Here is a 110,568-nt window from a genome sequence, read left to right as displayed (position 1 = left end):
TTGTCGGCGTTGGCGATGATCGATTCCCGCCTTTTCTCCTGCTTGATCTCGCCGGCGCGGGCGAGCAATCCGTCGAGATCGCCGAACTGCTCGAGCAGTTGCGCCGCGGTCTTTGGCCCGATGCCGGGCACTCCAGGCACATTGTCGACGGAGTCGCCGGTCAGCGCCTGCAAGTCGATCATCTTTTCCGGCGGCACGCCCCATTTCTCGACGACTTCGGGGATGCCGATCTGGCGATCCTTCATCGGGTCGTACATGCCGACCGTGTCGCCTACCAGCTGCATCAGATCCTTGTCGGAGGAGATGATGGTGGTGTCGCCACCGGCCTCGCAGGCCAGCCGGCAGTAAGTGGCGATGAGATCGTCGGCCTCGAAGCCTTCCATCTCGACGCAAGGCAGGTTGAACGCCCTGGTTGCCTGGCGGATCAGGCCGAATTGCGGGATCAGATCCTCGGGCGGCGCCGAACGGTTCGCCTTGTATTCGGGATAGAGGTCGTTGCGGAAGGTTTTCGAGGAATAGTCGAAAATGACGGCAAAATGCGTCGGCACAATGCCCACATCGGTGTTGCGGGCATCCTGCATCAGCTTCCAAAGCATGTTGCAGAAGCCGGAAACGGCACCGACCGGCAGGCCGTCGGACTTGCGGGTCAGCGGCGGCAGTGCGTGATAGGCCCGGAAGATGTAGCCAGAGCCGTCAATGAGGAAGAGATGATCGCCTTTTTTCATGCCGGCAGGGATAGCGCGGCGCAATGCCTTGGTCCATGCCAAAGACATCGCCAGAGATAGGTTCCGTCAACACCCTGACAGATCGGGATCCTGACGGATCGGGGTTATACAAGCCCGCTCACGGGCACGTTACAAAAGTGTAACGTTGGTGCCCTTGAATCGCCACGTTCAGGGACCCAAATACAGTTCATCGGCAGTTTTCGCCGAAGTCCGGAGCAAGGCCCGTCCCCCGCCTATACCGGACAATTGCGGCAGCCTATCCCCCCTCTCCGGGCTGCCGCATCGTTTCGAGTAAAAGGCCGCCGTGGTTCCCCCTCCACCACGGCGGCATTTTTTTGCCCGCGGCGACCGTCCCGGGCCGTGGTCCAATCGTCCCGGGCTTTTCGTTTCGCCGCTCTGCCTTTACGGTTCCGGCACTGAATCGAAAGGCTATGCAAATGTCCGCAGTTTCCCCTGTCCTCGACCGTCTCGATCAGAACCTCGACCAGAGCCTAGAACGGCTCTTCGGCCTGCTCGGGATCAAGTCGATCTCCACTGATCCAGCCTATGCCACCGACTGCCGCAAGGCGGCGGAATGGCTGGTGGCGGAACTCAAGCTGATCGGCTTCGACGCCAGCGTGCGCGACACGCCCGGGCACCCAATGGTGGTTGCGCATCACGACGGGCCGGCGGGCGCGCCGCATGTGCTGTTCTACGGCCATTATGACGTGCAGCCGGTCGACCCGATCGAGCTGTGGGAAAACGATCCCTTCGCCCCGGCGATCAAGGAGATTGCACCTGGTCACAAAATCATCACCGGGCGCGGCTCGGCCGACGACAAAGGTCAGCTGATGACTTTCGTCGAGGCATGCCGTGCCTGGAAACAGGTGTATGGTGGTCTGCCGTGCCGCGTCACCATCCTGTTCGAAGGCGAGGAGGAATCGGGGTCGCCCTCGCTGAAGCCGTTCCTCGAGGCCAATGCCGAGGAGCTCAAGGCCGACTTCGCGCTGGTCTGCGATACCAGCATGTGGGACCGCGACACGCCGTCGATCTGCGTCGGGCTGCGCGGTCTGGTCGGCGAGGAGATCACGGTTAAGGCCGCCGACCGGGACCTGCATTCGGGCCTCTATGGCGGCGCTGCCGCGAACCCGATCCGCATCCTGGCCAAGGTGCTGGCCGACATCCACGACAAGGACGGCCTTATCACCATTCCGGGCTTCTATGACGGCGTCGAGGAAACGCCTTCGCAGGTGCTGAAATCATGGGAAACGCTGGGCGAGACGGCCGAGACCTTCCTCGGACCTGTCGGCCTGTCGATCCCGTCGGGCGAAAAAGGCCGCTCGGTACTGGAACTGACCTGGGCGCGGCCCACCGCCGAGTTCAACGGCATCATCGGCGGCTATACCGGCAAGGGTTTCAAGACGGTGATCGCCGCGGAAGCCTCGGCAAAGGTGTCTTTCCGCCTCGTCCACAAGCAGGATCCGAAGAAAATCCGCGCGGCTTTCCAGAAATTCGTCAAGGAGCGCATCCCAGCCGATTGCTCGGTCGAATTCCACGCTCATGGCGGTTCTCCGGCAATCCAGCTCTCCTACGACTCGCCGTTCCTGGCCAAGGCCAAGACCGCGCTTTCCGACGAATGGCCAAAGCCCGCGGTGACGACCGGCAGCGGCGGCTCCATTCCGGTGGTGGGCGACTTCCAGACCTATCTCGGCATGGAATCGCTGCTGGTCGGCTTCGGCCTCGACGACGACCGCATCCACTCGCCCAACGAGAAATACGAGCTCAGCTCCTTCCACAAGGGCCAGCGCTCCTGGGCGCGCATTCTGGACGCGCTGACACGGTAAGGCGGACAACCTGGACGGCGGAAAATCAACTTTCTGTTGATTTTTCCGCCGATCACGGCGAGGACGGGTCGACAGCGCAATTTGTTGGAGCGCGTGTGCGCTTCTTCGATGGATGCGCGACGCCGAAGGCCGCGACCCGGAGAAGACGATGAGCGATATCCGCTTCCATAAAAACGATCTGCCTGACCTCTCCCGCTACGATGTCGCTGCGGTGGCCATCGATACGGAAACGCTCGGCCTCAATCCCAACCGTGACCGGCTCTGCGTGGTGCAGATTTCGCCTGGCGACGGCAGTGCCGATGTCATCCAGATCGCGCCGGGGCAGAAGGAAGCACCGAACCTCGTCAAGCTGCTGGGAAACGACAGCGTGACCAAGCTGTTCCACTACGGTCGCTTCGACCTCGCTGTGCTCTACCATGCTTTTGGCGTGATGGCCGAGCCGGTGTTCTGCACCAAGATCGCGTCGCGGCTGACGCGCACCTACACCGACCGGCACGGGCTGAAGGACATCTGTTTCGAGCTTCTCGGCGTCGGCCTGTCCAAGGCGCAGCAATCGTCGGATTGGGCGGCCGAAACGTTGTCGCCCGAGCAGCTCGAATACGCGGCCTCGGACGTGCTCTATCTGCATCGGTTGCGCGATGTGCTGGCCGGGCGGCTGGCGCGCGAGGGGCGCACGAAGGAGGCGGACGCCTGTTTCCGCTTTCTGCCGACGCGGGCCAAGCTTGACCTGATGGGCTGGGACGAAGAGGATATCTTCGCTCACAGCTGATGGCCCTCGTGGCGATCAACCGTCTGGAAGAAGGGGATGAGATGGCGGACAGAAAGCCGATATCGACCGCGCCGACCGACGGCTCCAAGGTCACCGTCACCTGGAAGGACAGCGATGGCATCCTCAATGAATCCATCGCTCAATACCGCGACGACGGCTGGTGGGTCTACATCGACAGCCACACGCAAAAGAAGGTCGAGCCAACCAGCTGGCGGCCCGCCGCCGGCGACGACGACGACCAATGAGCGCGCCGCTGGCCGGGCGCTTTCGCATAGCCTGACGCTATCGAAATCGGGGCCAATTCGGAGCCTTCCGCTCCGCAACCGTGCGCCTGCTCGAAGAATCAAGTGCGAGTGTCTCGTCGCCTTGCTACGGCAGGCTGGTGATCCCGACTAACCGGATGTGAAATTTGAGCGGATTATGAAGAGACCCGGGTTGGGGCGCCAGCCTGCATCCGCATTCTGGCGGCAAAGGCCTTAATACCCCTCCTGATCACCCTGCGCGCTTCATCGGCGTCGTGGGTCCGGGTCTGCTCTGAATGGAACTCCAAGGCGAAATGAATGTTCCATAAGACAGGCGGAGGATGTTTCAGGCATGACAACGGCTTCTCTGCACTTGCTCAAGGGGGTGGGTTATCTGATTTCCACCGCCAGTGTCGTCCTGCTGGCCATAGTCAGTTGGTCGAGCGCTTCAAAGAGCCCGCTGCTGGTCGTCTGCCTGCTTGTCGGCGCCGCCGCGTCGGTCATGGGTATGTTCTGCCGGTGGCTGAGCTACGAGATAGAAAAACGCCAAGGCCACAAATGAGGGCTGGCCACGAGCGTTCGGACGCCGACGGTGCTTCGGGTGCGCGGAGCCTGTCACATCCGTCGCGCTGCGACGCTGGCAATGGACAACAGATTAACAGATTCCTAACGGAATTCAGACGCTTGCGCGAACCTCTGCTTAACCCGCCCTTAAATCGCCGCATCTACTCTTCAACCCGAGCGCCATTGGCACCGGGGACATCAAGCGCAGCGCATGGCGAACCGCAGAGACAGTCGCATCGAGCCCAGCTTCGAGGGACCGCCACGGGCGAAATCCCAGACGGGTCTTTCGGTGAGCGAGGAGGACCGCGTCGTGCCGAGCAATCGCAAAGCCTCCGCCAAACGCAAATCATCGAAGGGGAAATCGTCGCGGGGGAGGGGCGGAGGGAGTGGACGCGGCCTGTTCGGCGTGCTCGGCCGGCTGGTTTACTGGTGTTTCGTGCTCGCCATATGGGGCGGCATCGCGGTGGCGGGCGTCGTTATCTACTACGGCGCCAAGATGCCCGCGGCCACGACCTGGTCGATCCCCGACCGTGCGCCCAACATCAAGATCGTCTCGGCCGACGGGCAGCTGCTGGCCAATCGCGGCATGAGCGGCGGCGAAGCGGTCGGCCTGCACGAAATGTCGCCTTATATTCCCGAGGCGGTGATCGCCATCGAGGACCGCCGCTTCTATTCGCATTTCGGTGTCGATCCGATCGGCCTGTCTCGCGCCATGGTGACCAACCTCATCGGCGGGCACTTCTCGCAAGGTGGTTCGACGCTGACGCAGCAATTGGCCAAGAACCTTTTCCTGAAGCCCGACCGCACGCTGGAACGCAAGGTGCAGGAGGTGCTGCTGGCGCTGTGGCTGGAGCACAAGCACACCAAGGACCAGATCCTCGAAATGTACCTTAACCGGGTCTATTTCGGCTCCGGTGCCTATGGTGTCGAGGCGGCCTCGCGCCGCTATTTCGGCAAGAGCGCGCGCGACGTCACCTTGTCGGAAGCCGCACTCCTGGCTGGCCTGCTGAAGGCGCCGTCGCGGCTGTCGCCGGCGCGCGATCCCAAGGCCGCCGAGGAGCGCTCGCAGCTGGTGCTCGCCGCCATGCGCGAGGAGGGCAAGATCAGCGAGAAAGAGCTGAAGACGGCGCTGAGCGCACCGGCGACGCGCTCGCCATCCTACTGGACCGGCTCGGAAAATTACGTCGCCGACACAATCATGGAAGAGTTGCCCGACCTGATCGGCGATGTGCGCGGCGATATCGTCATCGATTCTACCGTAGACCTGAACCTGCAGAAACTCGCCGAACAGTCGATCCGCCGGCTGATCGACGACAGCGGCAAGAAGCTCAATGTCACCCAGGGCGCGCTGGTGTCGATCGACGATTCCGGCGCGGTGCGCGCCATGGTCGGCGGCTATGACTATTCGACCAGCCAGTTCGATCGCGCCTCCGAGGCGCGCCGGCAGCCGGGCTCGGCGTTCAAGCCGTTCGTCTACATGGCTGCGCTCGAGGCCGGCCGCACGCCCGACAGCATCCGCAACGACGCACCGATCAAGATCGGCAACTGGACACCCGACAATTACGGCGGCAAGTACTTTGGCAAGGTCACCTTGGCGACGGCGCTGGCCAAGTCGCTCAACTCGGTTGCCGCGCAGTTGACCATGGAAGTCGGGCCGAACGCGGTGGTGGAAGCCGCGCACCGCATGGGCATCCAGTCCGACCTGCTGGCCAACACCTCGATCGCGCTCGGCACCTCGGAAGTGACGCCGCTGGAACTGACCTCGGCCTATGTGCCCTTCGCCAATGGCGGCTACAAGCCCGACATTCATTTCATCCGCCGCGTCACGACATCCGACGGCAAGGTGCTCTATGACAGCGCTGGCGGCAGCGCACCGCGCGTGATCAAGCCCGAGATCGTCGGCATGATGAATTCGATGATGACCGGAACGGTCGAGGTCGGCACCGCCAAGAAGGCGGCCTTCGCCTGGCCGTCGGCCGGCAAGACCGGCACCAGCCAAAATTCGCGCGACGCCTGGTTCGTCGGCTACACCGCCAATCTGACCACCGGCGTGTGGTTCGGCAATGATGACGGCACGGCGATGAAGAAGGTTACCGGCGGCGCGCTGCCCGCGCAGGCCTGGCACGAATTCATGGTCGCCGCGCATGAGGGCGTGCCGGTGCGGCCGCTGCCCGGCACCTGGAAGTCGACGCCGGCGGACACCATCGTGCCCGACGACATTCCCTCGGCCGACAACAACCAACCGGCACCGGTTCCCTCGGCTTCGGTTGGACAGCAGGCGCCGGCCGCGCAGGCGGCGGCACCGCCGGCGCCGGTCCGTGCGGCGCGGCCTGCCCAGACCGTCGATGCCGATGGCTTCAACATGCCAGCGGATGGCGGCACCACGGCTTCGGTCGGGCACCCGGTGCCGCCAGGCAGCGTCGGCGGTCGGCTCAAGAAGCGGCAGACCTCGATCCTGGATATTCTTGGCGGCGGCTGAGCAGCCGGCTAGGGGCGTCAACCGCCTCTCGCCACCCCGGCGGCATTCGGCTACATGTCCTGCCTGGAGACCGCGACATGACCGAGACAGACACCAGAAAAACCATCGTGCTGACCGGCGCCAGCCGCGGTATCGGCCATGCCACGGTGAAACGCTTTTCGCGCGAAGGGTGGCGCGTCATCACCTGCTCGCGCCAGGCCTTTGCCGAGGACTGCCCGTGGCCGGCCGGTCCGGAGGACCACATCAAGGTCGATCTCGCCGATCAGGAAGATGTCGGTATTGCGGTGTCGGAAATCCGTCATCGGCTCGAAGCGCATGGCGGGCAGTTGCACGCGCTGGTCAACAATGCCGGCATTTCGCCCAAGCTCAAGGATGGCAACAGCCGGATGGACTCGATCGACACGCCGATGCATGTCTGGCGCGACGTGTTCCAGGTCAATTTCTTCGCGCCGATCATGCTGGCGCGCGGCCTGTTCAAGGAATTGGCGGCTGCCAGAGGCTCGATCGTCAATGTGACGTCGATCGCCGGCACCCGCGTGCATCCCTTCGCCGGCACCGCCTATGCGACGTCGAAGGCCGCTCTCGGCTCGCTGACGCGCGAGATGGCGCATGATTTCGGCCCGCACGGCATCCGTGTCAACGCCATCGCGCCGGGCGAGATCGACACCGCGATCCTGTCGCCGGGCACGGAAAAGATCGTCGAGACCATTCCGCTGCGGCGCCTGGGCACCACGGCGGAGGTCGCCGACATCATTTTTTTCCTGTGCTCCGGGCAGGCGTCCTATGTGACCGGCTCGGAAATCCACATCAATGGCGGCCAGCACGTATGAACTGGTCGACTTCAGGCTAGGGCCGGCTCACCCGTCTATGGTGACGACAGCCTTGCCGCTGAAGCTGCGCTGTCGCAGTGCGTCCAGGGCTTGGCCGATGTTCGTCCATGGCACGGTCAAGGCAATGCGGGTGTCCAGCCGACCAGCGGCGACCAGGGCGAGCAGCGCGGCGATGTCGGCGCCGATGGCTGAACCGGACGTGTAGTAGGCGAACGTCTGAAGCCTCGCGCCTTCGTGACCCGGAACGAACTGACGGAACCCAACCGGCGTGAGTTCACCGCTGCTCGAGCCGAACATGACAATTGTGCCGGCAGGGGCGACGCGTTCGATCGCGTGTGCGAGGCTTTCGCCGCCGACCGACTCGGTGATCAGCGAAAACGGCCCCTCGGCCTGCTCGATCGACTCCACGATCTGCTCGGCTCCGAGTTCGCGTAAATCCTCGTGGTGCCTGGCGGCGGCGATGGCGGTCACCGACGCACCCCGCTCGCGGGCGATCTGGATCTGGAAGCGACCGACGGCACCGCTTGCACCGGTGATCAGGACCTTTAGGCCGGCCAGGTCACCGCCGTGGCGCAAAGTCCTGAGCGCGGTCGTGCCGGCGACCGGAAGCGTGGCTGCCGAGGCGAAGCTGACCTCATCCGGCAGGACGGCGAGACGGTCTGTTGAAACGGCGACCCGTTCAGCCCATCCGGCCTGGTCGACCAAAGCCGCGACCCTGGTGCCCGTGATCGGCCCGGAGCCATCGGCGGCTGCGCGTTCGACAATTCCGACGATGTCCTGGCCGAGTGTCCAGCCGTTCGGACGGATGGTGAGCAAGCGCAGTTCACCCCGGTTCAACGAAGTTGCGTGGACCGAGACGAGCGCCTCGTTCGCGAGGGGCCGAGGTTCTTCGACCCGGGCTAACCTCAATCCCGTGGCGCTGTCGGAAGATATGACTAAGGCGAGCATGGGAGCGTACCTTCTTGCTGGAGGCCGGAACTTATCGGCTTCCCTGCTCGAAGGATTTAGCTATTATGGCATTTAATCGCTAAATCAGTCAATCATGAGACAGCCGCTTCGCTACCCATGGGTCAATTTCGATGTCGATGACGTGCTGGCGCCAGCCATCGCCGTGCGTGTCGACGTCACCGAGACCAGAGCGGAAGTGCCGGCCCATTGGCACCGCAAAGGCCAGCTCGTCTTTGCGCTCGGAGGCGGCGTCACATGCCGCGTTCCGAGCGGCCTTTGGATGGTGCCGCCGCATTGCGGCGTATGGATTCCCGGCGGCATGGAGCACAGCAACATCGCGACGGCCAACGCGCGGATCTTCTTCGTCTATATCGAGCCGGGAGCCGCCGAATTGCCGGACCGGTGCTGCACGCTTTCGATCTCGCCGCTGCTGCGCGAACTGATCGTCGAGCTGTCCGACAGCGTGCAGGACGACCAGGCAAGGGATGAGCTCCTGACCAGGACCCTGCTTGCAGAACTGCCGCGCATGCCTGTCCAGCAGCTGCATCTGCCGATTTCATCCGAGCCGCGCTTGAGGCGGATCGCCGAGGCGCTGGCGCAAGACCCTGCCGATCGCAGTACGTTGGCACAATGGGCCAACCGCGTCGCGCTCAGCGAAAGCAGTCTGGCGCGTCTCGTCGTCAAGGAGACTGGCTTGAGCTTCAGGCGCTGGCGCCAGCAATTGCACCTGATCGTCGCCATTCGGGAGCTGGCGTCCGGTGCCAGCGTGCAGCAAGTCTCGGGCGACCTCGGCTATGGCTCGGTTACCGCCTTCATCACCATGTTCAAGAAGGCGCTTGGCAAGCCCCCGGCAAAATATCTCGGCGGTGTCGCGCAAAATGGCGGCTCGGCATTCGTGGCATGATTGAACGCGCTTGTGGGTTGCGTCGACTCAGGCAGCGGACGGTTCAGAAACCCGCGGCTCGTGGCCAAGCACCTCTTCGACAATGCCGCGCGCGATCTCGCGTTCGCCCATGATCACGGTATCGGCGCCGAGTCCCTTCAGATGCTCGACCTCGGCGTCGGAATGGGCGCGGGCGATGACATTGATGTTGGGATTGGCGGCGCGTGCCCGCAGCACGATCTGGCCGGCCTCGAAGGCGTTGGGGATGGCAAGGATCAGCCGCTTTGCGCCTTCAGGATTGGCCGCGGCGAACACTTCGGCATTGGCGGCATTACCGGCGATGGTTTCGATGCCGTCTGCTTTCAGCCTCGTCAGCGTCTTATCGGCATCCTCGATGACGAGGAAAGGCTGTGCCGCTTCCTTCAGCGCGGCACCGACGAGGCCACCGACCCGGCCATAGCCGATCAGGATGGCATGACCGGCAAGCGTCGTAGTCGGCGGCGGGCCGTCTTCCTTGCTCAACGTTGCGGCGACCGAGGCTACCTGGCCCGGTTCCGTCGCCGGGCCGACCGGCTTGGTATCCGCTGGTTGCGCCGTCCTGATGGCGCGGGCCTCCAGCCACGGCTTCATCCAGTCGATAACCAGAAACATCAACGGGTTGAGCACGATCGACAGGATGGCGCCGGCCAGGATCAGATCGCGGCCTTGCTCGGGCAGAAGTTTCAGCCCGACGCCGAGTTCGGCCAGGATGAAGGAGAACTCGCCGATCTGGGCAAGGCTGGCCGAAATCATCAAGGCCGTGGCCAGGGGATAGCCGAAGGCTACGACGATCACGAACGCCGCCAGCGACTTGCCGATGACAATGATGGCCAGCGTCGCCAGGATCGGCAGGCCGTTGCTGATCAGGCTGAACGGATCGAACAGCATGCCGACGGAGACGAAGAACAGCACCGAGAAGGCATCGCGCAGCGGCAGCGATTCTTCGGCCGCGCGGTGGCTGAGCTCGGATTCGCTCATGATCATGCCGGCGAAGAACGCGCCCAGCGCCAGCGAGACGCCGAACAGTTTTGCCGCGCCGAAGGCGACGCCGAGCGCAATGGCGAGCACGGAGAGACGGAACAGTTCGCGCGACCCGGTATGGGCAACGTAGTGCAGGATCCAGGGAATGACCCGGCGGCCGACCACCAGCATGACCACCACGAAGGCGGCGACCTTGGCCAGCGTGATGCCGACGACACCCCATATGCCGTAGCTGGCCGGCAGCGACAGCAGGTCGCCCGAATGGGCATTGGCGTGTTCCTGGCCGCCGAGTACACCGGCAAGCGCCGGCAGCAACACCAGCGCCAGCACCATGGTCAAGTCCTCGACGATCAGCCAGCCGACGGCGATGCGGCCGCGCTCGGTCTCGATCAGGCGGCGTTCCTGAAGCGCGCGCAGCAGCACAACGGTCGACGCGACCGACAGCGCCAGTCCGAACACCACGCCCGCGCCCATCGACCAGCCGAGCATCCAGGACAGCCCGACGCCGAGCGCGGTGGCAAAGCCGATCTGAACGATGGCGCCAGGCACGGCGATAGCGCGGACCGACAGAAGGTCCTTGAGCGAGAAATGCAGGCCGACACCGAACATCAGGAGAATGACGCCGATTTCAGCCAATTCGTTGGCAAGCCCTGCATCGGCGACGAAACCGGGCGTGTTCGGGCCGACCAGAACGCCGGCTACGAGATAGCCGACCAATGGGGGAATACGGAAGCGATTGGCGAGAGCGCCGAAGACAAAAGCGAGCCCCAGACCGGCGACGATGGTGGCGATAAGGGGCGTGTCATGCGGCATTGTCTATGGAGCGCCTTTCAAGCTAGCGATGTCGGATATGCGGCGCCCGAAAGCCGTCGCCTGTTTCGCAATATGGTGGAAGGGGCAACGGTGATGCAACCCGCAAGGTGCGAAAAGCGACGGCGCGGCGACAAAATGCCGGACCGGCGACCGGGGTGCCGCCGTTCTGTTTGAGCTCGCTATGGCATTCGCCTTGTTGCCAGCGATCAGGCTGCCTGCAACAGGGCCTCGATCTCGGGGATGCCGTGGTTGGTCATGGTTTTCGGGATTTCGGCCGTCACCTTGTCACCAACCTCCTTGTGCAGCTTCTTGCGCATGGCGCCGAGCACCACTGGTGGGGCGACAAGCACGATGCTATCGAACTCGCCGTCATGGGCAAGCTTGTAGAGCCGGGCGGCAATTTCCTCGGCGAAGCGTTCCTTGCCGATACGGTGCCAGTCGGTCTCCTCGACTGCGCTGCGGTGCACGGATGGGCCGTCATTGTACCGGCCGGGACTGTCGCTTCCCTGTTCGCGTGTGGGCGGGTTTTCCTGTTCCATCAGATGCACGACTTCAAGGTTAGGAAACTTGGTGTCGCCGACGTTCTTGAGCAGGAGCGCCTTTTCACCGTCTGCCACCAGAACCCAAATGCCATGCTTCAGTTTGATCGTGTTCATGAGGGACGCTCCTTGTTGAGTGGTGGTTATACCGGGAACGCGTTTCAGCCCGTCAACGTTCCAACTCACGCGGCGCACCGAACAGCCGTGCAGGCCGGGCGCTGAACATGAAATCGCCACCGGACGGCTTTAATCTACTAAATTAATAGAAATTAGAAAAAACTGTTTTGCGGGACAGGTCGCCGGCAGCTAAAAGCGCCTGAAATCAGGGCCGATTTCGGCGACCCGGCGTGCCCATGGGCATGGGCGTGGAATATTTTTCTCCTGCCCTTCGCGGTTGCGAAAAAGCGATTGCCTGCCATCACCGGATGCGCGAGTGCTTTGCTTCTGCTTTTTTACGCCTCGGCGTAAAACTGCGAAACTGTCCCGGATCGCTATTATCATGCCGCAAGCCACCACCAAGCTCAACGCCTTTCCCGTCTTCCTGCGGGTCGAGGGCGAAGCCGTGGCCATTGTCGGCGGCGGCGAGGAGGCTCTGGCCAAGGCGCGGCTGATTGCCCAGTCGAGTGCCGTTCTGCACATCATCGCCAGAAATGCCGAACCGGAGTTGTTGACCTTCATCGCCGAAGCCGGCGCGAAGCATGTGGCCGCCGCGTATGATGCCTCGCAGCTCGAAGGCGCCGTGATGGTATTTGCCGCCAGCGGCGACGAAGCGCTCGATCGTCGCGTGGCCGCCGACGCGCGCCGGCTGGGCATTCCCGTCAACGCCGTCGACCGGCCGGATCTCTGCGATTTCTTCACTCCGGCGCTGGTCAACCGCGCACCGGTCGCCATTGCCATCGGCACCGAAGGTGCAGGTCCGGTGCTGGCGCAGATGCTGCGTGGCCGCATCGACCGCATGCTGTCGCCGTCGCTTGGCGCGCTGGCGGCGCTTGCAATGTCGTTCCGCAATGCCGCCGAGAGATTACCCCGGGGCAATGTGCGCCGGCGTTTCTGGAGTGACTTCTTCGGCGGAGCGCCGGCGCGCGCCGTCGAGGCCGGCGATTTTTCGCAGGCGCACGAAGCCGCCACCGATCTGCTGTTGTCCGACGCGCCCGTTCACGGCCGCATCGCCCTGGTGGGCGCCGGCCCCGGCGCCGAGGACCTCCTCACCCTGCGGGCGCATCGCCTGCTGATGGAGGCCGACGTCATCGTCCATGACGCGCTGGTGCCGGAGGCGGTCGTCGCCATGGGCCGCCGCGATGCCGAGCGCCTGCCGGTGGGAAAGCGCAAGGGCTGCCATACAAAGAGCCAGGCCGAAATCAATGCGCTGCTGGTGGAGCTTGGCCGTGAGGGCAAGCGCGTCGTGCGGCTGAAATCGGGCGATCCGCTGGTGTTCGGCCGCGCCGGCGAGGAGATGGCAGCACTTCGCGATGCCGGCATCGCCTATGAGGTGGTTCCGGGCGTCACCGCGGCCTTCGCCGCTGCCGCCGATTTCGAACTGCCGCTGACGCTGCGCGGTGTGTCGTCGTCGATGGTGTTCACCACCGGCCACGACCTCAAGGGCAATTCGTTGCCGGATTGGGCCAAGCTCGCCATTTCCGGCGCTACCGTCGCCGTCTACATGGGCCGCTCGGTCGCCGCCGAAGTTGCCGGCCGGCTGATCGAGGCCGGCCTGTCGCCGGACACGGCGGTCGCGGTGGTCGAGAATGCCAGCCTGACCAATCGCCGACGCTTCCACGGCACGCTTGCCGACCTGCCGTCGCTGGAGGCGCGCGCCGATCTGTCGGGCCCGGTCATGACCATCATCGGCGACGCTGTCGCCGGCGCCAATTTCGAGCGGTCCGAGGCGCTCGCGGCACACAGGCATGAGAGTGCGCCCTTAGCGGCCGCCGAGGGAGTTCAGCCATGAAGATACTGACCGCCAATCGCCTCGGCGACGGCATTGCCGTCTGGTACGCCGATGGCGGCTGGGCCGAGACGGTGGACCATGCAGACCTTGCCCATGACAAAGCGGCCGAGGATCGGCTGGAGGCGATCGGCGCCAAGGCCCACGCCGACAATGAAGTGGTCGACGTCAATCTGATCGACGCGGAAGTCGTCGACGGCGTTGTCGAGCCGGTGCGGCTGCGCGAGAAGATCCGCGCCGCCGGTCCCACCATCCGCAACGATCTCGGCAAGCAGGCTGCGCGGGCAATCTAACCAGCCACGGGCGGACGCGCCCTGAAAGACGAAATATGTACCGTTACGATGAGTTCGACCACGATTTTGTCCAGGCCCGCGTCGCCGAGTTCAGCGACCAGGTTGAGCGCCGGCTGTCCGGCGAGATCACCGAGGACCAGTTCCGGCCACTCCGGCTGATGAACGGCGTCTATCTGCAACTGCACGCCTATATGCTGCGCATCGCTGTGCCTTACGGCACACTGAACGGCAAGCAGCTGCGCATGCTGGGCCACATCGCCCGCAAATACGACAAGGGCTACGGCCACTTCACCACGCGCCAGAATATCCAGTTCAACTGGCCGGCGTTGTCGGACATTCCGGCGATCCTGGCGGACCTGGCCAGCGTGGAGATGCACGCCATCCAGACCAGCGGCAATTGCATCCGCAATGTGACCGCCGACCATTTTGCCGGGGCGGCCGCCGACGAGGTCGCCGATCCGCGTCCCTATGCGGAAATCCTGCGGCAATGGTCGTCGGTGCATCCGGAATTCTCGTTCCTGCCGCGCAAGTTCAAGATCGCGGTGACGGGAGCCGAGCGCGACCGAGCCGCCATCCAGACGCATGACATCGGCCTGCATCTGAAGAAGAACGCCGCCGGCGAGCTCGGCTTCGCCGTCTATGTCGGTGGCGGCCAGGGTCGCACGCCGATGGTGGCGAGGAAGATCCGCGACTTCCTGCCGGAAGCCGACCTTCTGTCCTACTGCACGGCGATCCTGCGCGTTTACAATCTCTATGGCCGCCGCGACAACAAATACAAGGCGCGCATCAAGATCCTGGTCCACGAGACCGGCGCCGAGGAAATCACCCGCCAGGTCGAGGCCGAGTGGCAGGAGTTGAAGGACGCGGAGCTGAAGCTGCCGGAGGCCGACATTCGCGCCATCGAGGCCTATTTCGCCCCGCCGGCGCTGACCGGGCGGCCGGACGGCGACGCGGCGGTCAAGGTGGCGCGGCTGGATTCCAAGGGCTTCTCTGACTGGCTCGACCAGAACGTGGTGACGCACCGCCACCCCGACTACGCGGCGGTGACGATCTCACTCAAGGGTATCGGCGAGGTGCCGGGCGATGCGACCGACAGCCAGATGGAAGCGGTCGCCGACATCGCCGAAAAATACGCTTTCGACGAGCTTCGCGTCAGCCACGAGCAGAACCTGATCCTGCCGCATGTGGCGCGCGCCGACCTCAAGACAGTCTATGACGCGCTGGTCGACATCGGGCTGGCGACGGCCAATTCCAACCTGATCTCGGACATCATCTCGTGCCCGGGTCTTGACTATTGCGCGCTGGCGACCGCGCGCTCGATCCCGATCGCACAGGAAATCTCGCAACGCTTCGCTTCGCTGGAGCGGCAGCGCGAGATCGGCGAGCTGAAGCTGAAGATCTCCGGCTGCATCAATGCCTGTGGCCACCACCATGTCGGTCATATCGGCATCCTGGGTGTCGAGAAGAAGGGCTCCGAACTTTACCAGGTGACGCTCGGCGGTTCCGCCGACGAAAACACCTCCGTCGGTGAGATCATCGGCCGCGGCTTCTCTTCGGAAGAAATCACCGACGCCATCGAGACGATCGTCGATACCTATCTCGGCCTTCGGCTCAACCCACACGAAATATTCATCGACGCCTACCGCCGTGTCGGTCCCGCGCCGTTCAAGGAGGCGCTCTATGCTGGCGAAGCCAAGGCCGCTTGACCATATTGTCGACGTCGAGGACGGCGCCGCCGCCAAGGCGGCGGGGTTTGACGCGCTCTACGGTCATCTCAGCCCGATCGAGATCATCGAACGATCGGCCAATGAGCTGTTTCACGACGAGATCGCCGCCGTGTCTTCGTTCGGCGCAGATTCGGCGGTGCTGCTGCACATGATCGCCAAGATCGACCGCACGCTGCCGGTCGTCTTCCTCGATACCGGCAAGCATTTCGAGGAGACGCTCGGCTATCGCGACGCGCTGGTCGCCGATTTCGGGCTGACTAACATCCGGGTGATCAAGCCCGACGAAGCGGCGCTCGAACGGATCGATCCGACCGGCAATCTGCACCAGAACAACACCGATGCCTGCTGCGACGTGCGCAAGGTCGAGCCGCTGGCACGTGGCATCGCACCCTTCCGCGCCTGGTTCACAGGCCGCAAGCGCTTCCAGGCCTCGACGCGGGCCGCACTTCCAGTGTTCGAGGCGGTCGGCCCGCGCATCCGCATCAATCCGCTGGCGCGCTGGACGACGTCGGATCAGGCCGGCTACATGCGCGCGCATGCGCTGCGCGAAAATCCACTGGTCGCCTATGGCTATCTGTCGATCGGCTGCTTTCCCTGCACGCAGCCGGTGCAGCCGGGCGAGGACGCGCGCAGCGGCCGCTGGGCCGGTCACGCCAAGACCGAGTGCGGCATTCACCTGTCGGGACTGGAAGTGTCGCTGACCGACGCATCGCTATAGGGTATGTTGAAATTCAGGTGAGGCCGGCCTGCAAACGGCAGCTTCCTGAGCTTCCGGTGCTCATGTACTTCAAGTACGCTCCGCTCCGGTTCTCGGAAACAACCGTTTTCGACGCGGCCTGACCTGAATTTCAACACACCCTTGAGCGCTTCGAATTTTTGGGAATTTTGATGACTGAACCGACGACACCGGAGACCCGGCTCTGGACCCCGGAGGGTTTTCGCGAGGACGAGTGGATCCATGCCGAAAGCGCCGATGCGCTTTCCGGCAATGGCCGCTTCATCCTGCCGCTGCAGGCGTTCCTCGACCTCGACCCGGAGGTGCGCCGCTCGGCGAAGGAGCGGCTCGGCGCCCTGCTGCAGCCCGGCGATCAGCTCGAGAAGATCGCCGATCTGCTCGACCAACTGTCGCTGGTGGCGCTGGCCTTCCCGGCCTTCGGTGACGGCCGCTCCTTCTCCAAGGGCGAACTGCTACGCAGCCGCTATCATTTCACGGGCGCGCTGCGTGCCACCGGGCAAGTCCTGGTCGACCCGTTGCCGCACATGCTGCGGCTTGGCTTCGACGAGTTCGAGGTCTCGAATCCAGTGCTCTTGAAGCGCCTGGAAGAGGGCCGCACCGGCGGGTTGGGACTTTACTACCAGCCTGCGGCCATAGCGGAGCCCAAGGGTCCGAAATATTCCTGGCGGCGCCTTCGCAGCAGCTGACGCGTTTTCTAGGAAGGCCCAAAGCTCTCTCTCAATCGAGGAAGACGCAAACTGGTCGTACCAATTGTGCGATTTGCGCTTTTCCTTGCATCATCTTGCCCTTAGGATAATGCCATTATTTCGGGTTCCGAAATAATGGCCCCAAGGGAGGAACCGGGAATGGCTGGCAAGAAGATATTGATGCTCGTTGGCGAGTTCAGCGAGGAATATGAAATTTTCGTCTTTGAACAGGCCATGCATGCCGTCGGCCACACCGTGCATGTCGTCTGCCCGGACAAGAAGGCCGGCGACGTGCTGAAGACATCGCTGCACGATTTCGAAGGCCACCAGACCTACACCGAAAAGCCCGGCCACGATTATATCCTCAACAAGACGTTTTCCGACGTGGATCCGGCCCAGTGCGATGCCGTTTACGCGGCGGGCGGCCGCGGTCCCGAATACATCCGCATCGACAAGCGCGTGCAGGCGCTGGTGCGGCACTTCCATGAGACAGGCAAGCCGATCTTCACCATCTGCCATGGCGTGCAGATCCTGATCGCGGTCGACGGCGTGGTGCGGGGCAGGGAAGTGGCGGCGCTTCACTATTGCGAGCCGGAGGTGACGCTGGCGGGCGGCATCTATATCGACGTCGCGCCGAACGGAGCCCATGTCGACGGCAATCTCGTTTCGGCAAAGGGCTGGCCGGGCTTGTCCAATTTCATCCGCGAATGCCTGAAGGTGCTGGGCACTGAGATCCGCCATGGCGAGATCCTGATGCGCGACGAGCGGCAGGCGGCCTGAGGCTTTGAGGACTGGCCGGACGGTTGAGAAGCTTTGCGCTGCTTCTCATCCGGCCCCTTGTCCGCTGCGTGGACCGCGCCTATAGCGCCGCGTGTGCCTCGCGGAACGATATCAGCTTGCTGCGGCTTTCGTCCCACAAGGCCAGTTTGACGCAGCGCAGGCTCTCGAGCAGCGTGACGCGGCCGATACCGCGCAACTCGGGATAGTCCCGCAGCACTTCCTGCAGCCGGTAGCCGGGCACCCTGGCGGAGAGGTGGTGGACGTGGTGAACGCCGATATTGCCGGTGAGCCAGTTCAGCACCGGCGGCAGGTCGTAATAGGACGAGCCGTGCAGGGCGGCGTGCTGGAACTCCCATTCCCCATCCTTCGCCCACGCGGTCTCCTCGAACTGGTGCTGGACATAGAACAGCCAGATGCCGGCCGAACCGGCGAGAATGACGATCGGCAGATGGACAATCAGGAACGCGCCGGGACCAATGACCCAGATGAGGATGGCCGCGGCAAGCGCGATGCCAAGATTGGTGGTCATTGACGAAACCCAGGGCGTCAGGCCGCCGCGCATCATGCCGACGGGCAGCCTTTGCGAGAAGATGAACAGCCAGACCGGCCCCAGGCCGAACATCACCAGGGGATGGCGGTAGAGACGGTAGACCAGACGGCCCCGCCAGGACATCCGCCGGTATTCGGCGACGGTCAACGTCCTGATGTCTCCCATGCCGCGCTCGTCGAGATTGCCGGCGCTGGCATGATGCGTGGCATGGGCGCGCCGCCAGCAGTCGTAAGGCGTCAGCGTCAAGATGCCCAGCGCACGACCGATCCAGTCATCGGCATGGCGATTGGCAAAGAAGGAGCCATGGCCGCAATCGTGCTGGATCATGAAAATCCGCACCAGGAATCCGGCCGCGGGCAAGATGAGGATCAGTCCCCACCAATGACCATAGGCATAGGCCGCGGACGACAGAGCCCACAGAGTGGCGAAGGGAATGAGGGTGATGGCAAGTTCGAGTGCGCTGCGCCGCCTGTCAGGCTTCTTGTAGCGCGCCAGAATCTTGAGCCAGGCGCGCTTGCTATTGGCCGCCGCTTCGGGGGAAATCATGTTCATCAGGAAGCATAGGCGGGGTGCGCCGCCACCGCAAGCCGATGATCACGTAAAGTTACTGTGCGTAATTGTCGCGTAAGGCCTAGTCGATCCTCACTGCCCGTCGCCAGCCGACGTCGTCATCCTCGACCCTGTCGAGGTGGTCGAGCAATTGCCCGAAGCGGTCCGGGATGTCGGTTTCGGTGCGGAAGGCTGGCAAGGTGCGCAGAAAGCGCTTCATCGCCTCGGCGCCGATCTGGCGCCGAACCTCCGCAGCGAGCCTTTCTGTTTTTTCGAGCTTGTTGCGGGTCATCGGTTCAAATCCTGCGTCGGGTCCCAAACTCCTCCAGCGACGGAATGGTTCCCGCATCACGGCCTTGTGGCAAGCAAAGCCGGCAAGCACGGTAAAATTTGAATTAAAATCGGACTACCGCCTTGGTGCCTTCCAGTCCGGTGAAAGGTCCTCACGGTCGCTTTCCCCTTGATTTTTGGCCTGCGAACCTCGATATCGGGCACAAATCCATACCATTCGAGATGACGGGAAACGGCGATGAGCGACCAGGCAAAAGACGAACGCGCGCCCAGTGAAGCCGAGGCGACCGAGGCCAATGTCGAGCGTACGGAAGGCAGCATCGATGGCGATTATGAAGCGCTTGTGCGCCTGCTGAAGGAAAACGAAGAGCTGAAGGACCGCGCACTACGCGTCGCGGCCGAGATGGAGAACCTGCGCCGCCGCACCGCGCGCGACGTGCACGACGCGCGCACCTACGCGGTGGCGAATTTTGCCCGTGACATGCTGTCGGTGTCAGACAATCTGCGCCGCGCGCTGGATGCCATTCCCGCCGAGGCCAAGGCGTCGGGGGATGCCGGCTTCAAGGCACTGATCGAAGGCGTCGATCTGACCGAGCGCGCCATGCTGTCGGCGCTGGAACGGCATGGAGTCAAGAAACTCGCTCCGGAAGGCGAGAAGTTCGATCCCAATTTCCACCAGGCGATGTTCGAAGTTCCCAATCCCGATGTCCCTGCCAACACCGTGGTCCAGGTCGTGCAGCCGGGCTATTCGATCGGCGAGCGAGTGCTGCGCCCAGCCATGGTCGGCGTCGCCAAGGGCGGCCCGAAAATCGCGGCCGACGCGCCGGTCGAGCCAGGGCCGGTCAATGAGCAGGCCGAGAAGGATGCGTGAGTAGGGGAATAGGGAGTAGGGAAAAGAAACAGGAAGCCGTATGAATCAAGCGGCTTCGTGCTAAACATATTCCCCTATTCCCTATTCCCCTGCTCCCCTAACCCATGAACCCCATCGCCCTTCTCGACTATGCCGGCGTTGCCGTCTTCGCGGCGACAGGGGCGTTGGCGGCGTCGCGCAAACAGGTCGACATTATCGGTTTCCTGTTCCTGGCCAGCGTCACCGGTATCGGCGGCGGCACGCTTCGCGACGTCATCCTCAATCTGCCGGTTTTCTGGGTCGCCAACTCCAGCTACGTGCTGATCTGCGCGGCGGTCGCGGTGCTGGTGTTCTTTGGTGCGCACCGTGTCGAATCCCGCTGGAAGTGGCTGCTCTGGCTCGACGCCATCGGGTTGGCCGCTTTTTCGGTGATGGGTGCGGCCAAGGGTCTGGCCATTACCAGTTCGCCGGTCGTTTCCGTCGTCACCGGCGTGCTCACCGCCACGTCGGGCGGCATCCTGCGTGATCTGTTGGCCGGTGAACCCTCGGTGCTGCTGAGGCCGGAGATCTATGTTACGGCCGCTCTCGCGGGCGCTGCAATCTTCACGGCTGGCGACGTCACAGGATTGCCGCCGATCGTTTCAGAGCTGGCCGGCTTCGCCGCCGCGTTCGCGGTGCGCGGCGGTGCGCTCCGTTTCGGCTGGACCTTTCCATCCTACAAGAGCCGGCCCGGCCGGCGGCCGGAAGACATTCCGTGAAAAGAAGGGAATAGTGAGTAGTGAGTAGCGAATAGGGTTGGCAGAACGCATGGTTGCGGCGCAGCTCTCGCTATTCGCTATTCGCTATTCGCTATTCGCTAGCGTCACGCGGCGAAGCGCTGCGCTTCCCCGCCATAATAATTGACGTAGCGTGCGCCGATCTCCTTGACCGGCATCACGACGAAAATGTCGACCGTGGAGAATTCGCGGTCGATGACGCAACCATCGCCGATGCGAGCGCCTACCCGCAGATAGCCCTTGACCAGAGGCGGCATCGCCGCGATCGCCGCCTTGGTGTTGACCGCCTCGATCGGCATCAGGTCCATGGAGCAATAACGTTCGGACACAGCCCGCACGTCCCAGGCCGAGTTTGTGCGGCAATGATGGGCGAGATAGGTGAGCGCCTCGGCATGCGCCGCAGGCACGGTGCCGTGGAATGAGGCACAACCGGTCATCACGCCGATTTCGTAATGATTGATATAGGCCCAGATGCCTTGCCACAGCGCCTCGATGGTGCGCTTCGAACGGTATTCGGGTAAAACACAGGAGCGGCCGAGTTCGAGGAAACGCTGGCCGGGATGACGGGCGATGAGCTTGGTCAGCTCGAATTCGCCTTCGGAATAGAAGCCGCCGGCGGTTGCTGCGATTTCTTGCCGCAGCAAGCGATAGGTGCCGACGATGCGGCGGTGCTCAGGGCCGGAAAGCGTGGTATCAAGGACGAGCAGATGGTCGCAGAGCGGGTCGAAACGGTCGGCGTCGCGGCGGTCCTGCGCCTGGAACAGATCCTTCCTGGCGCCAAGCTCATCATAAAATACACGGTAACGCACTTCCTGCGCGGCCGCGATCTCGGCCTCGTTGCGGGCAAGCCGCACTTCGAGGTTGCCGATACGGCCGAGCGCTGCGCCTTTTATGACGGAATCGACATTACGTCCGGCGAGCAAGGCGCTGCTGGCGTTCGGCCGAGTGTCACATTCCGGCATAACTGTATGCACGAGTGATTCTCCTTCGAGCCATCCCTCTTGGCACGGGGATACGGTGTAGGTGCAACAGGATTGTGACAGTACCGTGATACGGCGTCGCGGGCAATACTTCGTCGGCTGGCGAAAGCGGTCAACCGGCTATGTTGCGTCACAAGGCCCCAGGTGCGTCGTGTTCGCGGGTGCCGAAACCGTGCTGCTTTTTTTGGTGGTCTTCGTCAGCCACGCACCGGGAAAAGGCGGCTCAAGCGGCGACCTGGCCTTCGACGGCGCTGACCAGCGCCTCAGGGTCAAGCGGCTTGGTGACGAAGCCGCTGGCGCCGTGGGCAAGCACCGCATGGCGGGTCTTTTCCTGGCTATCGGCTGACAGCACCATGATCGGCACGGGCGGCACGGATGTCTCCTCCTCATGGCGACGAATCGCGGCAATGGCGTCCAGCCCGTCCATGACCGGCATATGCAGATCCATCAGCACCACGTCGAAACGGCGGTTGTGGCCGGCGCCCGTGACCGCCTCGACGGCGGCCTTGCCATTGCCGACCACCTTGACGCGATGTCCGGCTTTCAGCAACGTTGCACGGGCCAGCATGGCATTGATGTCGTTGTCCTCTGCGATCAGCACGGACAGGCCCTGCTGGCGTTCGCCTGACGCACGAAGCGCCGGTGCGCGGCGTTTTTCCGGCTGCGGCGTGGCAAGGACCGGTGCGTGGCTGCTCAAAAGGACACGCAAGAGTGTTCCTCCGCGCACTGGCCGGGCAAGGAATGTCGCGTAGCCGCTGCCGCGAAACTCGCCAAGCATGCCGCGGTCGGTGGGGGCAATCAGCGTGATGGCTTCGCAATTGGCGAACCCATGTTGACGAAGCCGCTTGAGCAGCCTTCCGTCACTCTCTTCCAGGGCCGCGTCGACCAGAAGCACGTCGCAGCCGTCGGCAAAGGAAGCGGCCTGAGCCACGGTGGTGGCCATGCCGGCCGCGCCGCCATTGGCGCGGATGGTGCGGGCGATGGCGTCGGCCTCGACGGTGTTCTTGGACAGGATCACGGCGCGTCGCCCGGCAAGCGCGTTCATCCGGCCCTGCGGCGGCTCGGTGGCTGATATAGCGGGAATTTCGAAGACGAATTCCGATCCCTGGCCAAGCCGGCTGGAAACCGAAATCGCGCCGCCCATGGCGGCCACCAGGCGCTTGGAGATGGCAAGTCCCAGTCCGGCACCGCCATGCGGGCGCGTCGAGGTGCCGTCGGCCTGCTCGAATTCCTCGAAGATGCGCTCCATGTCCTTGTCGCGCAGGCCCGGACCGGTATCGGCGATGGTGAAGCAGATGCGGTCGGTGGTCTCGGTGCGGGCGCGCGCGACGATGACCAGAACGCCGCCGCTGTCGGTGAACTTGATGGCGTTGCCGATGAGGTTGAGCAGCACCTGCCTGACCCGGCCCGGATCGGCTGTGATCAATTGCGGCACATCCGGTTCGACATGGCAGCCGAGGCCAATATTCTTGGCGAAGGCGCGTGCGGCCATCAATTCGATGATGTTGTCGGCGATCTCACGCACGGACATCGGCTGCGGTTCGGGATCGAAGCGTCCGGCCTCGATCTTGGAATAGTCGAGCAGGTCCTCGATCAGGGCAAGCAAGGCGCTGGCCGAAGTCGAGATGGCGCCGACATAGGTCTGCTGCTCCGGCGACAGCCTGGTGTCGGCGAGCAGTCTGGCCATGCCCATGATGCCGTTCATCGGCGTGCGGATCTCATGGCTGACCGTGGCGAGGAAGCGCGACTTGGCCTGGCTTGCGAACTCAGCGCGCTCGCGCGCGGTGATCATGGATGATTCGGCGCGCTTGCGTGCGGTGATGTCGCGGGCGATGGCGCGATGCGAGACGGCATTGCTGTCCTTGTCGCGCACCGACAGCTCGATCCACGAGAACCAGCGCGGGCCGGTCGGCGTGCGGATTTCAACGTCGGTGGAACTCAGGCATTCATGGTCGGAGAAAGCGGCATCGGGAACGATACCGACCTCGATGCCGAGCTCGGCCAGCGTCTTGCCGGCAAGGTCGCGCTGATCGGTTTCGACAAGGTCGGCGAACACCTTGTTGGCATAGACGATGTAACCGTCGCGGTCGCGATGGATGACGAGGTCGCCGAGCGCATCGATGAGACCGCGAAAGCGCTCCTCGCTTTCCTGCATCTCCCACATGCGATCGGCCAGCGTCTCGATCTCGGCGCGGTTGCGGGCGGTGGTTTCGTCAAGCATGACCGTATTGCGGCGCACGCTGCGTCTGGCGTGCAGATGCATGGCCAGGCCGGCAAGGCCGGTTACCAGCAACGCCACGCTGATGAAGGCCGGGCCCCCGGTCAGGTAGGAGAGGCCTGCCAGCGCCATGACAACGAAGGTCAGGATCGGCAGGCCTTCCCGCTTGGCCGGTTGTTGATCGGGCACCAGCGGCGGCGCGGCGATAAACCGCCGCGCAGACGCCGGGGCTTGCGCCGGTGCCGCATCGATGTCGTCACCTGCATCGATACCGTCGCCTGCGTCGACCGGTTGGCTGTCGGATTCCGCGATCATGCGAAATCCTTTGCCAGACAGAGATTATGGAAAATTGCGGGGGATCGTTCGAATTTTAGCGGATTGGGCGTTTTTGCCTGGGCGGCGACGGATTTACCAGCTGATGTGGCAATTCCGTCCGGCGCCCGCGACCCCTTAGACGGGTCACATGTCGACGACGACGCGGCCGCGGATCCTGCCATCGACGATGTCGTGTGCCGCACCGATGATGCCGTCGAAGCCGATGGTCGTGGACAGACTGGCGAGCTTGTCGACATCGAGATCGGCACCGATGCGCCGCCACGCCTCGAGGCGTACTGCCTTCGGCGCCGCCACCGAATCGATGCCGAGCAGGGAGACGCCACGCAGGATGAAGGGCGCCACGCTCGACGGCAGATCCATGCCGCCGGCCAGGCCGCAAGCGGCGACCGCACCGCCATAGGAGGTCATCGACAGGACGTTGGCCAGCGTGTGGTTGCCGACCGAATCGATGCCGCCGGCCCAACGCTCCTTGGCCAGCGGCTTGGCGGGCTGGTTGAGCTCGTCGCGCGATATCACTTCGGCGGCGCCGAGGTTGATCAGATAAGGGCTTTCGGCATTGCGGCCGGTCGAGGCAATGACATGGTAGCCGAGGCTGGACAGGATCGAGACCGCGACCGAACCGACGCCGCCGGCAGCGCCCGTAACCACTACAGGGCCGCGATCGGGCAGGATGCCGTGCCGCTCCAGGGCCATGAGGCAGAGCATGGCCGTGTAGCCGGCGGTGCCGACCGCCATGGCATCATGCGCGCTCATGCCTTCCGGCAGAGGCACCAGCCAGTCGCCCTTCACGCGGGCGCGCCCGGCATAGGCGCCGAAATGGGTCTCGCCAACGCCCCAGCCATTCAGGATGACCTTGTCGCCCTTGCGCCAGTCGGGATTGGAAGAGGAGATGACGGTGCCGGCAAGGTCGATGCCCGGCACCAGCGGCCATCGGCGGATCACCGGCGCCTTGCCCGAGATGGCCAGTCCATCCTTGTAGTTCACCGTCGTCGCCTCGACCGCGATGGTAACGTCGCCCTCCATCAGATCGGCGTCGGTAAGATCAGTCACGGCGACCGACTGTTTTTTCTCGGCATCGCGCGAAACAAGGATGGCTTTGAAGGTTTCGGTCATCTTTTTCTCCGCGAACTTGCTTGGCGTGTGACTGTGCGGCGATGGCAGCGTGGGGTCAATCGTTCGAAGGCGTGGGTTCACGCCGCCAGCCGATGAGTTCGTCGAAGACGACCAGCGCCGCGCCCACGGAAATGAAGGCGTCCGCAAGGTTGAAGACGGCGAAGGACCAGACCGGCGTGTGGAACAGGATGTAATCGATGACATGGCCGTAGACGGCACGGTCGATCAGATTGCCCAGCGCGCCGCCGATGATCAGGGCAAAGCCGATGCGGGCGATGACATGGCCCGATGGCGTGCGCGTGGCGAGGTAAAGCACGAAGGCGACGACCAGCACGGCGATGACCACGAGACCGGTATCGCCGAAGGAGGAGAACATCGAGAAGGCGATGCCCGTATTATAGGTGCGAAACAGCGCCAGGAAGGGCAGGAGGTCAAGCTTTTCCTGGAAGGGCAGGCCGGCCTCGACCAGTGCCTTTATCCATTGGTCGAGCGCGATGGCCACGATGACGAGCAGCGCGTAGGGAGACCATGATTTCACGATTGGGCAACCCTCATTGCTGGTCCGGGATTGGTTCGAGTTTCAACGCACCGCGCCTGATCTCGAACAGCATGATGCCGGTGGCGACCGCGAGATTGAGCGAATCGGCGCGGCCCGCCTGCGGAATCCTGAGCAGCCTGTCGCAGCTTGCCGCCAGGCTTTCGGGCAAGCCCTGCTGCTCGTTGCCCATCATCAGCAGCACCGGCCCGCGGGAGAAATCGACCGAGCGGTAGTCGACCGCGCCTTTCAGATGCGTGCCGGCAACGAGACCCGAAAAGCCGCCGCGCCAGGCCAGGAATGCCTCGGTCGTTGCCTTCGCCACAGGCACGGCGAAAATGGAACCCATGGTGGCGCGTACAGTTTCCACAGAAAACGGATCGGTGGTATCGCCGACCAGAATGATGCCCCTGGCGCCGACGGCATCGACGGTGCGGATGACGGTGCCGAGATTGCCTGGATCGCGCACCCGGTCGAGCGCCACCCAGACATCGCCATTGTCGGCACGGATGTCCTTCAGGGCCAGGAATTTTTGCGAGAAGACGCCGACCACCATTTGCGGATTGTCGCGGCGGGTGATGGCGACAAGCACCTTTTCCGATACTTCGAGCACGGTGCCGCCGGCGGCAACGGTGCGCGCCGCGACCTTTTCCACGGCCGCGTTACCGCGTCCGGCCTTGGCGAAAACAAGCGTCCTGATCTGCCAGCCCAAATCGAGCGCATCGATGACCAGCTTCAGCCCTTCGGCCATGAAGGCGTTCTGCTGGTCGCGAAATTTCTTCAAGGCAAGTGCCTTGATGTCCTTGACCAGCGGATTGGCAAGGCTGGTGACTTCCTTCACCTGGCCTGGTGCGCCGGCATGCCGTTCGTTCATGTCAGGCCACCCAGCGCGAAAACAGTGAAGTCGAAAGCGCCCGGCCGACGGACTTTTCACGGATGATCAGCTCGCCCGATTCAACCTTGCCGCCCATGCCGGCAAAGGTGTCGCGCATCAGAGCGTGGATGGCGAAGAAGGAGGCACGGATCGAATAGGCGGTCAGAACCACGGCAAGCGGTTTTGGGGTCAGGATCGAGCGACAGAGGTCCGTCAAATCAGGCAGGTCCTCGAACAACTGCCACACTTCGCCCTTGGGGCCGCGGCCATAGGCCGGCGGGTCGAAGAGGATGATGTCGTAGCGGCTGCCGCGACGCTCCTCGCGTTCGGCGAACTTCACCGCGTCGTCGACGATCCAGCGGATCGGCTTGGCCCCAAGACCGGCAATCTCCTGGTTTTCGCGCGCCCAGCCGATCGCCTTCTTCGAGGCGTCGACATGGGTGACCTCCGCACCCGCGCGCGCCGCCACCAGCGAGGCAAGGCCGGTATAGCCGAACAGGTTGAGCACCTTGACGGGGCGCCTGGCCGCCGCGATCAGGTCCGCCATATGGTCCCAGTGCGAGGCCTGCTCGGGAAAGACGCCGACATGGCGAAACGAGGTGAAACGGCCGAGATAATCGATGCCGTCATGCTTCATCGGCCAGGTTTCGCCGAGCGGTGTCTTGGGAAAACGCCAGCGGCCGATGCCCTCCTCGTCGGTGTCTCCGGTAAAGATCGCGTCGGCCCGCTCCCAGTCCCTTGCCGGCAGAGCCTTCTGCCAGATCGCCTGGCCTTCGGGCCGCACGATGCGGTAGGGACCGTATTGTTCAAGCTTTTGGCCGGCACCGCTGTCGAGCAGCGCGTAATCTGCGTTGGGAGCTACTTCGAGGATTACCGGAAGGTGCTCAGCGGGCAGGGCGCCTTCGCGGCGGGCGAGGATGCGCGGCGCGGATTTCGGCTCGAAGCGGTTTTCCGGTTTCACATTGTGTTGTTCGCGCGGCCTGGCATCTGGCTTGACCGCGGAACGATCCTCGGCCGGGCGCGGCTGTACGGTCCCGCTCTTCGCTGGGTGCGGTCGGCCGTCGCGGCGTTTGACGCGAAAAGACTTCAAGAGGCAGCTTCTCCGGCGGTTCGGCCCGCTTCTGCCACAGCTATGCCCATCGGCGCAACAAACCCGCGCGACATTGCGGTTGCGGAGGCTCAGCCACGCCCGATCGAAAGCAGGGCGACAACCAGCGAAACGAAGCCGACAGCCTTGGCCGCCGTGACGGCCATGTGGCCGGTCTCCCAGCGCAGCCGTATGGCTTCGAAATTGTCCGGAATCGGGCCCGGCACCCAGGTGGCGAGAACGTTATTGGCCGGTTTGACGAGAACGAACCAAAGCACCAAGGATAGCGCATAGAGCAAGGCGGCGCCTAGTGCGAACCAGAACGCCGGCCGATCCTCGCGCAGCAACCATGCGAGCAGTCCCGGGCAGGCGACCGCCGCGACATCCAGCGGCGCGCCGATGATAGCGAAGAGCAGGAACTGCCCGTTGAAAACGGTGGCCTCGCGCCAAAGCGCCGGGGACCACCGGGTGAGCCGGGGCGCCGATTCCAGGACATGGGCGAAGGACGGCCCGAGGCTGAGCGCAGCGATCGTGGCGGTCAAGACAGACCAGAAGAGCAGGAAGCCATATAGTCGCATGACGCGACAACGGTTCCGGGCCGAAGCCGTTCCGAACCGTCGCCACTTGCCGTTGCCTCAGCGCTGGCCCTATCGTTTACCACCCCCGGATAGCGTCCATGTCCCGTTCCGAACGCCTGCTTGACCTAATCCAGTCGCTGCGCCGGCACCGCCGGCCGGTGGGCGGGCAAGCATTGGCCGACGGAGAACAGGCCAATGGGGAACAGAAATGAGCGCGTGTTGGATCGCGGTAACGTCGGCCGACCATGTCCAGCGCGGCCGGCAAGGCGGCTTCATGCAGGTCAACCACGGCAAGGCGGCACCGCTGCACCGCATCAGGTCTGGCGACGGCATCGTCTATTACTCGCCGACCACCGTTTTGGGGGAGAAAGACGGTCTGCAGGCGTTCACGGCCATCGGCACGGTACGGGAAGGACACCCCTACCAAGGCGACATGGGCGGCGGCTTCACGCCATTGCGCCGCGATGTCGACTGGGCGCAGGCCGAGGAAGCGCCGATCAAGCCATTGCTTGCGAGGCTGGAATTCACCAACGGCAAATCGAACTGGGGTTACCAGTTGCGCTTTGGTCTGTTTCCGATCAGCGCGGCCGATTTCGGCCTGATCGCAAAGGCGATGAGCGCCAAACTCGCTTCGACTACAGCATGTCGCGGCGAATAGGATTCGCCCGACCTGCTGCAAGCTTCTGATTTTATGCATGTCGTTATCCCGGAACCGAGGACAGTTCCGGGCGACATGCATTAGCCCCTGAGCGCCTTGTAGACGGCAATGCCGGCGGCCAAGTCCTCGAGTGCCGCGCCAACCGACTTGAACAGCGTGATCTCGTCAGGGCTGCCGCGGCCTTCCCTTTGGCCGCGCGCCAGTTCGTGCAGGTCGGCGACGATGGCTTCCGGCTTCAGCACGCCGGAGGCCAGTGGCTGGACGATGTCGCCGGCCTCCTTGGTGGCGCCGGCGCGTGTGTCGACATAGACGCGGGCGCGCATGATCGCGTCGTCATCGCTTTCGCGCATCGTCGGGGTGAAGCCGCCAACCAGATCGACATGGGTTCCCGGCCGCAGAAGCGTACCCTTGATCAGCGGCGTGGTGGTGATTGTCGCCGAGGAGACTATGTCGGCCTGGCCAAGCTCGGCATCGAGATCGGTCGCCGCGCTGGCCGCGAAGCCCTCGGCGCACAGATCGGCCGCGACTTTCTCGGCGTTGGCCGGGGTGCGGTTCCAGATGCGGATGGTCTTGATTGGTCGCACGGCGCTGTGCGCCTTGGCCAGGAAGGGTGACAGCGCGCCGGCGCCGACCACCAGCAGCCGCGAGGCATCGTCACGGGCGAGATAGCACGCCGCGAGCGCCGAGGCGCAGGCCGTGCGCCACTGCGTCAGCCGCTGGCCGTCGATCAGGGCTTCCGGTTCGCCGGTGCCGCCGTCGAGCAGGAGGTAGAGCCCCATCACGGCGGGCTTGCCGATGGTGTTGTTGTCGGGCGAGACGGTGACGATCTTGACTCCGATATGGCCGCCGGCGGAACCGCCCGCGGCTTGAAAGTCGGTCCAGGCCGGCATCAGCAGCAGGGTCGACGCCGCACCGTCAGGCCTTTCGACCGCGTGATGATGCCTGACCGGCTGCACCGCGCCCTCGCGAAATGCCGTGCGCAGCGTCTCGACCAGACCAGGAAAGGTCAGCGCACGATCGACCTCGGCGGCCGAAATGGTCAGCATGAAAGGCTCCATGAAAAGAAATGCGCCGGCCGACGCTTCAATTGGTGGGCTTCGGCAATGCCGACCCTGGGCCTGACTTTGGGGCCGACGCTTGGACCGGGGCTTGCGGCACTAAAGGCGCGCGGACCGCCTGGCGCAGGTTTTCCGCCTCGACGCCGCGCTGGCGCGCCAGTTTGCGGTAGCGGCCCTGCTTGACCCAGGTCGCCAGGCTGCCGACGACCATGCCGACGGCGAGCGCCAGGAACAGGAAAATAAACAGCGGCAAGGTCAGCGTCAGCTTCGGATTGCCGGGATTGAACGGGTCCAGCGTGAAGGCGACGAGTTCGCGGTTGGCGACGGCCAAAGCGATCAGGATGATCGCCAGGGGCACGAAGATCACGATAAGTATGAAGCGGTTGAGCATGATATTTTCCGTCGCAAGCGGGCCGGGACAAGCCGTCCGGCTACTTGCCGCCGTTCAGTCTTTCACGCAGTTCCTTGCCGGTCTTGAAGAACGGCACCCATTTCTCCTCGACCTCGACGGATTCGCCGGTGCGCGGGTTGCGGCCGGTGCGGGCAGGTCGGTTCTTCACCGAAAAAGCGCCGAAACCGCGCAATTCGACCCGGTTGCCCTCGGCAAGCGCGTCAGTGATTTCATCGAAGATCGCGCCGACGATGTTTTCGACGTCGCGCAGGAAAAGATGCGGATTGCGCGTGGCAATAATCTGCACAAGCTCGGACTTGATCATCAGACGGGTCCCCGTGAAAGCAGTTCGGCCAAAATTATCAGGATGATTTTATTTGCTTTTTCAGCTGTCCCAACGCGTCTCAAGGGTGCCAGACGGAAACGAGACCGTCAAGAAACAAGCGGTCGGCGCCAAGTTCATGGATGACGTCGCCGCCGGAGTCCGGCAGGCCGAGCGCGCCGGCGACCGTGCGTGCCATCGCCTTCGACCACAGGAAACCGCCGCGCCGTTCCGTGTCCTTCCACTCGACCACCTTGAGTTTGGCATCGACCCCCTTGGTCGCCAGCCAGTCGATCGCCACGGACTCGCCGCCGACGGCGTCGATCAGCCCGTTGGCAACACCCTGGCGGCCGGTGAAGATCGAACCGTCGGCGAGCGCCAGCGCCTGTTCGTGGGTCATCTTGCGGCGTTCCGCGACGATGCCGACGAACCAGTCGTAGCTGTCCAGGATGAGCTTGCGGACCATGGCGCGTTCGTCGTCATTGGTCGGCTTGAAGGGCGAGGGTGAGGCTTTCAGCGGCGAGGATTTCACCTCCTCCAGCTTGACGCCGAGCTTGTCCATCAGGCCGCTCACGTCGGGATACTGGATCAGCACGCCGATCGAGCCGACGATCGAGGTTTTGCGGGCGACGATATGGTCGGCGGCACTGGCGATCATGTAGCCCGCCGACGCGGCGAGCGTGCCGACCTCGGCCACGACAGGCTTGTCGGCGGCGAGCTTGCGCACCTCCTCGTAGATCGACTCCCCGCCGACGGTCGTGCCGCCAGGAGAATCGACCACCAGGATCACGCCTTTTACTTTCGGCGACTGGCGGATGGTCTCCAGCCGCTTGATCAGTTCGTCGTCCTCGGTGATGGTGCCTTCGATCCTGACCTTGGCGATGTGGTCGACGGCAAAGCCCCCGAAATCGTCGCCATAGAACCAGGTCGACAGCGCAATCACGCCGAGCGCCACGATACCAAAGGCCGCAACACGCCAGAAAGTCAGTTTGCGCCGCAAGCGGCGGCGGTCGATCAGGTCGTCGGCTCTCAATGCCATCGTCAGCCTCACAGTCAGCGGGAAGAGACGCTTTTAGACCATGATGTCTTCATCGGGAAGCAGTTCCGTCCCGCACATGGCGCGGCGATCCGCGCGCGACGGTCCATATGCTGTCTTTTTTGTGACTGGCCTATGCGAGCGACGCGAGGTAAGTGCGAAGAACTTCAGTAATGAAAAAAGACGCAAGGGCGTCTATTTCTGCTATGAAGCACTGGCTGTTGCGCTGACCCGGTTTTGTTTGTGCACGGCAGCTGTCACATTTTTGCGGTTTTCGTCGGCTTGTGCTTGCGTGAGGGCGCTGGCGTCCCACCTATAGGCGGGGCTCCTGGGCAGGGTTTTGGAAGAAAGCAGTCATGTTAGCGCGACCGAATGAACCGACCAGCCCGGAGACGGAGTTGGCTCCCCCGGCGGATGGCTGGACGCGGGGCGAAGCTTTCGACCGCGCCCAGCGTCATTCGCGCCGCGTGCGCGTGCTCAAATTCGCCGTGCCCTTGGCCGCGGCGTTGATCGCCGTGGCCTTCCCGGTCTATTCCTATTTCGCCGCGCCCATCTCCGTCGCGGTGCAGGCCGAAGGCACCGCCTTCTCCAACGGCAAGCTGGTAATGGCCAATCCCAAACTCAACGGTTTCACCAAGCAGAAGCAGCCTTATTCGATGACGGCGCTGCGGGCGATACAAGATGTGAGCACGCAAGGCATCATCGAACTCGAAGGCATCGACGCCAAGGTGCCGATCGCGCCCGATAATGTCGCGGCGGTAAAAGCCTCGCACGGTACCTACAATCGCGACGGCAACACGATGAACCTGACCAGCGACGTTGTCATCACCACGACCGACGGCATGCAAGCCAAGTTCAAATCGGTCTTCCTCGACATGGGCAAAGGCACTATGAAGACGGGCGATCCGGTCGACGTCAGCCATGACGGGTCGCGGATCACGGCGAATACGATGTCGGTCCAGGACAATGGCAAGGTTCTGGTTTTTGAGAATAAAGTGCGCGTCAACATCGATTCCGCCGCCATGAAGACGGCAGAGGGAAACAGCGGAGAAACCAATGCGGCTCAGTAGTTCGACGCGGCTCGCGGCTGCAACTTCGGCGTTGCTGCTGCTCGGACTGGTGCCGTCACTGGCGCAGTCCACCACCCAATCAGGTCTCAAACTGTCCGGCGACAAGCCGATCCAGATCGAAAGCGACAAGCTGGAGGTTCGTCAGGCCGAGAGTGTCGCCATCTTCACAGGCAATGTCAGCGTCGTCCAGGGGCCGACGTTGATGAAGGCCGGCAAGATGACGGTCTATTACGTCAAGGATCCCAATGCCGCTGCCAAGGGGTCGGAAGCGGCAGGTGCGGCGATGACCGGCTCCGCCAACATCGATCACCTGGAGATCTCCGACAAGGTCTACATCAAGTCGGATGCGCAGGTCGCCACCGCCGATCAAGGCAGCTTCGACATGAAGAGCCAGGTTCTGGTGCTTTCGGGTCAGAAGGTGGTGCTCTCGCAAAACGACAATGTCCTGGTCGGCTGCAAACTCGTCGTGCAGATGAAAACCGGGCTGGCCCAGGTTGATCCATGCGCTGGCAAACGCGTCGTGATGTCGATCACACCACCGCCGAAATCGGATGCGTCGAAATCGGGAGCGACGAACCCCTGATGGCCAGCCTGTCGTCGCTGACGGCGCGTCTTCCGGGACGGGCCGCAGGCAAGCTTTCGGCTCCGGCCGCGATCACCGTCGACAAGGCGAAGTTCAAGGGAACCTTGATCGCCAAGGGCCTGACCAAGAGCTACAAGGGCCGCAAGGTCGTTAGCGGCGTCACGCTGGGCGTGCGCGCTGGCGAAGCCGTCGGGCTGCTCGGCCCCAACGGCGCCGGCAAGACGACCTGTTTCTACATGGTCACCGGCCTGGTGCCGGTGGATGAAGGCACTATCGAGATCGACGGCTTCGACGTCACCTCGATGCCAATGTATCGCCGCGCGCGCCTCGGCATCGGCTATCTGCCACAGGAGGCCTCGATCTTCCGCGGCCTCAATGTCGAACAGAACATCCGCGCCGTGCTCGAAGTGGTCGAAAAGGACCGCAAGGTTCGCGAGCGCAGCCTCGACGAACTGCTCGAGGAATTTCACATCAGCCATCTGCGCAAGGCGCCGTCCATGTCGCTCTCGGGCGGCGAAAGGCGGCGCCTGGAAATCGCGCGTGCGCTGGCGACGCGCCCGGCCTATATGCTGCTCGACGAACCCTTCGCCGGCATCGATCCGATCGCCGTCGCCGACATCCAGCAACTGGTGCGTCACCTGACAGCGCGCGGCATCGGTGTCCTCATCACCGACCACAATGTGCGTGAGACGCTCGGCCTCATCGACCGTGCCTATATCATCCATGCCGGCCAGGTGCTGACCCATGGCCGCGCCGACGAAGTGGTGGCAAATCCCGACGTGCGGCGGCTTTATCTCGGCGAGGGTTTCACGCTCTGAGACGTTCGCTGTCTGAAACAGCGAACCGTCCCGTCTCGGTTTTCACGAATTCCGATCGGAAAGCCATTTTTTCCCGGCTCCTGGAAACGCTCTCAGCGTGAAATTTGTTTCCTGATACGATTTTTTGCGCGCCGACGACCAGTTTTCCGCGATTTTGATCCGCAATAACGCTCCGGTAAGCGAGTTTTGCTAGGCTTTGCCTTGACAAGCAAAAGCCGGGCCAGTTTCTATGGCCGGCCGAGAAATTCATTCCGGAAGTCCGGACGCGTAGAGGAGGCGTTTGAAACCGAACCATGGCATTGGCGGCGAAACTACAGCTCCGACAGTCGCAGTCGCTGGTGATGACGCCGCAGCTGATGCAGTCGATTCGGCTGCTGCAGTTTACCCATGCAGAGCTCGAGCATTTCATCGACGAGGAGATCGAGCGCAACCCGCTGCTCGAGCGCGCCGAGCCGCAGGACGATGCCGCGAGCGATCAGGCGCAGAAGCTCGAGGCTGAGCCGCAAGCGGCGCCCGATGGCGACTGGTTCGAGAGCGAGACGGCATGGAGCGCCGAGGCGATCTCGGAAAAGCTTGATACGTCCCTGGAAAACCTGTTTCCCGATGATCCCGGCACCAGCGAACGGCTCGGGCCCGACCTGACGGCGCAATGGAAATCGGCTTCGGGCAGTGGCGGCGGCTCCTCTTCCGAGGGGCTCGATGCCGGCGACATGGCGGCGAGCGCGATCACGCTGCGCGACCATGTCGGCGAGCAGATCGCGCTCGCCTTCACCGATCCCGTACCGCGGCTGATCGCCGGAGAACTTGCCGATGGGCTCGACGAGACCGGCTATGTCAGGGCCGATCTGGCGGAGATCGCAGGGCGGCTTGGCACCGACGGCGTGGCGGTGGGCAAGGTGCTGGCCGTATGCCAGACCTTCGAGCCGGCCGGCCTGTTTGCCCGCGATCTCGCGGAATGCCTTTCCCTGCAGCTTGCGGTGCGTGACCGGCTCGATCCGGCCATGAAGGCCCTGATCGCCAATCTCGAACTGCTGGCGCGCCGCGATTTCCAGACGCTTAAGCGGCTCTGCGGCGTCGATGAGGAGGATTTGCTCGACATGCTGGCCGAAATCCGGGCGCTCGACCCACGGCCCGGCATGGCGTTTTCAGGCGGCGCCAGCGACTCGATCGTCGCCGATGTCGAGGTGCGGGCGGCCAATGACGGCAGCTGGACCGTCGAACTCAACGCCGAAACGCTGCCGCGCGTGCTGGTCGACCATATCTATTTCGCCCAAGTGTCGCCGCACGCGAAGAACCAGGCTGAGAAGGACTTCCTGGCCGAGTGCTTGCAGAATGCCAACTGGCTGACACGCAGCCTCGACCAGCGGGCCAAGACGATCCTCAAAGTGGCCTCGGAAATCGTGCGCCAGCAGGATGCTTTCCTCGTCCATGGCGTGCGCCACCTGAAGCCGCTCAACCTGCGCACGGTGGCCGACGCCATCGGCATGCACGAATCGACGGTCAGCCGGGTCACCGCGAACAAATACATGCTCACCCCGCGCGGCGTGTTCGAACTGCGCTATTTCTTCACCGCCTCGATCGCGGCATCGGGTGGTGGCGATGCGCATTCCTCCGAAGCGGTGCGTGATCGCATCAAGCAAATGATCGACGAAGAGAAGCCCGTCGATGTGCTGTCGGACGATGCTATCGTCGACATGCTGAGGGAAAGCGGCGTCGATATCGCCCGTCGCACGGTCGCCAAGTACCGGGAAGGCATGAATATTCCCTCATCAGTGCAGCGCCGGCGCGAGAAGCGGGCGCTCGCCAGCGCCGGCCGTTAGGCACTCGCGATTTCCACAGTTTTCGAGTTTCATTGACAAGCCACGGTGAAGTGGCTAGAAGCCCGCCCGCATGAGACGGGCTTGATGCCCGCTAGCGGATGGTCCGTCACGACAATGACCCGGGACGGTCAAGAAGGCGGCTTGTGATCAACCGGAAAGTTCGGATTTAAATCGGCGCGAGTGACGCCGCAAAGCTTGTGCGCACGGATCACGAGTATAAACTCGGGCCAGTTTGAAGCCTGAGCAAGGAAGGTCAGTTTTCAGATGAATCTGCGCATTTCGGGAAAGCACATGGATATCGGCGATGCGTTCCGCACACGCATTAACGATCGTGTCGGTGAAGCGATCGGCAAATATTTCGATCGCGGCTTCGCGGGGCACGTCACCGTCATCAAATCGGGCTCGCGCTATTCGGCGGATTGCATGATTAGGCTGGATTCCGGCGCCTCGCTGCAGGCCACCGGCGATGCCCAGGATCCGACGCTCGCCTTCGAGGCCGCTGCCGATCGGCTGGAGACCCGGCTTCGGCGCTACAAGCGCCGTCTGAAATCGCACAATTCGGGCAATGCCAATGGCGAGTTGACCGACATTGCCTATGCCGTGATGGCACCGCTTGCCGATGACGATGAGGAAATCCCAGAGGATTTCGCACCGGCCATCGTGGCCGAATCAACCATGACGCTGAAGACCATGTCGGTGGCCTCAGCCGTCATCGAGCTCGATACCAAGGACAGTCCGGTGGTTGTTTTCCGCAATGCCGGAACCGATCACCTCAACATTGTCTATCGCCGGCCCGACGGAAACATCGGCTGGATCGATCCGTCCACGACCAAAGTCGCACAGGGATAAAAGCCGGCCGCACGAGGGGTGGGGACTGGCGCGGCAGGCGAACAAGGATTTTCAAGCATGGATCTGAGCGATCTTATCAGCGTTCCGGCGATCTTGCCGGCGTTGAAGGCGAACTCCAAGAAGCAGCTTCTGCAATTGCTGTCCGAGCGAGCCGCGGCGATTTCGGGCATCCCGGAACGGGAGGTGTTCGACACCATCCTGCAGCGCGAACGCCTGGGTTCGACCGGCGTCGGCAACGGCATCGCCATCCCGCACGGCAAGCTCGCCGGCGTGAAGCGCATCGCCGGCGTTTTCGCCCGGCTGGAAACCCCGGTCGATTTCGAATCGCTGGATGACCAACCGGTCGATCTGGTGTTTCTGCTGCTGGCGCCGGAAGGGGCGGGTGCCGATCACCTCAAGGCGCTGTCGCGCATCGCGCGCGTGCTGCGCGACGCCGACACGGTGGCCAAGGTCAGGGGGACGCGCGACGCCGCGGCGATCCACGCGCTTTTGTCGGACACACAGGCCTCGCACGCGGCCTGAAGCCATCTTTTTTAAGATATCACCCCAAGGGCCGCCGTGAGCGGCCCTTTTCAGTTAACCCGCTGGCCGACTTTAATGAATGGCGACGGTGGTCAGGTCGTTTTCCATGGCGCCGGCCAAGGCACGGTCACGCGCATCGGAAAGCAGGATCGGCTGGCCGTTGGCGCCAAACAGGGCCCACAGCTCCATACCGGGCGCGATTTCGCCGATGTTGGGGAAGCGGCCGAGCAGTTCATCGCTCGAGACCTTGCGCAGATAGGCGACCGAGCCTTCGCCGAGATGGGCGAACTCGCCGCTGGTCATGGTGATGGTTTCGTCAGTTCTGGTCATTTCAAGCCTCCTTGGCGCGAGGACGCCGCTCAAGGCCATCCCGCATGAGAGCCATCAGTGAAGATCAGTCTTTCACCGATATATTTATTTTCCGTACCAGCCGTTCAGACTCCGGCCGATCGAGGTCGATCGACAAAAGGCCGTTCTTCAGCTCCGCCGCGATCACGCGCATGCCGTCGGCCAGCACGAAGCAGCGCTGGAACTGGCGTGCGGCAATGCCGCGATGAAGGAATTCGCGCTCGGTATCGTCGGTCTGACGGCCGCGCACGACCAACTGGTTTTCCTCCGTTGTCACATCGAGATCGCTTTCGGCGAAACCGGCGACAGCAAGTGTAATGCGTAGCCTTTCGGCCTTGCCGTCGGCACCGCTGAGGCGCTCGATGTTGTAGGGAGGGTAGCTGTCACCGGACTTCGCCAGACGCTCCAGGGTCTTTTCCATGGCGTCGAAACCCAGGAGAAGCGGGCTGGAGAAAGGCGTCATTCGGCTCATGTTACACTGTCCTCTCAAGAGCGACATAAACTGGAAAAACCCAAATGGCATTTTTCCCGATGGTCTTGATATGGTCCGCCCCACGACCAAGTTCAAGCCACCAAAAGACCCGCCCAAAAAGACCAAGCCGTGGACTCACAGGAATAATCGACATGGCGCTTGAAACGACGCGCGGATGCAAGGAGAAGCGCGCAGGCCGGGACCGTTCCCAGTCGAGCGGTTCGGCACTTGCAGCCGGTTGGCGTTTTTCGGGCGCACGATCGGTCCGGTGAGCTGATGGCTAGCCAAACAAGGAATTGAAATGCCCCAACCACGCAAGATCATCATCGACACCGATCCCGGCCAGGACGATGCCGTCGCCATTCTGCTGGCGCTCGGCAGTAGCGAACTGGAGATCATCGGCATTACTGCCGTTGCCGGCAACGTGCCGTTGAAACTGACCGAAAAGAACGCCCGTAAGATCTGCGAATTGGCCGGCCGGCCAGACATCAAGGTCTATGCCGGCGCCATCCGTCCGTTGGCGCGCGAACTGGTCACCGCCGAGGAAGTGCATGGCAAGACCGGTCTCAACGGGCCGCAACTGCCCGAACCGACGATGAAGCTGCAGGAGCAGTATGCCGTCGATTTCATCGTCGAGACGCTGATGAAGGAAGAGAGCGGCACCATCACCCTTTGCCCGCTCGGGCCGCTCACCAACATAGCGCTGGCACTAATCCGCGAACCGCGCATTGCACCGCGCATCAAGGAAATCGTGCTGATGGGCGGCGGCTTCTTCGAAGGCGGCAATGTCACGCCGGCCGCCGAATTCAACATCTATGTCGATCCACAGGCCGCCGATCTGGTGTTCAAGTCCGGCATCCCGATCGTGATGATGCCGCTCGACGTTACCCACAAGGCGCTGACCACGTCCAAGCGCATCGACGCTTTTCGCAAGCTTGGCAGCAAGGTCGGCATCGCCACGGCAGATATGCTCGAATTCTTCGAGCGTTACGACGAGGAGAAGTACGGCACCGACGGCGGGCCGCTGCACGACCCGTGCGTTATCGCCTATCTGCTGAAGCCGGATCTGTTCAAGGGCCGCAATTGCAATGTCAGCGTGGAAACCGCCTCGGAACTGACCATGGGCATGACCGTGATCGACTGGTGGGGGGTGACCAAGCGGGAAAAGAACGCCATGGTGATGCGCGACATCGACCATGACGGGTTTTTTGCGCTGCTGGTGGAGAGGCTGAGGCGGCTTAACTGACGTTTTTTGGACAACGCGCGTTGTCACCAGCGCGCGTTGTCACCCATTGAGCAATCGATAGGTGTCGACGCCGTGCTTGTGGTGCTGCCGTTCAATAGGAACGAGAGAGCCAAGAAGATGCGGTCGCTCGACGTCATCGTCGATCGATATCCGCGTGTTGTCGTCATCAAGGCGTACATCGTAGGTGTAGTATAAATTGTGACCTACTATGGCATACGGGCTGATAGGCTTCACTCTAATGTATTCGACAACGGCCATCACGCGTTGGGTGGCGACGACCGGATTGGCCTGAAGCTCTACAATTGCGATGGATTTCATCAGCGCAAAGGCGCAAAAGAAAGCGATGCCGACCACTGCGTCGCTGTTCTCGTATTGCCAAATAAGCAAGCGATCCCGAAAGGAAACGTTTGATTTGCGCATAGTGAAGAATTGTGCAGTGGCGTGCAATTCTTCAATGTGTCTCTGCGAAAATTTATGAAGAAGGCGCTTTCGTGGTTACTTCGACCGCGAAAACGCCAGCCACAGGCCGCCGCCGACCATGAAGCTGCCGCTGATCCTGGACAGGAGCTTGACGCGGCTGGCCGAGAGCATGCGGCCGGCGCGGCCGGCGGCGAGCGCATAGGTCGAATCCGACATGACGGCGAAGATCATGGCGGTTAGGCCCATGACGACGATCTGCAGCGAATAATTGCCCTGCGGCGCGATGAACTGCGGGAAGAAGGCGCCGAAGAAAATCAGCGTCTTGGGATTGCTCAGCGCCACGAGCAGGCCCTGCAGGAAGAAGCCGCCGCGTGGTTTACGAGCGGTTCCGTCGGCGTTCAGCGTGCCCTTCGAGCGGAACATCTGCACGCCCATCCAGATCAGGTAGGCGGCGCCGATCAGACGCACCCACTCGAACCAGTGGCCCATGCCCGAGATCAGCGTGTTGAGGCCGATGCCGACGATGGCGATCGTGACGGCAAGGCCGGCTTGCGTGCCGGCAACGTTGGCGAGACCGGCACGAGTTCCGTGGCGGATGCTGTTGGCGATGATCAAGGTCACCGTCGGCCCGGGCACCAGGATGATGACGATGCAGGCAAGAACATAGGCGGCGTAGAGTTCCAGCGACATGATTTTTCCTCGCAATGCCGCTACGCGGCCTTTCAGGCGACAATCAATGCATGGCGGCGATAACGACGCAAGCCGGTGCGCGGCGTGCCTGGCTCAGGCGCCGGCCGGCCAGGGCAACGTCGTCTCATAGGCGGCCGCGGCCTTCAGCACGGCGAGGTCGCCGCGTGGCCGGCCGATCAGCTGCATGCCCATGGGCCGGCCCCTGTGGTCGAAGCCGACCGGCACATTGACCGCCGGGCAACCGCCCAAGGTGGCGAAGGCTGAAACCTGCATCCAGCGATGGTAGCTGTCCATCTCCCGCCCGGCGACCTCGCGGGGCCAATGGGTGCCGACATCGAAGGGAAAGACCTGTGCGGTTGGCAGCGCGATAAGGTCGAAGCGGTCGAAGATCGACAACAGCATGCGGTGCCAGGAGGTGCGAACGACCGAAGCCGCGCGGATTTGCGGCGCCGTCAGCCGCATGGCGTTCTCCACTTCCCAGACGGCTTCCGGTTTCAACAGGCCGCGCCTGGCGGGATCGTCATAATGCACTTTCAGGGCGCAGCCGCTGCTGGCCTGGCGCAGCGTCACGAAGGCCTGCCAGAGTGCTTCGAAATCGAAATCCGGTCGCAAGGGCTCGGCCAGGAAGGATACATCCGTGAACCGTGCGAGTGCTGCCTCGCAAAGGTCGAGGATGCCGGGCTCGATCGGCAGATGGCCGCCGAGATCGCCCAGCCAGGCGATGCGGCCGCCGGTCGCCACCGTCGCGAGCCCTTCAAGGAAGGAGCCCTGCTTTTCATAGGAGAGAGGCGCCTGCGGATGGTAACCGGCCTGCACGTCGAGCAACAGCGCCATGTCGGCGACGTTGCGGCCCATCGGCCCCTCGACGCCCATCTGCGCCTGAAAAACCTCGAAGTCGGGACCAGCGGGCACGAGCCCTTGCGACGGCCGAAAACCGTAGACATTGTTCCAGGCTGCCGGGTTGCGTAGCGAACCGCCGAAATCGCTGCCGTCGGCGACGGGCACCATGTCGAGTGCCAGCGCCACCGCCGCACCGCCGCTCGAGCCGCCGGCGGTGAGCGACGGATCGAAAGCATTCAGCGTTGGCCCGAACACGTTGTTGTAGGTGTTGGAGCCGAGCCCGAATTCGGGAACATTGGTCTTGCCGATGATGATGGCTCCGGCGTCGCGGATGCGTTCGACGAAGAAGTCGTCTTCCTGCGGCACGAAATCGGCGAAGATCGGCGAGCCGAACGAGGTTCTGAGGCCCGTTGTGGAGGCAAGGTCCTTGATGGCAATGGGAAGGCCAAAGAGGGACCCGCTTCCATCCGTCCGCCTGATATCGGCGGCGTCGGCCTCGCGCAGGATGTCGGCGCGGTCGCGCAACGAGACAATGGCATTGACCAGCGGGTTGACCGCATCGATGCGATCGAGGAACGCCGTCACCACCTCGCGCACGGAGAGTTTCTTTCGGCGGATCGCGTCGGCGAGTTCGACAGCCGACAGGCGGCAGATGTCGCTGGCCGCGGGTACGGCATGTCTGGTGCGGGGGCGCATCATCTCAACGGGTTTCCTGCAAGGCCTGGTCGACATCCTTGGCCAGCGGGATTGCCGGCTGGGCGCCGGGCTTGAGGCAAGCCAGCGAGCCGGCGGCGCCGGCACGCGCCAATGCCTGTTCGAGCGTGAGGCCCGACGCCAGGCCGGCCGCGAAATAGCCGCAGAATGTGTCGCCGGCCCCGACCGTGTCGACCGGCGTGATCTTCAACGCGGGAACGGTCAGGAAATCGCTCGGCGTCGCCGCCATCACGCCTTCGCCGCCAAGCGTGACGACGATGGCGCGTCCGGTTTTCCCGGCAAAATCGCGCATGCGCGCCTTCCGATCGCGGCCGCTGAGCGCCAGCGCCTCGCCATAGAGGTCGAACTCGGTTTCGTTGGCTACGACGTAATCAGCCTTGCCGAGGAAGCCGGCCGCCTTGGCGTGGAACGGAGCCGTGTTGAGCACGGTGACCGCGCCGGCCGCCCTTGCCTGGTCGAGTGCCGCATCGATCGTCGCGAGCGGAATCTCATGCTGCAGCAGCACGACGTCGCCCTTGTTCAGAAAAGCCTTGGAGAGGTCGCCGGGCACCACGGAAGCATTGGCGCCGGCAACCACGGCGATGATGTTCTCGCCGTCGTCACCGACCATGATCAGCGCCGTGCCGGTCGAGGCAAAGGTCTCTCCCACACCCGACAGGTCGACCTTGGCCTCGCGCAGCAACGCCAGAGCTTCTGGTGCGAAATTGTCCTTGCCGACGGCGCCGACCATGCGCACCTGAGCACCGGCACGTGCGGCGGCGAGCGCCTGGTTGGCGCCCTTGCCGCCGGGCGCCGTTGTGAAACCGGAACCGCTCACCGTCTCACCGGGGCTCGGCAAGCGGTCGACATTGGCGATAAGGTCGAGGTTGATCGAGCCGACTACGATAATCAAGAAATGCCTCCTGCTGAATGCAGGGGAAGCTATCCTGCCAGGCCGCTCGATGCCAGACCACGCGAATGGTCCAGCGCGATTTGCCGCCTCACTCACACAGCACTGTGACGATGCCCTGATAGCTGCCGGCCGGGAAGATGCCGCTCGATTTGGTGGCGGTGAGGTCGACCTGCATGGCGTGGGTGCCGTTGACGACCCTTTGCGGCACGCCCCCATTGTTGTCGACGCCCGAGCCATCGAGGCGGAAGACCGAGACGAAGGTCACGTTGGTGCCACCGCCGCTCGGCGCGGACGAGAATGCCGCAGGCGCCGGCGCTGAAACCGAATAACAGTCCAGCAGGTTGAACAGCGAGCACAGCGTGGAGCTTGCCACCACGGTGGCACTGGCGCTCGATCCGCCTGCCTGCTTGGATCCGAGTATGCCGATGGCCGGATTTGCGGTCATCGTTCCCGATGCCCCGACCATGATGGTGCAGGTGCCGATGATCGCCGCCTGCGCCGGAAAGCAGAAGCCGGCGAGCGCGGCCATCGCAAGCAGCGCTCGGTTATTTCTTCTTCTTTTTCTTGCCATCGCCGCTTCCGGTCCTGATGCTCCAGCCTTCGTTGGCCCATCCGGGTGATGCGGCCACGGGCGTGGGAGCGCTGGCGGCCACGCTCGCCGTCGGGCCGTCGCCGCCGAGGCCCATCTTGAGCAGTTTCAGCTCCAGTTGCAGGCGCTCGACCTCGAGTTCATAGAGGCGGCTGCAATCGACACGTTTCGGCGCACGACCGATCGGGATCACCACGCGGCCGTAGGTGGCGACGTCGTTGTTCGACTGGCTGTTGCCTCTGATAACGCCGAGGTCGAAATAGGCGCCGGTGCCCGACACCGCCGAACGGCAGGTGGTGCCGTCGGAAGCGTGGACCTCGTCCTGGCCCTGAGGCAACGTCACGCCGGGCAAATTGAAGCCGCTCTCGTTCTGATTGAGGTTGTAGACATCCTCGGCCAGCACCGGCGAGATCCCCGCCCACATTGCCGCACACGCGACTGTCAGGACTTGCGGTGCCCAAAAAACTTTCCGCATATCTGTGCCTTTATCTGCGTCTGTTGATTGGGAAAGGGGATGCTCTCGGTACAGATACGCACTTTACGCTCGGCAGCGCCGCCGAAGGGCACGACCACAAGGACGGGGCGGGAAGCCTGCGAGCCCAGCTGAAAGACGCTCGGAGAGATCTTGGCGCCCACCGGCTGAAAATTCTGATCGTAGACGTGGATTTCGACCCTGATCTTCTGGCCGTAGGGATTGGCGGGGAAGACGCGGACCGCGAAGGCGTCGGTGAAACTGTTGACCTCGCCCCGCATCGGCGACATCGACTGGGCGTTGGCCGCAATGGCCGGCAGGCAGACGGCCACCGCCGTCGCCAGGATTCGTGCATGTTTCAAGGACCTCTCCTTCGCGACGGCCTATTCGCAGCGCAGTGTTACCGTTGCCTGATAGTTTCCGGTGGCAAAGCGGTTGCTGCCGCCCTTGGTGCCGGCGAGATGGACCGAGACAAGGTCGGCGCCGGGGACAGTCAGGGCGGTGGTGGCCCCCGTTTCAGCAGTCGTGTGGGCGCCGCTGGCCGAATAGGTCGGTGTCCAGGTGGTGGCGGTGCTGTCGGCGGCGGGCACGGTGGTGAGGGTCACTGGATCGACGCTAAGCGAAACACCCCCGGTGGTGGTGAGCGTGACTGTTCCAGCCGAACCGCCGCTGTTGTGGGAGCTCAGCGACTGAAGGTCGGCGCTCACCGTCATCGTGCCGTTGGTGCCGACAACGAGCGTACAGGTCGCGGTGACCGTGCCATTAAAGATAACATTCTGCGTTGTGGCCATCGCCGCGCGGTCCAGGCACGCGACCAGCAAGGCTGCACCAAACACGGTGCGGGACAACTTCATCGAGATCCTCCTATTAAGTCGGATCGCCCGAATTAATATGGGTCATCATCGCTTTATCGTGGTTAATTTAGCGTAAACTTAAATAAGAGGCCGAAATAAAGCTCTTGAAGAAACCGGCGGTTGTCCACGGTTGTATCCAGAAATTCCAAAATCACGCGCAATAATACTGCGAATTTTCAAATGTTCGTATATATTCTCCGCAGCAGAAAGCAAAAATCGACATTTCACGACGAAATCTGCCCCGCCTCCCAGCCCAGGATGGCGCGCTTGCGGGTCAGGCCCCAGTGATAGCCGGTGAGATCGCCTGATTTGCCGATGGCGCGGTGGCACGGCACCACGAAGGAGAGCGGGTTGGCGCCGTTGGCGGCGCCGACCGCGCGGCTGGCGCTCGGCGCACCGATGCTGGCCGCGATCGCGGAATAGGTACGGGCCTTGCCCATAGGGATCTGGAGCAGCGCCTCCCAGACGCGGACCTGAAAGTCGGTCCCGATCATGACGACATGAAGCGGCTGATCGGCGCGCCACAGCGTCGGCTCGAAGATGCGCGCGGCATAGGGCCCTGTCGCTTCCCTGTCCTCGACATAGAGCGCGTTCGGCCAGCGGCCGGACATGTCCGCAAAAGCGGTGCGTTCCTCGCCGGGGTCGCAGAAGGCGAGGCCGGCAAGCCCGCGGTCGGTGGCCATGATCAGGGCAGTGCCGAACGGGGAGGTGTGATAGCCGTAGCGGATGGTGAGGCCAGCGCCGCGCGTCTTGTAGTCGCCCGGTGACATCGCCTCATGGGTGACGAACAGGTCGTGCAGCCGGCCGGGGCCGGACATACCCAGTTCGAAGGAGGTTTCGAGCAGAGGCATGCCGGAATCGAGCAGCCTGCGCGCATGGTCCAGCGTCACCGCCTGCAGGAAGGCCTTGGGCGACAGGCCGGCCCAGCGAGTGAAGAGTTTTTGCAAACCGGTCGGCGTCTCGCCGACCTCCTCGGCCAGTTCTTCCAGCGATGGCTGGTCGCGATAGTCGAGGCTGATCTTCTCGATGGCGCGGCGCACGATCTCGTAGTCGCTGCCCTCGGGCGTGATGTCCTTCTTGAGGACTGCCGTGTGTGTGCTCATGGACCTGTCTCCTTGGGCCGGAATATCGCCTCTTGGGGCGCCGATCGCCACCCGAAACTTGCCTTCTTGCAGCTCTTGCCCAGATAGACTCCGGGTTCGAGCCCGGACGGAAAACCGCTTCTTTTCCTGGAATTGCTTTAGCGCGCCTTGGCGGTCGCCAGCGCGCGCGCGAAGGCGGTGGCGAAGCTCTCGCGGGAATCGGGGTCGAGGAAGCCGCCGATCGGCACGTTCTGGCCCTGTGCTTCCACGATCATTCTGGTGATGCCGATCTCGGCGTGACGGGCGACCGAAAAACGCGCCCAGAAAGGGTTGAAGCGATGCGCTTCCGATTTTCCCGAGGGGGCCGTCTTGCGGATGTCGAGGCTGGTGCGCGAGACCGACACTTCCTCGCGGGCGCGTGCGGCCCGATAATTGACGCGGAAGGCGATATAGACGGCAATCACGTCGATGCCGAAGAAGCCGAACACCGGCCAGGCGCCGCGCGACAGGAAAAACGCACCCGTGACCAGCCAGCCGAACATCAGTGCGCCCATCAGGATCAGGAAGCCCGTCCGGCCCAGCGACCGGTGTGGGGTCAGCAATGCGTGAAGGAAGGGCTCATCAGCCTGAAACGAGGCGTTTGTGTCGCTCATGACAGGATATTATAGGAGGGAAATGGCCAGCCCCAAGTCCAAAGAATCTTCCATGCCCGAAAAAGAGCCGCCGTCCGGACGGCGCGACGGCTCCAAGGCCAAGCCGCGTCCACGGCCCGCGCGGCGGACTTCGCGCTACAGCCCGGCCGAAGTGCACGAGATATTCCGACGCTTTTCGGTGCAGCGGCCAGAGCCGAAGGGCGAGCTTGAACATGTCAGCCCCTTCACGCTGCTTGTGGCGGTGGTGCTGTCGGCGCAAGCGACCGATGCCGGCGTCAACAAGGCGACGCGGGCTTTGTTCAAAGCCGCCGATACGCCGCAAAAGATGCTGGCATTGGGTGAAGCCAGGGTCGGCGACTATATCAGGACCATCGGTCTCTGGCGCAACAAGGCCAAGAACGTCATCGCACTATCGGAGGCGTTGATCCGCGACCATGGCGGCGAGGTGCCCGATGACCGCGATGAGTTGGTCAAGCTGCCCGGTGTCGGGCGCAAGACCGCCAATGTCGTGCTCAACATGGCCTTCGGCCAGCATACGATGGCGGTCGACACCCACATCTTGCGCATCGGCAACCGGCTTGGCCTGGCGCCCGGCAAGACCCCGGAACAGGTCGAGCAGGGACTTCTGAAGATCATCCCGGACGAATATATGCGCCATGCGCATCACTGGCTGATCTTGCATGGCCGCTATGTCTGCAAGGCGCGCAAGCCGGATTGTCCGGCCTGCGTTATCGCAGATATCTGCAAGGCAGAGGTGAAGACGACCAGCATTCCGGCACCGCTGGTGCCGATCGCTCCGCTTGAAACGATTGCCGCCGACGATCAGTAGCCGTAGCCACGCGCCATCGCCGCGGCGAAAACCGGGATCAGCAGGAAAACGAACGCCTCGGCGCGGATATAGGTCTTCACCGAGGCCAGTTCGCCGACAGGCACCGCGAAGGCAGGATTGGCGCTCGCCTGCCGGCTCCAGGACATGAAACGCACGGTCGGGATGATCGACAGCAGGCCGACGGTGCCGAATGCCGCCATCTTGGCCCAGAACACCCAGTTGTAGACGTAGAACTCCCAACCCTTGAGCCCCCAGGCGACACGGCCGATGCCGACGATGATGATGAGCGCGGCGATGATGCCGTAGTGGCGGTCGATGCCGGCGAGCCGCTTGAGCGTCGCGACCGGCAGATCCCCACGGATCAGCACGAATTCGGCGCCGATGATCCCGGCTAGCGAGAACACCAGCAGATGGTGGATGATGGCGAGCACGAGGTCGGTGGTGTCCATGCGGATTTCCTTGGATCGGCGGCAGTGGCCGGGGCGTGAAAAATTGGGACGTGCTGAAACAGCCGGCGTCGAAAATAACACCGCCGCGCGAAAATCCCATAGCGCCCGGATGTCGTGAAGGCTGCCGGACGTTGCGCCTTGGATGATGGTTCCTGGTTCCTGGCTCTTGCACCGCGCCGGCGATTTGCTAACCGCAGGCCGTAACGCGAGACAAATCCAATGAACACGACGCAAGCGACCATCGCCCCGGTCATTGAGACCCCGCGAACCATCCTGCGGGCACACCGGCTCGGCGATTTCGATGCCTATGCCACGATGTGGGCCGACCCCGTCGTCACCCGTTTCATCGGCGGCAAGCCGCGCACGCGTGAGGAAAGCTGGATGCGCTTCCTGCGTCACGCCGGCCTGTGGTCGCTGCTCGGCTACGGCTTCTGGGCCATCGAGGAGAAAGCGACTGGCCGCTTCGTCGGTGAGGCCGGGTTCCACGATCTGAAGCGCGACATGGAGCCGTCGATCGAAGGTATCCCCGAGGCGGGGTGGGCGCTCGCTCCGGCCGCGCACGGCGCCGGCCTCGCCACGGAGATCGTCAGCCGCGTGCATGGCTGGGGCGACGAGACGTTCGGACGTGCCAGAACCGTCTGCATCATCGATCCCGAGAATACGGCTTCGTTGAACGTCGCCAGGAAGTGCGGCTATACCGAGCTGACGCAGACCCTCTATCACGACGCGCCTGCCATCCTGCTGGAGCGGCTGTCCTGAGCGGCGTCAGCGACTGGACATACCCGCTCTGCTAGCATCCATCATCAAGCGAGGGCCGGAGCCGGCATGATGGCGCCCGTCGCCAGCAATGACGAGGAGACCGGCCGCGCCAAGAACCGTCGGGTGGTTCTGGTCAAGTTGAACTAAGCGCTTTCGAGCGCTTCAAACTCTTTGTTGCGACGCAATACGGACAGGAAACCGCCCACACTTTTCCGCGCGAATGGCTGTGGGCCTTTAGCGGCCCGCCGGCACGGCCGCTTCCTGCAGATGAGGGCACGGATAATTGAGGCTTATGCCTGCTCGAGCGGCACGGGCTTGGGCAGCGCCAAGGTGTTCACCAGCGTCGAGAGATCGGGCTCGTCGATGAGCATCGCGGCCTCGGCCGGCGCCAGCCAAGCCCGCTGCCGCCGTTTGGCCTCCTGCCAGTCGGCAAGCTCTTCCGTCACTTCCAGCAGAAACACGATGACGTCAACGCGGACAAAGCGGTTGGCCAAGCGTTTCCAGTAGGAATAGGTGCCCACCGGCTGCTTCAGCGTTTTGCCAAGCACCCCGGCTTCCTCCAATGCCTCGATGGTGGCTGCCTTGTGCCCGCTCTTGCCTTTCATCGGCCACCCCTTGGGCACGATGAAGCGTCTCGTCGTTCTCGATGTGACCAGCATCACCTCGATACCGCCGCGCGGGTTCAGCCGAAAGGGAATGGCCGCCACCTGGCGGATCCTTTCGCCTTTCTTGGCCTGGCGCACGGCCTTTTTCTTGGTGGCTGCCATCTTGATAATCCAGTCGCTCCAATGCCCCTTAGCGTGATGCGACGCCTTTGCAAAATCCAAACTGCCGCAGGGGCACCTAAAGTGCCCTACCATGTAAGTCGGCTAAATAAAAGAAGATGCCCGTCGATCAGCGGCAGGTGCTGACGGCGGTGTTGCCGATTATCTGCGTCTGGCAGCTCGGCCTGACCTGCGGAACGACAGGCGGCGGCTGCTGGACGATAACGCGATCCTGGGCACGATACTGCTGTTGCTCTTGCTGAAATTGCTGCCGCTGAATCCGGCTCTGCAAGGCCTGCAGGTCATTCTGCTGGATGAGCACATTGTTTCTGGCCGCAGGATCGAGCACCTGCGCGGAAGCAGGCGATGCAAAGCCTACGGAAGCCGCCCCGGCCAGCACCGCCAGCACGAAACTCATAGGTGTACGACGCATGTACATCCGCTCATTCCTGCAAGAAAACCTCATCGCACCAGATATATAGGGTGTTTGTCCTGCGATGCCATGGCGGGAATACGACGTGGACCTCAACAACCTCGACGGCGAAGCTCCGCTGAACTTCCTGTCGATCGACAAGCTGTTCACCGAATATGCGGTGGCCAAGGGTTCGGCGACGGCTGATTCCGGCATCGAGGCGAAGACCTTGCATCCGGCAGTGGACTTCAATGTCCAGTTCAAGGTGGATAACGGCACCGATCTCGTTCTCTACGCCGACGATCCGACTTTCCTCGAACTGGCGCAGGATCCGGGTTCCGGCACTCACCGATCCGGGCGTGTTCCAGATGGCGCAGTGGCCGCTTTGCGGCTGCGGAGAATCTGCCCGGCTATCCGGCATTGCACTTGACGGAAGCGATCGATTCGCCGCTCTATCGGGTCGGCGCCGGCCTCGAGCCGAAAGGCGTCAATGCGTCGGCATGTCCGTCAGGTATAATGGCGCCTTCGGGGAAACGGTCAAACAGAATGCAGTCAGCGCGTCTCTCAAGGCCAGTTTCTAGACTGGCTCGAGGCGGAGCCGGGAGAGGTCTTGATGAGGAAATACGCGTATTTCGCAGCAGTGCTGGGTGCCGCCTGTATCGCCGGCCTGCCGGCCATGGCGGCGCAAGCCAAGAGCGACAAGGTGACGGCAACACCGCCCGCCGCAGTTGACGCGCCGCAGCTGCCCGGCGGTGCATCGGCCTTGTCCGAAACTCACGGCGACTGGACGGTCAATTGCCAGATATCGGGCACGAACAAGGTCTGCAGCCTGTCGCATCAGCAGTTCAACAAGCAAAGCAACCAGCGGCTGCTGGCGATCGAGCTGTCGAGCAAGACCGGCGAGGATGCGACCGGAACCCTTGCCCTGCCGTTCGGCCTGGCGCTTGCCAAGGGTGTCGCGCTGACCATAGACGACCAGAAGCTCGATGGCAGCCTGCCGTTCAACACCTGCCAGGTGGTCGGCTGCCTTGTGCCGGTGGCGTTCGATGCCAATGTCACGCCGCTGCTGAAGAACGGCACCACACTCAAGATTGACGCGTTCGCGGCCGATACCGGGCAAGTCGTAAGCTTTTCAATTCCGCTCAATGGCTTCGGCGGGGCGCTTGCCCGCACGGCTGAGCTTTTGGCCAACTGACGGCTTAGCGCACAGCACGCGACAGGATGTTGGCGGCTTCCGTCAACACTTGTCAGACGACGATCGTTTTCAACCGCTCGGCGATGAGCGCGGCGAGCCGCGCCGCCACCTCGTCCTTGGTCATCTCAGGCCATTCCTCGAGGCCGGTCCTAGACACGATCCGGACCCGGTTGCGATCGCCGCCCATCACGCCTGAAGGACCGATGCCGCTGGTCTGCGACACATCGTTGGCGACGATGAGATCGGCACCTTTCTTGCTGAGCTTGGCCTCGGCGTTGCGCAAGAGATCCTGCGTCTCGGCGGCAAAGCCGACGACCAGGCCGGGTCGCTGCTCGTGGTGACCGACACCGGCCAGGATGTCGGGGTTCTCGACCATGCGCAGCACCGGCGGGCCTTCGCCCGCGACCTTCTTGATCTTCTCACCGGCCGAATTCTCGGTGCGCCAGTCGGCAACGGCGGCGACGAATACCGCGGCGTCGGCAGGCAGAAGCTGTTCCACCGCGTCGCGCATTTCCTGCGCTCGCTCGACATGGATGGTTTTCACGCCGGCTGGGTCGGCAATGCTTACGGGACCGGAGACAAGTCGGACATCGGCGCCAAGCCTTGCCAATGCCGCGGCGATGGCATGGCCCTGCTTGCCGGACGACCGGTTGGCGATATAGCGCACGGGATCGATCGGCTCGTGCGTCGGGCCTGACGTGACGATGATCTTGCGCCCCGCCAGCGGTTTGGGCCCGGCATCGAGCAGCGCCTCGACCGCGGCGACGATCTCCAACGGTTCGGACATGCGGCCTTCGCCGGCCTCGTTGCTCTCGGCCATCTCACCCTTGGCGGGGCCGACGAAGGTGATGCCGTCCTTGCCTAAGGTGGCGCGGTTGCGGCGGGTGGCGGGATGCGACCACATCTTCGGGTTCATGGCCGGGGCCATCAGCACCGGCTTGTCGGTGGCGATGAGCACGGTCGAGGCCAGATCGTTGGCATGGCCATTGGCGAGCTTGGCCATCAGGTCGGCGGTTGCGGGCGCCACCACCAGGAGGTCCGCCTCGCGCGACAGCCTGATGTGGCCGACATCGTGTTCATCGTTGCGGTCGAACATGTCGGTGAAGACATGGTCGGCGGAGAGCGCCCCGACCGACAGCGTCGTCACGAATTCCTGCGCCGCCGACGTCATGACCACCCGCACCGCCGCACCACGCTCGCGCAGCCGGCGGATCAGATCGAGCGCCTTGTAGGCGGCGATGCCGCCGCCGATGATGAGCAGGATGCGCTTGTTGGAAAGTGTGCCTCGCGGCAAGCTCTTGACTGCCAAGGCCGACGCCACGGTCGGGGCGCCTTGCGAATTGGCCAGTTCAAGGAGGGCTTTCTCGATCTGATCGAGACGGCCAACCGGTCCGATCTGGCCGTCGACAGCGGCCCGCATCATCACCCGCGCCTGTTCTTCCATGGAGCGATCGTTTTCCGCCGCCAGCCGGCGCAGCAGTTCCTTGACCTCATCATCAAGGTTGCGGATCGTGATGCTGGCCATATGATTGCACTCTACTCATCTTGCCCGATAGCGATGATAGCAATGCAGTCAAATTGCCGCAAGCCGCAGGCCTCGGAGCGACCGGGGCCTAAAGAAGCTTCCAGGCGATATAGACCAGCGTCAGCGCTATCACCCACAGCGCCACACGGCCAGAACGGCTGTAGCGTGCCTCGGCCTTGCCGATGGCGCGGGCGGTCGCCTCATCGAAGCGCAGGCCGTGCTCGGCCATCAGGTCGATCTCTCGCGACAGCCGTTCCGTACGGGCCGCGAGTTCCGGCGCCTGGCGGATTAGCGCAAGCATCGCTTTGCCGCCGTCGCGCGCGTCGGCCAGCAAGCCGCGCGGCCCGAGGTTGCCGGCTATCCAGCCGCTGACTACCGGCTCGGCGGTCCTCCACATGTTGAAAGCCGGATCGAGCGTGCGCGCCACGCCCTCGACCACCACCATCGTTTTCTGCAGCAGGATCAATTCAGGCCGTGTCGCCATGTCGAAGAGTTCGGTCACCTCGAACAGCAGCGTCAAAAGCTTGGCCATAGAAATGGTTTCGGCCGGCTGGCCGTGGATCGGCTCGCCGATCGCACGGATCGCCTGCGCGAAGGCGGAGACGTTGTGCTGGCGCGGCACATAGCCGGCCTCGAAATGCACCTCGGCGACGCGCAGATAGTCGCGTGTGATGAAGCCGTAGAGGATCTCGGCGAGGAAGCGGCGCTCCTTCTTGCCGAGGCGTCCGGCAATGCCGAGATCGACGGCGACGATGGTGCCGTTTGCCTCGACGAACAAATTGCCCGGATGCATGTCGGCGTGGAAGAAGCCGTCGCGCAGCGTATGGCGCAGGAAGGACTGGATGAGATTGGCGGCGATCGCCTTCAGGTCATGGCCGGCGGCTTCGAGGCCGGCGAGGTCGTTCATCTTGACGCCGTCGACCCATTCCATGGTCAGCACGTCGCGACCGGTGCGTTCCCAGTCCACCGAAGGGACGCGAAAGCCAGGGTCTTCCCTGGTGCTTTGGCCAAGTTCCGAGAGCGCGGCCGCCTCGAGGCGCAGGTCCATCTCGATCCTGGTGGTCTGCGCCAGCGTCTCGGTTACTTCGACCGGCCTCAGCCGGCGCGAGGACCGTATGTATTTTTCCTGCAGGCGGGCGGCGAGGAAATAGCTTTCGAGGTCGTGGAAGAAGCGGCGGCGCACGCCCGGCCGGATGACCTTGACCGCTACCTTCCTGGCGACGCCGCCATCGACGGTTTCAGCGGCATGGACCTGAGCGATGGAGGCGGCGGCGACCGGGTCGCCGAATTGCTTGTAGAGATCGCCGAGCTTGCGCCCGAGCGAGGCTTCGATCGCCGCGACCGCCTCGGCCGTCGGGAAGGTGTGCATCTTGTCCTGCAGCATGGCGAGATCGAGCGCCATGTCGTTGCCGACGACATCGGGCCGCGTCGCCAGGAACTGGCCAAGCTTGACATAGGAAGGCCCGAGCCGGACCACTGCCTTGGCCAGCCGATCGCTACGCTCATAGGCAAGTGCGCGGCGGCGGGTGAACAGCCGCGCCAGCCGCCAGCCGAATTTCGGCAGGCCGGACAGTTCCTCGCCGGGCAAGGCAGCGACGACGCCCTCGCGCACCAGCACCCAACCGGCCCGTACGAGCCGGAACCCCGCGCTGACGGTGCTCATGGCCGCGTCCGCCCCACCGGTTCATTGAACTGGCGCAAGGCACGTCGCGTGTTGGAGATGGGCGACGACGTCAAAGCTTCCAGCCCGAATGCAGGGCCGCTATGCCGCCTGAATAGTTGCGGAAGGAGACGCGATCGAAGCCGGCGCGGGAAATCATCGCCGCGAAGTTTTGCTGATTGGGGAATTTCGCGATCGATTCGACCAGATAGGAGTAGGGCTCGCCGTCGCCGGTGACCAACTTGCCGATCCTGGGAATGGCATTGAACGACCAGGCTTCGTAGACCTTGTCGAGCAACGGCATCTCGACCTCGGAAAACTCCAGGCACAGGAAGCGGCCGCCGGGCTTCAGCACGCGGAATGCCTCGTCCAGGGCCACGTCGATATGCGGGACGTTGCGAATGCCGAACGCGATGGTGTACGCGTCGAAATTGGCATCAGGGAAGGGCAGTTCCTCGGCGTTGGCCTCGACGAAATCGGTGTTGCAGGACAGGCCTTTCTTTTCGGCCCTGTCACGGCCGACAGCGAGCATCGAGCCGTTGATGTCGAGCACGGTGGCATGGGCATGGCCATGGCTGGCATCGACGATGCGGAAGGCGATGTCGCCGGTGCCGCCGGCAACATCGAGCACACGCCAGCCCGAGCGCTTGGGCGGATTGAGCCAGGCGACCATGGCATCCTTCCACAGCCGGTGCAGGCCGCCTGACATCAGGTCGTTCATCAGGTCGTAGCGATTGGCGACCTTGCGGAAAACATCGTTGACCAGGGACTGCTTCTCGCCTTCCCCTACACGCTTGAAACCATATGAGGTTTCCATGCCGCCGGCGGCCGTGGTTCTCTCAACTGACATTTTTTTGATCCGTCATAAAACCGGCGGGACCATAGCCGATCGGTGATGCGGGCGCTATTGTTTAAGGCGCGGTGTTCAGCCGCGCTTCCAGGTGGTGGGTTTTCAAGACCTGGACTGACCGACGGGATGTTTGAATGCCTTTGAAAGCGGAACTGCACTGCCACATCGAAGGGGCAGCGGCGCCAGATCTCGTCATCCGCCAGGCGCAGAAATACGGCAAGGATACCTCGCCCTATATCCAGAACGGGTCCTTCGTCTGGCAGGATTTCACCTCCTTTCTCGCGGCTTACGATTTTTCCGCCGACCTGTTCCGGACCGAGGAGGATTACGCGCGGCTGGCCGACCATTATCTGACCAGCCTGGCCCGCGACGGGGCAATCTACTCCGAGGTGTTCACCTCGCCGGACCACGCGACGAAAGCCGGACTGTCGCCCAAGGCCTACACCGATGCGCTCGGCGAAGGCATGCTGCGCGCCAAGGCCAAGACCGGCATAGAGGGCCGCATGATCGTCACCGGCGTGCGCCATGTCGGCGTCGAATCGATCGAGCGGGCGGCACGCTTCGCGGCGCGCTGCGGCCATCCGCTGGTCGCCGGTTTCGGCGTCGCCGGCGACGAGCGCACGGGCGACATGGAAGACTATGTCAGGGCTTTCGAGATCGCGCGGGAGGCCGGGCTCGGCATCACCGTCCATGCCGGCGAACTGACGGGCTGGGAGACTGTCCAGGCGGCACTCGACCATATCCGCCCGTCGCGCATCGGACATGGCGTGCGCGCCATCGAAAATCCCGACCTTGTCCGGCGCATCGCTGACGAGGGCATCGTGCTGGAGTGCTGCCCCGGTTCCAACATCGCGCTCAAGGTCTTCGACAGTTTCGCCGACCATCCGTTCCCGGCCCTGCAGGCGGCGGGCTGCAAGGTGACGCTCAACTCTGACGACCCACCCTATTTCTGGACCTCGCTGAAGCGCGAATACGACATTGCGGCGGAGCATTTCGCGATGAATGAGAAAGCGCTCGCCGCGGTCACCAGGACGGCCATCGAGGCGGCTTTCGTCGACCGCAAGACCAAAGCGGCGCTTCTTGCCCGGCTGAACAGTGCCGCTCGCTGATTTCTTCCGACAAAGCTGTGGTCGATGCGGGCCAAGCGGTTCCTTGGCCGGTCCAATACCGCTAGGGTTCGCCCAAGCAGCTTGAAGCGCGACACGTCCGAAAGGGTCCATGCGCGCGGTTTCGGGCGACACCGCATCAGGAGAACATCATGAAGGGCGTCACCGTCGTCGACCATCCGCTTGTCCAGCACAAGCTGACCATCATGCGCAAGAAGGAGACCTCGACGGCCGGCTTCCGGCGGCTGCTGCGCGAGATTTCGCTGCTGCTCGGCTATGAGGTCACCCGCAATCTCGAACTGACGACGACAACGATCGAAACGCCCATGGAGACGATGGAAGCTCCGACGCTGGAGGGCAAGAAACTGGTCTTCGCCTCGGTCCTGCGCGCCGGCAACGGCTTGCTCGAAGGCCTGCTCGACCTGGTGCCGGCGGCCCGCGTCGCCCATGTCGGCCTCTACCGCGATCACGAGACGCTGGAGGCTGTCGAGTATTTCTTCAAGGCGCCGAGCGACCTCGCCGACCGGCTGGTCATCGTCGTCGACCCGATGCTGGCGACAGCCAATTCGGCGATCGCGGCGATCGACAAGTTGAAAGAGCGCGGCGCCACCAATATCCGCTTCCTGTGCCTGCTGGCGGCGCCCGAAGGCATCGAGCGCTTTACCAAGGCGCACCCGGATGTTCCGGTCTTCACCGCGTCCATCGATCGCCAGCTCAACGAGAAGGGCTACATCATGCCTGGCCTCGGCGACGCCGGCGACCGCATGTACGGGACGAAATAGGCTGTCTGATCGTCTCAGGTCTATAGAACGTCCCCGTACCGGCGAATTGAGCAGTAGTTCTCTGGCATCCAAGGTATTTTCGCGTGTTACCCATACTCCGATTCTTGCCTCGATTAAGGCGCCCCACGAAAGACACAAGGCGGACCTTCATCAGTGGGACGGGGAGGGCTGGAACCACTTATCTTGTCGAGCTGCTAACAGAGCTTGGTCTGGATACCGGCGAATGGTCGGCGACAGATTATTCTCCGAAAGCCCGAGCCGGCCTGGAAAGAGGGATCTTTGATCCGTGTGGCCCGAGAATAATCAAGAGTCCATTTCTATGTGAGAATGTGGACGCGGTCTTGGCTGCTGGCATTAAGATAGATCACGTCGTCATTCCGGTCCGACGGTTTGAGGATGCCGCGGCCAGTCGAGCTTACGTGCAGGAAATAACAACTGGCTCGCCAGACGGCTCCCCGGTTGCGGGAGGACTGTGGGAGACGGACCATGCGGATGAACAGATTGGCGTTTTGTATCGCAAGTTCGCAAATCTGATTGAATCATTGTCAAGAAACGACATTCCAATGACGCTAATCTCCTTCCCACGTAGCGCAACGGATCCCCAATACCTATTTGGCAAACTGTCGTCTCTAATGCCAGGCGTTAGCGAATCCATGTTTCAGCAGGCGTTTTCACGAATAGCGAAGCCGTCATTGATCCATAAATTCGCATAGGCCAGGAGCAACACTACTGATACAGGCTGGCGATTCCCCTGCCCGATACGGTTCGTTTACGAAAACCTGCGGTTTCGGCCCTCGTTAAAAAAGCAAACACCATAACGCGGTAAGTGTCGACTTCACCAAGGCCGATCCATGCTGCGCAAGCTTCTCATTCTCAGCGTCTTTGCCGGTGCGTCGGCATCGATCCCGGTTGTCTACCAGTCAAATCCGCGAGTATTCGAAGACCTGCTGAAATCGGCGGTGACGGCCAAGCCTGGGGCCGAGACGCAACCCGAGGCCAGTCTGGCGTCTGTTCCCGACAAGCCGGTGGCGCCGCTGCCAACCGGCCGCAAGGTCGTGGTTGCGGCTGACGGGCGTGGACACTTCTCGTCCACCTTCAAGCTCAACGGCCGTCAGGTCGACGGCATGATCGACACCGGCGCGACGCTGGTGGCGGTCAATACGTCGACGGCGCGCAGGATCGGGCTGTCGCTCAATCCTTCCGATTTCAGTCATGAGGTCAGCACCGCCAACGGCGTTATCAAGGCCGCGGTGGTGATGATCGACCGCCTGCAGATCGGCAGCATCAGCGTCGACGGTGTGCAGGCGATCGTGCTCGACGACAAGGCACTGCGCACCAACCTGATCGGCATGAGTTTTCTCAACCGGCTCGGCAAGTATCAGGCCGAGAACGGCACATTGCTGCTGGTTCAGTAGGGTCCACTCAGTCGCGCGGCAGAATCCGCCGAATGACCGACTTGTCGGCGACCGGCTTCGAAGCACCGATCGCATAGGCTGAAAGCACGGCCGCGGCAGCCGCCTCGGCATCGGACGGCGAGCGGGCGTGGATTAGCGCCAGCGCATCTCCGGCGTTTACTTCCGCGCCTATGGGCAGCAGTCTGGTGATGCCGACCGCGGGGTCGACCTTGTCGTCGGGCCGTGTGCGCCCGCCGCCCAGCCCGACCACCGCGAGGCCGATGTCGCGGGTGGCTATGCCGGTAACGAAACCGTCCGTCGTCGCCTTGACCGCGAATTCCGTTGCCGCCCCGGGCAGGTATTTTTCCGGCTTTTCGATGAAATCCGCAGGGCCGCCAAGCACGGTCACCATGCGCGCGAAGGTGACGGCGGCGCGGCCGCTGGCGAGCGTCTCGGTGGCGCGGCGCATCCCGTCCTGGTTGGACGATACCAACCTTGCCGACTGCAGCATTTCAGCGGCAAGCGCAAGCGTCACGTTCTCCAGCCGCCGGTCGCGCAAGCGGCCGGTCAGGAAATCGACGGCGTTGCGCACCTCGACGGCATTGCCGGCGGCCGAGGCCAGCGGTTCGTTCATGCCGGTGATCAGCGCCGAGACCTTCAGCCCGGCGCCGCTGGCGACCTCGACCAGACTGTTGGCGAGCGCGGTCGCATCGCGGGATTTCTCCATGAAGGCGCCATTGCCGACCTTGATGTCTAGCACCAGCGATTGCAGGCCTGCCGCGAGCTTCTTCGACAGGATCGATGCGGTGATCAGCGGCACCGATTCCACGGTTCCGGTGACGTCGCGGATGGCGTAAAGCCGGCGATCGGCAGGTGCCAGATCGGCGGTCTGGCCGATGATGGCGCAGCCTGTTTCCAGCACCGCCTTGCGGAACAGCGCGATGTCGGGCTGGCTGATGTAGCCGGGAATGGCATCCATCTTGTCCAGCGTGCCGCCGGTATGGCCGAGACCTCGGCCCGAGATCATCGGCACATAGGCACCGCAGGCGGCAACGATCGGCGCCAGCATCAGCGAGACATTATCGCCGACACCGCCCGTCGAATGTTTGTCGGTGACGGGGCCCGGCAAATCCGACCAGTCGAGCACGTCGCCGGAATCGCGCATGGCAAGCGTCATCGCCACGGCCTCGTCGCGGCTCATACCGTTAAAGAATACCGCCATGGCGAAGGCCGCGACCTGGCCGTCGGTTACAGTGCCCGACGTCACGCCGTCGATGAAGGCGGCGATTTCGTGAGGCGCCAGCCTATGGCCGTCGCGCTTGTGACGGATGATTTCCTGCGGAAGCATCAGCTCTCCAGCAGCCCGTCACGGAACACGCGCTGCAGCACCGTTGCCAGCCGCGAACCGCCAACCGGCGCCATGTCCTTGGTTTCCTGGTGCGAAAGCTCGGCGCCGGTCATGCCGGCGGCCAGGTTGGTGATGACCGAGCAGGCGGCGACGCGCAGGCCGAGGAAGCGGGCGAGAATGACTTCCGGCACGGTCGACATGCCGACGGCGTTGGCGCCCATGATGCGCGCCATGCGGATTTCGGCTGGCGTCTCGAAGCAGGGGCCTGAGAACCACATATAGACGCCCTTGTGCAGCGCTGTGCCGGTCGCCTTCGCCGCGCGTTCGATCGCGTCGCGCATGCCGGCATCATAAGCTTCGGTGAGGCCGACGAAACGGCGGTCGCTCGGCTCGCCGATCAGCGGACTGGTGCCCGAGAAGTTGATGTGGTCGGTGAGCAGCATCACCGAGCCCGGCGGCATATCCGGATCGACCGAGCCGGCTGCGTTGGTGAGGATCAGTTTCGTGATGCCGATGCCGGCAAGCACTTCCAGCACCGGCCGCATCGCCGCCGCAACGCCATGCTCGTAATAGTGGGCGCGGCCGGACAGCATCAGCACCGGAACGCCGGCAAACAGCCCGGCCACCACTTCGCCGGCATGGCCGCTGACACCGCTCCGGGGAAAGCCGGGCAGGTCGGCATAGGAGACGCGGATGGGATTCTCGATCCGGTCGACCAGGCCGCCCAGGCCCGAACCCAGCACCAGCGCGGTCGACGGCGCCAGGCCGTCGAGCCTTTCGATAAGATGGTCCAGCGCCTTTTCCGTCATCTCGGCCTACGCGTCATTTGATCCAGCTTTTCATTTTGAGCAAGCTTGTCATTTGAGAATATCGCCGCGAAAACCATAGGGCAGCATGTCGCCCATCGTGACTGTTTCTGCGACGCCCGTAGCATCGCACAGATAGAGCTTCGTTTCCGGACGGCAGAATTCGGCCAGCCGCTGGCGGCAGCCGCCACAAGGCGAGCATTTGGCCATGCGTTCGGCGAGGACGGCGATTTCCACGATCTTGCCACCGCCGCCCATTATGTAGTGGCCAAGCGCAGTGGTCTCGGCGCACCAGCCTTCCGGATAGGAGGCGACCTCGACGTTGGCGCCGGTGAAGATGCGTCCGTCCTCGGTGCGCAAGGCGGCACCCACCGGGAATTTCGAGTAGGGCGCATAGGCCTTGGCCATGGCGGACTTGGCCGCTTCGAACAGATCATGCGACATTCAGTTGTTCTCTCCGATGATCGTGTCCAAAACCCGATGCTTCGTCCGCCGAACTGTCGACCCTTAGCGTTCCTTGACATAAGGCACGCCGCCGGCACGCGGCGGGATGGCCTTGCCAATGAAGCCGGCGAGCAGGATGACGGTCAGCACATAAGGCAGGGCCTGCATGAACTGCACCGACACCTTGCCGACAATGGGCAGCGGTGTCCCCTGCAGGCGGATCGACGCCGCGTCGAGGAAACCGAACAGCAAGCAGGCGAACATGGCGTTGACCGGCTTCCATTTGGCGAAGATCAGCGCGGCCAGCGCGATGTAGCCCTTGCCGGCGGTCATGTCCTTCACGAAGCCACCATTCTGCACCATCGACAGATAGGCGCCGGCGACGCCGGTGAGGATGCCGGTGCAGATCAGCGCGCGGTAGCGCAGCCACGCGACCGAGATGCCGGCGGTGTCGACCGCGGCCGGATTTTCGCCGACCGCGCGCAGCCGGAGACCGAAGCGCGTGCGAAACAGCACCCACCAGGTGAACGGCACCATCGCAAAGGCGAAATAGACGAGGATCGAATGGCCGGAGATCAGTTCGGCATAGATCGGACCGATGACAGGCACGTCCCTGGCCGCGTCGGCGCCAGGCCAGATGATCGCCTCGAACCGCTCGCCCGGTTGCAGCGCCGGCGTGCGGCCACCCTGCTGGAACCAGGCCTGGCCAAGGATGATGGTCGATCCGGCGGCGACGAAGTTGATCGCCACGCCTGAAACGATCTGGTTGCCGCGATGGGTGATCGAGGCAAAGCCGTGCACCAGTGCGAAGGCGACAGAGATCAGGATCGCCATGCCGAGACCGATGAGCGCCGAATGGAACACGGAAGCCGCGGCAGCACCCGCGAAGGCGCCGACCAGCATCTTGCCTTCGAGGCCGATGTCGAAAATGCCGGCCCGCTCAGAGTAGAGGCCGGCGAGGCAGGCAAGCAGCAGCGGCACCGACAGGCGGATGGTTGAGTCCAGCACCTGGATGATTGCGTTGAAGATATCCATTTCAGGCACCCTTCCCGGTGACCGCCTGCATGCCCACTGATTTCGGGCTGAACGAAGCGAACAGAGCCTGGATATAGGGCCTGAACATGTGCTCCAGGGCGCCGGCGAAGAGGATGACCAACCCTTGAATGATGACGATCATGTCGCGGCTGATCGCCGGCATCTCGAAGGCGAGTTCGGCACCGCCCTGGTAGAGCATGCCGAACAGGATCGCCGCCAGCACGATGCCGACCGGATGCAGGCGGCCCATCAGCGCCACGGCGATACCGACGAAACCGGCGCCCGAAACAAAGTCGATCGCGACATTGTGCTGGTCGCCCATCACCGGATTGAGCGCCATCATGCCGGCCAGCGCGCCCGAGATCATCATCGCGGTAATGATGATGCGGGTTTCCGAAATGCCGGCATAGCGAGCCGCCTTCGGGCTGTGGCCATAGGTGCGCATCTCGTAGCCGAGCCTGGTGCGCCAGATCAGCAGCCAGACCAGGAAGGCCATCACCAGCGCCAGCAGGAAGCAGACATTGAGCGGCGCCGAGCGGATCTTGGCGCCGAACAGTTCGATGATCCAGTTTAGCTTCGGCAGTTCCGCGCCGGCGAGGAAGTTACGCGTCTGTGGCGCCTGCGAGCCCGCCGGCTTCAACGGACCGACCAGCAGGTAGACCATGATCGATGCGGCGATGAAGTTGAACATGATCGTCGTGATGACGATGTGCGAGCCGCGCCTGGCCTGCAGGTAGGCGGGGATCAGCGCCCACAATGCGCCCACAAGCGCCGAAGCGACGATGGCCAGCGGAAATGTCAGCCACCAGGGCAGCGTGCTATCGAAGGAAAGACAGACAATGGCGATGCCGAGGCCGGCGATGTAGGCCTGTCCCTCGGTGCCGATGTTGAACAGGCCGCAATGCGCCGCCACCGCCACCGAAAGCCCGGTGAATATGAAGGTCGTGGCATAGAACAGGGTGAAGGCGATGCCTGTGCCCTTGCCGAAGGCGCCTTCGACCAGGATGACGGCGGCGCGGAGCGGGTTTTCGCCGACCAGCATGACGACGAAACCGGCGACGATGAAGGCGACCGACAGGTTGATCAGCGGGATCAACCCATAGTCAGCCCAGGCCGGCAGTTTGGCGTAAGGGGTGCTCATTGCGCGGCCTCCTGATGTTCGACACCGGCCATCAGCAAGCCAAGCTCGCCTTCGGTCGCGTCGGGGCCGCGCTCGCCGACGATGCGGCCGGCAAACATCACCAGGATGCGGTCGGAAAGCGAACGGATCTCGTCGAGCTCGACCGAGACCACCAGCACCGCCTTGCCCTGGTCGCGCATGGCGATTAGGCGCTTGTGGATGAATTCGATGGCGCCGACATCGACGCCGCGCGTCGGCTGGCCGACGATCAGCACGCCCGGGTCCTGTTCGATTTCCCGTGCGAGCACGATCTTCTGTTGGTTGCCGCCGGAGAAATTGGCGGTCTTCAGGCGCGGATTGCCGGGACGGATGTCGTATTTCTCGATCTTGTCCCTGGCATCGGCCATGATGGCATCGATGTTGAGGAACGGTCCTTTGAGGTAGCGGGGATCGTCATGGTAGCCGAGGATGGAATTCTCGTTCTCCTCGAAGGCCAGCACCAGCCCGACATGATGGCGGTCTTCCGGCACGTGGGCGAGGCCGCGGTCGCGCAATTCGCCGGGATCGGCCTTGCCGGTGAGATCGATCGGCTTGCCCTCGAGCATCACGGAACCGGAAACGGCATGCCTGATGCCGGAAATCGCCTCGAGCAGTTCGGATTGGCCGTTGCCGGCGACGCCGGCGATGCCGACGATCTCGCCGGCGCGCAAATCGAAGGAGACGTCGTCGACCATGGTGACGCCGCGGGAATCCCTGACCGTCAGGTTCTTGACCACGAGCTTGACGGCACCGGCCTCGGCCTCGCCCTTTTCGACCCTCAGCAGCACGCGCCGCCCGACCATCAGTTCCGCCAGTTCCTCGACAGTGGTTTTCCTGGTCTCCCTGGTCGCCACCATCGTGCCCTGACGCATCACCGACACGGTGTCGGTGATGGCCATGATCTCGCGCAGCTTGTGGGTGATCAGCACCACCGTCTTTCCCTGTTCCTTCAATTGCCGGAGGATGCGGAACAGGTGGTCGGCCTCGGCCGGCGTCAAAACGCCCGTCGGTTCGTCGAGGATCAGGATTTCGGCGCCGCGATAAAGCGCCTTCAGGATTTCGACACGCTGCTGCAGGCCGACCGGCAGTTCCTCGATGATCGCATCGGGATCGACTTCCAGCCCGTATTCGCGCTCCAGCCGGTCAAGCTCGGAGCGCGCCTTGGCGATGCTGCTCTTCAGAAGCGCATCGGTTTCGGCGCCGAGGATGATGTTCTCCAGCACCGAGAAATTGTCGACCAGCATAAAATGCTGGTGCACCATGCCGATGCCGAGCGCGATCGCGTCGTTGGGTGTCTTGATCGACGCCGGCTGGCCGCCGACACGAATCTCCCCGCTATCGGCCTGGTAGAAACCATAGAGGATCGACATCAGCGTCGACTTGCCGGCGCCGTTCTCGCCGACGATGCCGTGGATGGTGCCGCGCGCGATCTCCAGATTGATGTCGCGGTTGGCGCGCACCGCGCCAAAACTCTTGTTGATGCCGATCAGTTCGATTGCGGCTTGCGCCATGCAGCCCGTCCCACTCTTATTTTTTATCGCTTGGTCAAGACGCCTAGCATGACGCTCCGCCCGTGCCAATTGTCCGGAGCAGCCTCCACTCTCGACAAATCCCCGCGCGCTTGTCAATTTCGAACGTGGCCGAAGCTCTCGCATTCGCTAATATGCAGAGGTCGATTTGACATTGCGGCGCAAGGTGTCGCGTACAAAACTGAGGACTTTGCATGATCATGCCCACTGACCGGCTGACGACACTGGAAATCCGCGCCGCCGAGCAGGAAAAAACCATCGAGGAACTGTCGGGCCAGATCGCCGAGCAGTGGAAGGTGATCGAACGCATGCAGCGCAAGCTCGATGCGCTGACCGACCGCTTCCTGGCGCTCGAAGAGCAGGCGGCACCGGACGTGCCAGTGACCAAACCGCCACACTGGTGAGGAAAAGGGGAGGGTCCTGGCCATGGCCGGTGAAAGCGACCGCATCGCAAGGGCCGGCGACTATGTGCTCGGCCTAATGAACGATGCCGAGCGCGAGCGGGCCGAGCGCGATCTCGAGATCGATCCTGCCTTCCGCGACGCGGTGGTGCAGCTCGCCGAACGCATGCATGTTTTCGATCGCACCGAAAAACCAGCAGGCGCCAATCATTGGGCGCTGGTTGCGCAACGCCTCGCCGAATTGCCGCAAATGCGCAGCGTTGGCCTGGGCGGCAACGATGCCAGGTCGCCGACAGTGATCCGAAGCCTGTCCCGGCCACCACACGGCGTCGGCGTGCACGCGCCTGGCGGCCGGCGTGGGTACGTCATTGCCATCGGGCTGATAGTGGTCTTCGCGCTCGGTTACTTGGCCGGCAAGCTATAGGCCGATGCAAAACCGCCGGGCATTGCCCGGCGGTTCCAGTCATTGCCGTATGGCGCCGCCGATCAATAGGGGCAGGCGTTGTCGGCGGTGTAGTCGTGGACCTTGACCGTGCCGGCGATGATGTCGGCCTTGGCCTTTTCGACCGCCGCCTTCATCTCGGCCGTTACCAGCGCCTTGTTGTTGTCGTCCATGGCGTAGTCGACGCCACCTTCCTTGAGGCCGAGATTCTCGACGCCACCCTTGAAGGTGCCGTTCTTGCCGTCCATGAAGGCGGTGTAGACGGCAACGTCAACGCGCTTCAGCATCGAGGTCAGCACCTTGCCGGGCTGCAGGCCGTTCTGGTTGGAATCGACACCAATGCCGAGCTTGCCGGCATCGGCCGCTGCCTGCAGCACGCCGACGCCGGTGCCACCGGCGGCCGCGTATACAACGTCGGCGCCCTGGTCGATCTGGGTCTTGGCGATCTCGCCGCCCTTGGCCGGATCGTTCCACGCCGCCGGCGTGTCACCAGTCATGTTCTGGATGACGTCGGTCGCGCCGGCCGACTTGGCGCCGCCGACATAGCCGCATTCGAACTTGCGGATCAGCGGGATGTCCATGCCGCCGACGAAGGCAACCTTCTTCGACTTCGACGCCATCGCCGCCATGATGCCGACGAGATAGGAACCTTCATTCTCCTTGAACACCAGCGAGCGGACATTGGGCAGGTCGACGGCATCGTCGATGATGGCGAAGTTGAGGTCCGGGTATTCGGCCGCGACCTTCTTCAGCGCATCCTCCCAGGCAAAGCCGGCCATGACGATCGGGTTGTGGCCGTCCTCGGCGAAGCGGCGCAGCGCCTGCTCGCGCTGCGAGGCGTTCGACACTTCGAACTCGACATAAGGGGTGCCGGTCTCGGTCTTGAACTTCTCGGCGCCGTGATAGGCAGCCTCGTTGAAGGATTTGTCGAATTTGCCGCCCAGATCGTAAAGGATGGCCGGCTGGACATCCGCGGCGAAAGCCGGAAGAACCATTGCGGTTGCGGCCAGGAGGCCGAGAACGATACGTTTCATGTGATCCACACCCTGTCGGTTATTTTTTCCGTTACGCACCGCCTGCCTGCCCGGTTCTCCGGCCGGCAAACGACGTCAGCCAGGAGTGTATTCCCCTCCCGCTCCCGGGCAATCTGGCACGGCCCGAAACAAAATTCACGCGGAATTTTGACCTTTTGGAAAAGCGTGCCGCGGGCAAGCCACAGCGATCTGACCTTGTGTGCAAGCCGTGAGGAGGCGGCCGGAATGGTGCAGGCGATGGGTCAGTTCGCCGCGAATTGTCCCGTGCGCCGCTGCCGCCGGTAGCCGATTGCGTAAAGCAGGAAGGCCAGCACCGCGAATACGGCAAAGCCCGGCTGGTTGAGCACCCAGGCGATGACGCCATCCCACAGCAGCGGACTGGCCTTGGTGCGGACGAAGCTTTCGAAGGCGGCCCGCGTGTCCGGCGAGACGGCCAGCCAGCTCGCGTTGAGGGGGGTCAGCACAAGGGCAGAAGCCGCCACCGTGCGCGTCGTGTCGAGCACCGCCATGATGACGGAAACCGACAGCGCGACCATGGCTGCAAGACGAAAGACGAAGCGAAACATCAAGGCTCTCCCCCGGTCCCTCCTGGACGCCAACCAGGAGACCTCCGGCACATGTCCCGAAACCAGAAATAGAATGCGTGCGGCTTGTCCGCAATCGGGATACGCGAATTTGAAGCCCCGCGCTTGCTGAACCCTATGCGGCCGGCTCGCGCCGGCGGCGGTGAACGAGCAAGACGGCAAGAATGCCCCCGGCAATGGCGCCGACCACCAGCCCGGCCAAGCCGATGAAGGCGGCAAAGTAGCCGCAGCCGCCCTCGAAGCAACTGACCTCGGCGACATCGGCGATCACCGAGCCAGCCAGGAAGCCGCCAACGGCGCCGATGACCGCGCCCAGGATGATGCCGAGCAAGGCAGCGACGATGGAAACGAAGACCGATGGCGCTTCGGCTTGCTGCCTGGCATAGACGCCTTCGACGCCGGAGCCGCGGCGCAGCAGATAGATGCAGAGCAGGCCGATGGCGATTTCGGCGCCGCCTATGAGCAAGCTCCTGGCGGAGAAGACGAAATCGGGCACGGCAAGCACATAAGCCAGCCTCGCCAGCACCCAGACGATGGTCGTCACCTGCCAGATGATGAAGTGGCGCGGGAAACGCGCCGAGCGGCCAAAGGCAAGGCCGAGAAGGTAGAGTCCCCACAGAATGGTGATGATGTCGACGGCAAGCCCGCCGAGGAGGAAATAGAAGATCCTGTCCGGCAGGCCGGAATTGCCGGTCAGCCACCAGGCCGAGGCCAGGCCGTAGACCGACCAAGCCATGACGAAGATGAGCCAGCCCACCGGCACGTAGGACAGCCCGCTGTCCGGGTGCCCTGTCGGCGCCTGTCCAATGTCCGGCGTTCCGCCCGGTTTTTCACTGCTTGAAGACATCTCCGGACGATGCCCCCCCGCAAAGCCTCCGCTTCACTCGACAGGTGGGCCGCGGCGAAGTCAAGCGCGGCCGGCCCTACGGCCATGGCTGTGCACATCATTCGGGCGGTGGCGGCTTGAAAAACGGGTGCGACGCAGCTTGGCGAAGCTGTGTGTGGCCGGCAAAGCGAATAGACCGCCGTTATGGCTTGGCATTCGGCGCGGGATCGACTAGATGAGCCCCGCGCCTGTTGCTTTGACGGCTCAGGTGCGAAGGGAAGGTGTTCGCTGGTTGGCGGCACCCACGGCGCTGATATCGCGTACCGGCCTCCCTGAAGGGACTGCATTGTCCCCAACCCGCGCGGCGAAACCGGCCAACGCGAAAAATGCAAGGACGGAGAGGTGGCCGAGTGGTTGAAGGCGCACGCCTGGAAAGTGTGTTTACGGGAGACCGTAACGCGGGTTCGAATCCCGCTCTCTCCGCCATAACCACTTGATTTCCTGAATAATTTGAAAATTTTCAAACCTTGCCCGCCAAGAAGCCCTGTCATTGGAAATGCCATTGGATGCGACTGCGTGCAACAGCATCCTACAGCGCGTCACTGCGTTAGGCCGCAATTCCCGCCTGGCGTTGGCTTGGGATGGTCCTTTGCCGCTTTCACAATACGCCGCCTGATAGTCGGTGCCACCTCCAAACCGTGGCTCGCTGGTAGTCGTCGAAGGCGACCCTCTATCGCCGGTGGCCCGCCGCGTACCCCGAAACCTTTATAAGCTTCCTATTTCTTTGCCCTCCGTCCCGTCTCGAACCTTTATGGCGATCGGGTCCATATAACACGCCGACAGAAGCTTTGAATGCCATCGCCATCGAGGCGGCGAACAAGCGCGAGCGGTTTTTGGCCTCTTCGATTGTGGCCGAAAGACAGTGAAAGCAAGGAAGGCAATCATGGACGTCATTGTTCTCGGGATCGGGGTTTTGTTCTTCGCCCTGTCCCTCGTCTACGTCAAAGCCTGCGACAGAATCTGAGCGGAAGGGTCGAATCATGCTTTTCGATTACATCCTCGGTGGTGGCGTGACCTTGTTCCTGCTCGCCTACCTCACCTACGCGCTCATTCGTCCAGAACGCTTCTGAAGGCACGGAAAGCCACGGCCATGACAATCAACGGATGGATACAGATCCTCCTCTATTGCGGGATCCTCGTTTTGCTGGTGAAGCCGCTCGGCTTCTACATGCACCGCGTCTTCAAAGGCGATCGCACGCCGCTTTCGCCGATCTTCCGCCCGGTCGAACAGGGGCTCTACCGCATTTGCGGAACCAGCGAGCGCGAGGAACAGCACTGGGCCAGCTATGCGGTGGCGATGCTGCTGTTCAACCTGGCAGGCTTCCTGGTGCTCTATATGCTGCAGCGCCTGCAGGGCGGCCTGCCTTACAATCCGGCAGGCATGAGCGCGGTCGACCCGGCGCTCGCCTTCAACACTGCCGCCAGCTTCATGACCAACACCAACTGGCAGAACTACGGCGGCGAAAGCACGATGTCCTACCTCGTGCAGATGGCTGGCCTGACTGTCCAGAATTTCGTTTCGGCCGCCACAGGCATTGCCATTGCGATCGCGCTGATCCGCGGCTTCGCCCGCGCTTCCGGAAGATCGATCGGCAATTTCTGGGTCGATATGACGCGCGCCACGCTCTATGTGCTTTTGCCGCTCTGCGTCGTGCTCACCTTGGTCTATGTCTGGCTCGGCATGCCCCAGACGCTCGGGCCTTACGTCAACGCCACCACGCTGGAGGGCGCCAGGCAGACGATCGCGCTCGGCCCGGTCGCCTCGCAGGTCGCCATCAAGATGCTCGGCACCAATGGCGGCGGGTTCTTCAATGCCAACGCGGCACATCCATTCGAAAACCCCGATGCCATCTCCAACCTGATCCAGATGCTGTCGATCTTCGTCGTCGGCGCTGCCTTGACCAACGTCTTCGGCCGCATGGTCGGCAACCAGCGTCAGGGCTGGGCGATCCTGGCCGCCATGGGCGTGCTGTTCATCGCCGGCGTCGCCGTCTGCTATTGGGCGGAGGCCGCGGGCAATCCGCTGGTGCATGCGCTCGGCATCGACGGCGGTAACATGGAAGGCAAGGAGACCCGTTTCGGCATCGCGCTCTCGGCTTTGTTCGCCGTCATCACCACGGCCGCTTCCTGCGGCGCCGTCAACGCCATGCATGACAGCTTCACCGCGCTCGGCGGCATGGTTCCGCTGATCAACATGCAACTCGGCGAGGTCATCGTCGGCGGCGTCGGCGCCGGCTTCTACGGCATGCTGATGTTCATCCTGATCGCCGTCTTCGTCGCCGGCCTGATGGTCGGCCGCACGCCGGAATATCTCGGCAAGAAGATCGAGGCCAAGGAGGTCAAGATGGCGATGCTGGCCATCCTGTGCCTGCCGCTGGCGATGCTGGTTTTCACCGCCATCGCGGTGGTGCTGCCGAGCGCCGTCGCGTCGATCGCCAATGGAGGGCCGCACGGCTTCTCCGAAATCCTCTACGCCTACACCTCGGCGGCGGCGAACAACGGTTCGGCCTTCGGCGGCCTCAGCGGCAACACGCCGTGGTACAACATCACGCTCGGCATCGGCATGCTGATGGGCCGTTTCCTGGTCGTCATACCGGTGCTCGCCATCGCCGGCGCGCTGGCGGCGAAGAAGACCGTGCCCGCCTCGGCCGGCACCTTCCCGACCGACGGCCCGCTGTTCGTCGGGCTGCTGGTCGGCGTCATCGTCATCGTCGGCGGCCTGACCTTCTTCCCGGCGCTCGCCGTCGGACCTGTTGTCGAGCACCTGGCAACGATTCATGGACAAACATTCTGAGGCAGACATGTCCTGGTTCAGCAACAAGCGCCGCAATGCCAGGCATCGGGCCGATCAGGGGAAGGAGGGAATGCCGCCTCCTTTCCCGACCCTGTCGACATTTCTTGGGCTTGCCGCCGCCATGATCGCGCTCTGGCTGCTGGCCTACGGGCTTCCTCATCTCCTTCCGGCATCCGACCAATCGGTGCCGCACATCAATACTGAAGCCGGAGCTTCAAAATGAGCCAGTCAAAATCGGCCAGCATCATGGATGCCGGCATCCTGTGGCCCGCCATCGGCGGTGCCTTCCGCAAACTCGATCCGCGCACGCTGGCCCGCAATCCAGTCATGTTCGTCGTCGCCGTCGTGTCGGCGCTGACATCGGTGCTGTTCGTCAAGGACCTCGTCACCGGTGGCGGCGATCTGCGCTTCACGCTGCAGATCATCATCTGGCTGTGGTTCACGGTGCTGTTTGCCAATTTCGCCGAAGCCGTCGCCGAGGGGCGCGGCAAGGCGCAGGCGGATTCGCTGCGCAAGGCGCGCACAGAAACCCAGGCCAAGCTTTTGACGGGCGAGGATCGCACCAAGTTCAAGCTGGTGCCCGGCACCGGTTTGAAGGTCGGCGACATCGTCCTCGTCGAGGCCGGCGACATTATCCCGTCCGACGGCGAGGTGGTGGAAGGCGTCGCCTCGGTCAACGAGGCGGCGATAACGGGCGAGTCCGCGCCGGTCATCCGCGAATCCGGCGGCGACCGCTCGGCGGTCACCGGCGGCACGCAGGTGCTCTCCGACTGGATCCGCGTGCGCATCACCGCCGCCGCCGGCCATACTTTCCTCGATCGCATGATCTCGCTGGTCGAAGGCGCCGAGCGCCAGAAGACGCCGAACGAAATCGCGCTCAACATCCTGCTCGTCGGCATGACGCTGATCTTCGTGCTGGCCACCGCGACCATCCCGAGCTTTGCCTCCTACTCAGGCGGCTATATCTCGGTGACCGTGCTCGTCGCGCTGTTCGTGACCCTTATCCCGACCACGATCGGCGCGCTGCTGTCGGCCATCGGCATTGCCGGCATGGACCGCCTGGTGCGCTTCAATGTGCTGGCCATGTCGGGCCGCGCCGTCGAAGCCGCCGGCGACGTCGACACGCTGCTGCTCGACAAGACCGGCACCATCACGCTCGGCAATCGCCAGGCGACCGAGTTCCGCCCGGTCAGGGGTGTCAGCGAGCAGGAACTGGCCGACGCGGCACAGCTTGCCTCGCTCGCCGACGAGACGCCGGAAGGCCGCTCGATCGTGGTGCTAGCCAAGGAGAAATATGCCATCCGTGCCCGCGACATGGCGACATTATACGCCACGTTCGTGCCCTTCACGGCACAGACCCGCATGAGCGGCGTCGACGTAGACGGCTCTTCGGTGCGCAAGGGCGCGGTCGATTCGATTCTGACCTATGTCAGCCAGCCGACATCAGCCACACACGGCACACGGCCGGGAAGCGATACCGTGCGCGACCTGCAGGCGATCGCCGACGAGATCGCCAAATCGGGCGGCACGCCGCTGGCGGTCGAGAGGGACGGGCGGCTGCTCGGCGTCGTCCACCTCAAGGACATCGTCAAAGGGGGTATCCGCGAGCGCTTCGCCGAACTGCGCAGCATGGGCATCCGCACGGTGATGATCACGGGCGACAATCCGATGACGGCGGCAGCCATCGCGGCGGAAGCCGGCGTCGACGACTTCCTTGCCCAGGCAACGCCCGAGGACAAGCTGAAGCTGATCCGCGACGAACAGGCCAAGGGCAAGCTGGTCGCCATGTGCGGCGACGGCACCAACGACGCGCCAGCCCTTGCGCAGGCCGATGTCGGCGTGGCCATGAACACCGGCACGGTCGCCGCCCGCGAGGCCGGCAACATGGTCGACCTCGACAGTGATCCGACCAAGCTCATCGAGATCGTCGAGATCGGCAAGGCGCTGTTGATGACGCGCGGATCGCTGACCACCTTCTCGATCGCCAATGACGTCGCCAAGTACTTCGCCATCATTCCGGCCATGTTCGCCGTCTTCTACATCGCGCCAGGCCAAACGACGGGCCCGTTGCAGGCGCTCAACATCATGCACCTTGCGACACCGCAGAGCGCCATCCTGTCGGCCATCATCTTCAACGCGCTGATCATCATCGCGCTGATCCCGCTGTCGCTGCGCGGCGTGAAATACCGGGCGATCGGCGCCGGTGCGCTGCTCAGCCGCAACCTTCTCGTCTACGGCCTCGGCGGCATCGTCGTGCCGTTCGTCGGCATCAAGATAATCGACATGGCCATCACGGCCCTCGGCCTTGCATAAGGATCATTCCGATGCTCAAGCAAATCAGACCCGCGATCATCATGATCATCTTCTTCACCGTGCTGACCGGGCTCGTCTATCCCATCGGCATGACCAGCATCGCCCAGGCGCTGTTCCCGCGCCAGGCCAATGGCAGCCTGATCGAGAAGGACGGCAAGGTGGTCGGCTCCGAACTGATCGGCCAGGCCTTCGCCAGCGACAAGTATTTCCACGGACGACCTTCGGCGGCGGGCAATGGCTATGATGCCGGCGCCTCGGGCGGCTCCAATCTTGGCCCGACCAATCCGAAGTTGATCGAGCGCATCAAGGACGATGCCGGGAAGCTGAAGGCGGAAAATCCGAATGCGCCGGTGCCGATGGACCTGGTGACCACATCCGGCAGCGGCCTTGATCCGCAGATCAGCCCCGAGGCCGCTTATTTCCAGGTTCCGTGCGTGGCCAAGGCAAGGGGCATCGACGAAGCCAAGGTCAAGGCGCTCGTCGACAGCCAGGTCGTGGACCGGGAGTTGGGCGTGCTCGGCGAGCCGGCGGTCAATGTGCTGGCTCTCAATCTAGCGCTGGATGCCGCGAAATAGGTGATGGCCGGCGCCGGGGATCGACACGCTCCCCGGCGCCATTCATGATCGGACCCGATGCCGGACAACAGAAGCTACGTCGAAAACAGACCATCTCCCGACGCGCTGCTAGAGCATGCCGGGCGGGAAGGACGCGGCCGTCTGCGCATATTCCTGGGTGCGGCACCGGGTGTCGGCAAGACTTACGAGATGTTGATGTCGGGCCGTGCTAGGCTGGCCGACGGTGTCGACGTGGTGATCGGCGTGGTCGAGACGCATGGCCGCAAGGAAACCCGGGCCCTGGTCGAGGGGTATGAAGTCATTGCCCGCCGCAAGGTCGATTACAGGGGGCGTGTCCTCGACGAGATGGATATCGATGCCATCCTTGCCCGGCGTCCGGCGCTGGTCCTGGTCGACGAACTCGCCCACACCAATGCGCCCGGCAGCCGCCACCCCAAGCGTTATCTCGACGTCCAGGAAATCCTGGCGCGGGGCATCGACGTCTATACGACGCTCAACGTCCAGCATGTCGAAAGCCTGAACGACGTCGTCGCCCAGATCACGCGGGTCAGGGTGCGCGAGACGGTGCCCGATTCCATCATCGACCAGGCCGACGATGTCGAAATCATCGATCTGACGCCCGACGACCTGATCAAGCGGCTGGGGGAGGGGAAGGTCTATTTCCCCAATACGGCGCAGCGTGCCGTCGAGAACTATTTTTCGCCGGGCAATCTGACCGCGTTGCGGGAATTGGCGCTGCGGCGTACCGCCCAGCGCGTCGACGAGCAGTTGCTCAACCACATGCAGGCCCACGCCATCCAGGGACCGTGGGCTGCCGGGGAACGGGTTCTCGTCTGCGTCGATGCGCGTCCGGGCGGGGCGGCCCGCATTCGCTACGCACGCAGGCTGGCCGACAGGCTTCGTGCGCCATGGACGGCACTTCATGTCGACACGCCTCGCTCGGCCGGCATGTCCGAGGACGACAAGGACAGGCTCGCCACACTCCTGCGCTTGGCCGAGCAGCTCGGCGCCGAGGTGACGACCATTCCGGGCCAGAGCGTCGCGCAGGACATCGTTCGCCATGCGACGGCGAACAATTTCACCCACATCGTGGTCGGCAGGCCGACCCGGTCGCGCTGGCGGGAACTGATCGAGGGATCGCTCACCTATGATCTGATCCGCAATGCCGGCGACATCAGCGTCCATGTCATCTCCGGAACGGAGCGGGACACCGAGACGCCTTCCAGGAGAGTGAGCGCGGCAGCCGAGCAGAGGCAGTTTCAGGCCAAGCCGTATTTGCTCGCCACGGCTTACGTTGCCGGATCATTGGCCCTCAGCACTGTTCTCGACCAGTTCCTCGACGTTCGCAACCTGGCGATCGTCTTCCTGCTCTCCGTGCTGACCTCGGCGGTGGGCGGTGGTCTCTGGCCGGCGCTTTACGCCTGTTTCCTCAGTGTCCTTGCCTTCAACTATTTTTTCCTCGAGCCGCGCTACACTCTGACGATCCGGGATCCCGAGAGCATCGTCGCGATTGCCGTCTTCATCGCCGTTGCCGTCATCGCCAGCAACCTGACGGCGCGCGTCCAGCGTCAGGCCGCCGCCGCCCGCTCACGGGCGCGGGCGACCGAGGACATCTATCTGTTCTCCAAGAAGCTCGCGGGCGCCGGCACGCTCGATGACGTGCTCTGGGCCACCGCCTTCCAGATAGCCTCGATGCTGAAGCTGCGCGTGGTGCTGCTGCTGCCGGAAGACGGCACCATCACCGTCAGGGCAGGCTATCCGCCCGACGACACGCTGGCCGAGGCCGACATCGCCGCCGCCCGCTGGGCCTGGGAGCACAACCGTGCCGCCGGACGCGGCGCCGACACGCTGCCCGGCGCCAAGCGCCTCTATCTTCCCTTGCGTACGGGACGCACGGCAATCGGCGTCGTCGGTCTCGACAATGACAAGCAGGGCCCCCTTTTGACGCCCGAGCAACAGCGGCTGCTCGACGCGCTGGCAGATCAGGCAGCGGTGGCGATCGAACGCGTCCAGCTCGTCGCCGATGTCGACCGCGCCAAGCTGGCCGCCGAAGCCGACCGGCTGCGCTCGGCGCTGCTGACATCGATTTCGCATGACCTGAAGACGCCGCTCGCGGCCATCATGGGGGCGGCAGGCACACTCAAGGAGTTCGCGCCCGACCTGCCCGAGCAGGACAGGGCGGAGCTTCTGTCGACGGTGATCGACGAATCGGAACGGCTGAACCGCTTCATCGCCAATCTGCTCGACATGACTAAGATCGAGTCCGGTGCGATGGAGCCGAATTACGCCCTTCACTATCTGGGAGATATCGTCGGTACGGCACTCGACCGTGCCCGCAAGATCGCCAGCGAACACAAGATCGAGGTCGATATTCCGCCCGACCTGCCGATGCTGAGGCTCGATCCCGTGCTGTTCGAGCAGGTCCTGTTCAACCTTCTCGACAATGCGTCGAAATATTCGCCGCCGGGCTCGGCGATCCGCGTCCAGGCCTGGGTCGACAATGGCTCTGTCATCGTGCAGATCATGGATGAGGGGTCGGGCATTCCGGCGCAAGACCTCGAACGCGTGTTCGACACCTTTTACCGGGTGCGCAAGGGTGATCAGGTGCGCGCCGGCACCGGGCTCGGCCTGTCGATCTGCCGTGGCTTCGTCGAGGCGATGGGCGGCACGATCGCGGCCGCCAACCGGACCGACCGCCCTGGTGCCGCCTTCACCATCAGGATGCCGGTGCCGGCGCAAGCGCGCGGTGTCGGCAACCGCGGCGACGAACCCGGCGTGGACCAGCCTCGATGACCAATTCGAATGTCAGGATACTGGTTGTCGATGACGAGCCGCCGATCCGCAAGCTGCTGCGGGTCGGCCTTGCCAGCCAGGGCTACGGGGTCAGCGAGGCGCCGAACGCCAAGGTGGCGATCGAGCTGATGGAACAGGAAAAGCCGGATCTGGTGTTGCTCGATCTCGGCCTGCCCGGCATAGGGGGCCACGACCTGCTGCGCAAATGGCGTGACGAGGGCGTCGACATTCCCGTCGTCATCCTCTCCAGCCGCACCGACGAGGCCGGCATCGTCAGCGCGCTCGAACTCGGCGCCGACGATTATGTCACCAAGCCGTTCGGAATGAACGAACTGGTGGCGCGCATCCGAGTTGCGCTGCGCCACAAGTTCCAGCAACAGGGCGAAAAGCCGGTTTTCCAGAGCGGCGACCTCAGCGTCGATCTGGTCAAGCGCATCGTCAAGGTCGAGGACAGAGAGGTGAAGCTCTCGCCGAAGGAGTACGACATACTGCGCATCCTGGTGCAGCATGCCGGCAAGGTGCTGACCCACCACTTCATCCTGAAGCAGATTTGGGACGATTCGACAGATGTGCAGTATCTCAGGGTCTATGTGCGCCAGCTCAGGCAGAAGATCGAAAAAACCCCCGACCAGCCGCGCTACATCACCACCGAGACCGGGGTCGGCTACCGCCTGCGTGTCGAGTGAATAACCTGTCCGATAGAACCTGCGTCAGCCGATGGCTGCGAGCGGCCGATTTGCCGCCGCCGATATCCGCAAGGCGGCGAGGCAGCCGAGAACGCCGAGCGGCACGAAGGCAAGGAACAGCCAGCTCGCGACACCAGCGGCCGCGTCATGGTTCAGTCCTTGCGAAAAACCGCTGGCATTGGCGACAATGCCGGCAAGGGCGGCACCGACGGCATAGCCGATGCGCTGCATGGTCGGCACCGCGGCCGAGGCGATGGTCTGTTCGTCGTCCGGGGCGGAGGCGACGATGACGCGGGTCAGGAACGGCCAGGCAATGCCGAAGCCACCGCCCTGCAACAGGGCGCAGACCAGGATCAGCGCGATCGAGCCCAGTGGTATCGTGTAGGCGAAGCCGGCGATGCCCGCCGCGATCATCAGTGCGCCGCAGACGATGATCAGCCTTTCGCGCCGTGGCGGCGCGTTGGCGACGAGGATCGACAGGATCGACCAGGCGATCGATTCGGCGGCGATGATGTAGCCGGTGGTCAGCAGCGGAATGTCGTGCAGGCTGGTCAGCAGCAGCGGCCCGTAGACGCCGAAGGAGCAGGTCGCGGTGGAAAAGGCGGCGACCATGGTCATGCCGGCGCCGACCGGCGTGCGCCATGAGAACAGCCGCGCCGGGAAAAGCCGGGAGCGCGGCTTCAGCGCATCGATGTAAAAGAACAGCGCGAGACCTGTCAGCCCCAGCACGATCAGCAGCGAGGAACGCGGCAGGGCGATGTCGACGCCGGCTGAGGCGATCAGCACCACGGCAATGGCAAGGCAGCCAAGCGCCATGAACGGAAAAGGCGGCGCCTTGCCGGCGCTCGTGCTGGGTCTTGTCGCTTCCGGCGTGTCGAGCACGAGGAAGCTTGCCAGCGCCATGGCGGTGCCGCCGAGAGTGAAGACGCCGAAGGCCCAGCGCCACGACAGCAATTCGGTCATAACAGCGCCGAGGAGCGGACCGCTGAACGCCGCGACGCCCCAGATCGCCGACATGATGCCGAAAAGCTGCGGCCAGATGGCACGCGAAAACAGCCGTTCGACCGAGACGAAGGCCAGCGACACCAGCGCGCCGCCGCCCAGCCCCTCGATCAGACGGCCGGCCAGGAACAATTGCATCGAAGGCGAGGTGGCGCAGATCAGCGCCCCGGCCGCGTAAAGCAGGGCCGCGACCACCATGTTGGTGCGCAGCGCCACATAGCTCACCAGCCGTCCCGCCGCGGCACCGGCGACGATGGCGCCGAGTTCGTAGATCGCCAGCGACCAGCCGACGAGCTGCACGCCGGCCAGTTCGCCGACCATGGCCGGCATGACGGTCGCCACCATCGTCTCATTGGTGGCATGAAGCAGGATGCCGAGGCTGATGAAGCAGAAGCGCGCCAGGTCGCCGCTTGCCCACAATGCGCGCCAGTCGACCCTGTTTGTGCTGATCTCGGTCATGTCCATCCCTGCTTTGCCTATCTCGATGCAGCCAACGCGAGGCTTCCGGCAGGACCATGCGCGCCGCGTCGAGACGCTGTTTTGCTCGGGACGGGTTTGTAGAACCTCAACCGCGATTGAGCTCAAGCGATTTTTTCGAGATATGTTTGGACCAGCGTCGTCCTGGATGCACCGCTTGCCGGCAAGCATGATTTGCAATCGTGGCAGCGGCGATAGCTGTCCTCGGCGTGGCGTCCCCCAAAAAACAAACGGCGCGGAACCATCCTATTCGGTTCCGCGCCGCAGAGTGAAGGGTCTGGAGCCGAGGCCCCAAACCGCTTATTTGAGCGAGTGGATCAGCTCCAGCGAAGTCACCGCCACGGCGAGATTGACGCCGGTCTGCGCCTGGACGCTGAGCGGCTCCAGCATGAAGGCGCTGTCGAAGCCACCGACGAGCAGGTTGGCGCCGCCGCCGGTCACAACGCTCGCCTCGGCGTTGACGCCGTAGTAGCTGCCGGCAAGGTCGCCCGCGTCACGGTCGCGCGTCGCGGCAAAAACCGCCCAGATGAGCTGGCCCTGATGCGTCTTGCCGACATCGACACCGAGCTTCGAGATGACGCCTGTATAGATTTCCGACGGCCCGTGATGATGGGGCCGGAAGACGCAGGACACGCCCTTGTTGGACGTCACGATATAGCCGGTGCCGCCATCGATGGTGCAGTCGAGCGTGCCGAGTTGCAGCCTGCCGGCGCTGGCCGGAGCGGCAGCGAAAACGGTCGTTGCAAGAGCAGCGGCGCAGACGAGTTTCTTGATCATGGGGAGGGTCCTTTCGCAATCAGTCTTCAGTAACGTCTCGAGCGCCGCGACCGTTCCGCCGAAAACTTGGCGCGAACAAGGCAGGGGTTAACGGCTTGTCGCAGGGGTTAACACACGGTCGCCGGATTGGCGGCGATCCGCCGCGCCGCGTGTCCTTTCGCACACGCACGATGCAATGGGGCGCTTGGCGCGGGCTGGCGGAAGCCGATGTCAGCTGACGCGGGCGAGGCCGTCCTTGGCCGGCTGATAGGTGGGGTTGAGGCGCACGGCCTCGCGATAGGCCTTCGCCGCCTTTGCCTTGTCGCCGCGCCGTTCGTAGATCAGCGCCTGGTTGGCCCAGGCCTCGGCGTTCTGGCCGTCGAGCTTGATGGCCATGTTGAAGTCGGAGAAGGCGTTGTCCTCGTCGCCGGTCGCAAGATAGGAGAGGCCACGGCCGTTGTAGGGCTCGGCGGCGTCAGGGGCCAGCGAGATGGCGGTCGAGAAGTCCTCGATGGCGAATTTGTGCTGGCCCTGGCTCTGATAGATCAGGCCGCGATTGTGATATGCGCGGGCATCCGTCGTGTCGAGCTGGATCGCCTTCTGGAAGTCGGCGAAGGCATCCTGGGTGCGGCCCGCCTTGCGGTAGAGATTGCCGCGGCCGATATAGGCGGCGTCGTAATTGCCGTTGATCTGGATCGAGCGATTGTAGTCCGCGAGTGCGGCTTCCTGGTTGCCGAGGAAGCGCTGGATGAGGGCCCGGTTCGAATAGGCCTGGTAGAAATTCGGGTTGAGCTGGATGGCCTGGTTGAAGTCCTTGAGCGCCTGCTGGTACTGGCCGCCGCGGCCATAGGCCGAACCGCGCACATTGTAGCCTTCAGGATCCTGGGGATTGCGCTGGATGACCGCCGACAGCGAGGAGATGTTCTCGCTCGAGCCTTGCGCCTTGTCGATGTTGTTGAACTCGCCGGCCGGGCCCGACGTCTGGCAGCCGGCAAGCACCAGTCCGGAAAGCAGGGCCGCTGTCAGGGCGAAACCACGCAATGCGGTCCCGCGCTCCACGCTTGTTGCGTTCATGTCTGCCCTGTCCTCACTTGCGCCGTCGTTCAGGTCCGGTTCCCCCCTCCGGGCCGGGTCACAATCAAAATAAAAGGGTGGCGGCGATTCCGCATCGCGCCACCCTGGTATCCTTCGAAAAGGACGAAATATTGGCGATAATCAGCGCGGCGGACGCGCTGCACCGGCGGCACCGCCAGCAGCAACCGGACGCGGGGTCATCGGCAGCAGGCCTTCGCGCTGTGCGCGCTTGCGGGCCAGCTTGCGGGCGCGGCGAACGGCTTCGGCCTTTTCACGGGCGCGCTTCTCGGAAGGCTTCTCGTAGTGGCCGCGCATCTTCATTTCGCGGAAAATGCCCTCGCGCTGCATCTTCTTCTTCAGCGCGCGAAGCGCCTGATCAACGTTATTGTCGCGGACGAGTACCTGCACGGGCAATCCTGTCTTTCGGGTTTGATATCAACAGGCAAGCAGCCATAGCCACAAGCCTCCGCGGCGCTCGACACCACGAATTGTGGCGGCTGATAGCAGAATCAAGCCTCGCTGTCCACAGTCGAAATGACGGACGACAGCCAAATTGCCACGGTCGCCTGGAGATAGGGTGCCTGTTACGCCGTGGCCAGGTGCAGCCGCTCGAAATCCTCGAAGAACTCACCGTAATCGCAGGTGATCTCCTCGCCGACGGCGATATCCCGGGTCGCAGTGGCGCCGCCATATTGCGAAAAATCGGTGTTCGGGGTCGCCGAATGGTTCATGAAGCGGCCATTGTCGACCTCATAGACGATGAAACCGGGCTTGTCCGGGCTCGGATAGGCATAACGGTCGAGCAATTCCTTCAGGGGTTGCGGCGCCGTCTCGTATTTGTCCATCGGGATCAGCCGATCGAAATCCGGATCCAGGCGCCAGATCGAGGCGCCCTTCCGGATGGGCTCGGCGGCGAACATGCCGACGCCTTCGATTGCACTCTGGGCGACATAGGTTCGGATCAGCATCATGGTTCCAGGACCCGTCTTGGCAAGAAGACCCGTTTAGATAGAAACGGAATCGCCAAATCGCGCCGAAAAAGCAAGACCGGCGGCCTGCGTCACAACGACGAACAGGCCTGTCCCGGCAAAAAATCCTTCACGTCCGGTTGATCGACACTCCGCCATCCGCAAACAGCGCGGTTCCCGTGGTGAAGCTCGAGGCGTCGGAGGCAAGGTAAAGCGCGGAGCGGGCGATCTCTTGCGGCTGCGCCATGCGCTTCAGGGCGTGGAGGCCCTCGACGAAGGCGCGGGCCTCAGGCGTGGTCGTCGTCGCGCCTGGCGTGTCGGTCCCGCCGGGCAGCAGCGCGTTGACGCGCAGCCCCTTCGGTCCGTATTCGGCGGCCAACACCTGCGTCAATCCGATCAGGCCGGCCTTGGCCGCGGCGTAGGCGGCCATGCCCGGCATGCCGACGGTGTAACCGACAAAGCTCGACGTGAAGATCAGCGAGCCGCCGCCGTGCTCGAGCATGGCCGGTATCTGATACTTCGCACCGAGAAAGGCGCTGGTCAGATTGGTGTCCATCGTTCCGTGCCATGTCTGTGCCGACATGTCGGGGACAGGACCCATCGGTCCGACGGAGCCGGCATTGTTCAACGCGATGTCGAGTCCACCGAAGCTGCCGACCGCCAGTTCGACGAGAGCTTTCGCGTAGGTCTCGTCGATAACATCCCCCGCGAGAGCGACAGCCGTGCCGCCGGCGTCCTCGATTTCAGCGGCGAGTGCATCAAGCTCGGTCTGGCGGCGAGCGGAAATGACCAGCTTGGCGCCTTCCTCCGCGAACAGTTTGGCGGTGGCATGGCCGATGCCGGAACTGGCGCCGGTGACGATGGCGATCTTGTTGGAAAGTGCGAGCATGTTTGGCATCCTTGTCCTTCGCGCCAGCTTTGCCGGCGATCGGATGCTTCGTCGCAAATCGGCAGGACAGCAGCCACCCGAAAACCGCAGAGGCTCGCACCAACTATTGCCGGAGCAGCCAAGCCAATCGGTCCAGCGAGAACACGTAGCTGATGACGATCAGCACGGCCATGATGGTGCCCGTGGCGGCATGGCCTGCCACATGGAAACCGGCCGCGCCGCCGAACATGACGACGAATTCCAGCGCCAGCCTGACAGCGCCGGGCACCTGTACCGGTGCACTCCCTGAACGGCTCGGATCGCCGGGCACGGCAAAAATCCCCCACAACGCTGCAGCGATGAGTGGCAAGGCAAGGGCCAGGACCCAGTGCCACCAGCCCTCGAAAAGGCTCCAGCCTGCCATGCCGAGGCCAAGCAAGGCTGCCAGCTCCAGCAGGAAGCGCAATGTGAGATTCCACCAAGCGTTGCCCACCATCCATCCTCCGAATCCCCGACGCCGGGAAGTGTGACTGAAGGCAATCATCGGGGCCAGACCGGATACCTCTTTTTCAGCGCGGCGCAAAACGGCAAGCGCCGTCGCAAACAGCGCAAGGATGGCAGCGCTGTTTCGCTAGTGATACACCTCGCGCGCTGGGCCGAAGGAAGACCCGGCTGCACTCCGCGAGACCTTTTGGCGCGAGGCTGGACCGTGAAGAAATACTCTGTATTCGCCATCGCCCGCGAGGCCATGCGCGGCCACAAGGGCTGGGAGGAACAATGGTCCTCGCCGGAGCCCAGGAAGGAATACGACGTCATCATCGTCGGCGCCGGCGGTCATGGATTGGCCACCGCCTATTATCTCGCCACCGTGCACGGCATCACCAATGTCGCGGTGCTGGAAAAGGGCTGGCTGGGCGGCGGCAATACCGGCCGCAACACCACCATCATCCGATCCAACTATCTCTATGACGAGAGCGCAGGGATTTACGACCATGCGCTGAAGCTGTGGGACGGGCTCTCCCAGGAGCTCAACTACAACGTCATGTATTCGGCGCGCGGCGTCATGATGCTCGCCCACAATGTGCACGACATCCAGGTGCTGAAGCGCCATGTCCATGCCAACCGGCTGAACGGCATCGACAATGAATGGCTGACGCCGGAGCAGGCCAAGGAATTCTGTCCGCCGCTCAATACCTCGAAAGACGCGCGCTATCCGGTCGTCGGGGCTGCCCTGCAGCGCCGCGGCGGCACGGCGCGCCATGACGCGGTCGCCTGGGGCTATGCGCGCGGCGCTTCGGCGCGCGGCGTCCACATCATCCAGAACTGCGAGGTCACCGGCGTCAAGCGGGCTGCCAACGGCGCGGTCACAGGCGTCGATACGACGCGCGGTTTCATCGGCGCCAAGAAGGTCGGCGTCGTCGCGGCCGGCCATTCCTCGGTCATCATGAACATGGCCGGCGTGCGCATGCCGCTGGAGAGCTATCCGCTGCAGGCGCTGGTGTCGGAGCCGGTCAAGCCGGTTGTGCCTTGCGTTGTGATGTCGAACACGGTGCACGCCTATATCTCGCAGTCCGACAAGGGCGAACTGGTGATCGGCGCCGGCACCGACCAGTATGTCTCCTATTCGCAGACCGGCGGACTTCACATTCTTCAGCATACGCTGGACGCCATCTGCGAGATGTTCCCGATCTTCACGCGCATGAAGATGCTGCGTTCGTGGGGCGGCATCGTCGACGTGACGCCCGACCGCTCGCCGATCCTGGCCAAGACGCCGGTGCCCGGCCTCTACGTCAATTGCGGCTGGGGCACGGGCGGCTTCAAGGCCACACCGGGCTCGGGCCATGTCTTTGCCCACACCATCGCCAGGGACGATCCGCATCCGATCAACGCGCCTTTCACCATCGAACGCTTCCGCACCGGTCGCCTCATCGACGAGGCGGCGGCCGCAGCGGTGGCGCACTGATGATGATGACTGAGATCGCTGTCGCGATGCCGCTGATGCTGGCGGGGGAACAGGGCATGTTCCATGTTCCGACGGCGCAGGAGGTGCGGCTGCAGCCGATCAGCCGTGCCGGAAACGAGACCGGCTGGCCGTTTTCGGTCGACGAGGGAATGCTCGCCTGCGTCTGGAGCGTCGGCCAGAAAGTGGTGATGTTCTATGAGGGCAGGCCGCATGGGCTGGATGAGGACGAGGATTTCCAACCGCGTGGCGTCATCGTTACGACGGATCCCATGCAGCTGACGCTCGGCAACATGGCCAACCGCGATCTCTTCAGTGCGGCGACGAGCGTCGAGGAGCGGCTGCGACTCGTCGCTCCATTCATGACCATGGGCCAGAAGCTTTGCGACCAACCCTCCGGCGCGCGCGTCGGCCACGGCGAATTGTAGGAACAAACACGATGCTTCTCATCCGCTGCCCCTATTGCGAGGAAGAGCGCCCGGAACTCGAGTTCCGCAACGCCGGCGAGGCGCATATCGCGCGCTCGGCCAACATGGCCGGCGAGAGCGACGACGACTTCGAGAAGTTCTTTTTCATCCGCTCGAATCCCAAGGGCATCATTTATGAGCGCTGGCGGCACATGCATGGTTGCGCGCGCTTCTTCAACGCGGTGCGCGACACCGTCACCGACAAGTTCGTCATGACCTACAAGGCCGGCGAGCCGAAACCTTCCAAGCTGCCCAAAAACTCCAACGAAGGGCTTGCCAAATGAGCGGCGCGTTGCGCATTCCCGGCGCCGGACGCCTCAGCCAGGCCAAGACCGCCCGCTTCAGCTTCGATGGCCAGTCCTATGCCGGCATCGAGGGCGACACATTGGCGTCGGCGCTGCTTGCCAACGGCGTGCATCTGGTCGGCCGTTCGTTCAAGTACCACCGCCCGCGCGGCATCCTCTCGGCCGGCGCGGAAGAGCCCAACGCCCTGGTGCAGATCGTGCGTGATGACGCGCGCAAGACGCCCAACGTGCGCGCCACCGTACAGGAACTCTATGACGGGCTTGCCGCCAATTCGCAGAACCGCTGGCCGTCGCTATCCTTCGACGTCGGCGCGGTCAACGATTTGGCATCACCGCTGTTCTCGGCCGGTTTCTACTACAAGACCTTCATGTGGCCGAAGGCGGCCTGGAAGAGCCTTTACGAACCCAAGATCCGCGAAGCCGCCGGCCTCGGCGTTTCGCCCGACAGGCCGGATCCCGACCATTATTCCTCGCGCTACGCCCATTGCGACGTGCTGGTGCTGGGCGGCGGCGCGGCTGGCATCGCGGCGGCGCTTGCCGCGGCGGAGACCGGCGTGCGCGTCATCCTGGCCGACGAGCAGGCCGAGTTCGGCGGCAGCCTGCGCTTCGAGTCTGGCGCGAAGATCGACGGCAAGGACGGCTTTGCCTGGGCGCAAGCGGCGATCGCCAGGCTGGGTGCGATGGACAATGTCCGCGTGCTGCCGCGCACCACGGCGTTCGGCTATTACGCGCAGAATTTCGTCGGCCTGGTCGAGCGCGTCAGCGATCACCTGAAGGCCCCCGGCCACGACCTGCCGCGCGAACGGCTATGGCAGGTCCGCGCCAAGCGCGTGGTGCTGGCCTCCGGCGCCATCGAGCGCCACATGGTGTTCGCCAATAACGACCGGCCAGGCGTCATGCTGGCGGGCGCGGCGCGCACCTTCCTCAACCATTATGGTGTCGCGGTCGGAAAAAATGTCGGTGTCTACACCGCCAATGACTCGGCCTACGGCGCCGCGATCGACCTGAAGAAGGCCGGCGTCAACGTGGCGGCGATCGTCGATTTGCGCGACAACCCGACCGGCCCGGTGATCGACGAGGCGAGGGCGCTCGGCATCGAGATCAATTTCGGCCGTGCTGTGATCCGCGCCGGCGGCAAGTTGCGGGTGTCGTCGATGACGGTGCAGCCGAAGAATGGCGGCGGCGAACGCACAATTCCGGTCGATGCGATCCTGATGTCGGCCGGCTGGACACCGTCGGTGCATCTGTTCTCGCAGTCGCGCGGCAAGGTCGCCTTCAACGACGAGGCCAAGCGGTTCGTGCCCGGCACCTACGCGCAGGACTGCGTCTCGGTCGGCGCCTGCAACGGCACCGACGGACTGGCGGCGACGGTCGACGAGGCCTATGCGGCGGGCGCCAAGGCGGCCAAGGATGCCGGCGCGAAAGCCGCCAAGGAGACCAAACCGAAGGTGGACGCCTCGGAGAGCTGGTCGCGCGGCATGCTGGGTGCGGCGCCCGGCGCCGGACCGGACACGACGGTTAAAGCCTTCGTCGATTTCCAGAACGACGTGACCGCCAAGGACATCCGCCAGGCGGTGCATGAAGGCATGCGCTCGATCGAGCATGTCAAGCGCTTCACCACCAACGGCATGGCGACCGACCAGGGCAAGACCTCCAATATGCACGGCCTGGCGATTGCCGCCGAAACGCTGGGCAAGCCGATCCCGGAGGTCGGCCTGACCACGTTCCGCGCGCCCTACACGCCTGTCACCTTCGGCGCGATTGTCAGCCATGCGCGTGGGCCGCTGTTCGACCCGACACGCAGAACCGCGATCCATCCGTGGGCCGAGGCGCAAGGCGCGGTGTTCGAGGATGTCGGCCAGTGGAAGCGCGCCTGGTATTTCCCGAAAGCCGGCGAGGACATGCATGCGTCGGTCGACCGCGAATGCGTTGGGGTCCGCAATCAAGCCGGCCTGTTCGATGCCTCGACGCTGGGCAAGATCGAAGTGGTCGGCCCGGACGCGGCCAAGTTCATGGAACTGCTCTACACCAATCCGTGGGAGAAGCTGGAGCCAGGCCGCTGCCGCTATGGCATCATGCTGCGCGAGGATGGCTTCATCTATGATGACGGTGTCGTGGGCAGGCTGGCGCCGGACCGCTTCCATGTCACGACGACGACGGGCGGCGCGCCGCGCGTCATGAACCACATGGAGGATTACCTCCAGACCGAGTTCCCGCATCTCAATGTCTGGCTGACCTCGATCACCGAGCAGTGGGCGGTCATTGCCGTGCAGGGTCCGAAATCCCGCGACATCATCGCGCCGCTGGTCGAAGGCATCGATATGTCTGATGAAGCGCTGCCGCATATGTCGGTGCGCGAAGGCAAGATCTGTGGCGTGCCGACACGGCTGTTCCGCATGTCGTTCACCGGCGAGCGCGGTTTTGAAATCAATGTCCCGGCCGACTATGGCCAGGCCGTCTGGGAAGCGTTGTGGGCCGAGGGCCAGAAGCATGGCGCCACCGCTTACGGCACCGAGGCGATGCACGTGCTGCGCGCCGAGAAGGGCTACATCATCGTCGGCCAGGATACGGACGGCACGGTGACGCCAAACGACGCCGGCCTCGACTGGGCGGTCGGCAAGAAGAAGGCCGACTTCGTCGGCATCAGGGGCATGGCGCGGCCGGACCTGGTCGCCAAGGGCCGCAAGCAACTGGTCGGCTTGAAGACCAAGGACCCCAAGGTGGTGCTGGAAGAAGGCGCGCAGATCGTCGAGGACCCGAAGCAGGCAATCCCGATGAAGATGATCGGCCACGTTACCTCGAGCTACTGGTCGCAGAATTGCGGCCGTTCCATCGCCCTGGCGCTGGTCGCCGGCGGGCGTGACCGGATGGGCGACACGCTCTACGTGCCGATGCCGGACGGGGTGATTGAAGTGGAGGTTGCCGGCATGGTGTTCTTCGACGAGACGGGAGGGCGCCTCAATGGCTAAAGCTGCTGCAAAGACGGCCGCGACGGCTTCGCCCTCGGCGGAGCGGCGTCCGGCATTGGCCGGGCGCACTGTCTCCGCAACGGGTGTCAAGGTCGAAGTGCTGCCGCCGGCCCTGCGCATTTCGCTGCGCGCGCCGGAAGCTTCGGTCGCCGCTCTGTCGAAGGCGCTCGGTGTGACCCTGCCGAAGCAGCCGAAAACCTCGGCGTCGAAGAGCGGCCGTACGGCGCTGTGGCTTGGGCCGGACGAGTGGCTTGTCATCGACGAGGCCGGCAAGGACCCGCTCGCCGATTGCGCGAAGGTTTCAACCTTGCACTCGTCGGTCGGCATCTCGCATCGCAACATCGCGATTTCCGTCACCGGCCCGGCGGCGGAAGCCGCGATCAATTCGGGCTGCCCGCAGGATCTGTCGCTCGACGCCTTCCCGGTGGGCGCCGCTTCGCGCACCATTTTGGGCAAGGCCGAGATCGTGCTGTTGCGCACGGCCGACGAGGCCTTCAGGGTCGAGTGCTGGCGTTCTTTCTCGGACTATGTCTTTACTTTCCTGTCCGAGGGAGCCCGCGACGCCGCCGGCTGACCCCGGAACGTTTGCCGCCCGCGTCCGTTGTGCGGCGACAAATCGAGGGAGAACTGCCGATGCCGTCGAGGTCCGCGCCGAAATCGCCGAAAACCGCGGCGGTCCGTTCGCTTGAACATGAGCGGCATCACGAGGCCGACGCCGAAGATGAACTCGAGGAAGGCCTCGAGGACACATTTCCAGCCAGCGATCCCGTGTCGATTACGGGGTCGTCCATTCCCGGCGCACCGGCCAAGCCTGGCAAGGCCAAGACAGTCCCTGGCCGCAAGGCCCGCAAGCCCTGATTTCACAAATTTTGATCGACGACATCTTTCCAAGACCTCATCGGATGCGGTACTCAAAGCGCTTTGGAGAGGAAAAATGCCTGTTAAAGCCGTTGTCTGGGGCGAGAACGTCCATGAACAGACCAATGCCGCCGTGCGCGTCCTCTATCCCTTGGGCATGCACGGTACCATCGCCGCCGCGCTCAACCAGGACAAGCGGATCGAAGCGACCACCGCCACCTTGCAGGAACCCGAGCACGGCCTGAGCGACACGCGCCTGGCGGCCACCGACGTGCTTCTATGGTGGGGCCATGCCGCCCATGGCGAGGTCAAGGACGAGATCGTCGAGCGCGTCCAGAAGCGGGTCTGGGAAGGCATGGGGCTGATCGTGCTTCATTCCGGCCACTACTCGAAGATTTTCAAGCGGCTGATGGGCACGCCCTGTTCGCTGAAATGGCGCGAGGCGGGCGAGCGCGAGCGTGTCTGGGCGATCAATCGCGGCCACCCGATCGCGCAAGGCATCGGCGAATGCCTGGAGATCGGCGAGACGGAAATGTATGGCGAGCCGTTCGCGGTGCCGGAGCCGCTGGAGACGGTGTTTATCTCCTGGTACGAGGGCGGCGAGGTGTTCCGCTCCGGCCTGACCTATCAGCGGGGAGCGGGAAAAATCTTCTATTTCTCACCGGGCCACGAGACCTATCCGATCTATCACAATGAAGGCGTGCAGCAGGTGCTGCGCAACGCCGTGCACTGGGCGCACAACCCCGCCCCGGCATGGTCCGGCATCACCAACGCGCCGAATGTGCCGACGGACAAGGCCAAGGAGAAGATCGTCCAGAAAGGCCTGCGTCTGCATGCCGACGGTGAGAGGGGGCTGAGCTGATGCATCGCCTGCTTTTGCTCGGCACCGGCTGGATCGCGGCACATCATATCGAGGAGTTCGGTCAGGTTCCGAGCTGTACCATCGTCGCTTGCGTCGATCATCTGCCGGGCCGCGCGGCGGCGTTCGCCGCCGCCAACAAAATAGGCAATTTCTTCGAAAGCCTCGAAGCTGCGATCGCTTGGGGCGAGTTCGATGCCGCCATCAACGCGACGCCGGACCAGGTCCACAAGGCGACGACGCTCGCCCTGCTGGCCGCCGGGAAACATGTGTTCTGCGAGAAGCCACTGGCGCCGAACCATGCCGATGCGCTTGCGATGAGCGAAGCCGCCGAGGCGGCCGGGCTCGTCAACATGGTCAACCTGACCTATCGTAACACGCCGGTGATCCACGAGGCGCGGCGCATGGTGGAGGCCGGCGAGATCGGCGAGCTGCGCCATGTCGAGGCGAACTACCGGCAAAGCTGGCTGGTCAGCAAGTTCTGGGGTGACTGGCGGGTCGACGACAAATGGCTGTGGCGCCTGTCGAGCCGGCACGGTTCGACGGGTGTTCTGGGCGATGTCGGCATCCATATCCTCGACTTCGCGACCTATGGCGCGGCCCAGGATATCGTCTCGCTGCATGCCGATCTGGTGACGTTTCCGAAGGCGGAGGGCGACCGCATCGGTGACTATGTGCTCGACGTCAATGACAGTTTGGCGGTAACGGCGCGGCTCAGCTCAGGCGCGCTGGCCACGATCATGGCCAGCCGCTACACGACGGGCCATGGCAATGATTTGTCGCTGGCCCTGCACGGCACCAAGGGCGCGATCAAGGTCGAGACCGACGGCAAGGTTTCGCGGCTGTCGGCCTGCCTGGGTGACGACGTCGATCAGCACCGTTGGCGGATGCTGACGCCGCCTGACGTCAAGCACAATGCCCGGCGCTTCGCCGATGCGCTGGACACGGGACGGAACGGCGATCCGTCGTTCCGGCGCGCCGCCGACATGCAGAAGCTGATCGACGCGGCCTTCGAAAGTTCAGCGGCCAAGCTGCCGGTCTCGATCGCCTGAAATCACCATCTGGCCGGCTGAGCCGGCCAGACTTTCGGAAGATCTCAGTAGGCGCTCGGCATGATCCACGGGTTCACCGTGATCCCGAGCCTAGGACCCTTGCCGTCGGTTGTGGCTTCCGTGGAAGCCTTCTTGTCGACCGATCCGGTCGAAGTGCAATCGAGCTTCACATTGGTCTTGGTGTCGACGCAGGTCGCTGCAGTCGAATGCTTGACCGCGTGGGGGGTGTTGTTGGCGGCAAAGGCCGAACCCGAAAGCGCCAGGACGGCGGTGAGGGTGAGGAGTGTCTTTTTCATGGTCAGTCTCCGTGTTCGACGAGGTGAATTTGTTCCGTACATGTACGTTGCTTTGTACAAATACGTCCGTCGATCGCGAAGTTCAAGAGAAATTGTACACGTACGGTAGACTTTTTGTTAACCAAGAAATCCGCCCCATTCTGGCTGGGAGAGGCGGTGAGGAAATCTGGAGAAACGAAGAGGTCGCGCTCAGCAGTTGACCGGTGTTTCGGTCAACGGCGGCACATCTTGCGTGCTGAGCGTGGCAAGGGTGAAATCGCACATCCGCTTCACGAAAGCCTGCGCGTCGCCGAAGGGATAGAAGGGGAATGTGATCAGCAGCGAGATCGTGCCATGGCCGACCGCCCACAGCATGGTGGCGATGGCGCGCGGATCGCCACGCAATTTGCCGGCGGCGACGCAGGCCTCGACCCTGCTGATCAGCACCTTCATCGCCGGGTTGCCTTCCTCCATGTCCTCGTAGCTCCTGCCTTCCGGCAGCTTGGTCTTTTCGGTCATGAAGACAGTGCGGTATTCGTTGGGATTGCCGAGCCCGAAGGCGGCATATTCGGTCATCACCGCCTGCAAGGCCTCGATCGGATCGTCGGACGGGTGCTCCTCGATGCGCCGGGCGAGCGTTTCAAACGCGTCCTCGGCCAGCGCGAAGAGGATGTCCTGCTTGTCGGCGAAGTAGGAATAGACCGACATCGGCGCGTAGCCGACCCGCTTGGCCAGCTTGCGGATGGTCAGGCCTTCATAGCCTTCTTCCTGGACGAGCTTGTGTGCGGCCGCGACAAGCTCCGAGCGCAGTTCGGCCTTTTGTTTCTCGCGGCGTTTCTGGAGGCTCAGCGGCAAGTCCGTTGCCCTTGTCTGGTTGGTGCCTTGGCTAAATTATATACGCTGTACGGAAACGAACAAGGGCGCCGCGGGTTCCCAAGCGGCAGGCGTCAGAAGCGACCCATCCCGTCTCCCCTTACGCCTGCTTGTTGATCAGTTGGACGGCGAGGTGCGAGAGCAATTTCACCGCCTCGCCATAGGTTCTGGCCTTCTCCGGGTTGGAAGCGTTGCCGTCGAGCGCCCGCTTGTAGACACCCTGGCAGATTGCAGCCAGCCGGAAGAAGGAGAAGGCGAGGAAGAATGTCCAATTGCCGATGCCGGTCAGCCCACGTCGCCGGCAATAGGCGGCGACATAGTCTTCCTCGGAAGGCAGGCCGAGTGCCGAGCGATCGATGCCGCCCAGGCCGCGAAAGCCGGATGCATGCGGCAGGCGCCATTGCATGCATTGATAGGCGATGTCGGCGAAGGGGTGGCCTGATGTCGACAATTCCCAGTCGAGTACCGCCAGTACCCTCGGCTGGTCCGGCGCGAAGATCAGATTGTCCAGCCGATAGTCGCCATGCACAAGCGAGGCCCTGACGTCATCGGCCGGCTTATGCATCTCCAGCCAGGTAATCAGTTGGTCCATGTCGGCAATGGTACCGGTTTCGGAGGCACGGTACTGGCTGGTCCAGCGTGCCAGCTGCCGCTCGAAGTAATTGCCGGGGCGGCCGAAAGCGCTGAGACCCACAGCCTCGACATCGACATCGTGCAGTGCCGCAAGCGTGCCGTTCATGGCATCGTACATCGCGGCGCGCTCATCGTTGTCGCGGGCCTCAGGCAGTGCCGGATCCCAGAAGATGCGGCCGTCGATGAAATCCATGACGTAGAACATGCGGCCGATGGGCGAATCCTCGGTCGACAGGTGCAGCATTTCGGGCACTGGCACGGCGGTGCCGGAAAGCGCCTTCATCACGCGGAATTCGCGGTCGACCTGGTGCGCCGATTTCAAGAGTTGGCCTGGCGGCTTGGCGCGCAGCACGTAACGGCCGCTTGCCGCCGTCAGGAGATAGGTCGGGTTGGATTGGCCGGATTTGAATTTTTCGATTGCCGCGAGCCCGGAAAAGCCCGGGATGTGCGCCTCGAGGTAAGGCGCAAGCGCCGCCTGGTCGAGCGCGTTCGGGTCGCTCATACCGTCTCGGGCTGACGTTCAAGTAAGGTCAGCGTCAGCCAGCGGGCGGTCAGCGCCGGCTTTTTGGAACCTTCGATCTCGATGGTCACGTCATGCGCCGTCTGCACCCAGCCCGATGGCCTGACCTTGACGTCGGCCAGCACGAAATGGGTGCGGATGCGCGCGCCAGTCTTCACCGGCGCCAGGAAGCGCAGCGAATCGAAGCCATGGTTGACGCCCATCTTGCCGTTTTCCAGCGGCGGCATGGTCTCGAACGTCATCGCCGACAACAGCGACAGCGACAGGAAGCCGTGCGCGATGGTGCCACCGAACGGCGTTTCGCGCTTGGCCCGCTCCGGATCGCAGTGGATGAACTGGTGATCGTCGGTGGCGTCGGCGAACTGATCGATCATGCGTTGCGTGACCACGCGCCAGGGTGAAACGCCGACCTCCTTGCCGACACTGGCCAGAAGCACATCGAGACTGATCGGTTCCACGCTCATGTCCTCCTGTTTCACTCCCGGCTTCTGCGGCCGGAAAATGTCATTCCTTGAATAAGGTCAACCCATGCTGCACCGACTGCCCGCCGTCGATCGGCAGGATGGCGCCGGTCACATAGCTGCCTGCACGGCTGCACAAATAGAGCGTTGCGCCGGCAATGTCATCCGGCGTGCCGATGCGGCCGATCGGGACATGGCCGCCGACATGCCTGGCCTGTTCGTCCGTGCCGGTGGCGAATGCGGTCATGCGGCTCTGGAATGGGCCTGGTGCGAAGGCGTTGACGGTGATGCGGCGGCCAGCGAATTCGAACGCCAGCGTGCGTGTCAGATGATGCACGGCGGCCTTGGAGGCGGTGTAGGAATAGGCATCGTCGGCCAGCGGCTGCGTGCCCATCACCGATCCCAGATTGATCACCCGGGCCGGATCGGCTTCGCTTGCAGCAGCATCAAGCAGCGGCAGCAATTCGCGTGTCAGATGGAAGACCGCGGTGACATTGACGCCGAACACCTTGGCCCAGGCGTGATAGGGAAAGCTCTCCAGCGGCGCGCCCCAGGACACGCCGGCATTGTTGACCAGAATATGCAGTCTTTCGGTCCGTGCCTTGACCTCACCGACCAGGTCGGCAATGCCAACCTCGCTGGAAATGTCGGCGGCAAAGCCTTCCGCCCGGCCCGGGGCGCCAAGTCCGTTCAACTCGCTGGCGACCTTGATGCAGTCCTCGCCCTTGCGCGAGGCGATCATGACGCTAGCGCCGGCCTTGACCAGCGCGGTTGCCGCCATGCGGCCGATGCCGGTCGCCGCTCCCGTCACCAGCGCGGTCTTGCCGGCAACCGAAAACAGCTCATCCAGATAGCTCATCCAAATTCTCCGCGCCTTCGCCCGCGGGCAAAACAGTTCGCGTTGACAAGGCTATCCGAAGTACGGTCATCCTTGCCACGGATAAAATGCCCGGCCTGCATGAAGGGTTAGCGACCGATGACGCAGATGAATCTCGGCATGACCGAGCGGCTGAAGCCGATCCACGCACGCGTCGCGGCCATGGTGCGCGACGAGATCATGCCGCTCGACAAGGAGTTCCTGGGCGAAGTCGGCAAGGCCGGCGACCGCTGGGTCTACAGCAAACGCCAGAGCGAGATCCTCGAAGGGCTGAAGAAGACCGCACGGGAGCGCGGCCTGTGGAACTTCTGGTTGACCGGCTCGGAACGTGGCTACGGCCTGTCCACTGTCGAATACGCCTATCTGGCCGAAGAGATGGGCAAGGCGCATCTCGGCGCCGAAACATTCAACTGCTCGGCACCGGACACCGGCAATATGGAGGTTCTGGAACGCTACGGCTCGGCCGAGCACAAACGGGAATGGCTCGAACCGTTGCTGGACGGAAAAATCCGCTCGGCCTATCTGATGACGGAGCCGGATGTCGCCTCCTCCGACGCCACCAACATTTCCATGCGCTGCGAGCGGCAGGGCGGCGACTACGTGCTCAACGGCGAGAAATGGTGGGCGTCGGGCGCCGGCGATCCGCGCTGCGCCATCTACATCGTCATGGTGCGGACCGGCGGCGATGACGAGCCGCAGCACCGCCGCCATTCGATGATCCTGGTACCCTCGGCCACAAAGGGCGTGACCAAGGTCCGCGCCATGCAGGTCTATGGCGACGATGATGCGCCGCATGGCCACATGCATCTTCGCTTCGACAATGTGCTAATATCAGCGTCGAACCTGATCCTCGGCGAGGGCAGGGGCTTCGAGATCGCGCAAGGCCGGCTCGGCCCCGGCCGCATCCACCACTGCATGCGCGCCATCGGCCAGGCCGAGATGGCGCTGGCGACGCTGTGCCAGCGTTCCGTGCGCCGCGAGGCCTTCGGCCAAAAGCTGGCGAAGCTTGGCGCCAATTTCGACATCATCGCCGAATGCCGCATGGAGATCGAGATGGCCCGCCTGCTCTGCCTCAAGGCGGCATGGATGATCGACCAGGGAGACGCGCGGGCCGCCGCTCCCTGGATCAGCCAGATCAAGGTCGTCGCGCCACGCGTGGCGCTCAAGGTCACCGACGAGGCGGTGCAGATGTTCGGCGCTCAGGGCATCAGCCAGGATACGCCACTGGCGCGCTCGTGGACGCATCTGAGGACGCTGCGCCTCGCCGACGGGCCTGACGCAGTCCATCGCCGCCAGGTGGCGCGTACGGAGTTGAAGAAATACACGCAGGAGAAGCTCTGAGCGGCAGTTCGGCTGGCCATATACCGGTTTGCCTGCGGCAACCAAGGAGTGTCAGTGATGACCATACCCTCCGAAATGAAGGCGCTGCTCTTGGTCGGTGACGGCTATACCAGGACGCCGAGCGGCAGTGCGCTCGAGGCGATGGAGCCCTATCTCGAGCCGGGCAGCATCGCCGTGCCTGTGCCCGGACCGAGCCAGGTGCTGATCAAGGTCCGCCTGGCTTCGATCAATCCGTCGGATGTCGCCTTCATCAAGGGCCAGTATGGCCAGCCGCGCGCCAAGGGTCAGCCGGCCGGCTTCGAGGGCGTCGGCACGGTCGTCGCGGGTGGCGAGGAGCCCTATCCCAAAAGCCTCGTCGGCAAGCGTGTCGCTTTCGCCACTGGTCTCAGCAATTGGGGCTCGTGGGCCGAATATGCCGTCGCCGAGGCGGCGGCCTGCATTCCGCTGCTCGATACGGTGCGCGACGAGGACGGCGCCGCGATGATCGTCAACCCGCTGACCGCGATCGCCATGTTCGACATCGTCAAACAGGAAGGCGAGAAGGCCTTCGTCATGACCGCCGGCGCCAGCCAGCTCTGCAAGCTGATCATCGGCCTTGCCAGCGAGGAAGGGTTCCGGCCTGTTGTCACCGTGCGCCGCGACGAGCAGATCGCCATGCTTAAAGAGCTTGGCGCGGCGCATGTCCTCAACGAGAAGGCGCCGGATTTCGAGGTCACGCTGCGCGAGGTGATGAAGGCCGAACAGCCGCGCATCTTCCTCGATGCTGTCACGGGCCCGCTGGCTTCAGCCATCTTCAATGCAATGCCGAAACGGGCGCGCTGGATCATCTATGGCCGGCTCGATCCCGAGGCCACGGTCATCCGCGAACCCGGCCAACTGATCTTCCAGCACAAGCACATCGAGGGCTTCTGGCTGAGCGAATGGATGCGGCAATCCAGGGATCGACGTGGTCCGGCGATCCTCGAGGCGCAGAAGCGTTTTTCCGATGGACGCTGGTCGACCGACGTGACGGCGGTCATTCCGCTGGCCGAGGCAATGGCACGCGTGCCGGCGGAACTGGCCAAGCCTAACGGCAAGGTGTTCATCCGGCCTTAAAGTGGTGACCTTGCTCTCGACGCCCGACACAATCACGTGTCCGGCGCTGTCGGAACGGCCGGATCGTAGCTTGCGCCATTGAGCCCCCCTATGCCTGGTCGCTTTGTCCGTGATATGCCGCCGCCATCGAATGCCGGGACGACGCCAGGCCGAGGCGTCGTCCGCGATGGCGTGCGGGGTGTGTTGATGACGATTTCCAAGCCGGTTTTCGACCGTTTGGGGCTGGGCATGTGGGTCGGGGCGTTCCTGGTCGTTCTCGGCCTGGTGCTATGGTCGCCCCACACGCGCACGGTGATGCAGGCCTACGGATATGGCAGCGAGGCATTCCTCGGCGGCCAGCCGCTGTACAATCTCCAGTCGGAGATGGGCTATCTCTACGCGCCGGCCTTTGCCGCACTCTACATTCCGGTGCTGAAGCTTGGACCGTATCTGGGCGGCGTGGTGTGGCATGCGGTGGGCTTCGCGGCGCTCACCTTCGCGGCGATGCGGCAAGTGCGCAAAATCGGCGGCGGGGAATTACCGTGGCTGCTTTCCTTCGGGCTCTTCCTTGCCCTGCCGATGGCGCTGGGTGCGATCCGCAACGGCCAGGCGACGATCCTCTTGACCGGCGCCTGCTGGCTCCTGACCCTGTCGGCGCTCGAAGGGCGGCGCGCCGAGACCTTCTTCTGGGCTTCGGTCGCCATCATTGCCAAACCGACCGCGATCATCATGCTTTTGCTGGTGGGAGCCCTGCGCCTGCGGCTGATACCCGTGCTCGTGCTGGCGGTGCTGTTCGTGCTCGCCATACCGTATGCCTTCGCACCTGCCGGCTATCTCAACGCGCAGTACGGTGATTTCGCCCGCATGCTGACCTCGATGGCCGTCGACCAGTCCGGCCACTTTGTCCCTACCGACTTCACGGCGCCTTTCACCTCGGCAGGAGTGCCCATGCCTGAATTCGCCGCCACGATCGTGCGCGTCGTCGTGGCACTGCTTACGCTATCGATCGTCCTCTGGTTCGACCGCAAGCTCCAGCCCGGGATGGCCGGACTGGCGATCTTCCTGACGGCCGCCTTCTACATGTGCGTCTTCAATCCGCGCGTCGAGCCAAATACCTATGCCATGATCGCCGTGCCTGCCGGTCTCGCTATCGCCACACTGTGGCGGGAGGAGCGTGGTGGCGTCTTGGCTTCGGTGCTGTCGACGGTATTGTTCCTCTCAGGTTTGACCAGCGTCGAGCGCCACATGCATATTTTCTTCTACCCTTGGTTCCGGCCGCTCGCGGTCACCTTCATCGCCTGTTCGCTGATCTGGTGGTTCTGGACCAAGGCGCGCGACAAGGCGGTGAATGTCGGACCCGTCGCACATGGCTGAGTTGCGGCAGAAACTCGATATCGTAGCGCCCTTCTTCAATGAGGCGCAGTCGGCGTCGGCCTTTGCCGGGCTGCTCGAGAGGCTCGAGGAAGCGGTATCAAGCCGTTTCGGCATGGCCGTCCATAAGATCCTGATCGACGATGGCAGTCGCGACGATGGCGCCGAGCGGTTTTCGCTGGCGCTGTCGGGTTCCTGGGAGGTCGTGCGGCTCAGCCGTAATTTCGGCAAGGAGGTCGCGGTGCTCGCCGGCCTCGACCATTCGCGCGGCGACATGGTGCTGATCATGGATTCCGACCTTCAGCATTCCATGGATGTCAGCCTGCAGATGATTGCCGAGTTGGTGGAACACCACGATATCGACGTCGTCTACGCCCAGAACGACCGGCGCGAGGCCAGTTGGCGGCGCAGCCAGCTGGCGAAGCTGTTCTATAGCCTGATCAACAGCAGCCAGCGTTTCGATATCCCCGAGAATGCGGGAGACTTTCGCGTCATGCGCGGTACCGTGGCGCGCGCGCTGACAAGCTTGCGCGACAAGCGGCGCTTCAACAAGGGCCTGTTCGCCTGGGCCGGCTTCCGCCAGAAAGCCATACCCTATTCGCCGGAAAATCGTGCCATCGGCACATCGAAATGGAGCCGGCTCAACCTGATCGCCTTTTCGCTGGAAGGCTTTACGTCGTTTTCCGTCATCCCGCTGCGCATCATCAGTCTGAGCGGCATGCTGGCGGCGCTGGCGGGCGTCGTTTACGGCGCCAAGGTGTTTTTCGAAGTGATGTTCTACGGCATTGCAGTGCCTGGCTATCCCAGTCTGATGGTCGCCGTCGTCCTGTTCGGTGGCCTCAACCTCACCCTCCTTGGCCTGATCGGCGAATATGTCTGGGTCACGCTGTCGGAGAGCAAGGACCGTCCGGTGTATATCGTGCGCGATGTCGTGCGCAGCGACGTTTCAGACGGCGCCGCGGGCGCGTCCCGCGGATGACGCGGCGCATTCGCCTGATCGCCGATGACTACGGCCTGGCGCCAGGGGTTTGCGCCGGGATTCTCGACCTGCTCGACCGGCGACGCCTGACCGGCACCAGCTGCATGACCGGTTTTCCGGAATGGGCTGGGGCGGCGGCGCGTATAAGGCCACTGTGCGGTCACGCGGCGATCGGACTGCACCTGACCCTTACGGACCAGCCAGCCGTCACGGGCAAATCGAGCCTGGCGCCTGAGGGCCGGCTGCCGCCGCTTCGTTCGCTGGCCCTGCCGGTCTTCCGCAGCCGGATCGATGAGCGCGACATCCATGCCGAACTCGGCGCGCAATATAGTCATTTCGTCGAGGCGCTGGGCCGCAAGCCCGACTTCATCGACGGACATCAGCACGTGCATTTCCTGCCCGTCGTGCGCGGCTGGCTGCGGGCGAATTTTCGTGAAGCTGCGGGCAGGCCGGTGTTGCGCGGCGCTCCCGCGCTGGGTGATGCCGCCGTCGCACCGAAGATCGTGGCAATCGCTGCCGTGGCCGCCGGCTTCAACCAATCGATGCAGCGCGCCGGCTTTGCCGTTTGGAAGCCGCTCGCCGGCATCTATGACTGGCGGCAACCCGGAAAATTTGCCCCATTGCTGGAGGCTGCGGTCGAAGCGCTGCCGGACCATGGATTGTTCATGTGCCACCCCGGCCATGTCGACGAAACACTGTGCGCGCGCGATCCGATGCAAAGCGTGCGCGAAGTGGAACTTGGGGTTCTGGCCTCGGACGCGTTCGGCGCGCGCCTGGCCCGCGCCGGTGTCGAGATCATGGACGGCATGGGATGAGCGGCGGCAAACAGCCCCAGCGTTCGACCGGCAGCAAGATCGTCCGTTTTGCGCTTGTCGGACTGGCGAACACGGCCATCGATCTTGCCGGCTTCTCCCTGCTGCTCAAGCTGCATGTCCCGCCGCTGTCCGCCAATGTCGTCTCGTGGTCGATCGCCGTGATCTTCTCTTTCGTGGCGAATGGCTTCTGGTCGTTCGAGCGCAATCACGCCATCCGGCTGCATGACGCCTTCCTGCGGTTCGTCACGGCTGGGGCGTTGATTTCGCTCGGCGTTTCCAGCCTGTCGATCGCACTCTTCGCCGGTATCACCGGTGTGTGGCCGGCAAAGATCGGCGGCGTCATCGTGGCGGCTGTGTTGAACTTCCTTGCCGCCCGCTGGTCGATCGAAGGCCGGCTGCTGAAATAGCTATCTCTATTGCGCTGGTTCCACATTGGTGTAGGCGGCTTCCTCGAGTTCGCGCTTCAGCCGTGCTTCCTCGTGGGTCTTCGGGGTGACGAAACGGCCAAGCAGGAGATAGGCGACCGGTGTCAGGAACAGCGTCGAGACGGTCGCCAAGCCAAGCCCGCCGACGATGACCCAGCCAAGCGCCACGCGCGCCTCGGCGCCCGCGCCGGCGGCCAGCACAAGCGGCACACCGCCGAGAATTGTGCAGATCATCGTCATCATCACCGGCCGCAGGCGAATGGTGGAAGCCTGCTCGATCGCTTCGCGCACGCCGCGGCCCCGATCACGCAGCTGGTTTGCGAATTCGACGATCAGGATGCCGTTCTTGGCCATGACGCCGACCAGAAGCACCAGGCCGATCTGGCTGTAGGCGTTGAGGCTGGTGCCCGAGAGCAGCAAGGCGAAAATGGCGCAGGCAAGGCCGAGCGGCACCGTCGCCATGATGATGACGGCGCTGACGAAACTCTCGAACTGGGCGGCCAGCACCAAGAGGATGATGACCAGCGCGAAGCCGAAGATGGTGACCATTGCGCTATTGGTTTCGCCCAAAGTCGCGGCTTCGGCCAGCGGCAGGATGCGGCTGCCGGGCGGCAGAAGCGGCGCGGCGATCTCCTGCGCGCGTGTCAGCGCATCGCCAAGCGCGAAATTGCCCGAGAGATTCGAGGTAATCGCCACCGAAGGCTGCTGCTGTTCGCGCGAGAGCGACGGCGGCACGGCGCGCTCGGTCAGCGTGGCGATGGTCGACATCGGCACGAAGCGGCCATCCGCCGTCTTGAGGAAGACATTTTCCAGATCGGTCGGGTCGTTGATCGGGTTGGTGGTCGAGACCAGCTTCACGCCATAGCTACGGTCGGCGACGTAAACATCGACGACGTCGTTGCCGTCGAGCATGGCTTGCATGGTGTTGGCGAGCCCGGTGATGTCGATGCCGAGATCGGAAGCGCGCTCGCGGTCGATGGCCACGGCGAGCTGCGGCTGCGTCGGGTCGATCGACAGGCGCGGCGTCTGGAAACGCTGATCCTTCTGCATCTCGGCGATGATCTTGACCGCCGCGTCGCTAAGCGCTTTGCGGTCGTTGCCGACCAGCGCGAATTGCAGGCCATTGCCTGCGCCGCGGATGCCGAGGCTGTTGGGCTGGACCGGGAAGATGCGCACGCTGGGCACCTGCCTGGTCAACTGGCTGATCTCGGCCATGATCTCCTGCTGGCTGCGGCTGCGCTCGTCCCACGGCGCCAGCGTCATCACCATGAAACCGGAGTTGTAGGAGCCGTTCTGGCCGGCGTTTTCGAAGGTCGAGCGGATCTCGCCGGAATCGCGCATGGGCTGGATCAGGCGCTCGATTCTCTGCATCTGCTGCGTCGTATAGTCGAGGCTGACGCCTTGCGGGGCGTTGATGCGCAACAGCACGGCGGCGCGGTCCTCGGTTGGCGTCAGCTCCTGGCGGATGGTGCCGAACAGCGCAAACGCGATGCCGGCAAACAGCACCGCGACCAGAACCACGATCCACGGTGCGTCGAGGCATGCATGGAGGGCGCGCTTGTAGCCGGCATTCAGGACGCCGCCGATGCGCGCGCCAATGCCGTGGCCGCCTTCGTGGTGGAGGGACGCGCTGGTCAGCATGCGTGAGGCAAGCATTGGACAAAGCGTCAGTGCCACCACGCAGGACAGAAGCACCGACATCGCAAGCACGAAGCCGAATTCGCGGAACAGGCCGCCGGTCTGGCCCGGCAGGAACGAGATCGGCACGAAGACGGCGACCAGAGTCAGCGTCGTGGCGACGACGGCGAAGAACACTTCCTGTGCACCGAGCACGGCGGCCGCGCGCGGGCCCATGCCTTCGTTGCGCCGTCGCACGATGTTTTCAAGCACCACGATGGCGTCATCGACGACAAGGCCGGTGGCCAGCACCAAAGCAAGCAGCGTCAGGATGTTGACGGAGAAGCCGGCCAGATAGATGGCGGCTATGGTGCCGATCATGGCGACCGGCATCGATAGGCCCGGGATGAGCGTGGCGCGCCAGTCGAGCAGGAAGACATAAATCACGATCAGCACCATGGTGACCGACAGGCCAAGCGCTATCTCGACCTCGTGCACCGCACCCTTGACGAAGACAGCGTCGTCGCTGGTGATCTTGATCGACATGCCCCTGGGCAGGTTCTCCTGCAGCTTGGCGACGGCGGCCTGGACGCCGGTCGAAATGTCCAGCGTGTTGGATTCCGCCTGCCGGATGATGCCGATGCCGATGCCCGTCTTGCCGTCCGAACGCAGCGCCGTCTGGCCGACATCGGGGCCGAGCGTGACGGTCGCGACATCGCGGATGCGCGTCGTGCCGCCAATGATGATGTTCTCGAATTCCTCAGGCGTCGTTACGTCGGCCGTGGTGCGGACGATCAGGTCCTGGTTTGTCGTGGTGATCGACCCGGCCGGGGAATCGAAGGCGACGGAGGCAAGCGCCGCCCTGAGGTCGGCGACCGTGAAGCCAAGGCTGGCCAGCTTGTTCTGGTCGACATCGATGCGGAAGATCTTGTCGCGGTCGCCATAGACCTGGACGTCGGCGACACCGGGCACGGCGGCCAGTTCGTCCTCGATCTGGTCCTGGACCACCACCGTCATGTCCTGGATCGACATGGTGTCGGAGGTCACCGCCAGCCGCATCACCGCGTCGGAATTGGCGTCGGCCTTGACGATGCGCGGCGGATCGGCCGTGTCCGGCATCTGGTTGGCGACGCGGCCGACCGCGTCACGCACGTCCGAGGCGGCGACGTTGAGATCGACTCCGTCGTTGAACTCGATGGTGACACGGCTCGAGCCGAAGGAGGACGAAGACGAGATCGACTTGACGCCGGAGACGCGGGCGACTGCGCCCTCGATCGTGTCGGTCAATTCGCGGTCGACGGTTTCGGCAGCGGCCCCTTCGAAGGTGGTGGAGACCGTGACGACGGCACGATCGACGTCGGGCAATTCGCGGATCTCGACACCGTAGAAGGCAGCGAGGCCGGCAACGGCAATAAGGGTGTTCAGCACGAAGGCCATGACCGGCCTGCGGATGAACAGCGCGGTGAAGCCGGTGTCGCTGGAGGCGTTGGCGGGGCCGGTCATGAGCCTTCCGCGGCATTGGCGGCGCGCTGGTCCTGGCCGGCGATGCGAACCTCGCCGCCTTCGCTGACATTTTGGGTGCCTTCGGTGACCACCATGTCGCCGCCGTCGATCTTCGCGTCGATCAATACGGTTTCGGTGTTGCGCTGGATGATGCGAACCGGCAACCGCCTGGCCTTGCCGTCCTCGATCTGCCAGACATAGGCGCCCTCCGATCCCCACAGGATCGCCAGCGGGCTGACGGCCGGATAGGTCTCGCCGGGGAATTTCATGGTGATGGAGAACGACATGCCGGCGCGCAGCGAATCGGCCGGGTTGGCGATCTTGGCCTTGACCAGTAGGGTGCGGCTCTTTTCATCGATGTGGTTGTCGATCGCCGACACCGTCCCGGTATAGGCCTTGCTCGGATTGGCGATCGGCGTCGCCGTCAATTGCGCGCCGACCTTGACAGCGGCCGCGAAGCGCTCGGGCACCTGGAAATCGACCAGGATCGAGGAGCGGTCGTCAAGCGTGGCGATCGCCGACTGGTTGCTCACATAGTTGCCGGCCGAGATCGGCAGGATGCCGACCGTACCGGCGATCGGCGCCAGGATCGAGCGGCGCTGCAGCGCAAGCTCGGCATCCTGAAGCGCCAGCTTGGCGCCGGCCAGCACCACTTCGGCATCGGCGACCGCGACCGGCGTCGCGGCGTTTGAGGCACGCAACGACTTGACGCGGTCGAGCTTGGACTGGGCATCCTGCAAAGCGAGCTTGGCCCGATTCTGGGCGATGATCTCCGTGTCGGGATCGAGCGAGGCGATGATCTGCCCCTTATCGACATGGCTGCCGGATTCGACCAGCAGTTCGGCAAGGCGGCCGGAACTATAGGGATTGACGGTCACCGAGGCGTTGGCACGGCCGGTGCCGATCGCCTGCAGGCGGTCGTTGATCGTGGCCATGCTGGCTGGCGACGCGACGATCGTGGCAATCCGGGTGCGCCCCGTCTGCCGGGCGCCAGCCGCTGCGGTGTCCTTTGCTGGAGGCGTCGCGCCATACGCCCAGTCCATCCCCCAGCGTGACAGCACTTCGGGAGCGCCGGGGTAGAAACGCGCCCACGCAGCCGCGGCGGCGACCACGATCACAAATGCAAGGACAATCTGTTTCCAGCTCGACATCGATACTCCAGCGGCAACAATCGTCCGCTGGGTTCCAGGTGGAAGCGGATGCAGCGACGATGCGGGCTGGCGGCAACAACTGGCCACGCCACACCCCGATATCATCGGTTTATGGCAATTATCACGCAATCGTGCACATTAAATCTCGGTAACGTGAATTCGGGACGCTGTAGCGGAGCCGATGCGATGCCCCGGGGGATCTGCTTATCGCAGGCCTTCCATCTCGCGGATGCGCCGGGCGCCGTCGGCCTCGAGCTGCCTTGTGACAGCGCCGATCAGGGTTTCGGCGACAACGAAGAGCGCCGCCGAAGAATCCCATGCGGAAGGCACGGCGGTTCGCCCGGCAATGACATGGCGGGCAAAGCGGGCGATCGGCGACAGCCATTGATCGGTGAACAGTACGATCTGCACGCCGCGCTGATGCGCCTTCTCGGCAAAGCGGAGGAGGCTGCCCTGGTAGCGCCTGATGTCGAAGATCACCAGCACGTCGCGCTTGCCCATGTCGATCAGCCTGTCGCGCCACATGCTCTCCTGGCCGGCGAGGTGAAAGACATCGGGCTGGATGACGGCCAGATGGGCTGCCATGTAGCGCGCCAGCGGATCGGTGAAGCGGCCGCCGATGAGGAAGGTCTTGCCGCGCCGCTCGGCCAGCCTGGTGGCAATGTCGGCAAGCTGCCTGTCGGACAGATGCCTGAAGGTCTCGCGCATGTTGTCGAGCGTCGCTTCCAGCATGGGCGACACCGTGCCGCCATTGGGCGAGGGCGGATTGAGCGTTCGTATCGCCGGCGACTGCAATTGCGCCGCCAGTTCGTCCTGCAGGCTCGACTGGAACTCGGGATAGTTCTGGAAGCCGAGCCGGGCGACAAAACGCAGGATCGTCGGCGAGGAGACGCCGGCCGCGGATGAGAATTCGGCGACCGTCTTGAGGCCGATCATCGGGTAGTTCGCGATCAGCGTCTGCGCCGCTCGCCGTTCGCCGGCGGGCATCGCGCCGATACGGTCGGCGATCAATTCCACAATGTTGGAAATCATCTTTTCCCCACCCTGGCCCGTCGACGGTCTTTTCCCCAGATCGCATTTGACAAAGCCAGACAAACTGTATGAAATCATCCGTAGGGACGCAATGAGACAAAATACGTAACATACGATACAGCGCTCCCCGGGGACGGCAGACTATGGAGAAAGCACGGCCCGCCAGCCTTGCATCATCTGATACCGTGCGGGTGATGAACCCCGGCGGATCGAGCCCTTTCGTACTGACCTGCGACCACGCTTCCAATTTCCTGCCGACCGAATTCGGCACGCTCGGCCTCGCCGCCGAGGACCTGACGCGCCACATCGCCTGGGATCCCGGTGCGCTGCCGGTTGCGTCGCGAATGGCGCAGGCACTCGATGCCACGCTGGTCGAAACCCGGATTTCGCGATTGGTCGTCGACTGCAATCGGCCGCTCGACGCGCCGGACCTGGTGCCGCAGGTCAGCGAAACGACAGCCATACCGGGCAATACCGGCCTGTCCGAGAAGCAGCTCGCGGCGCGGGTGGCCCTGTCATGGCAGCCATTTCATAGCACGATCGAGCGCATCGTCGAGGAGCGGCTGGCGCTCGGCCAGGAGACGCGGCTGGTCTCCGTCCATTCCTTCACGCCGGTCTACAAGTCCAAAAACCGGCCCTGGCACATCGGCGTTATCCATGACGAGGATCGCCGCCTGGCGGCGCCGCTGATCGCGGCACTCAAGCGGCTTGCCGGCGTAACCGTCGGCGTCAACGAGCCCTATTCGCCGGCCGACCGCGTGTATTTCACGCTGGAACGGCACGCACGTTCGCGCGGCTTGCCCTGTGCGATGATCGAGATCCGCAACGACGAAATCTCCGGCGAGACCGGGCAGCGGAAATGGGCGGATCTGCTCACCGGCATTTTTTCCAATCTGGAGCCAGAGGAGGCCACGCGGCCCAGATCGCATTCAGTCAGAAAGTCAGTCCAATCGGCCAGCTGAGAAACAAACAGGGGACTTCCAATGACAGCACCGGGTTATACAGACGTTGACAAGGCGGAGGACGTAAAGGCCCTCCACAGCATGGGCTACGCCCAGGAACTGGAGCGGCGCCTCAGCCGCTTTTCGAATTTCGCGGTTTCCTTCTCCATTATCTGCATCCTGTCGGGCGGCATCAATTCGCTGGCGCAAGGTACCTCAGGCGCCGGCGGCATCGGCATCGGCATCGGTTGGCTGGTCGGCTGTTTTGTCTCGCTGACCTTCGCGGTCGCCATGTCGCAGATCAGCTCGGCCTATCCGACCGCCGGCGGCCTCTATCACTGGGGTTCCATCCTCGGCAACCGTGGCACCGGCTGGGTGACAGCCTGGTTGAATCTGCTCGGTCTGATCACCGTGCTCGGTGCCATCAATGTCGGCACCTGGACGTTCTTCGTCGGCGCCTTCGGGCCAGCGCTTGGCATCGAGGGCACGCTGACCAACCAGATGATCTTCCTGATCATCATCACCGGTGCCCAGGCCCTGATCAACCATCTCGGCATCAAGCTGACGGCGAAGCTGACTGACTTCTCGGGCTATCTGATCTTCTTCGGCGCCATCCTGATCGCGGTGGTCTGCCTGATCTCGGCGGAACATTGGGATTTCAGCCGGCTGTTTACGTTCCACAATTACTCCGGCGATGCCGGCGGCGGCGTCTGGCCGCAGGTTTCGAACGCTTGGGTGTTCGCGCTCGGGCTCTTGCTGCCGATCTACACGATCACCGGCTACGACGCTTCGGCGCACACTTCCGAGGAAACCATCAAGGCGGCTTCCTCGGTGCCGCGCGCCATGGTCATGTCGGTGATCTGGTCGGCACTGTTCGGCTATCTGTTCCTCGCCGCCTTCGTGCTGATGATCCCCAACATGGACGATGCCGCCAAGCAGGGCTGGAACGTGTTCTTCTGGGCCTTCGACCAGCGCGTCAGCCCCGGCATCAAGGAATTCGTCTATCTCGTCGTTTTCGTCGCTCAGCTGCTGTGCGGCCTTGCCACCGTCACGTCGGCCTCGCGCATGATCTTCGCCTTCTCGCGCGACGGCGGCCTGCCCGGTTCATCGGCCCTTGCCAAGGTCAGCCCGACCTACCGCACGCCGGTGGCGGCGATCTGGACGGCGTCGATCCTGTCGGTGCTGTTCGTCTGGGGCTCGACGCTGGTTTCGGTCGCCGGCACCTCGGCCTACACCATCGTCGTGTCCTGCACCGTCATCTTCCTGTTCCTGTCCTTCATCGTGCCGATCGTGCTCGGCATGTTGGCCTGGGGCACACCGAAGTGGGACAAGATGGGGCCGTGGAACATGGGGCGCGGCGTGTTCATGCTGTTCGGCTTCCTGTCGATTGTGTCGATGGTCCTGATCTTCATCATCGGCATCCAGCCGCCGAACGACTGGGCGCTCTACATCACTGTCGGCTTCTTCATCCTGACTGCGATCGTCTGGTTCGCTTTCGAGCGCAACCGCTTCCAGGGGCCGCCGCTCGGCGACATCATCGCGGCGCGCCAGGCCGCGATCAAGGCAGCGGAGCAGGCGGTCGGCGAAACCGGCCACTGACATCCGCCATCATGGCCATGGCCGGCATCGCGCCGGCCATGGTTTTGTTTCTCCCTTTCAACGACCAAGCACTGGAGTGCCAAAGGAATGGCCGGAAATTTCTCGTTCGATCAGTTGAAGAAAGCGGTCTCCAATGGCGAGATCGACACGATGCTGGCCTGCATCGTCGACATGCAGGGCCGGCTGGCGGGAAAACGGTTCCTGGCGCAATATTTCGTCGATTCCGCGCATGACGAGACGCATGGCTGCAACTATCTGCTGGCGGCCGACATCGATATGGAACCGGTGCCGGGTTACAAGGCGGCAAGCTGGTCGAAGGGCTATGGCGATTTCGTCATGAAGCCGGACCTGGCGACGCTGCGGCGCATTCCATGGCTGGAGAAGACGGCGCTGGTGATCTGCGACGTGCTCGACCACCACACCCATGACGACCTGCCGCATTCGCCGCGCGCCATCCTGAAGAAACAGGTCAAGCGGCTGAGCGAGCGCGGCTATATCGGCTATTTCGCTTCCGAGCTCGAATTCTACCTGTTCAACGAGACCTATGATTCCGCCCGCAAGAAGCACTGGCAAGGTCTCGACACCGCTTCGCCCTATATCGGCGATTACCAGATCGGCATCACCACCAAGGAAGAAGGCGTCATGCGCCGGCTTCGCAACGAGATGGAAGCGGCCGGCATTCCGATCGAGAATTCCAAAGGCGAGTGGGGCCCGGGCCAGGAAGAGATCAATGTGCGCTATGCCGAAGCGCTCGACATGGCCGACCGCCACGTCATCCTGAAGAACGGCGCCAAGGAAATCGCCGAGTCCGAAGGCAAGGCGATCTCCTTCATGTCGAAGTACAATTACGGGCTCGCCGGCAATTCCAGCCACATCCACAACTCGCTGTGGAGCGCCGACGGCAAGACGCCGCTGTTCTTCGACAGACAAGCCGACTGGACCTTGTCGACGCTCGGCCAGCAATGGGCGGCCGGACAATTGAAATACGCCAAGGAATTCACCTGGTTCCTGGCGCCCTACATCAATTCCTACAAGCGCTTCCAGGCCGGCACCTTCGCGCCGACCAAGATCATGTGGAGCGAGGACAACCGCACCGCCGGCTTCCGCCTGTGCGGCGAGGGTACCAAGGGTATCCGCATGGAATGCCGCATCGGCGGCGCCGACCTCAATCCCTATCTCGCCTTCGCGGCGCTGATCGCGGCCGGCCTTGCCGGCATCGACGAGAAGCTGGAATTGCAGAAGCCTTTCGTCGGCGACGCCTATCAGGCTTCTCGTTTGCCGGAGATTCCGAAGACACTGCGCGATGCCACGGAGACGCTGGCCAAGTCGAAGATGCTGAAGCAGGCGCTCGGCGAGGATGTGCTCGAGCACTATGTCCACACGGCGAAGTGGGAACAGTTCGAATACGACCGACGGATCACGGATTGGGAACTGCACAGAGGGTTCGAACGATATTAAACCAAGCCGCCGCTGCCCTCCGGCCATCGCTGGAATGGTGGCGGCGCCAATCAAGATTCATGAAGTGCGAGGACTGAACGAATGACCGAAACGGTCAAGTTAAAATCTCCCATCGACGGCTCGATCTACGCCGAGCGTCCGATCGCGACGGATCAGGCGATCAATGCCGCGGTCGAGCGCGCCAAGGCGGCGCAGGAGAAGTGGGCGCAGACGCCGATCGTCGAGCGCGGCAAATACATGCTGGCGATGCTCGAAGCGCTGGTCGCGATGACCGACGAGATCGTGCCGGAGATAGCCTGGCAAATGGGGCGGCCGGTTCGCTATGGCGGCGAGTTCGGCGGCGTCAAGGAGCGCACCAATTATATGGTCGAGATCGCCCAGCAGGCGCTCAAGTCGATGCCGGCCTCCAACCCGAAGGACGGCTTCCGCCGCTATGTGAAGAAGGATCCGCTCGGCGTGGTCATGGTGATCGCGCCGTGGAACTATCCTTATCTCACCGCCGTCAACACCATCGTA

116 protein-coding genes, 1 tRNA gene and 1 pseudogene (2 of these 118 only partly in view) are annotated in these 110,568 nt (G+C 63.5%); 59 read left to right on the top strand and 59 right to left on the bottom strand.

The annotated features are described in order from the left end of the window. Window positions 1-725, bottom strand: the 5' end (the start) of a protein-coding gene (gene polA / locus FJ434_RS08060; protein ID WP_181165826.1) for a DNA polymerase I. The gene continues 2,233 nt to the left of window position 1, outside the view; the window shows 725 of its 2,958 coding nt (coding positions 1-725); the start codon lies at window positions 723-725; its stop codon lies off the left edge, out of view. Window positions 726-1,156: 431 nt separating this feature from the next. On the opposite strand from polA, the gene FJ434_RS08055 reads away from it, so the two are divergent. The 6 genes from FJ434_RS08055 (at window position 1,157) to FJ434_RS08030 (ending at window position 7,432) form a co-directional block, all read left to right on the top strand. Then, complete coding sequence (locus FJ434_RS08055; protein ID WP_181165809.1) at window positions 1,157-2,548, top strand: M20/M25/M40 family metallo-hydrolase; 1,392 nt, start codon at window positions 1,157-1,159, stop codon at window positions 2,546-2,548. Between the two features lie 148 nt (window positions 2,549-2,696). Beyond that, complete coding sequence (locus FJ434_RS08050; protein WP_140712070.1) at window positions 2,697-3,317, top strand: ribonuclease D; 621 nt, start codon at window positions 2,697-2,699, stop codon at window positions 3,315-3,317. A gap of 41 nt (window positions 3,318-3,358) precedes the next feature. Then, entirely contained in the window at window positions 3,359-3,562 is a 204-nt protein-coding gene (locus tag FJ434_RS08045) for a hypothetical protein (protein WP_140503458.1), read from the top strand. 349 nt (window positions 3,563-3,911) lie between these two features. Then, a complete protein-coding gene (locus FJ434_RS08040) occupies window positions 3,912-4,121 on the top strand; it encodes a hypothetical protein (protein ID WP_027143066.1) in 210 nt (69 codons plus the stop codon). A gap of 213 nt (window positions 4,122-4,334) precedes the next feature. Next, entirely contained in the window at window positions 4,335-6,602 is a 2,268-nt protein-coding gene (locus FJ434_RS08035) for a transglycosylase domain-containing protein (protein WP_140745173.1), read from the top strand. Between the two features lie 77 nt (window positions 6,603-6,679). Then, complete coding sequence (locus FJ434_RS08030; RefSeq protein ID WP_140503016.1) at window positions 6,680-7,432, top strand: SDR family oxidoreductase; 753 nt, start codon at window positions 6,680-6,682, stop codon at window positions 7,430-7,432. Window positions 7,433-7,459: 27 nt separating this feature from the next. Here the strand turns inward: FJ434_RS08030 and FJ434_RS08025 are convergent, their stop codons facing one another. Next, the gene (locus FJ434_RS08025) at window positions 7,460-8,380 is read right to left on the bottom strand and encodes a zinc-binding dehydrogenase (RefSeq protein ID WP_140745175.1); all 921 of its coding nucleotides are present in this window, start codon (window positions 8,378-8,380) and stop codon (window positions 7,460-7,462) included. Between the two features lie 94 nt (window positions 8,381-8,474). Here FJ434_RS08025 and FJ434_RS08020 point away from each other — a divergent pair, with 94 nt between their 5' ends. Further along, on the top strand, window positions 8,475-9,284 hold the full coding sequence (locus FJ434_RS08020) for a helix-turn-helix transcriptional regulator (protein ID WP_140745177.1): 810 nt from the start codon (window positions 8,475-8,477) through the stop codon (window positions 9,282-9,284). A 27-nt stretch (window positions 9,285-9,311) separates the two neighbouring features. On the opposite strand, the gene FJ434_RS08015 is transcribed toward FJ434_RS08020, so the two are convergent. Both FJ434_RS08015 and FJ434_RS08010 read right to left on the bottom strand, forming a co-directional pair. Further along, window positions 9,312-11,096 (bottom strand): cation:proton antiporter, encoded by a 1,785-nt coding sequence (locus FJ434_RS08015; RefSeq protein WP_140712064.1) that lies wholly within the window; start codon window positions 11,094-11,096, stop codon window positions 9,312-9,314. A 206-nt stretch (window positions 11,097-11,302) separates the two neighbouring features. Further along, window positions 11,303-11,752, bottom strand: a complete 450-nt coding sequence (locus tag FJ434_RS08010) for a host attachment protein (protein WP_027143060.1) — start codon at window positions 11,750-11,752, stop codon at window positions 11,303-11,305. Window positions 11,753-12,134: 382 nt separating this feature from the next. Here FJ434_RS08010 and cysG point away from each other — a divergent pair, with 382 nt between their 5' ends. From cysG to FJ434_RS07980, 6 genes are all read left to right on the top strand, one after another. After that, complete coding sequence (cysG, locus tag FJ434_RS08005; protein ID WP_140745179.1) at window positions 12,135-13,583, top strand: siroheme synthase CysG; 1,449 nt, start codon at window positions 12,135-12,137, stop codon at window positions 13,581-13,583. Further along, window positions 13,580-13,873: a DUF2849 domain-containing protein gene (locus tag FJ434_RS08000; RefSeq protein ID WP_140745181.1), complete on the top strand. Its 294-nt coding sequence runs from the start codon at window positions 13,580-13,582 to the stop codon at window positions 13,871-13,873. Before cysG ends, FJ434_RS08000 begins: the two co-directional genes overlap by 4 nt. 35 nt (window positions 13,874-13,908) lie before the next feature. Further along, window positions 13,909-15,579 carry a nitrite/sulfite reductase gene (locus FJ434_RS07995; RefSeq protein ID WP_140745185.1) on the top strand — a complete coding sequence of 557 codons (1,671 nt, stop codon included), beginning with the start codon at window positions 13,909-13,911 and terminating at the stop codon, window positions 15,577-15,579. Next, window positions 15,554-16,318 (top strand): phosphoadenylyl-sulfate reductase, encoded by a 765-nt coding sequence (locus tag FJ434_RS07990; RefSeq protein WP_027143056.1) that lies wholly within the window; start codon window positions 15,554-15,556, stop codon window positions 16,316-16,318. Before FJ434_RS07995 ends, FJ434_RS07990 begins: the two co-directional genes overlap by 26 nt. Window positions 16,319-16,488: 170 nt before the next feature. Then, window positions 16,489-17,022 carry a DUF934 domain-containing protein gene (locus FJ434_RS07985; RefSeq protein WP_140745188.1) on the top strand — a complete coding sequence of 178 codons (534 nt, stop codon included), beginning with the start codon at window positions 16,489-16,491 and terminating at the stop codon, window positions 17,020-17,022. Between the two features lie 159 nt (window positions 17,023-17,181). After that, complete coding sequence (locus FJ434_RS07980; RefSeq protein WP_140745191.1) at window positions 17,182-17,802, top strand: DJ-1/PfpI family protein; 621 nt, start codon at window positions 17,182-17,184, stop codon at window positions 17,800-17,802. A gap of 79 nt (window positions 17,803-17,881) precedes the next feature. Here FJ434_RS07980 and FJ434_RS07975 read toward each other — a convergent pair whose 3' ends face one another. Together FJ434_RS07975 and FJ434_RS07970 are read right to left on the bottom strand one after the other, a co-directional pair. Further along, on the bottom strand, window positions 17,882-18,904 hold the full coding sequence (locus FJ434_RS07975) for a fatty acid desaturase (protein ID WP_140745193.1): 1,023 nt from the start codon (window positions 18,902-18,904) through the stop codon (window positions 17,882-17,884). 79 nt (window positions 18,905-18,983) lie between these two features. Next, a complete protein-coding gene (locus FJ434_RS07970) occupies window positions 18,984-19,193 on the bottom strand; it encodes a hypothetical protein (protein ID WP_140745195.1) in 210 nt (69 codons plus the stop codon). A gap of 237 nt (window positions 19,194-19,430) precedes the next feature. Here FJ434_RS07970 and grpE point away from each other — a divergent pair, with 237 nt between their 5' ends. Both grpE and FJ434_RS07960 read left to right on the top strand, forming a co-directional pair. Continuing rightward, window positions 19,431-20,063, top strand: coding sequence for a nucleotide exchange factor GrpE (gene grpE, locus FJ434_RS07965; protein WP_140745198.1), 633 nt, complete (start codon window positions 19,431-19,433; stop codon window positions 20,061-20,063). A gap of 104 nt (window positions 20,064-20,167) precedes the next feature. Continuing rightward, window positions 20,168-20,800: a trimeric intracellular cation channel family protein gene (locus tag FJ434_RS07960; RefSeq protein WP_140745200.1), complete on the top strand. Its 633-nt coding sequence runs from the start codon at window positions 20,168-20,170 to the stop codon at window positions 20,798-20,800. Window positions 20,801-20,904: 104 nt separating this feature from the next. Here FJ434_RS07960 and FJ434_RS07955 read toward each other — a convergent pair whose 3' ends face one another. From FJ434_RS07955 to FJ434_RS07925, 7 genes are all read right to left on the bottom strand, one after another. Then, a complete protein-coding gene (locus FJ434_RS07955) occupies window positions 20,905-21,780 on the bottom strand; it encodes a GNAT family N-acetyltransferase (RefSeq protein ID WP_032935138.1) in 876 nt (291 codons plus the stop codon). A 241-nt stretch (window positions 21,781-22,021) separates the two neighbouring features. Beyond that, window positions 22,022-24,331 (bottom strand): PAS domain-containing hybrid sensor histidine kinase/response regulator, encoded by a 2,310-nt coding sequence (locus FJ434_RS07950; protein WP_140745202.1) that lies wholly within the window; start codon window positions 24,329-24,331, stop codon window positions 22,022-22,024. 144 nt (window positions 24,332-24,475) lie between these two features. Continuing rightward, window positions 24,476-25,465, bottom strand: coding sequence for an MDR family oxidoreductase (locus FJ434_RS07945; RefSeq protein WP_140745204.1), 990 nt, complete (start codon window positions 25,463-25,465; stop codon window positions 24,476-24,478). A 55-nt stretch (window positions 25,466-25,520) separates the two neighbouring features. Continuing rightward, window positions 25,521-26,003 carry a signal peptidase II gene (gene lspA, locus FJ434_RS07940; protein WP_027143046.1) on the bottom strand — a complete coding sequence of 161 codons (483 nt, stop codon included), beginning with the start codon at window positions 26,001-26,003 and terminating at the stop codon, window positions 25,521-25,523. 13 nt (window positions 26,004-26,016) lie between these two features. After that, window positions 26,017-26,874, bottom strand: coding sequence for an RNA methyltransferase (locus FJ434_RS07935; RefSeq protein WP_140712042.1), 858 nt, complete (start codon window positions 26,872-26,874; stop codon window positions 26,017-26,019). Window position 26,875: 1 nt separating this feature from the next. Continuing rightward, window positions 26,876-27,964, bottom strand: coding sequence for a class I SAM-dependent rRNA methyltransferase (locus FJ434_RS07930; RefSeq protein ID WP_140502990.1), 1,089 nt, complete (start codon window positions 27,962-27,964; stop codon window positions 26,876-26,878). Window positions 27,965-28,053: 89 nt separating this feature from the next. Continuing rightward, window positions 28,054-28,539: a DUF1772 domain-containing protein gene (locus FJ434_RS07925; protein ID WP_140502988.1), complete on the bottom strand. Its 486-nt coding sequence runs from the start codon at window positions 28,537-28,539 to the stop codon at window positions 28,054-28,056. A 98-nt stretch (window positions 28,540-28,637) separates the two neighbouring features. Here FJ434_RS07925 and FJ434_RS30100 point away from each other — a divergent pair. Next, window positions 28,638-28,721 (top strand): annotated as a pseudogene (locus tag FJ434_RS30100) (transcriptional regulator); the annotation flags it as partial. Between the two features lie 26 nt (window positions 28,722-28,747). Continuing rightward, window positions 28,748-29,197, top strand: coding sequence for an EVE domain-containing protein (locus FJ434_RS07915; protein WP_140745206.1), 450 nt, complete (start codon window positions 28,748-28,750; stop codon window positions 29,195-29,197). Between the two features lie 80 nt (window positions 29,198-29,277). Here FJ434_RS07915 and FJ434_RS07910 read toward each other — a convergent pair whose 3' ends face one another. The 4 genes from FJ434_RS07910 to sppA all read right to left on the bottom strand — a co-directional run bounded on the left by FJ434_RS07910 (window position 29,278) and on the right by sppA (window position 32,007). Further along, window positions 29,278-30,243 carry an ornithine cyclodeaminase family protein gene (locus FJ434_RS07910; RefSeq protein ID WP_140745208.1) on the bottom strand — a complete coding sequence of 322 codons (966 nt, stop codon included), beginning with the start codon at window positions 30,241-30,243 and terminating at the stop codon, window positions 29,278-29,280. Between the two features lie 37 nt (window positions 30,244-30,280). Next, window positions 30,281-30,646, bottom strand: a complete 366-nt coding sequence (locus FJ434_RS07905; RefSeq protein ID WP_140745211.1) for a DUF1049 domain-containing protein — start codon at window positions 30,644-30,646, stop codon at window positions 30,281-30,283. Window positions 30,647-30,686: 40 nt separating this feature from the next. Further along, window positions 30,687-30,971 (bottom strand): integration host factor subunit beta, encoded by a 285-nt coding sequence (locus tag FJ434_RS07900; RefSeq protein WP_006200394.1) that lies wholly within the window; start codon window positions 30,969-30,971, stop codon window positions 30,687-30,689. Between the two features lie 79 nt (window positions 30,972-31,050). Beyond that, the gene (sppA, locus tag FJ434_RS07895) at window positions 31,051-32,007 is read right to left on the bottom strand and encodes a signal peptide peptidase SppA (RefSeq protein ID WP_140712032.1); all 957 of its coding nucleotides are present in this window, start codon (window positions 32,005-32,007) and stop codon (window positions 31,051-31,053) included. A 353-nt stretch (window positions 32,008-32,360) separates the two neighbouring features. On the opposite strand from sppA, the gene lptC reads away from it, so the two are divergent. From lptC to ptsN, 6 genes are all read left to right on the top strand, one after another. After that, window positions 32,361-33,074 (top strand): LPS export ABC transporter periplasmic protein LptC, encoded by a 714-nt coding sequence (gene lptC, locus FJ434_RS07890; protein ID WP_140745213.1) that lies wholly within the window; start codon window positions 32,361-32,363, stop codon window positions 33,072-33,074. Then, entirely contained in the window at window positions 33,061-33,657 is a 597-nt protein-coding gene (locus FJ434_RS07885) for an LptA/OstA family protein (protein WP_140745215.1), read from the top strand. The genes lptC and FJ434_RS07885 overlap by 14 nt, the downstream gene beginning before the upstream one ends. Then, window positions 33,657-34,475, top strand: a complete 819-nt coding sequence (gene lptB, locus FJ434_RS07880; RefSeq protein ID WP_027143038.1) for an LPS export ABC transporter ATP-binding protein — start codon at window positions 33,657-33,659, stop codon at window positions 34,473-34,475. Before FJ434_RS07885 ends, lptB begins: the two co-directional genes overlap by 1 nt. Before the next feature lie 293 nt (window positions 34,476-34,768). Next, entirely contained in the window at window positions 34,769-36,295 is a 1,527-nt protein-coding gene (rpoN, locus tag FJ434_RS07875; protein WP_140745217.1) for an RNA polymerase factor sigma-54, read from the top strand. Window positions 36,296-36,559: 264 nt separating this feature from the next. Next, the gene (gene raiA / locus FJ434_RS07870; protein WP_140745219.1) at window positions 36,560-37,144 is read left to right on the top strand and encodes a ribosome-associated translation inhibitor RaiA; all 585 of its coding nucleotides are present in this window, start codon (window positions 36,560-36,562) and stop codon (window positions 37,142-37,144) included. A gap of 57 nt (window positions 37,145-37,201) precedes the next feature. After that, complete coding sequence (gene ptsN / locus FJ434_RS07865) at window positions 37,202-37,666, top strand: PTS IIA-like nitrogen regulatory protein PtsN (protein ID WP_027056629.1); 465 nt, start codon at window positions 37,202-37,204, stop codon at window positions 37,664-37,666. 72 nt (window positions 37,667-37,738) lie between these two features. On the opposite strand, the gene FJ434_RS07860 is transcribed toward ptsN, so the two are convergent. Together FJ434_RS07860 and FJ434_RS07855 are read right to left on the bottom strand one after the other, a co-directional pair. Continuing rightward, window positions 37,739-37,996: a DUF1150 family protein gene (locus FJ434_RS07860; protein WP_015315721.1), complete on the bottom strand. Its 258-nt coding sequence runs from the start codon at window positions 37,994-37,996 to the stop codon at window positions 37,739-37,741. A 64-nt stretch (window positions 37,997-38,060) separates the two neighbouring features. After that, window positions 38,061-38,486, bottom strand: coding sequence for an Hsp20 family protein (locus FJ434_RS07855; protein ID WP_013893014.1), 426 nt, complete (start codon window positions 38,484-38,486; stop codon window positions 38,061-38,063). Window positions 38,487-38,787: 301 nt separating this feature from the next. Here FJ434_RS07855 and FJ434_RS07850 point away from each other — a divergent pair, with 301 nt between their 5' ends. After that, window positions 38,788-39,732, top strand: a complete 945-nt coding sequence (locus FJ434_RS07850) for a nucleoside hydrolase (protein ID WP_140745222.1) — start codon at window positions 38,788-38,790, stop codon at window positions 39,730-39,732. A gap of 39 nt (window positions 39,733-39,771) precedes the next feature. Here FJ434_RS07850 and FJ434_RS07845 read toward each other — a convergent pair whose 3' ends face one another. From FJ434_RS07845 to FJ434_RS07800, 10 genes are all read right to left on the bottom strand, one after another. After that, window positions 39,772-40,152, bottom strand: a complete 381-nt coding sequence (locus FJ434_RS07845; protein ID WP_140745224.1) for a hypothetical protein — start codon at window positions 40,150-40,152, stop codon at window positions 39,772-39,774. Window positions 40,153-40,227: 75 nt separating this feature from the next. Beyond that, window positions 40,228-40,842 carry a LysE family translocator gene (locus FJ434_RS07840; RefSeq protein WP_140502971.1) on the bottom strand — a complete coding sequence of 205 codons (615 nt, stop codon included), beginning with the start codon at window positions 40,840-40,842 and terminating at the stop codon, window positions 40,228-40,230. A 93-nt stretch (window positions 40,843-40,935) separates the two neighbouring features. Continuing rightward, on the bottom strand, window positions 40,936-42,381 hold the full coding sequence (locus FJ434_RS07835) for an amidase (protein ID WP_140745226.1): 1,446 nt from the start codon (window positions 42,379-42,381) through the stop codon (window positions 40,936-40,938). Between the two features lies 1 nt (window position 42,382). Then, window positions 42,383-43,288: a ribokinase gene (locus tag FJ434_RS07830; protein WP_140712020.1), complete on the bottom strand. Its 906-nt coding sequence runs from the start codon at window positions 43,286-43,288 to the stop codon at window positions 42,383-42,385. Window positions 43,289-43,376: 88 nt separating this feature from the next. Continuing rightward, complete coding sequence (locus tag FJ434_RS07825) at window positions 43,377-43,859, bottom strand: hypothetical protein (protein ID WP_140745229.1); 483 nt, start codon at window positions 43,857-43,859, stop codon at window positions 43,377-43,379. Continuing rightward, window positions 43,834-44,352 carry a hypothetical protein gene (locus FJ434_RS07820; protein WP_140502964.1) on the bottom strand — a complete coding sequence of 173 codons (519 nt, stop codon included), beginning with the start codon at window positions 44,350-44,352 and terminating at the stop codon, window positions 43,834-43,836. Before FJ434_RS07820 ends, FJ434_RS07825 begins: the two co-directional genes overlap by 26 nt. Further along, complete coding sequence (locus tag FJ434_RS07815; protein ID WP_140745231.1) at window positions 44,319-44,711, bottom strand: hypothetical protein; 393 nt, start codon at window positions 44,709-44,711, stop codon at window positions 44,319-44,321. The genes FJ434_RS07820 and FJ434_RS07815 overlap by 34 nt, the downstream gene beginning before the upstream one ends. Window positions 44,712-44,732: 21 nt before the next feature. Next, window positions 44,733-45,203, bottom strand: a complete 471-nt coding sequence (locus tag FJ434_RS07810) for a hypothetical protein (protein ID WP_140745233.1) — start codon at window positions 45,201-45,203, stop codon at window positions 44,733-44,735. A gap of 224 nt (window positions 45,204-45,427) precedes the next feature. After that, the gene (locus FJ434_RS07805; RefSeq protein ID WP_140712014.1) at window positions 45,428-46,306 is read right to left on the bottom strand and encodes a bifunctional helix-turn-helix domain-containing protein/methylated-DNA--[protein]-cysteine S-methyltransferase; all 879 of its coding nucleotides are present in this window, start codon (window positions 46,304-46,306) and stop codon (window positions 45,428-45,430) included. 137 nt (window positions 46,307-46,443) lie between these two features. Then, window positions 46,444-46,938, bottom strand: a complete 495-nt coding sequence (locus FJ434_RS07800) for a DUF2244 domain-containing protein (protein ID WP_140745235.1) — start codon at window positions 46,936-46,938, stop codon at window positions 46,444-46,446. Between the two features lie 22 nt (window positions 46,939-46,960). On the opposite strand from FJ434_RS07800, the gene nth reads away from it, so the two are divergent. Further along, on the top strand, window positions 46,961-47,767 hold the full coding sequence (gene nth, locus FJ434_RS07795) for an endonuclease III (RefSeq protein ID WP_140745237.1): 807 nt from the start codon (window positions 46,961-46,963) through the stop codon (window positions 47,765-47,767). Here nth and FJ434_RS07790 read toward each other — a convergent pair. Next, window positions 47,761-48,216, bottom strand: coding sequence for a DUF2214 family protein (locus FJ434_RS07790; protein ID WP_140502953.1), 456 nt, complete (start codon window positions 48,214-48,216; stop codon window positions 47,761-47,763). The genes nth and FJ434_RS07790 overlap by 7 nt on opposite strands. 219 nt (window positions 48,217-48,435) lie before the next feature. Here FJ434_RS07790 and FJ434_RS07785 point away from each other — a divergent pair, with 219 nt between their 5' ends. Further along, window positions 48,436-48,975 (top strand): GNAT family N-acetyltransferase, encoded by a 540-nt coding sequence (locus tag FJ434_RS07785; RefSeq protein WP_140745239.1) that lies wholly within the window; start codon window positions 48,436-48,438, stop codon window positions 48,973-48,975. 290 nt (window positions 48,976-49,265) lie between these two features. Here the strand turns inward: FJ434_RS07785 and FJ434_RS07780 are convergent, their stop codons facing one another. Beyond that, on the bottom strand, window positions 49,266-49,742 hold the full coding sequence (locus FJ434_RS07780; RefSeq protein WP_140745241.1) for an NUDIX hydrolase: 477 nt from the start codon (window positions 49,740-49,742) through the stop codon (window positions 49,266-49,268). A 127-nt stretch (window positions 49,743-49,869) separates the two neighbouring features. Beyond that, entirely contained in the window at window positions 49,870-50,172 is a 303-nt protein-coding gene (locus FJ434_RS07775) for a hypothetical protein (protein ID WP_246676034.1), read from the bottom strand. A gap of 85 nt (window positions 50,173-50,257) precedes the next feature. Here FJ434_RS07775 and FJ434_RS07770 point away from each other — a divergent pair, with 85 nt between their 5' ends. Together FJ434_RS07770 and FJ434_RS07765 are read left to right on the top strand one after the other, a co-directional pair. After that, window positions 50,258-50,581: a hypothetical protein gene (locus tag FJ434_RS07770; protein ID WP_246672610.1), complete on the top strand. Its 324-nt coding sequence runs from the start codon at window positions 50,258-50,260 to the stop codon at window positions 50,579-50,581. A gap of 183 nt (window positions 50,582-50,764) precedes the next feature. Beyond that, window positions 50,765-51,346 carry an invasion associated locus B family protein gene (locus tag FJ434_RS07765; RefSeq protein ID WP_140712010.1) on the top strand — a complete coding sequence of 194 codons (582 nt, stop codon included), beginning with the start codon at window positions 50,765-50,767 and terminating at the stop codon, window positions 51,344-51,346. Window positions 51,347-51,398: 52 nt separating this feature from the next. On the opposite strand, the gene coaBC is transcribed toward FJ434_RS07765, so the two are convergent. The 3 genes from coaBC to ubiE form a co-directional block, all read right to left on the bottom strand. Then, the gene (coaBC, locus tag FJ434_RS07760) at window positions 51,399-52,871 is read right to left on the bottom strand and encodes a bifunctional phosphopantothenoylcysteine decarboxylase/phosphopantothenate--cysteine ligase CoaBC (RefSeq protein WP_210242170.1); all 1,473 of its coding nucleotides are present in this window, start codon (window positions 52,869-52,871) and stop codon (window positions 51,399-51,401) included. Between the two features lie 88 nt (window positions 52,872-52,959). Beyond that, window positions 52,960-54,534: a 2-polyprenylphenol 6-hydroxylase gene (ubiB, locus tag FJ434_RS07755; protein ID WP_140745245.1), complete on the bottom strand. Its 1,575-nt coding sequence runs from the start codon at window positions 54,532-54,534 to the stop codon at window positions 52,960-52,962. 70 nt (window positions 54,535-54,604) lie between these two features. Further along, window positions 54,605-55,381, bottom strand: a complete 777-nt coding sequence (gene ubiE, locus FJ434_RS07750; protein ID WP_140745248.1) for a bifunctional demethylmenaquinone methyltransferase/2-methoxy-6-polyprenyl-1,4-benzoquinol methylase UbiE — start codon at window positions 55,379-55,381, stop codon at window positions 54,605-54,607. Between the two features lie 134 nt (window positions 55,382-55,515). Here ubiE and FJ434_RS07745 point away from each other — a divergent pair, with 134 nt between their 5' ends. From FJ434_RS07745 to FJ434_RS07735, 3 genes are all read left to right on the top strand, one after another. Next, the gene (locus FJ434_RS07745; RefSeq protein WP_140502939.1) at window positions 55,516-56,490 is read left to right on the top strand and encodes an adenosine deaminase; all 975 of its coding nucleotides are present in this window, start codon (window positions 55,516-55,518) and stop codon (window positions 56,488-56,490) included. Between the two features lie 149 nt (window positions 56,491-56,639). Further along, a complete protein-coding gene (gene upp / locus FJ434_RS07740) occupies window positions 56,640-57,269 on the top strand; it encodes a uracil phosphoribosyltransferase (RefSeq protein ID WP_015315749.1) in 630 nt (209 codons plus the stop codon). 851 nt (window positions 57,270-58,120) lie between these two features. After that, window positions 58,121-58,684 carry a TIGR02281 family clan AA aspartic protease gene (locus FJ434_RS07735; protein WP_140502937.1) on the top strand — a complete coding sequence of 188 codons (564 nt, stop codon included), beginning with the start codon at window positions 58,121-58,123 and terminating at the stop codon, window positions 58,682-58,684. Window positions 58,685-58,691: 7 nt separating this feature from the next. Here FJ434_RS07735 and deoA read toward each other — a convergent pair whose 3' ends face one another. The 6 genes from deoA to FJ434_RS07705 all read right to left on the bottom strand — a co-directional run bounded on the left by deoA (window position 58,692) and on the right by FJ434_RS07705 (window position 64,966). Beyond that, window positions 58,692-60,011 (bottom strand): thymidine phosphorylase, encoded by a 1,320-nt coding sequence (gene deoA, locus FJ434_RS07730; RefSeq protein WP_140502935.1) that lies wholly within the window; start codon window positions 60,009-60,011, stop codon window positions 58,692-58,694. Next, entirely contained in the window at window positions 60,011-60,820 is an 810-nt protein-coding gene (locus FJ434_RS07725; RefSeq protein WP_140745250.1) for a purine-nucleoside phosphorylase, read from the bottom strand. The genes deoA and FJ434_RS07725 overlap by 1 nt, the downstream gene beginning before the upstream one ends. Before the next feature lie 48 nt (window positions 60,821-60,868). Continuing rightward, window positions 60,869-61,261 (bottom strand): cytidine deaminase, encoded by a 393-nt coding sequence (gene cdd / locus FJ434_RS07720; protein ID WP_140502931.1) that lies wholly within the window; start codon window positions 61,259-61,261, stop codon window positions 60,869-60,871. 63 nt (window positions 61,262-61,324) lie between these two features. After that, window positions 61,325-62,296, bottom strand: coding sequence for an ABC transporter permease (locus FJ434_RS07715; protein WP_140502929.1), 972 nt, complete (start codon window positions 62,294-62,296; stop codon window positions 61,325-61,327). A gap of 1 nt (window position 62,297) precedes the next feature. Further along, window positions 62,298-63,437 carry an ABC transporter permease gene (locus FJ434_RS07710; protein WP_140502927.1) on the bottom strand — a complete coding sequence of 380 codons (1,140 nt, stop codon included), beginning with the start codon at window positions 63,435-63,437 and terminating at the stop codon, window positions 62,298-62,300. Then, complete coding sequence (locus tag FJ434_RS07705; RefSeq protein WP_140745252.1) at window positions 63,434-64,966, bottom strand: ABC transporter ATP-binding protein; 1,533 nt, start codon at window positions 64,964-64,966, stop codon at window positions 63,434-63,436. The genes FJ434_RS07710 and FJ434_RS07705 overlap by 4 nt, the downstream gene beginning before the upstream one ends. A 215-nt stretch (window positions 64,967-65,181) precedes the next feature. Here FJ434_RS07705 and FJ434_RS07700 point away from each other — a divergent pair, with 215 nt between their 5' ends. Both FJ434_RS07700 and FJ434_RS07695 read left to right on the top strand, forming a co-directional pair. Further along, entirely contained in the window at window positions 65,182-65,388 is a 207-nt protein-coding gene (locus FJ434_RS07700; RefSeq protein ID WP_181165827.1) for a SlyX family protein, read from the top strand. Between the two features lie 22 nt (window positions 65,389-65,410). Then, complete coding sequence (locus FJ434_RS07695) at window positions 65,411-65,809, top strand: hypothetical protein (protein WP_140745255.1); 399 nt, start codon at window positions 65,411-65,413, stop codon at window positions 65,807-65,809. A gap of 62 nt (window positions 65,810-65,871) precedes the next feature. Here the strand turns inward: FJ434_RS07695 and FJ434_RS07690 are convergent, their stop codons facing one another. The 3 genes from FJ434_RS07690 to FJ434_RS07680 form a co-directional block, all read right to left on the bottom strand. Next, window positions 65,872-66,861: a BMP family ABC transporter substrate-binding protein gene (locus FJ434_RS07690; RefSeq protein WP_140502920.1), complete on the bottom strand. Its 990-nt coding sequence runs from the start codon at window positions 66,859-66,861 to the stop codon at window positions 65,872-65,874. A 242-nt stretch (window positions 66,862-67,103) separates the two neighbouring features. Beyond that, a complete protein-coding gene (locus tag FJ434_RS07685; protein ID WP_140745256.1) occupies window positions 67,104-67,427 on the bottom strand; it encodes a hypothetical protein in 324 nt (107 codons plus the stop codon). 133 nt (window positions 67,428-67,560) lie between these two features. Then, window positions 67,561-68,292 carry a DUF2569 domain-containing protein gene (locus FJ434_RS07680; RefSeq protein ID WP_246678244.1) on the bottom strand — a complete coding sequence of 244 codons (732 nt, stop codon included), beginning with the start codon at window positions 68,290-68,292 and terminating at the stop codon, window positions 67,561-67,563. A 375-nt stretch (window positions 68,293-68,667) separates the two neighbouring features. Between FJ434_RS07680 and FJ434_RS07675 the strand changes: the two genes are divergently transcribed. From FJ434_RS07675 to FJ434_RS07640, 8 genes are all read left to right on the top strand, one after another. Continuing rightward, window positions 68,668-68,757 (top strand) — tRNA-Ser (locus tag FJ434_RS07675). Between the two features lie 554 nt (window positions 68,758-69,311). Further along, entirely contained in the window at window positions 69,312-69,401 is a 90-nt protein-coding gene (gene kdpF, locus FJ434_RS07670; RefSeq protein WP_032919213.1) for a K(+)-transporting ATPase subunit F, read from the top strand. A 20-nt stretch (window positions 69,402-69,421) separates the two neighbouring features. After that, the gene (kdpA, locus tag FJ434_RS07665; RefSeq protein ID WP_140745258.1) at window positions 69,422-71,125 is read left to right on the top strand and encodes a potassium-transporting ATPase subunit KdpA; all 1,704 of its coding nucleotides are present in this window, start codon (window positions 69,422-69,424) and stop codon (window positions 71,123-71,125) included. Then, window positions 71,109-71,348 (top strand): hypothetical protein, encoded by a 240-nt coding sequence (locus FJ434_RS07660; RefSeq protein ID WP_246679053.1) that lies wholly within the window; start codon window positions 71,109-71,111, stop codon window positions 71,346-71,348. Before kdpA ends, FJ434_RS07660 begins: the two co-directional genes overlap by 17 nt. Continuing rightward, a complete protein-coding gene (gene kdpB, locus FJ434_RS07655; protein WP_140711986.1) occupies window positions 71,345-73,438 on the top strand; it encodes a potassium-transporting ATPase subunit KdpB in 2,094 nt (697 codons plus the stop codon). Before FJ434_RS07660 ends, kdpB begins: the two co-directional genes overlap by 4 nt. A gap of 11 nt (window positions 73,439-73,449) precedes the next feature. After that, a complete protein-coding gene (gene kdpC / locus FJ434_RS07650) occupies window positions 73,450-74,013 on the top strand; it encodes a potassium-transporting ATPase subunit KdpC (protein ID WP_140745262.1) in 564 nt (187 codons plus the stop codon). Between the two features lie 57 nt (window positions 74,014-74,070). After that, the gene (locus FJ434_RS07645; protein ID WP_140745264.1) at window positions 74,071-76,806 is read left to right on the top strand and encodes a sensor histidine kinase KdpD; all 2,736 of its coding nucleotides are present in this window, start codon (window positions 74,071-74,073) and stop codon (window positions 76,804-76,806) included. Further along, window positions 76,803-77,492 carry a response regulator transcription factor gene (locus FJ434_RS07640; RefSeq protein ID WP_140504348.1) on the top strand — a complete coding sequence of 230 codons (690 nt, stop codon included), beginning with the start codon at window positions 76,803-76,805 and terminating at the stop codon, window positions 77,490-77,492. Before FJ434_RS07645 ends, FJ434_RS07640 begins: the two co-directional genes overlap by 4 nt. A gap of 24 nt (window positions 77,493-77,516) precedes the next feature. Here FJ434_RS07640 and FJ434_RS07635 read toward each other — a convergent pair whose 3' ends face one another. The 7 genes from FJ434_RS07635 to FJ434_RS07605 form a co-directional block, all read right to left on the bottom strand. Beyond that, window positions 77,517-78,953 (bottom strand): MFS transporter, encoded by a 1,437-nt coding sequence (locus tag FJ434_RS07635; RefSeq protein ID WP_140745266.1) that lies wholly within the window; start codon window positions 78,951-78,953, stop codon window positions 77,517-77,519. Window positions 78,954-79,271: 318 nt separating this feature from the next. Continuing rightward, window positions 79,272-79,748 (bottom strand): DUF992 domain-containing protein, encoded by a 477-nt coding sequence (locus tag FJ434_RS07630; protein WP_027142989.1) that lies wholly within the window; start codon window positions 79,746-79,748, stop codon window positions 79,272-79,274. A 210-nt stretch (window positions 79,749-79,958) separates the two neighbouring features. After that, the gene (locus FJ434_RS07625) at window positions 79,959-80,801 is read right to left on the bottom strand and encodes a tetratricopeptide repeat protein (RefSeq protein ID WP_140504345.1); all 843 of its coding nucleotides are present in this window, start codon (window positions 80,799-80,801) and stop codon (window positions 79,959-79,961) included. A 141-nt stretch (window positions 80,802-80,942) separates the two neighbouring features. After that, a complete protein-coding gene (gene rpsU, locus FJ434_RS07620) occupies window positions 80,943-81,209 on the bottom strand; it encodes a 30S ribosomal protein S21 (RefSeq protein WP_010911429.1) in 267 nt (88 codons plus the stop codon). 176 nt (window positions 81,210-81,385) lie between these two features. After that, window positions 81,386-81,772 (bottom strand): SET domain-containing protein-lysine N-methyltransferase, encoded by a 387-nt coding sequence (locus tag FJ434_RS07615; RefSeq protein WP_027142987.1) that lies wholly within the window; start codon window positions 81,770-81,772, stop codon window positions 81,386-81,388. A gap of 127 nt (window positions 81,773-81,899) precedes the next feature. Next, entirely contained in the window at window positions 81,900-82,658 is a 759-nt protein-coding gene (locus FJ434_RS07610; RefSeq protein WP_140745268.1) for an SDR family oxidoreductase, read from the bottom strand. A 103-nt stretch (window positions 82,659-82,761) separates the two neighbouring features. After that, window positions 82,762-83,133: a DUF2568 domain-containing protein gene (locus FJ434_RS07605; protein ID WP_246672606.1), complete on the bottom strand. Its 372-nt coding sequence runs from the start codon at window positions 83,131-83,133 to the stop codon at window positions 82,762-82,764. Between the two features lie 213 nt (window positions 83,134-83,346). On the opposite strand from FJ434_RS07605, the gene FJ434_RS07600 reads away from it, so the two are divergent. The 8 genes from FJ434_RS07600 to FJ434_RS07565 all read left to right on the top strand — a co-directional run bounded on the left by FJ434_RS07600 (window position 83,347) and on the right by FJ434_RS07565 (window position 91,107). Beyond that, entirely contained in the window at window positions 83,347-84,600 is a 1,254-nt protein-coding gene (locus FJ434_RS07600) for a sarcosine oxidase subunit beta (protein WP_140745270.1), read from the top strand. Between the two features lie 2 nt (window positions 84,601-84,602). Then, on the top strand, window positions 84,603-85,025 hold the full coding sequence (locus FJ434_RS07595; protein ID WP_140745607.1) for a hypothetical protein: 423 nt from the start codon (window positions 84,603-84,605) through the stop codon (window positions 85,023-85,025). A gap of 11 nt (window positions 85,026-85,036) precedes the next feature. Further along, window positions 85,037-85,348, top strand: a complete 312-nt coding sequence (locus FJ434_RS07590) for a sarcosine oxidase subunit delta (RefSeq protein ID WP_140711976.1) — start codon at window positions 85,037-85,039, stop codon at window positions 85,346-85,348. After that, complete coding sequence (locus tag FJ434_RS07585; RefSeq protein ID WP_140745273.1) at window positions 85,345-88,338, top strand: sarcosine oxidase subunit alpha; 2,994 nt, start codon at window positions 85,345-85,347, stop codon at window positions 88,336-88,338. Before FJ434_RS07590 ends, FJ434_RS07585 begins: the two co-directional genes overlap by 4 nt. Then, entirely contained in the window at window positions 88,331-88,912 is a 582-nt protein-coding gene (locus FJ434_RS07580; RefSeq protein WP_140711972.1) for a sarcosine oxidase subunit gamma, read from the top strand. The genes FJ434_RS07585 and FJ434_RS07580 overlap by 8 nt, the downstream gene beginning before the upstream one ends. A 59-nt stretch (window positions 88,913-88,971) precedes the next feature. Continuing rightward, on the top strand, window positions 88,972-89,196 hold the full coding sequence (locus tag FJ434_RS07575; RefSeq protein ID WP_140711970.1) for a hypothetical protein: 225 nt from the start codon (window positions 88,972-88,974) through the stop codon (window positions 89,194-89,196). Window positions 89,197-89,272: 76 nt separating this feature from the next. Beyond that, the gene (locus FJ434_RS07570; protein WP_140504335.1) at window positions 89,273-90,058 is read left to right on the top strand and encodes a ThuA domain-containing protein; all 786 of its coding nucleotides are present in this window, start codon (window positions 89,273-89,275) and stop codon (window positions 90,056-90,058) included. Continuing rightward, entirely contained in the window at window positions 90,058-91,107 is a 1,050-nt protein-coding gene (locus tag FJ434_RS07565; protein WP_140504333.1) for a Gfo/Idh/MocA family oxidoreductase, read from the top strand. Before FJ434_RS07570 ends, FJ434_RS07565 begins: the two co-directional genes overlap by 1 nt. A gap of 44 nt (window positions 91,108-91,151) precedes the next feature. Here FJ434_RS07565 and FJ434_RS07560 read toward each other — a convergent pair whose 3' ends face one another. From FJ434_RS07560 to FJ434_RS07540, 5 genes are all read right to left on the bottom strand, one after another. Then, window positions 91,152-91,403 carry a DUF680 domain-containing protein gene (locus FJ434_RS07560; RefSeq protein WP_140745275.1) on the bottom strand — a complete coding sequence of 84 codons (252 nt, stop codon included), beginning with the start codon at window positions 91,401-91,403 and terminating at the stop codon, window positions 91,152-91,154. A gap of 189 nt (window positions 91,404-91,592) precedes the next feature. Next, entirely contained in the window at window positions 91,593-92,237 is a 645-nt protein-coding gene (locus tag FJ434_RS07555; protein ID WP_140504329.1) for a TetR/AcrR family transcriptional regulator, read from the bottom strand. 118 nt (window positions 92,238-92,355) lie between these two features. Beyond that, window positions 92,356-93,390, bottom strand: coding sequence for a phosphotransferase (locus FJ434_RS07550; RefSeq protein ID WP_140745277.1), 1,035 nt, complete (start codon window positions 93,388-93,390; stop codon window positions 92,356-92,358). Continuing rightward, entirely contained in the window at window positions 93,387-93,872 is a 486-nt protein-coding gene (locus tag FJ434_RS07545) for a MaoC family dehydratase (protein ID WP_281405562.1), read from the bottom strand. The genes FJ434_RS07550 and FJ434_RS07545 overlap by 4 nt, the downstream gene beginning before the upstream one ends. Window positions 93,873-93,912: 40 nt before the next feature. Then, complete coding sequence (locus FJ434_RS07540; RefSeq protein ID WP_140745279.1) at window positions 93,913-94,728, bottom strand: SDR family oxidoreductase; 816 nt, start codon at window positions 94,726-94,728, stop codon at window positions 93,913-93,915. A gap of 117 nt (window positions 94,729-94,845) precedes the next feature. On the opposite strand from FJ434_RS07540, the gene FJ434_RS07535 reads away from it, so the two are divergent. The 6 genes from FJ434_RS07535 (at window position 94,846) to FJ434_RS07510 (ending at window position 100,733) form a co-directional block, all read left to right on the top strand. After that, entirely contained in the window at window positions 94,846-96,087 is a 1,242-nt protein-coding gene (locus FJ434_RS07535; protein ID WP_140745281.1) for an acyl-CoA dehydrogenase family protein, read from the top strand. A 57-nt stretch (window positions 96,088-96,144) separates the two neighbouring features. Next, on the top strand, window positions 96,145-97,182 hold the full coding sequence (locus FJ434_RS07530; RefSeq protein WP_140745284.1) for a zinc-binding dehydrogenase: 1,038 nt from the start codon (window positions 96,145-96,147) through the stop codon (window positions 97,180-97,182). Window positions 97,183-97,368: 186 nt separating this feature from the next. Next, entirely contained in the window at window positions 97,369-98,535 is a 1,167-nt protein-coding gene (locus FJ434_RS07525) for a glycosyltransferase family 87 protein (RefSeq protein ID WP_140745286.1), read from the top strand. Then, the gene (locus FJ434_RS07520) at window positions 98,528-99,511 is read left to right on the top strand and encodes a glycosyltransferase family 2 protein (protein ID WP_140504316.1); all 984 of its coding nucleotides are present in this window, start codon (window positions 98,528-98,530) and stop codon (window positions 99,509-99,511) included. Before FJ434_RS07525 ends, FJ434_RS07520 begins: the two co-directional genes overlap by 8 nt. Beyond that, the gene (locus FJ434_RS07515; RefSeq protein WP_140745288.1) at window positions 99,508-100,326 is read left to right on the top strand and encodes a ChbG/HpnK family deacetylase; all 819 of its coding nucleotides are present in this window, start codon (window positions 99,508-99,510) and stop codon (window positions 100,324-100,326) included. The genes FJ434_RS07520 and FJ434_RS07515 overlap by 4 nt, the downstream gene beginning before the upstream one ends. Beyond that, window positions 100,323-100,733, top strand: coding sequence for a GtrA family protein (locus tag FJ434_RS07510; RefSeq protein WP_027142966.1), 411 nt, complete (start codon window positions 100,323-100,325; stop codon window positions 100,731-100,733). The genes FJ434_RS07515 and FJ434_RS07510 overlap by 4 nt, the downstream gene beginning before the upstream one ends. Window positions 100,734-100,739: 6 nt before the next feature. Here FJ434_RS07510 and FJ434_RS07505 read toward each other — a convergent pair whose 3' ends face one another. The 3 genes from FJ434_RS07505 to FJ434_RS07495 form a co-directional block, all read right to left on the bottom strand. Further along, window positions 100,740-103,871 (bottom strand): efflux RND transporter permease subunit, encoded by a 3,132-nt coding sequence (locus FJ434_RS07505; protein WP_140745290.1) that lies wholly within the window; start codon window positions 103,869-103,871, stop codon window positions 100,740-100,742. Beyond that, window positions 103,868-105,022: an efflux RND transporter periplasmic adaptor subunit gene (locus FJ434_RS07500; RefSeq protein WP_140745292.1), complete on the bottom strand. Its 1,155-nt coding sequence runs from the start codon at window positions 105,020-105,022 to the stop codon at window positions 103,868-103,870. The genes FJ434_RS07505 and FJ434_RS07500 overlap by 4 nt, the downstream gene beginning before the upstream one ends. Window positions 105,023-105,226: 204 nt before the next feature. Then, window positions 105,227-106,054 carry a MurR/RpiR family transcriptional regulator gene (locus FJ434_RS07495; protein ID WP_140745294.1) on the bottom strand — a complete coding sequence of 276 codons (828 nt, stop codon included), beginning with the start codon at window positions 106,052-106,054 and terminating at the stop codon, window positions 105,227-105,229. A 143-nt stretch (window positions 106,055-106,197) separates the two neighbouring features. On the opposite strand from FJ434_RS07495, the gene FJ434_RS07490 reads away from it, so the two are divergent. The 4 genes from FJ434_RS07490 to FJ434_RS07475 all read left to right on the top strand — a co-directional run. Beyond that, complete coding sequence (locus FJ434_RS07490) at window positions 106,198-107,016, top strand: N-formylglutamate amidohydrolase (RefSeq protein WP_140745296.1); 819 nt, start codon at window positions 106,198-106,200, stop codon at window positions 107,014-107,016. A gap of 21 nt (window positions 107,017-107,037) precedes the next feature. Then, entirely contained in the window at window positions 107,038-108,594 is a 1,557-nt protein-coding gene (locus tag FJ434_RS07485) for an amino acid permease (RefSeq protein WP_140745298.1), read from the top strand. An 87-nt stretch (window positions 108,595-108,681) separates the two neighbouring features. Continuing rightward, the gene (locus FJ434_RS07480; RefSeq protein WP_140745300.1) at window positions 108,682-110,052 is read left to right on the top strand and encodes a glutamine synthetase family protein; all 1,371 of its coding nucleotides are present in this window, start codon (window positions 108,682-108,684) and stop codon (window positions 110,050-110,052) included. Window positions 110,053-110,133: 81 nt separating this feature from the next. After that, window positions 110,134-110,568 carry the beginning of an aldehyde dehydrogenase family protein gene (locus FJ434_RS07475; protein WP_140745302.1) on the top strand. It continues 954 nt past the right edge of the window, so only the first 435 of its 1,389 coding nucleotides appear in the window; its start codon is at window positions 110,134-110,136; the stop codon falls past the right edge of the window.

This window comes from Mesorhizobium sp. B2-5-13 (assembly GCF_006440535.1).
Lineage (GTDB): Bacteria > Pseudomonadota > Alphaproteobacteria > Rhizobiales > Rhizobiaceae > Mesorhizobium > Mesorhizobium salmacidum.
The sequence above is the reverse complement of the archived record's forward strand: the minus strand, read 5'-3'. Positions and strand labels throughout refer to the sequence as shown.

Bases quoted from the DNA above. Each gene is read 5' to 3' on its own strand.
- FJ434_RS08055 (WP_181165809.1), top strand. From the start codon at position 1,157: ATGCAAATGTCCGCAGTTTCCCCTGTCCTCGACCGTCTCGATCAGAAC.
- FJ434_RS08050 (WP_140712070.1), top strand. From the start codon at position 2,697: ATGAGCGATATCCGCTTCCATAAAAACGATCTGCCTGACCTCTCCCGC.
- FJ434_RS08045 (WP_140503458.1), top strand. From the start codon at position 3,359: ATGGCGGACAGAAAGCCGATATCGACCGCGCCGACCGACGGCTCCAAG.
- FJ434_RS08040 (WP_027143066.1), top strand. From the start codon at position 3,912: ATGACAACGGCTTCTCTGCACTTGCTCAAGGGGGTGGGTTATCTGATT.
- FJ434_RS08035 (WP_140745173.1), top strand. From the start codon at position 4,335: ATGGCGAACCGCAGAGACAGTCGCATCGAGCCCAGCTTCGAGGGACCG.
- FJ434_RS08030 (WP_140503016.1), top strand. From the start codon at position 6,680: ATGACCGAGACAGACACCAGAAAAACCATCGTGCTGACCGGCGCCAGC.
- FJ434_RS08025 (WP_140745175.1), bottom strand. From the start codon at position 8,380: ATGCTCGCCTTAGTCATATCTTCCGACAGCGCCACGGGATTGAGGTTA.
- FJ434_RS08020 (WP_140745177.1), top strand. From the start codon at position 8,475: ATGAGACAGCCGCTTCGCTACCCATGGGTCAATTTCGATGTCGATGAC.
- FJ434_RS08015 (WP_140712064.1), bottom strand. From the start codon at position 11,096: ATGCCGCATGACACGCCCCTTATCGCCACCATCGTCGCCGGTCTGGGG.
- FJ434_RS08010 (WP_027143060.1), bottom strand. From the start codon at position 11,752: ATGAACACGATCAAACTGAAGCATGGCATTTGGGTTCTGGTGGCAGAC.
- cysG (WP_140745179.1), top strand. From the start codon at position 12,135: ATGCCGCAAGCCACCACCAAGCTCAACGCCTTTCCCGTCTTCCTGCGG.
- FJ434_RS08000 (WP_140745181.1), top strand. From the start codon at position 13,580: ATGAAGATACTGACCGCCAATCGCCTCGGCGACGGCATTGCCGTCTGG.
- FJ434_RS07995 (WP_140745185.1), top strand. From the start codon at position 13,909: ATGTACCGTTACGATGAGTTCGACCACGATTTTGTCCAGGCCCGCGTC.
- FJ434_RS07990 (WP_027143056.1), top strand. From the start codon at position 15,554: ATGCTGGCGAAGCCAAGGCCGCTTGACCATATTGTCGACGTCGAGGAC.
- FJ434_RS07985 (WP_140745188.1), top strand. From the start codon at position 16,489: ATGACTGAACCGACGACACCGGAGACCCGGCTCTGGACCCCGGAGGGT.
- FJ434_RS07980 (WP_140745191.1), top strand. From the start codon at position 17,182: ATGGCTGGCAAGAAGATATTGATGCTCGTTGGCGAGTTCAGCGAGGAA.
- FJ434_RS07975 (WP_140745193.1), bottom strand. From the start codon at position 18,904: ATGAACATGATTTCCCCCGAAGCGGCGGCCAATAGCAAGCGCGCCTGG.
- FJ434_RS07970 (WP_140745195.1), bottom strand. From the start codon at position 19,193: ATGACCCGCAACAAGCTCGAAAAAACAGAAAGGCTCGCTGCGGAGGTT.
- grpE (WP_140745198.1), top strand. From the start codon at position 19,431: ATGAGCGACCAGGCAAAAGACGAACGCGCGCCCAGTGAAGCCGAGGCG.
- FJ434_RS07960 (WP_140745200.1), top strand. From the start codon at position 20,168: ATGAACCCCATCGCCCTTCTCGACTATGCCGGCGTTGCCGTCTTCGCG.
- FJ434_RS07955 (WP_032935138.1), bottom strand. From the start codon at position 21,780: ATGCCGGAATGTGACACTCGGCCGAACGCCAGCAGCGCCTTGCTCGCC.
- FJ434_RS07950 (WP_140745202.1), bottom strand. From the start codon at position 24,331: ATGATCGCGGAATCCGACAGCCAACCGGTCGACGCAGGCGACGGTATC.
- FJ434_RS07945 (WP_140745204.1), bottom strand. From the start codon at position 25,465: ATGACCGAAACCTTCAAAGCCATCCTTGTTTCGCGCGATGCCGAGAAA.
- FJ434_RS07935 (WP_140712042.1), bottom strand. From the start codon at position 26,874: ATGAACGAACGGCATGCCGGCGCACCAGGCCAGGTGAAGGAAGTCACC.
- FJ434_RS07925 (WP_140502988.1), bottom strand. From the start codon at position 28,539: ATGCGACTATATGGCTTCCTGCTCTTCTGGTCTGTCTTGACCGCCACG.
- FJ434_RS07915 (WP_140745206.1), top strand. From the start codon at position 28,748: ATGAGCGCGTGTTGGATCGCGGTAACGTCGGCCGACCATGTCCAGCGC.
- FJ434_RS07910 (WP_140745208.1), bottom strand. From the start codon at position 30,243: ATGCTGACCATTTCGGCCGCCGAGGTCGATCGTGCGCTGACCTTTCCT.
- FJ434_RS07905 (WP_140745211.1), bottom strand. From the start codon at position 30,646: ATGCTCAACCGCTTCATACTTATCGTGATCTTCGTGCCCCTGGCGATC.
- FJ434_RS07900 (WP_006200394.1), bottom strand. From the start codon at position 30,971: ATGATCAAGTCCGAGCTTGTGCAGATTATTGCCACGCGCAATCCGCAT.
- sppA (WP_140712032.1), bottom strand. From the start codon at position 32,007: ATGGCATTGAGAGCCGACGACCTGATCGACCGCCGCCGCTTGCGGCGC.
- lptC (WP_140745213.1), top strand. From the start codon at position 32,361: ATGTTAGCGCGACCGAATGAACCGACCAGCCCGGAGACGGAGTTGGCT.
- FJ434_RS07885 (WP_140745215.1), top strand. From the start codon at position 33,061: ATGCGGCTCAGTAGTTCGACGCGGCTCGCGGCTGCAACTTCGGCGTTG.
- lptB (WP_027143038.1), top strand. From the start codon at position 33,657: ATGGCCAGCCTGTCGTCGCTGACGGCGCGTCTTCCGGGACGGGCCGCA.
- rpoN (WP_140745217.1), top strand. From the start codon at position 34,769: ATGGCATTGGCGGCGAAACTACAGCTCCGACAGTCGCAGTCGCTGGTG.
- raiA (WP_140745219.1), top strand. From the start codon at position 36,560: ATGAATCTGCGCATTTCGGGAAAGCACATGGATATCGGCGATGCGTTC.
- ptsN (WP_027056629.1), top strand. From the start codon at position 37,202: ATGGATCTGAGCGATCTTATCAGCGTTCCGGCGATCTTGCCGGCGTTG.
- FJ434_RS07860 (WP_015315721.1), bottom strand. From the start codon at position 37,996: ATGACCAGAACTGACGAAACCATCACCATGACCAGCGGCGAGTTCGCC.
- FJ434_RS07855 (WP_013893014.1), bottom strand. From the start codon at position 38,486: ATGAGCCGAATGACGCCTTTCTCCAGCCCGCTTCTCCTGGGTTTCGAC.
- FJ434_RS07850 (WP_140745222.1), top strand. From the start codon at position 38,788: ATGCCCCAACCACGCAAGATCATCATCGACACCGATCCCGGCCAGGAC.
- FJ434_RS07845 (WP_140745224.1), bottom strand. From the start codon at position 40,152: ATGCGCAAATCAAACGTTTCCTTTCGGGATCGCTTGCTTATTTGGCAA.
- FJ434_RS07840 (WP_140502971.1), bottom strand. From the start codon at position 40,842: ATGTCGCTGGAACTCTACGCCGCCTATGTTCTTGCCTGCATCGTCATC.
- FJ434_RS07835 (WP_140745226.1), bottom strand. From the start codon at position 42,381: ATGATGCGCCCCCGCACCAGACATGCCGTACCCGCGGCCAGCGACATC.
- FJ434_RS07825 (WP_140745229.1), bottom strand. From the start codon at position 43,859: ATGGCAAGAAAAAGAAGAAGAAATAACCGAGCGCTGCTTGCGATGGCC.
- FJ434_RS07820 (WP_140502964.1), bottom strand. From the start codon at position 44,352: ATGCGGAAAGTTTTTTGGGCACCGCAAGTCCTGACAGTCGCGTGTGCG.
- FJ434_RS07810 (WP_140745233.1), bottom strand. From the start codon at position 45,203: ATGAAGTTGTCCCGCACCGTGTTTGGTGCAGCCTTGCTGGTCGCGTGC.
- FJ434_RS07805 (WP_140712014.1), bottom strand. From the start codon at position 46,306: ATGAGCACACACACGGCAGTCCTCAAGAAGGACATCACGCCCGAGGGC.
- FJ434_RS07800 (WP_140745235.1), bottom strand. From the start codon at position 46,938: ATGAGCGACACAAACGCCTCGTTTCAGGCTGATGAGCCCTTCCTTCAC.
- nth (WP_140745237.1), top strand. From the start codon at position 46,961: ATGGCCAGCCCCAAGTCCAAAGAATCTTCCATGCCCGAAAAAGAGCCG.
- FJ434_RS07790 (WP_140502953.1), bottom strand. From the start codon at position 48,216: ATGGACACCACCGACCTCGTGCTCGCCATCATCCACCATCTGCTGGTG.
- FJ434_RS07785 (WP_140745239.1), top strand. From the start codon at position 48,436: ATGAACACGACGCAAGCGACCATCGCCCCGGTCATTGAGACCCCGCGA.
- FJ434_RS07780 (WP_140745241.1), bottom strand. From the start codon at position 49,742: ATGGCAGCCACCAAGAAAAAGGCCGTGCGCCAGGCCAAGAAAGGCGAA.
- FJ434_RS07775 (WP_246676034.1), bottom strand. From the start codon at position 50,172: ATGCGTCGTACACCTATGAGTTTCGTGCTGGCGGTGCTGGCCGGGGCG.
- FJ434_RS07765 (WP_140712010.1), top strand. From the start codon at position 50,765: ATGAGGAAATACGCGTATTTCGCAGCAGTGCTGGGTGCCGCCTGTATC.
- coaBC (WP_210242170.1), bottom strand. From the start codon at position 52,871: ATGGCCAGCATCACGATCCGCAACCTTGATGATGAGGTCAAGGAACTG.
- ubiB (WP_140745245.1), bottom strand. From the start codon at position 54,534: ATGAGCACCGTCAGCGCGGGGTTCCGGCTCGTACGGGCCGGTTGGGTG.
- ubiE (WP_140745248.1), bottom strand. From the start codon at position 55,381: ATGTCAGTTGAGAGAACCACGGCCGCCGGCGGCATGGAAACCTCATAT.
- FJ434_RS07745 (WP_140502939.1), top strand. From the start codon at position 55,516: ATGCCTTTGAAAGCGGAACTGCACTGCCACATCGAAGGGGCAGCGGCG.
- upp (WP_015315749.1), top strand. From the start codon at position 56,640: ATGAAGGGCGTCACCGTCGTCGACCATCCGCTTGTCCAGCACAAGCTG.
- FJ434_RS07735 (WP_140502937.1), top strand. From the start codon at position 58,121: ATGCTGCGCAAGCTTCTCATTCTCAGCGTCTTTGCCGGTGCGTCGGCA.
- deoA (WP_140502935.1), bottom strand. From the start codon at position 60,011: ATGCTTCCGCAGGAAATCATCCGTCACAAGCGCGACGGCCATAGGCTG.
- FJ434_RS07725 (WP_140745250.1), bottom strand. From the start codon at position 60,820: ATGACGGAAAAGGCGCTGGACCATCTTATCGAAAGGCTCGACGGCCTG.
- cdd (WP_140502931.1), bottom strand. From the start codon at position 61,261: ATGTCGCATGATCTGTTCGAAGCGGCCAAGTCCGCCATGGCCAAGGCC.
- FJ434_RS07715 (WP_140502929.1), bottom strand. From the start codon at position 62,296: ATGGATATCTTCAACGCAATCATCCAGGTGCTGGACTCAACCATCCGC.
- FJ434_RS07710 (WP_140502927.1), bottom strand. From the start codon at position 63,437: ATGAGCACCCCTTACGCCAAACTGCCGGCCTGGGCTGACTATGGGTTG.
- FJ434_RS07705 (WP_140745252.1), bottom strand. From the start codon at position 64,966: ATGGCGCAAGCCGCAATCGAACTGATCGGCATCAACAAGAGTTTTGGC.
- FJ434_RS07695 (WP_140745255.1), top strand. From the start codon at position 65,411: ATGGCCGGTGAAAGCGACCGCATCGCAAGGGCCGGCGACTATGTGCTC.
- FJ434_RS07690 (WP_140502920.1), bottom strand. From the start codon at position 66,861: ATGAAACGTATCGTTCTCGGCCTCCTGGCCGCAACCGCAATGGTTCTT.
- FJ434_RS07685 (WP_140745256.1), bottom strand. From the start codon at position 67,427: ATGTTTCGCTTCGTCTTTCGTCTTGCAGCCATGGTCGCGCTGTCGGTT.
- FJ434_RS07680 (WP_246678244.1), bottom strand. From the start codon at position 68,292: ATGTCTTCAAGCAGTGAAAAACCGGGCGGAACGCCGGACATTGGACAG.
- kdpF (WP_032919213.1), top strand. From the start codon at position 69,312: ATGCTTTTCGATTACATCCTCGGTGGTGGCGTGACCTTGTTCCTGCTC.
- kdpA (WP_140745258.1), top strand. From the start codon at position 69,422: ATGACAATCAACGGATGGATACAGATCCTCCTCTATTGCGGGATCCTC.
- FJ434_RS07660 (WP_246679053.1), top strand. From the start codon at position 71,109: ATGGACAAACATTCTGAGGCAGACATGTCCTGGTTCAGCAACAAGCGC.
- kdpB (WP_140711986.1), top strand. From the start codon at position 71,345: ATGAGCCAGTCAAAATCGGCCAGCATCATGGATGCCGGCATCCTGTGG.
- kdpC (WP_140745262.1), top strand. From the start codon at position 73,450: ATGCTCAAGCAAATCAGACCCGCGATCATCATGATCATCTTCTTCACC.
- FJ434_RS07645 (WP_140745264.1), top strand. From the start codon at position 74,071: ATGCCGGACAACAGAAGCTACGTCGAAAACAGACCATCTCCCGACGCG.
- FJ434_RS07640 (WP_140504348.1), top strand. From the start codon at position 76,803: ATGACCAATTCGAATGTCAGGATACTGGTTGTCGATGACGAGCCGCCG.
- FJ434_RS07635 (WP_140745266.1), bottom strand. From the start codon at position 78,953: ATGACCGAGATCAGCACAAACAGGGTCGACTGGCGCGCATTGTGGGCA.
- FJ434_RS07630 (WP_027142989.1), bottom strand. From the start codon at position 79,748: ATGATCAAGAAACTCGTCTGCGCCGCTGCTCTTGCAACGACCGTTTTC.
- FJ434_RS07625 (WP_140504345.1), bottom strand. From the start codon at position 80,801: ATGAACGCAACAAGCGTGGAGCGCGGGACCGCATTGCGTGGTTTCGCC.
- FJ434_RS07615 (WP_027142987.1), bottom strand. From the start codon at position 81,772: ATGATGCTGATCCGAACCTATGTCGCCCAGAGTGCAATCGAAGGCGTC.
- FJ434_RS07610 (WP_140745268.1), bottom strand. From the start codon at position 82,658: ATGCTCGCACTTTCCAACAAGATCGCCATCGTCACCGGCGCCAGTTCC.
- FJ434_RS07605 (WP_246672606.1), bottom strand. From the start codon at position 83,133: ATGGTGGGCAACGCTTGGTGGAATCTCACATTGCGCTTCCTGCTGGAG.
- FJ434_RS07595 (WP_140745607.1), top strand. From the start codon at position 84,603: ATGATGACTGAGATCGCTGTCGCGATGCCGCTGATGCTGGCGGGGGAA.
- FJ434_RS07590 (WP_140711976.1), top strand. From the start codon at position 85,037: ATGCTTCTCATCCGCTGCCCCTATTGCGAGGAAGAGCGCCCGGAACTC.
- FJ434_RS07585 (WP_140745273.1), top strand. From the start codon at position 85,345: ATGAGCGGCGCGTTGCGCATTCCCGGCGCCGGACGCCTCAGCCAGGCC.
- FJ434_RS07580 (WP_140711972.1), top strand. From the start codon at position 88,331: ATGGCTAAAGCTGCTGCAAAGACGGCCGCGACGGCTTCGCCCTCGGCG.
- FJ434_RS07575 (WP_140711970.1), top strand. From the start codon at position 88,972: ATGCCGTCGAGGTCCGCGCCGAAATCGCCGAAAACCGCGGCGGTCCGT.
- FJ434_RS07570 (WP_140504335.1), top strand. From the start codon at position 89,273: ATGCCTGTTAAAGCCGTTGTCTGGGGCGAGAACGTCCATGAACAGACC.
- FJ434_RS07565 (WP_140504333.1), top strand. From the start codon at position 90,058: ATGCATCGCCTGCTTTTGCTCGGCACCGGCTGGATCGCGGCACATCAT.
- FJ434_RS07560 (WP_140745275.1), bottom strand. From the start codon at position 91,403: ATGAAAAAGACACTCCTCACCCTCACCGCCGTCCTGGCGCTTTCGGGT.
- FJ434_RS07550 (WP_140745277.1), bottom strand. From the start codon at position 93,390: ATGAGCGACCCGAACGCGCTCGACCAGGCGGCGCTTGCGCCTTACCTC.
- FJ434_RS07545 (WP_281405562.1), bottom strand. From the start codon at position 93,872: ATGAGCGTGGAACCGATCAGTCTCGATGTGCTTCTGGCCAGTGTCGGC.
- FJ434_RS07540 (WP_140745279.1), bottom strand. From the start codon at position 94,728: ATGAGCTATCTGGATGAGCTGTTTTCGGTTGCCGGCAAGACCGCGCTG.
- FJ434_RS07535 (WP_140745281.1), top strand. From the start codon at position 94,846: ATGACGCAGATGAATCTCGGCATGACCGAGCGGCTGAAGCCGATCCAC.
- FJ434_RS07530 (WP_140745284.1), top strand. From the start codon at position 96,145: ATGACCATACCCTCCGAAATGAAGGCGCTGCTCTTGGTCGGTGACGGC.
- FJ434_RS07525 (WP_140745286.1), top strand. From the start codon at position 97,369: ATGACGATTTCCAAGCCGGTTTTCGACCGTTTGGGGCTGGGCATGTGG.
- FJ434_RS07520 (WP_140504316.1), top strand. From the start codon at position 98,528: ATGGCTGAGTTGCGGCAGAAACTCGATATCGTAGCGCCCTTCTTCAAT.
- FJ434_RS07515 (WP_140745288.1), top strand. From the start codon at position 99,508: ATGACGCGGCGCATTCGCCTGATCGCCGATGACTACGGCCTGGCGCCA.
- FJ434_RS07510 (WP_027142966.1), top strand. From the start codon at position 100,323: ATGAGCGGCGGCAAACAGCCCCAGCGTTCGACCGGCAGCAAGATCGTC.
- FJ434_RS07505 (WP_140745290.1), bottom strand. From the start codon at position 103,871: ATGACCGGCCCCGCCAACGCCTCCAGCGACACCGGCTTCACCGCGCTG.
- FJ434_RS07500 (WP_140745292.1), bottom strand. From the start codon at position 105,022: ATGTCGAGCTGGAAACAGATTGTCCTTGCATTTGTGATCGTGGTCGCC.
- FJ434_RS07495 (WP_140745294.1), bottom strand. From the start codon at position 106,054: ATGATTTCCAACATTGTGGAATTGATCGCCGACCGTATCGGCGCGATG.
- FJ434_RS07490 (WP_140745296.1), top strand. From the start codon at position 106,198: ATGGAGAAAGCACGGCCCGCCAGCCTTGCATCATCTGATACCGTGCGG.
- FJ434_RS07485 (WP_140745298.1), top strand. From the start codon at position 107,038: ATGACAGCACCGGGTTATACAGACGTTGACAAGGCGGAGGACGTAAAG.
- FJ434_RS07480 (WP_140745300.1), top strand. From the start codon at position 108,682: ATGGCCGGAAATTTCTCGTTCGATCAGTTGAAGAAAGCGGTCTCCAAT.